The following is a 102,229-nucleotide window of genomic DNA, read 5'->3' as shown; positions in this document are numbered from 1 at the left end:
GCTACGACCCCGACATCCACCAAGCCAACGGCAAGATCAAAGCGGCAGCCGACGAGTCCGTGGCGGCCTAGAGGTTGACTCAGGAAACTCATCGGCGTTCCTCGCTCCATCCTCCTCGGTTGGGGAGGACCCTAATCAGCGGGAACGACCAGCGTCATTACATCTGAGCTGAAATTGAGCATAACGATCCGGCGGCAAAGGGACACTCTGCGTGAAGGGGGCGCGGAGGCGCGCACGCGGGGAGTACGGGCGTACCGGGTGGGTAACGGAAGCTCCTTCACCCCCGCAACCCTCTTGACGGGGTGGGCGTCCATCAGCGTGGATGCGGTGTTGCGACACCACGGCCGGACGGAGGGCGCGGATTGAGACTGCTGCTCGTGGAGGACGACGACCACGTCGCCGCCGCCCTGTCCGCGGTGCTGGCCCGGCACGGATTCGACGTCACCCACGCCCGCAGCGGCGAGGAGGCCCTCCAGGCGCTGCTGCCCGCCGGAGGCGTGCCCTTCGCCGTCGTCCTGCTCGACCTCGGCCTGCCCGACCAGGACGGCTTCGAGGTCTGCGGCAGGATCCGCAAGCGCACCGCCACCCCCGTCATCATGGTCACCGCCCGCGCCGACACCCGCTCCAAGATCCACGGCCTCAACCTGGGCGCCGACGACTATGTGGTGAAGCCCTACGACACCGGTGAACTCCTCGCGCGCATCCACGCCGTCGCCCGGCGCACCCCGCCCGTCGAGGACGGCGCCGAGGACACCCGCGACCTCGGTGGCCCGCGGGCGCTGCACCTGGGCGCGCTGACCGTCGAGCTCCCCAACCGGGAGGTGTCCGTCAGCGGTACGCCCGTTCCCCTTACCCGCAAGGAATTCGACCTGCTGGCGCTGCTCGCCCAGCGCCCCGGTGTCGTCTTCCGCCGCGAGCAGATCATCAGCGAGGTGTGGCGCACCAGCTGGGAGGGCACCGGGCGCACCCTGGAGGTGCACATCGCCTCGCTCCGCTCCAAGCTCGGCATGCCCGCCCTCATCGAGACGGTCCGTGGCGTCGGCTACAAAATCGTCGTCCCGGCCGCGTGACGGCCGTACGAGACCGTGCGCACCCGACTCCTCCCGCTGCTCATCGTCCTGCTGGCCGGCGTGCTGCTGGCGCTGGGTTTCCCGCTCGCCGCGAGCATCGCCGCCGCCGAGCAGCAGCGGCTGGTCGTCGACCGCATCGACGACACCGCGCGCTTCGCCTCCCTCGCGCAGTACGTCACCGCCCGCCCCTTCGATCCGGCGGCCGGCAAGGACGAACGGCTCGGCACCCTGCGCTCCGAACTCGCCCGGTACGAGGGCCTGTACGGCATCCGCGTCGGCATCTTCTACCGCGACCGCAGCGCCATGGCCGTCGCTCCCGCCAACTGGCCCGTACCCGACCAGGGTGACGGGCAGCGGGCGTTCCAGGAGGCCCTGGCCGGACGGCGCAGCCACGACCCCGGGCAGGTGTGGCCCTTCCAGCGCCGTCGGCTGACCGTCGCCTCACCCGTCATCCGCGACGGAGACGTCGTCGCCGTGGTCGTCACGGACTCGCCCACCGGCCGGCTGCGGTCCCGCATCCTGCACTCCTGGCTGCTGCTCGGAGCGGGCGAGACCGCGGCCATGCTGCTCGCCGTCGCGGCCGCCTTCCGGCTCACCGGCTGGGTGCTGCGGCCCGTGCGGACCCTCGACACCGCCACGCACGGCATAGCCACGGGGCGGATGAACTCCCGTGTGGCGGTGGACAGCGGGCCGCCCGAACTGCGGCGGCTGGCCCGTTCGTTCAACGAGATGGCCGACCACGTCGAGGAGGTCCTGGAGCAGCAGCGCGCCTTCGTCGCCGATGCCTCGCACCAACTGCGCAACCCGCTCTCGGCCCTGCTGCTGCGCATCGATCTGCTCGCGCTGGACCTGCCCGAAGGGCACGAGGAGATCGCCTCCGTACGGGCCGAGGGCGGGCGCCTGGCCCGCGTCCTCGACGACCTGCTGGGCCTGGCCCTGGCCGAGCACGCCTCCGCGGACCTCCAGGTGGCCGACATCGCCGAGATCGTCACCGACCGGGTGGGCGCCTGGTCGCCGGTGGCCGACCGTGAGCAGGTCACCCTCGCGTACAGCGGGCCGTCCGCCATGACCGGCTGGGCCGACCCGGTGGCACTCTCCAGCGCGCTCGACGCCGTGGTGGACAACGCCTTGAAGTTCACTCCGGCGGGCGCCGCGGTGGACGTCGGCGTCACGGTCGACGGGGACACGGTGGCCATCACCGTCGCCGACGGCGGCCCCGGTCTGACCGAGGAGGAACTGACCAGGATCGGTGACCGGTTCTGGCGCAGCAGCCGCCATCAGAATGTCGACGGGTCCGGCCTCGGCCTGTCCATCTCCCGAGCCCTCCTCGCCGCGGGCGGTGCCACACTCTCGTACGCCTCGAACACCCCGCACGGCCTGCGGGCGGTGATCCGCGTGCCGCGCGACCGTGCCGCCGACGGGGCAGCGGGGGCCGGTGATTCGCTCCGGCGAACGATCGGCGGCCGGGGGAGGGCCGCTAAGGCTTGACCGACAGGTAGTACCGGCGGGCGCCCGTGTGCAGATCCAGGGGGTCGGTGAAAATCGCCGTACGGAGGTCCACTTTCTGGGCCGCGTGCACCTTCTGCCCTATACGGTCGCGACTGTTCATGACGGACCGGGTGACGCTTTCCGCGAGACCGGTGTCCGCGTGGTCCATCGTGATGAGGAGATTCGCGACCGCGATCGTCTTCACAGGCTGGCCGGCGTGGAGTTCGGGATACGCGTCCGCCGGCATGACGGCCGCCCTGTAGTAACGCGTCTCCGGACCGAGCGCGTGCAGCGGCTCTATGAGGTCGCCCAGCTGCACGAGCCGGATCGACAGGCGCCGGCCGAGACTCTGCACGGCGTTGGTGGGCAGTCCACCCGACCAGAAGAACGCGTCGATCCGCCCCTGCTCCAGCAGCGCCGGCATCCGGTCGATCCCCACGCGGACGGGCACGATGTCCTTGGTGAAGTCGAGCCCCGCTGCCTCGAGCAGTCTCCTGGTGATCAGCTGCACGCCTGACTCGTCCGTGCCGACGCCGATCCGCATCCCCTTGAGGTCCCGCGCCGACTGCACCCGTGAGTCCTTCTGGACCACCAGCTGGATGTAGTCGTCGTACAGCCGCGCGCAGGCCCGCAGTCCGGCCCAGCCGGGCTCCCGCCGGTCCCGGTAGGTGGCGACGGCGTCGGCGGCGGCCAGGGTGAAATCGGCCTTGCCCGACGTGAGCTGCCCGAGGTTGTCCAGCGACCCCTGACTGCGCCGCAGTCGCACCTCCAGTGAGGGCATGTCCCGCCCGAGATCCTCCTTCAGGAGGTCGCCGTACTTCGCGTACACGCCGGTCGGCACCCCGGTCGCGAACGACATCCGGCCGCTCGGTGACGACGAGCCGTGCAGCGGGACCAGCCACCACGCCAGCAGGGCGAGCACGGCGGCGGCCGCGACGCCCGTCTGCAGGGCGCGGCGGCGGCCGGGGCGCGGGAGCCGGAGAGTCATGGGCGGATCCTGCCAGGCCCGGCAAGGCTTCGGCAGAGGGCGGACGGAGCCGGTATGCCGGCTCCGGTGGGTTGACGGGCTACGACCGCCGGCGGGGCTTGCCGCGCTTGGGAGCGCCGGACCCGCCCCGCGGGTTCTTCCCGCCCTTGGCGCCGCCGGACCCGCCCCGTGAACTCTTCCCGGCCGACTTGGTGGCCGCGGGCTTGCGCTGCGCGCCGCCCGTGGCCGGACGCTTCTGCTTCGGCTGCGCGGGGGCCAGGGGACGGCCCCGCGTGCTGTTGACGGTCCGCCCGCGCACGATCCCGATGAAGTGGTCCACCAGGTCGGTGGTCTCCTCCTGCGGCCAGGACAGCGCGACGCGCGACTCGGGGGCGTCGGTGACCGGCCGGTACGTGAGGTCCTTGCGGTGGTGCAGGCGGGCGAGCGACTGCGGGACGACGAGCACTCCCACCCCCGCCGCCACCAGCTCGATGGCGTCCGCCGTCGTGGCGGGACGCTCGAGGGCGGGCCGCCCCGGAAGCTGTTCCCAGTCGAGGGTGTCGTCGAGGGGGTGCAGCACGATCTCGTCGGCCAGTTCCTCGGTGGACACCTCCTCGACCGCCGCCACGAGGTGGTCCTTGGGGATCACCACGACCGTCGTCTCGGTGTACAGGGGGATCGCGCTGAGGTCGTCCCGGTCGACCGGGAGCCGTACGAAACCCGCGTCGGCACCGCGGCCGCGCAGCAGCTCACACGCTTCGGCGGCGGGCACCGCGACCAGAGTGAGTGGGATTTCGGGCAGCCGCTCGTTCCAGATCCGCACCCACTTCGTGGGCGTCACCCCCGGGACATAGGCGAGCCGGAACGAAGGGGATACATCCGAGCCTGTCACTCCGCAAGGTTAGCCGCTCGTGGTCGGAGGTAGCGCACATGCTCGATACCCTTGAACCATGAAGTCGCACCAGACCACCCAGACGATGAAGCCCGCCACCGCGGCGAAGAAGCTGGGTGTGTACCTCGAGGCCACCCCCGCCGAGTTCCAGGAGGGTGTCGTCACGCGCGCCGAACTGAACGCGCTGCAGGCCGACCCGCCCCAGTGGCTGGTGGAACTGCGCCGCAACGGCCCGCACCCCCGTCCGGTGGTCGCGGCGAAGCTGGGCGTCTCCATCTCGGGCCTCGCGCGCGGCGGTGTCACCGAGGCCCTCACCACCGAGCAGATCGACGCGCTGAAGAACGACAGCCCCGAGTGGCTGCAGCGCGAGCGCGCCACGCAGGCAGAGGTCCGCAAGGAAGCGGTGCGCATCAAGGAGAAGAAGGCGGAACGCGCCGATCAGTCCGGTCAGCCGCGTTCCTGACCTCTGGCAGGAGCTTCTCCGGGGCCCCCTTACCCTTGAGGAATGACCAGCAGCGGTGACCGGAGCCAGGCAGTGGACGTCAAGGGAACATACGAGGTGCGCACCTACGGGTGCCAGATGAACGTCCACGACTCCGAGCGGCTCTCCGGTCTGCTGGAGGACGCGGGCTACGTCCGCTCTCCGGAGGGCACCGACGAGGGCGACGCCGACGTCGTCGTCTTCAACACCTGCGCGGTGCGGGAGAACGCCGACAACAAGCTCTACGGCAACCTCGGCCGACTGGCTCCCATGAAGACGAAGCGGCCCGGGATGCGGATCGCCGTCGGCGGCTGCCTCGCCCAGAAGGACCGCGACACCATCGTCAAGCGGGCCCCCTGGGTGGACGTCGTCTTCGGCACGCACAACATCGGCTCCCTCCCGGTGCTGCTGGAGCGCGCCCGCGTCCAGGAAGAGGCACAGGTCGAGATCGCCGAGTCCCTGGAGGCGTTCCCCTCGACACTGCCCACCCGGCGCGAGAGCGCGTACGCGGCCTGGGTCTCCATCTCCGTCGGGTGCAACAACACCTGCACCTTCTGCATCGTCCCGGCGCTGCGCGGCAAGGAGAAGGACCGTCGCCCCGGCGACATCCTCGCCGAGGTCGAGGCGCTCGTCGCCGAGGGCGTCACCGAGATCACCCTCCTCGGGCAGAACGTCAACGCCTACGGCTCCGACATGGGCGATCGCGAGGCGTTCTCCAAGCTGCTGCGCGCGTGCGGCGCGATCGAGGGCCTGGAGCGCGTCCGCTTCACCTCCCCGCACCCCCGGGACTTCACCGACGACGTCATCGCCGCGATGGCCGAGACGCCCAACGTGATGCCGCAACTGCACATGCCGCTCCAGTCCGGCTCGGACACGGTCCTCAAGGCGATGCGCCGCTCGTACCGCCAGGAGCGCTTCCTGGGGATCATCGACAAGGTCCGCGCCGCCATGCCCGACGCGGCGATCTCGACCGACATCATCGTGGGCTTCCCCGGCGAGACCGAGGAGGACTTCGAGCAGACCATGCACGTCGTGCGCGAGGCGCGCTTCGCGCAGGCGTTCACCTTCCAGTACTCCAAGCGCCCGGGCACCCCGGCCGCCGACATGGAGGGGCAGATCCCCAAGGAGGTCGTGCAGGCCCGCTACGAGCGCCTGGTCGCCCTCCAGGAGGAGATCTCCTGGGAGGAGAACAAGAAGCAGGTCGGCCGGACCCTGGAGATCCTCGTGGCCGAGGGCGAGGGCCGCAAGGACGACGCGACCCGCCGCCTGTCCGGCCGCGCCCCCGACAACCGCCTGGTCCACTTCAGCAAGCCCGAAGAGCCGGTGCGCCCCGGCGACGTGGTGACCGTCGAGATCACCTACGCCGCCCCGCACCATCTGCTCGCCGAGGGCCCCGCGATCGCCGTCCGCCGCACGCGCGCCGGTGACGCCTGGGAGAAGCGCAACGCCGCGCCCGCCGAGAAGCCGGCCGGCGTGATGCTGGGCATCCCGACGATCGGCGCCCCCGCCCCGACGCCGGCTCCGGTCGCCGCGGGCTGCGGCTGCGACTGACGGACGGCGGGGTTCCGGGTACGGCCCCGAGGCGGGCGGCCCGCGTCGGCCTCCCCTGACGCCGTACAGCGCTTGTTAGGGTGCCGACATGCTCGTCGCCGCTGCCGTTTGCCCCTGTCCGCCGCTGCTGGTGCCCGAGGTCGCCTCCGGGGCCGCGCCCGAGCTCGACGGCCTGCGGGCCGCGTGCCTGGACGCCGTGGCGGTGCTGGCCGCGGCGCGCCCCGACCGGCTCGTGGTCCTCGGCCCGGCCGGCTCCGCGGGACAGGGCGCGTACCCCCAGGGCGCTGCCGGATCGTTCCGGGCCTTCGGCGTGGAGGCCGACGTCCGGCTCGGACCGGGCGGCCTCACGGGAGACCGGGAACTGCCGCAGTCCCTGGCCGTCGCTGGCTGGCTGCTCGGGCGTACGGGCTGGGCCGCCGCGCCCGTCGAGGGACTGGGCGTCGACGGGACGTTGGAGGCCGCGCGCTGTCTGGAGACCGGCCGCGAACTGGTCGCGGGGGACGAGAGGGTCGCGCTGCTGGTCATGGGCGACGGCAGCGCCTGCCGGACGCTCAAGGCCCCCGGCTATCTCGACGACCGGGCCGAAGGCTTCGACGCCGGCGCCGCGCGGGCGCTGGGCGCGGCCGACACCGCCGCGCTGGCCGCGCTCGACGCGGAGCTGGCCCACGGGCTGAAGGCCGCCGGACGGGCGCCCTGGCAGGTGCTCGCGGGCGCGGGCGAGGGCGCGGGCCTGAAGGGCGAACTGCTCCACGACGACGCCCCCTACGGAGTGGGCTACTTCGTCGCCACCTGGTCCTAGCGGGGATCCGCCCTGAGCGGCGCCCAGGCGGCGTGGGGCCGCCGGACGGGTTCCTGGGCCTTCCGCTGCCCGTACGGCCGGGAGAACGGCACACAGGGCGGCTGCGCCCCATAGGAAAAGTAAACGACGGCGGGCCGCGGAGCGGATGCTCCGCGGCCCGCCGTCGACGAGATCTCAGGAGGCCGTGGAGCCCGGCCCGTCGTCCTTGCCGTCCTTCTCGGCGAGGCGGTCGAGGGCGTCCTTGGCCTTGCCGGTGCCTGTCTCGATCTGGCTGCTGTACTTGCCCTTGGTCTTCTCGTCGACGACCTTGGCTGCCTTCTCCAACCCCTGCTCGATCTTGTCCCCGTGCTGCTGCGCGAGGTCGCCGACCTTGTCCTTCACGGGACCGAGCTTGGCCTTGAGATTGTCCAACAGGCCCATGGCGCCTTCCCTCGTCTTTCCTGGTCGGAAGCTACTTACGGGCGCCCTCACCGGCCTCGCTGTCCGCCGCCTTCTCCGCGGACTGCTGCTTGGGAATCTCGACTCCCTCGGCCGGTGCGGCCTCCGCCTCGGCCTCGCCGGACTTCTCCGGCTCCGCCTCGGCGGTCTCGGCACTCGCCGTCTCGTCGGCCGATTCCGCCGTCAGAGTGGCTGCCGCCGCCTCTTCGGTTGACGCCTCGGCCTTCTTGCGGCGAAACCTTGAAAACACGCCCATATCTACTCCATTACCTTACTGGTGTGAGAGAAGCCCCGCGTCGCCCGGAGCGTTCCATTGCGCCGCTTCCGGACAGCGGTCCGTGAACCGACTCTCGGAACCTCGCAACAGGCAACGAAACCGACAGCGTCGCGTCACGTCGCTCGTTCGAGGGGTGCGCCAAAGGTTTGCGAGACTGATGCGGTGAAAAACCCGGTGAAAAACGCACGTCCCGCCCCGCGGGTCATCGCCGTCGTCGGCCCCACGGCGGCCGGCAAGTCCGATCTCGGCGTCGCCCTCGCCCAGCACCTGGGCGGTGAGGTGGTCAACGCGGACTCCATGCAGCTGTACCGGGGCATGGACATCGGCACCGCCAAGCTGACGCCCGAGGAGCGGCAGGGCGTACAGCACCACCTGCTCGACATCTGGGACGTCACGGAGGCCGCCAGCGTCGCCGAGTACCAGCGCCTCGCCCGCACCGAGATCGACCGGCTGCTCGCCCAGGGCCGCACCCCCGTGCTCGTCGGAGGGTCCGGGCTCTACATCAAGGGCACGATCGACGCCCTCGAATTCCCCGGCACGGATCCGGCCGTACGCGCGCGCCTGGAGGGCGAACTGGCGGAGCGGGGCCCCGGCGCGCTGCACGCACGGCTCGCCGCCGCCGACCCCGCCGCCGCCCGCGCGATCCTGCCGGGCAACGGCCGGCGCATCGTGCGCGCTCTGGAGGTCATCGAGCTCACCGGAAAGCCGTTCACGGCCAACCTGCCCGGTGAAGAGCCTGTGTACGACGCGTTGCAGATCGGGGTCGACGTCGAGCGACCGGAACTGGACGAGCGGATCACCGTCCGCGTCGACCGCATGTGGGAGGCCGGACTGGTCGACGAGGTGCGCGCCCTGGAGCGCGAGGGCCTGCGTGAGGGACGCACCGCCTCGCGCGCGCTCGGCTACCAGCAGGTGCTCGCGTTCCTCGCGGGGGAGTGCACCGAGGAGGAGGCGCGCACGGAGACCGTACGGGCCACGAAGCGGTTCGCGCGGCGGCAGGACTCGTGGTTCCGCCGGGACGGCCGCGTGCACTGGCTGAGCGGCGCCGCGGACCGGAGGGCGGAACTTCCGGGGCACGCCCTGACGTTGCTCGAACGGGCGGTCACAGCCTGATCACGTGATGGCATCGGGACGCTATGCAAGCCCTTCCGGCCTGCGTGAGCGTGCCATCATCAAGCGGTCGATCGAGCGGTGAAGTCCGAGTGGGGAGGGCGCGTGGCGATGGAGGCCGGCCCTCGTGACAGACCGCAGCAGCCGCCGCGGGATGAGCCGGAAGCGCTCACTCCGGACGGCCCCGAGGAGACCGACGGCTCGGTGACCGGTGTCACCGTTCCGGTGCCCGCCTCGTTCCGCGAGCTGCGCCCCCAGCGCAGGCTGCGCGTCTGGCAGATCGCTCCCATCGTGGCGCTGGCCGCCACCGGCTCGCTGATGTTCGCCTTCCCGCTCGCCTTCGAGTTCGGGGACGGCGGGCCGGTCGTGGCGATGCTCGGGCTGCTCATCAGCTGCTGCGCCGCGGGCTGGGCCGTGATGGCGGCCCGCCGCGTCGGCTACACCTGGCCCGGGCTGCCGCCGAGAGGCTCCGGGAACCGCCCGGACTGGCGGTATGTGGCGGCCTACGTCGTCCTGGTCGCGGTGGTGGTCGTCCTGGCCGTGTGGCGCGTGGCGCGCCTGCGTTAGCCGCTGGCGGCGGAACCGCGGTGCGGATGACACCACCCGCGGTCGGCCCCGGGAAGCGCGTCCGGCGAGGCCCCGTACCATCGAAGCGTGAGTACCGCGCAGATCGCCTTCCTCAAGGGTCACGGCACCGAGAACGACTTCGTGATCATCCCCGACCACGACGGCCGGATCGAGCTGTCACCGGCTGCCGTCGCCCGGCTGTGCGACCGCCGGGCGGGCCTGGGGGCCGACGGTGTCCTGCGGGTCGTGCGGTCCGCCGCGGACCCCGAGGCGCGCGCCATGGCCGCCGAGGCGGAGTGGTTCATGGACTACCGCAACAGCGACGGCTCCATCGGCGAGATGTGCGGCAACGGCGTCCGCGTCTTCGCCCGGTACCTCCAGCGCGCCGGCCTCGCCGGGGCCGGTGACCTCGCGGTCGCGACCCGCGCGGGCATCCGCCGGGCGCACATCGCCAAGGACGGCCTGGACGGCGACATCACCGTGTCGATGGGCAAGGCGGTGCTGCCCGAAGGGGACGTCACCGTCACGGTCGGGGACCGCAGCTGGCCCGCCCGCAACGTCAACATGGGCAATCCGCACGCCGTGCTGTTCACCGATGACCTCGCGGACGCGGGGAACCTGTTCGACGCGCCCGTGGTCACGCCCGCCGCCACCTACCCGGACGGCACCAATGTCGAGTTCGTCGTCGACCGCGGCCCGCGCCACGTCGCCATGAGGGTGCACGAGCGCGGTTCCGGCGAGACCCGTTCCTGCGGCACCGGAGCCTGTGCGGTGATGGTCGCGACGGCCCGCCGGGACGGCGTCGACCCCACGCGCACCGGCGTTCCGGTCAGCTACACCGTGGACCTCCCGGGCGGCCGTCTGGTGATCGGTGAGTCCCCGGACGGAACGGTGGAGATGACCGGCCCCGCGGTCATCGTCGCGGAGGGCGTGTTCGACGCTTCCTGGCTGGCCACGGCGCTCGCCTGACCCCCGCACTACCGCGGTTCCGCGCGACTGCCGAACTCCTGGCTGCGTGGCTCGCTCGAATGGGTGATCCGTTTCACTCTGGGCGAGAGCGGGTGAGCGGCGCGTGATGGGCTCGGTAACATCAAGCACCGGGGTCTGGAGGCGACGGGCCGGCCACCGGTCGACGCTGCCGGAGGTGCCCATGAGCGCAGAGGCCCCGAATGAAGGTGCTCTCGGCCGCAGGCGCGGCCGTGCCCGCATCGACCTGAGGCGGCTGGGGCGCGCGGCGCTCAGCGGCTCCGGGTCACGCGGCCGCCTCCCGGACGCCATCGACCATGTGGCCAAGGTCCACCGGGCCCACCATCCCGGCGCGGACCTCGATATCCTGCGCCGGGCGTATCTCCTCGCCGAGTCCTCCCACCGCGGTCAGACGCGCAAGAGCGGCGAACCGTACATCACCCACCCGCTCGCGGTGACCCTGATCCTCGCCGAACTGGGCGCCGAGACCACCACCTTGACCGCCTCCCTCCTGCACGACACCGTCGAGGACACCGAGGTGACACTGGATCAGGTGCGCTGTCAGTTCGGCGAGGAGGTCCGCTTCCTGGTCGACGGCGTCACCAAGCTGGAGAAGGTCGACTACGGCGCGGCGGCCGAGCCCGAGACCTTCCGCAAGATGCTCGTCGCCACCGGCAACGACGTCCGCGTGATGTCCATCAAGCTCGCCGACCGGCTGCACAACATGCGCACGCTCGGTGTGATGCGCCCCGAGAAGCAGGCGCGCATCGCCAAGGTCACCCGGGATGTGCTGATCCCGCTCGCGGAGCGGCTGGGAGTCCAGGCACTCAAGACCGAGCTGGAGGACCTGGTCTTCGCGATCCTCCACCCCGAGGAGTACGCCCGCACCCGCGACCTCGTCCTCGCCCACGCGGACCGCCCCGATCCACTGGTGGAGACGGCCGAGCGGGTGCGCGCCGTGCTGCGCGAAGCGGGCATCGCGGCCGACGTCCTCGTCCGCTCCCGGCACTTCGTCTCCGTCCACCGGGTGCGGCTCAAGCGCGGCAGGGTGACCGGATCGGACCTGGGGCGGCTCCTGGTGCTCGTCGCGGAGGACGCCGACTGCTACGCGGTCCTCGGCGAACTCCACACGTGCTTCACGCCGTTCGTCTCGGAGTTCAAGGACTTCATCGCGGTGCCGAAGTTCAACCTCTACCAGTCGCTGCACACAGCCGTGGCCGGCCCGAGCGGCGAGGCCGCGCAGGTGCTCATCCGCACGCACCAGATGCACCGCGTCGCCGAGGCCGGTGTCGTCGCCCTGGGGAACCCCTACGCGGCCCCCGAGACACCCGACGCGGCGGACGGCGAGCGCGTCGACCCCACCCGGCCCGGCTGGCTCTCCCGGCTCCTGGAGTGGCAGCGGGCCACGCCCGACCCGGACACCTTCTGGACCTCCCTGCGGGACGAACTGGCCCAGGACCGCGAGGTCACCGTCTTCCGCGCCGACGGAGGCACGATCGGCCTCCCGGCCGGGTCGAGCTGTGTCGACGCGGCGTACGCGCAGTACGGCGACGGCGCGCACAGCTGCATCGGCGCACGGGTCAACGGCCGGCTGGCGACGCTCAGCACGGTGCTGAGCGACGGCGACACCCTCCAGCTGCTGATGTCCCGCGACACCGCCTCCGGGCCGTCCCCGGACTGGCTGGAGCACGCCCGTACGCCGGCGGCGCGCATCGCCATCGAGCGCTGGCTGGCCACACACCCGGCGCCGGACCCCGTCGCCCCGCTCGCGCCCCTGACACCGGACCGCCCCTGTCCGCCGCCGCGCTCCACGGCCCAGGCCCCCCGGTGGCCCGTCGTGGTCACCGCCGACGGCACCGACCTGGCGGCCACCAGCGTGCGCCTCGCGGGCTGCTGTACGCCCGTACCGCCCGACGAGGTCACCGGCTTCGCCGTGCGGGGCGGCGCGGTGACCGTGCACCGCGCGCACTGTCCCGCAGTGGGCCGGATGGTCACCTCGGGGCGCCACCCGGTGGAGGTGCGCTGGAGCAGCCCGGAGAGCGCGGGGGCCTTCGACTACAGGGTGACGCTCCTCGCCGAATCGTTCAGCAGGCCGCATCTGCTGGCCGACCTCACCGAGGCCATCGCGGGGGAGGGGGCCGCGGTCATCTCGGCCGCCGTCGAACCACCGCACGAGCAGCGCGTGCGGCACACCTACACCCTCCAACTGGCCGACGCCGCCCAGCTGCCGGAGCTGATCCGGGCCATGCGGCGCGTCCCTGGGGTCTATGACGTCGAAAGGGCGGGGCGGGCCTTCGCCGGAGCCCGCCTCTAGCCGTTCGGGGAGGTGGCCCGGGACGACGCCGGGAAGCCTCCTGGGCGTGCGACCGCGTGCGGGCCTCACGCGGAAGACGTCCACCGGTGTGACGCTCGTACAGCCTTCCGAAACGCTCATATGGGTGGGGCGGCGTCGTGCCGCCGACGGTGGGGCCTTCCACGCTGATAGCGGTGGACGCATGCCGCACTCTCCCGGGACGCGCTCCCCGAACCGCCGTCGGTCAGTACGCCGCCGGGCCGCCTTCTCCACGGCCGCAGCCACGGCCCTCCTCGTGGGCGCCGCCGCCCCGCCGGCCGCCACGCCGGAGGGGATCGGCGACCGGCTCTTCCCGTATTTGGGGAACCCGGGCTTCGACGTGGCCGACTACGACATCGCCCTCGACTACCACGGCAACGACCGTCCGCTCGACGCCGTGACCACCATCAGGGCCGAGACGACCTCCTGGCTGGACCACTTCAACCTGGACTTCACCCAGGGCACCGTCCGCTCGATCGAGGTCAACGGAGCGCCCGCGGAGTTCACGCCCGTCAAGGAGGACCTCGTCGTCACTCCCGCGAGGGCCCTGCCGCCCCACGGCCGCTTCACGGTCAAGGTGCGCCACACCAGCGACCCGCGCGGCGCCGGGGACGGCGGCTGGGTCCGTACGAGCGACGGGCTGGTCATGGCCAATCAGGCCGACGCCGCCCACCGGATCTTCCCGGGCAGCGACCATCCCTCCGACAAGGCCCGTTTCACCTTCCACGTCACCGCGCCCAAGGACCTGACCGTGGTCGCGAACGGCCTGCCCCTGGGCCGGGTCACCCGCGGCGAGGAGACCACCTGGACGTACCGGACCGCGCATCCCATGGCCACCGAGCTCGCGCAGGTTGCCATCGGCAGGTCCGCCGTCCCCCGCCGCAGCGGCCCCCACGGGCTGCCCCTCCGCGATGTGGTGCCCGCCGCCGAGCAGCAGCGGCTGGAGAAGTGGACGGCGAGGACCCCCGACCAGATCGCCTGGATGGAGAAGCGGGTCGGTGCCTTCCCCTTCGAGACCTACGGCGTCCTGATGGCCGACGCGTCGACCGGCTTCGAGCTGGAGACGCAGACGCTGTCCCTGTTCGAGCGCGCCTTGTTCACCCGGACCGACATCCCCGACTGGTACCTCGAATCGATCATGGTGCACGAGCTCGCCCACCAGTGGTTCGGCGACAGCGTCAGCCCCCGGATGTGGTCCGACCTCTGGCTCAACGAAGGCCACGCCACCTGGTACGAGGCGCTGTACGCGGAGGAGAAGGGCGGCACGAAGTTCGCCGACCGGATGCGCATGGCGTACGAGTTCTCGGACGTCATGCGCGCCGACGGGGGCCCGCCCGCCGCTCCCAAGGGGCCCGCGCCCGGGAAGAAGATCAGTATCTTCCGGCCGATCGTCTACGACGGCAGCGCGGTGGTGCTCTACGCGCTGCGCGAGAAGATCGGGGCTCCCGCCTTCGAGAGCCTGGAGCGCCAGTGGGTCGCCCGCCACCGCGACTCCACCGCGACCACGGCCGACTTCACCGCCCTCGCTTCGCGGATCTCGCATCAGGACCTGACGCAGTTCCTGCGCGACTGGCTGTACGGGCCCACCACCCCGCCCATGCCGGGCCACCCCGACTGGAAGCCCACTCGGAAACCCGCGTGACGCCCCCGCGGCGGCGTGGGAACATCGACACGTCGGCGCGGGGCCGGCCCCGGGAATCTCCGGGGGCCACCGCACGTTGTCGACGGTGTGGCCTCCCGTCGGGGGCCGCCACTTCCCAACGACGTAAGGATCAAATGACCTCCTCTTCTTCCCTTCCGCAGGACCGGCAGAGCCTCCCGGAGAGCCTTCGGGCCGACGCCCTGATGGAAGAGGACGTCGCCTGGAGCCACGAGATCGACGGGGAGCGCGACGGCGAGCAGTACGACCGCTCCGAGCGCGCGGCGCTGCGCCGGGTGGCGGGACTCTCCACCGAGCTGGAGGACGTCACCGAGGTCGAGTACCGGCAGCTGCGCCTGGAGCGCGTGGTGCTGGTGGGCGTGTGGACGTCGGGCACCGTGCAGGACGCGGAGAACTCCCTCGCGGAGCTGGCCGCCCTCGCCGAGACGGCGGGCGCCCTCGTGCTCGACGGCGTCGTGCAGCGCCGCGACAAGCCGGACCCGGCCACGTACATCGGCTCGGGCAAGGCGCTGGAGCTGCGGGACATCGTCCTGGAGTCCGGCGCCGACACCGTGGTCTGTGACGGTGAGCTCAGCCCCGGCCAGCTCATCCATCTCGAGGACGTCGTCAAGGTCAAGGTGGTCGACCGGACCGCCCTGATCCTCGACATCTTCGCCCAGCACGCCAAGTCCCGCGAGGGCAAGGCCCAGGTCTCCCTGGCCCAGATGCAGTACATGCTGCCGAGGCTGCGCGGCTGGGGTCAGTCGCTCTCCCGGCAGATGGGTGGCGGCGGCTCCGGTTCGTCCGGCGGCGGCATGGCCACGCGTGGTCCCGGTGAGACCAAGATCGAGACGGACCGTCGGCGGATCCGCGAGAAGATGGCGAAGATGCGCCGGGAGATCGCGGAGATGAAGACCGGCCGCGACATCAAGCGGCAGGAGCGCCGGCGCAACAAGGTGCCCTCGGTCGCCATCGCCGGATACACCAACGCGGGCAAGTCCTCGCTGCTCAACCGGCTCACGGGAGCCGGTGTGCTGGTGGAGAACTCGCTGTTCGCCACCCTCGACCCGACCGTGCGCCGGGCCGAGACGCCCAGCGGGCGGCTTTACACCCTGGCCGACACCGTCGGCTTCGTACGCCACCTGCCGCACCACCTGGTCGAGGCGTTCCGCTCCACCATGGAGGAGGTCGGGGACTCCGACCTGATCCTGCACGTGGTGGACGGCTCGCACCCGGCACCGGAGGAGCAGCTGGCCGCCGTGCGCGAGGTGATCCGCGAGGTCGGCGCGGTCGACGTGCCGGAGATCGTCGTGATCAACAAGGCGGACGCGGCCGACCCGCTCGTGCTCCAGCGCCTGCTGCGCATCGAGAAGCACTCGCTGGCCGTCTCCGCGCGCACCGGTGAGGGCATCGCGGAACTGCTGGAGCTGATCGACGCCGAGCTGCCCCGGCCCTCCGTCGAGATCGAGGCGCTCGTGCCGTACACCCAGGGCGGCCTCGTCGCGCGGACGCACGCCGACGGTGAGGTGATCTCCGAGGAGCACACCCCGGAGGGCACGCTCCTCAAGGCGCGGGTCCACGAGGAGCTGGCCGCGGAGCTCCAGCGCTACGTCCCGGCGGCCCGCGGCTGACCGCCTGCCGCGCGCATGCACACGCGAAGGCCCGCCCCGTCCGGGGGCGGGCCTTCGGCTGCACCGCTTACTGGTTGGCGAACTTCCGGCTGATGCCGTCATAGACGCCCTTGGCCTCCGGGCCCAGGTGCGGGCCGGCGAGCCAGGTGCTGTTGGCCGGGCCGATGGAGGTGTTGGAGACCAGCACCACCTTGCCGTCGCGCTGGGCGAACCAGCCACCGCCGGACGAACCGCCGGTCATGGTGCAGCCGATGCGGTACATCGTCGGCTGCGACGGGTCGATCGTCAGCCGGCCGGGCTTGTCGACGCAGTCGTACATCTTCTGCCCGTCGAAGGGCGGCGCGGCCGGGTAGCCCCAAGCGCCCATCGACTGGATGGACTTCACCTGCGGGGCGTCGAAGTCCACGGTGAGGGCGTTGCCGACGGTCTCCTCGAGGGACTTGCCGGAAGCGGTCTCCGGCTTCACGTGCAGCACGGAGAAGTCGTAGGGGGCACCCGCACCCCCGGTCTCGGCGCCCTGCGTGATCCACTGCGAGGACGTCTGCGCCCAGTCCGCCCACCACACGCCGTACGGAGCGACGTCCTGCACCGGCGCGGTGTTGACCTGTGCGCTCGGCAGGCCCTTGTCGTTGTAGGACGGCACGAAGGCGATGTTGCGGTACCAGCCGCCGCTCTTGCCCGCGTGCACGCAGTGGCCCGCTGTCCACACCATGTTGGACTTGCCGGGGTGTGCCGGGTCCTTGACGACCGTTGCCGAACAGACCATGTGGCCCTCGGGGCTGTCGAAGAAGACCTTGCCGACCGGGGCGGCGTTGTTGTGGTAAGGCAGGTCGACCGACTTGGCCGTCACCGCCTTCGGCTCCGGGTCGGTGACACCCTGGTCGCCGGAAGCGCCGGGCGCGCTGCCCGGGGCGCCCTTGCTCGACAGCGTCTTGTCGCTGGAGCGGGCGTCCTTCATGGTGTCGGGCTTCCAGTGGCCCTTGATGATGGGGTTGATGAAGTCACGGGCCTCGCGGAGCCACTGGTCCTTGTCCCAGTTCTTCCAAGCGCCGTTCTTCCACTTGTCCAGGTCCTTGAGGGATGAGGGCAGGTTCTTGGGCAGCTGGATGCCGTCGTCGCCCGTCTGGGCGGCGGAGGCGCTGGGCTTGTCGCTGCCGGACGCCTTGTCCTCGGAAGGACCGCACGCGGTGGCTGTCAGGGCCAGCGCGGCGGTCAGAGCGGCCGCTGCCAGCGCGGGCCGGCGGATGGATGGCATGGAGTGGGTTCCCCCTGAATCGATCTCTTGGCGCAGCGGGCCCGCGCTGGGCGCGGACCCCTATGAATTTGTCATGTACCGCCCCAATGGGGTGGCAGGACCCCACTATGCCGGTGCGGTGGGAGACGGGCTCGGGCGGGTCCCCGGTTCCGGGCCGAAGGTTCTTGACGGTCGGCCGTGTTCCGCCGCTCGCGGCGTCGTTGGTACGTACAGGGGAGAACCGACCGGAGTTCAGCACCAGGAGGTCCCAGAGCCGTGACCTTGACCCGGTTGCCAACGACCTCGCCGCCGACGACCCGTGAGAGCGTCCTCCGGCGGCAGCCGGCCCGGGAGGCGGCGGCCCGTACGTACGCCCGCTCGCTGCCGGTCGTGCCGGTGCGTGCCCGGGGGCTGACGGTCGAGGGCGCCGACGGCCGCCGCTATCTCGACTGCCTCTCGGGAGCGGGCGCGTTGGCGCTCGGCCACAATCACCCGGTCGTGCTCGAAGCGATCCGCGCCGTGCTTGACTCGGGCGCCCCACTGCACGCGCCGGATCTCGCCACACCCGTACGGGAAGCGTTCACCGGCGAGTTGCTGGCCACGCTGCCGCGCGGTCTGGCCGACGGGGCACGGATCCGGTTCTGCGGCCCGACGGCCGCCGACGCGCTGCGGGAGGCCGCCGCACTCGTACGGGCCGCGACCGGCCGCACGGAAGTGCTCACCCTTTCCGGCGCCCCGGCCGAGACCTCCCTCGCTCTGTCCGGGCTGTCCGACGTGTTCCTCACGGCCCTGGGGAGCGGCGGACGCGCACCGGCCGCGGTGGTCGTCGAGCCCGTGGCGGGCGAGAGTGCCGTGCTCCCGGCGCCGGACGGCCTGCTGCGGCGAGCACGCGACATCACCGCGGCCCGCGCGATCCCCCTCGTCGTGGACGAGACGGTGACCGGTGTCGGGCGCACCGGCGCTTTCTGGGCCGTGGAGCACAGCGGCATCGTGCCCGATGTGATGGTGCTGTCCCACGCCATCGGCGGCAGCCTCCCCCTTGCCGCCGTCGTCCACCACGCCGGGCTCGGCGGCCGCCTGCCAGCCGACCGCGCGGACACCTGCCGGGGCAATCAACTGGCCATGGCGGCGGGCACGGCGACCCTGCGGTACGTACGGGAGAACCGCCTCGCCGGGCGCGCGGCGGCACTCGGCGCGCACATCCTCCGGCGGCTCCGGACACTCGACCACGCGTGCGTCGGTGAGGTTCGGGGGATCGGCCTCATGATCGGCATCGAGTGCGCGCCCGGACCGGCCGCCGCCGTGCGGCGCGAGTGCCTGCGCCGGGGGCTCATCGTCGGACTCGGCGGCCCGCACTCCTCCGTCGTACGCCTCCTGCCTCCTCTCACGATCACCGACGAGCAGACGGAAGCCGTTCTCGACCGACTGGCGGACGCGCTCGCCGCGGTCGACCGGACCCACCGCCGCGCAGCCACTCCGAGCACGCCGAAGGAGGCAGGCCCCGCGACCCCGGCCTGATGCCGGGGCACGCGTGCCGCACACCGTATGAACGCATCCACCGGGACCGAGGCATCCGCCGTCCACCGGGACCACCGCTTCACCGGTCAGCCCAGGACGCCTGCGGTGCCGGGCCAGGGCGCGGGCCCCGACCCTCGTACGCCGGCCGCCATCGACCCACTGGAGCACCCCGACCCCGGGGCCGCCGCGGACGCGGCCACCGTGGAGGGCCTGCTGCGCTGCTGGGTGCGGGAGAACGACATCGCCCGCCCGGACGGCAGCGTGCTGCGACTGCCCCTCACCGCCAGCGGTGCCGCACTGCGCGTCCCCGTGCACTACTGGTCCGCCACCGGCTGGCACCGCTTCGGGCTGCCCAGCCTGGCGGACGGCCCGGCCGACGCCCCGCCCGTCGACGCCGTCACCCTGGCCGCACTCCTCGGCAGGGAGGCCGCGCACCGGTCGGCACCGGCCGGTCGATCAGCGGCCGAACTCGTCGGCCGGGTCGCGGACTCGGCCCGCCGTACGGCGGACTTCCTCGCGGACCGGCGCGCACGGCCCACCGACCCGGACGGCGACGACCTCTTCCTCTACGCGGAACAGTCCCTGCTGCTCGGACACCCCCTCCACCCCGCGCCCAAGAGCCGCGAGGGCCTCTCCGAAGCCGAATCCCGCGTCTACTCACCCGAGACGCGCGGCTCCTTCCCGCTGCACTGGCTGGCCGTCCACCGCTCCCTGCTGGCCGGCGAATCGGCGTGGACCGAGCGTGGCAGGGCGGTCGACGCCGCAACGCTCGCCGCCCGGCTCGCCGGCCCCGGACTGCGGCTGCCACCGGACACCGTGGCCTTGCCGGTGCATCCCTGGCAGGCACGTGAACTGGGCGGCCGCCCGGCCGTCGCCCGCCTCCTCGAAGCCGGGCTGCTCCACGACCTCGGCGCGCACGGCGAGCCGTGGTATCCCACCTCGTCCGTACGCACCCTGCACCGCCCCGGCGCGCCCGCGATGCTGAAGCTCTCCCTGGGCCTGCGCATCACCAACTCGCGGCGGGAGAACCTCCGCAAGGAGCTGCGACGCGGTGTCGAAGTGCACCGGTTGCTGCGCAGCGGCCTCGCCGAGCGGTGGCGCGCGACGTGCTCCGGCGGCCTCGGGTTCGACATCGTCCGCGATCCCGCCTGGCTCGCCGTCGACGACCCGGACGGCACACCGCTGAAGGGCCTGGACGCCGTCATCCGGCACAACCCCTTCGGCCCCGGGGACGACGCCGCGTGCCTCGCCGGAATCGCCTCGCCACGTCCCTGGCCCGCCATCGAGGGGCGCCCCGGGCGGCCCCGCATGTCCTCCCGCCTCGCCTGCCTCGTGGCCCGGCTGGCGCACCGCACCGGGCGGCCCGCGGGAGCAGTCTCCGCGGAGTGGTTCCTGCGGTATCTGGAAGCGGTCGTCCGGCCCGTGCTGTGGCTCGACGGCGAGGCGGGCATCGCGCTGGAGGCCCATCAGCAGAACACGCTGGTCCTTCTGGACCGGGACGGCTGGCCCGCCGGTGGCCGCTTCCGTGACAACCAGGGCTACTACTTCCGCGAGTCCCACCGCGACGCACTCGACGGCAGGCTCCCCGGAATCGGAGCGGAGAGCGACACGTTCGTCTCCGACGAGGTGGCCGACGAGCGCTTCGCCTATTACCTCGGCATCAACAACGTGCTCGGTCTGATCGGGGCGTTCGGGGCCCAGCGGCTGGCGGACGAGAGGCTGCTGCTGGCCGCCTTCCGGCGCTTCCTGCGGGCTGCCGCCGCCGCGCCGGGCACGGGCGGCTCGTCCCTGCCCGCCCGCCTCCTCGGGTCGCCCACGCTCCGCTGCAAGGCGAATCTGCTGACCAGGCTGCACGGGCTCGACGAGCTCATCGGCCCGGTCGACACCCAGTCCGTCTATGTCGACATCGCCAACCCCCTTGCCACGCCGGCCGGATGACCGGCGGAAGCCCGGACGAGTGGCGTCCGGCCGAGCACTGTCGAAGGTCAGGGGACGCACCGAGAGGAGAGTGCCGTCGTGCCGCCCACCGACCCCAGCGCGAGTTCCAGCACCGACGACACCCTTGACCTGCGGCTGTCCGAAGAGCTCGTCGAGTTCATCGCCCATGACCCCTCGGAGCCGCACGCCCCCGGGAGTGTCGCCGCGTCCTGGCGCCGGGGCCCGGACCTCCTCGACTCCCTCGTGGACTGGGGGTCCGTCGAGACCGGGATGGGGCCCTTCCGGCTCGTGCCCGTCCGCGTCGAACGCGACCTGCCGATCATCACCCGCTGGATGAACGATCCGGCGGTCGCCGCCTTCTGGGAGCTCGACGGGCCCGGGACCGTCGCCGAGGCCCACCTTCGCGCCCAGCTCGACGGCGACGGCCGCAGCGTGCCCTGCCTGGGAGTCCTCGCCGGTGTGCCGATGAGCTACTGGGAGGTCTACCGCGCCGACCTCGACCCCATCGCCCGCCACTACCCGGCCCGTCCGCACGACACCGGACTCCACCTCCTGATCGGGAAGGTCTCGTACCGCGGCCGCGGCGTCGGCACCCGCCTGCTGCGCTCCGTCGCCGACCTCGTCCTGGACCGCCGGCCCTGCTGCGGCCGGGTCGTCGCCGAACCCGACCTCCGTAACACCCCCTCGGTCGCGGCGTTCCTCAGCGCGGGCTTCCGGCTGACAGCCGAGATCGACCTGCCGGACAAGCGTGCGGCCCTGATGATCCGCGACCGCGCGCTGCGCCGGGTCCTGTGAACGCCCCGCGGCGACCCAACTCGGTGATGGGCGGCGGCTCGTACGGGCCGCCGCCGCGGATATCACGAACAGCCGCCGGACGCCCGCCGCGGAACCCCGTCCGCCGCACATTTCCATGATCGGGCAAGAGATGTCAGTGCCTCCCCTTAGGCTGGACGCGCTATGACTGCCACCTCCTCGCCCTCCCTCGCCGACCTGCTGCACGCCGCCGTCTCCGCCGTCGGCGGCACAGAGCGGCCCGGTCAGGCCGCCATGGCCGAAGCCGTCGCCGAAGCCGTCGACGACAATTCCCACCTGCTGGTGCAGGCCGGCACCGGCACCGGAAAGTCCCTCGGCTATCTGGTCCCGGCCCTGGCTCACGGTGAGCGCGTCGTCGTGGCGACCGCCACCCTCGCGCTACAGCGCCAGCTCGTGGAGCGCGATCTTCCGCGGACGGTCGACGCCCTTCAGCCGCTGCTGCGCCGCCGCCCGCAGTTCGCCATGCTCAAGGGCCGGTCGAACTATCTGTGCCTGCACCGGCTGCACGAGGGCGCGCCGCAGGAGGAGGAGCAGGTCCTCTTCGACCCCGCCGAGCCGGTGGCCCCGACGGCGGCCGCGCCGAGCAGCAAGCTCGGCAAGGACCTGCTGCGCCTGCGCGACTGGTCGGACGAGACGGAGACCGGCGACCGCGACGACCTCACGCCCGGCGTGTCCGACCGCGCGTGGTCCCAGGTGTCGGTGACCTCCCGCGAGTGCCTGTCCGCCTCCAAGTGCGCGTACGGCGCCGAGTGCTTCGCCGAGGCCGCCCGCGAGCGGGCCAAGCTCGCCGATGTCGTGGTCACCAACCACGCCCTGCTGGCCATCGACGCTATCGAGGGCGCGCCGGTGCTGCCCAGCCATGAGGTGCTCATCGTCGACGAGGCCCATGAGCTGGTCTCCCGGGTCACCGGCGTGGCCACCGGCGAGCTCTCGCCGAGCCAGGTCAACCGCGCCGTGCGCCGCGCCGCGAAGCTCGTGGACGAGAAGGCCGCGGACGCGCTCCAGACCGCCTCCGAGACCTTCGAGCGCCTCATGGAGCTCGCGCTGCCCGGCCGTCTCGAGGTGCTCCCGGAGGATCTCGGGTACGCGCTGACGGCACTGCGCGACGCCTCCCGTACGGTGATCTCGGCCATCGGCAACACCCGCGACAAGTCCGTCCAGGACGAGGACGCCGTCCGCAAGCAGGCGCTGGCCGCGGTGGAGAACGTCCACGCGGTGGCGGAGCGGATCGTGGAGGGCTCCGAATACGACGTCGTCTGGTTCGCGCGGCACGACCGCTTCGGAGCGTCCCTGCGGGTCGCCCCGCTCTCGGTCTCCGGCCTGCTGCGGGAGAAGCTCTTCGCCGAGCGCTCGGTGATCCTCACCTCGGCCACGCTCAAGCTCGGCGGGGACTTCAACGGGGTCGGGGCCTCTCTGGGGCTGGCTCCGGAAGGCACCGGGGGAGAGGACAGCCCGCCGTGGAAGGGCGTCGACGTCGGCTCTCCCTTCGACTACCCCAAGCAGGGGATCCTCTACGTGGCGCAGCACCTCTCCCAGCCCGGGCGGGAGGGCAGCCGCACGGACATGCTCGACGAGCTGGCGGAGCTGGTGGAGGCGGCCGGGGGCCGGACGCTCGGGCTGTTCTCCTCGATGCGGGCCGCCCAGGCCGCCGCGGAAGCACTGCGGGGCCGGCTCGACATGCCGATCCTGCTCCAGGGCGAGGGCACCCTCGGTGAGCTCATCCGGGCCTTCGCGGACGACGCGCGGACGTGTCTGTTCGGCACGCTGTCCCTGTGGCAGGGCGTCGACGTGCCCGGCCCGAGCTGTCAGCTCGTCGTGATGGACCGGGTGCCCTTCCCGCGCCCCGACGACCCGCTGATGAGCGCTCGGCAGAAGGCCGTGGAGGAGGCGGGCGGCAATGGCTTCATGGCGGTCGCGGCGACGCACGCGGCGCTGCTGATGGCACAGGGCGCCGGGCGGCTCGTGCGCGCCACCGGCGACCGCGGTGTCGTCGCGGTGCTCGACCCGAGGCTGGCCAAGGCGCGCTACGGAAGCTTCCTGCGCGCCTCGATGCCGGACTTCTGGTACACCACGGACCGCAACCAGGCCCGCCGCTCCCTGGCGGCGATCGACGCGGCGGCGAAGGCGGAGGAGCGGTAGAGCCCGCGTCCCCGCGGACCACGGCCGGGAGCGCCGGGCACAGGCGAGCCCCGGAACCGGCGCAGTGGTCCCGGGGCTCGGTCGTGCGCCGCCTTCAGACCCGGCGGAGCACCGCTACCACCTTGCCCAGAATGGTGGCCTCGTCACCAGGAATGGGCTGATAGGCGGCGTTGTGCGGGAGCAGCCATACATGGCCGTCCTCGCGCTTGAAGCGCTTGACCGTCGCCTCGCCGTCGAGCATCGCGGCCACGATATCGCCGTTCTCCGCGACCGGCTGGCGACGCACCGTCACCCAGTCGCCGTCGCAGATCGCGGCCTCGACCATGGAGTCGCCGACCACCTTGAGGACGAAGAGCTCGCCGTCACCGACCAATTGGCGCGGCAGCGGGAAGACGTCCTCCACGGACTCCTCGGCGAGGATGGGCCCGCCTGCGGCGATCCTGCCGACCAGGGGCACGTAGGAGGCCGCGGGCTTGCCGGTCGTGTCGGTGGGCTGCGAGCTGGGCTGGTCGGAGCCGCGCACTTCATACGCGCGGGGGCGGTGGGGGTCCCTGCGGAGGAAGCCCTTGCGCTCCAGGGCCATGAGCTGATGGGCCACGGAGGAGGTGCTCGAGAGTCCCACCGCCTGGCCGATCTCGCGCATGGAGGGCGGATAGCCCCGGCGCTGGACGGAGTCCCGGATGACCTCGATCACCCGCCGCTGCCGGTCGGTGAGGCCCGAGCTGTCGGCCCGGATTCCTGGAGGTCGTCCGGGAAGGGCGCGAGCGGGCTTAGGCCCCTCGGCGTTCATGGCTGCGTCATTCATCGGGTGTGCCTGGTCGAGTCGGTTCTGGGAGCGGTCCTGGGCGGTGATGGTGGCGCTGTCTGCGGTGGTGGTCACGTCGGCCCCTCTCGAGATGTTCTCCCTAGCTGGACAACGGTAGTTGCTTTCGAAAGGTTGCGCCAAACACACGTTCGAGTGAAATATCGAAGATTCCCTGACGTGATCAGGTGGGAGGGTGTAGGGCTGAAGATCAATTCGACCTATTACGGTAACCTTCCGTGCGAAGTCCTATGGACTTCACGGATCCCGTCGGATCGGACGCCGACCGGCGGAAGCCTCCCCGGAGGCGGCGGTCCGCGGCGGCCGGGCGCGGCTGGTGCGCGGAGGTCGCGGCGCCGGTGGCCAGTGTGTCATCCGCGGGTCTCCGAAGCCCCCGCGGGGCCGTTGTTCGGGTCGCTCGCGTAGGCTCGAAGCCTGCTCGGACGGCGCGACACGCCTCCGGCGAGCTTCGCCGCCCGGCACCAGATCTAGTGGTTTGATTGCGACGGCTACCCACAAGTTGTGGTCGACGGTCGTCGCTGGTCATTCCGGCCCGCGGCCATCGCCTATGCTTGGGGCTGCTTCACGAGGTCCCTGGAAAGGGGTCGCCGAAGCCGAAGATCGTGCACAGTCCTATGAGGGTGAGGAGGGTGGAGAGCCATGCACTGCCCCTTCTGCAGGCACCCCGACAGCCGTGTGGTCGACAGTCGGACCACCGATGACGGCTGCTCGATCCGCAGGCGCCGCCAGTGCCCCGACTGCTCCCGCCGGTTCACGACCGTCGAGACCGCGTCACTGATGGTGATCAAGCGCAGCGGGGTCACCGAGCCCTTCAGCCGCAACAAGGTCATCTCCGGGGTGCGCAAGGCGTGCCAGGGTCGGCCGGTCACCGAGGACGCCCTGGCGAAGCTCGGCCAGCGTGTCGAGGAGGCGGTGCGGGCCACGGGCAGCGCCGAACTCTCCACGCATGACGTCGGCCTCGCCATACTCGGCCCCCTCCGGGATCTCGACCTCGTCGCGTATCTCCGCTTCGCGTCCGTGTACCAGGCGTTCGACTCGCTGGAGGACTTCGAGGCCGCCGTCGCGGAGCTCCGGGAGCAGCGGCCCGTCACGGCCGCCGGTGAGCGTGCCGGGAGCCCCGAGGTTCCGGCGCCCGCCACCGCCGCCGACTAGCGGCGACAACCACAGACCTGCCCGGCGCGCCCCGCGCGCCCGGGTGAACGACAGACATCCGCGCCACGGAAGAATTAGGCGCATTAGGGCGTTTTGCCCGTAGAGGGAGGCGGCATGACAGAGACGACGAGCGGCCCGGCACGAGGTTCCCGCTCCAAGGGGAACAAGGGCGGCAAGGGTCTGCGCATCGAACGCATCCACACGACTCCCGGCGTGCATCCGTACGACGAGGTGGTCTGGGAGCGTCGTGACGTCGTCATGACCAACTGGCGCGACGGCTCGATCAACTTCGAGCAGCGTGGCGTCGAGTTCCCCGACTTCTGGTCGGTCAACGCGGTCAACATTGTCACGAGCAAGTACTTCCGTGGCGCGGTCGGTTCGCCGGAGCGCGAGTCGAGCCTGCGGCAGCTGATCGACCGAGTGGTGAAGACCTACCGCAAGGCGGGCGAGGAGAACGGCTACTTCGCCTCCCCGGCGGACGCCGAGATCTTCGAGCACGAGCTCAGCTACGCCCTGCTGCACCAGGTCTTCAGCTTCAACTCGCCGGTCTGGTTCAACGTCGGCACCGCCCAGCCCCAGCAGGTCTCCGCCTGCTTCATCCTGTCCGTCGACGACTCCATGGAGTCGATCCTCGACTGGTACAAGGAAGAGGGCATGATCTTCAAGGGCGGCTCGGGCGCCGGCCTGAACCTCTCCCGCATCCGCTCCTCCAAGGAGCTGCTCTCCTCCGGCGGCAACGCCTCCGGCCCGGTCTCCTTCATGCGCGGCGCCGACGCCTCCGCAGGAACGATCAAGTCCGGTGGCGCCACCCGCCGCGCGGCCAAGATGGTCGTCCTCGACGTCGACCATCCGGACGTCGAAGCCTTCATCGAGACCAAGGTGAAGGAGGAGGAGAAGGTCCGCGCCCTGCGCGACGCCGGCTTCGACATGGACCTGGGCGGCGACGACATCACGTCCGTCCAGTACCAGAACGCCAACAACTCCGTCCGCGTCAACGACGAGTTCATGAAGGCCGTCGAGACCGGTTCGAAGTTCGGCCTGCGCGGCCGGATGACCGGTGAGGTCATCGAGGAGATCGACGCCAAGGGCCTCTTCCGCAAGATGGCCGAGGCGGCCTGGGCCTGCGCCGACCCGGGCATCCAGTACGACGACACGATCAACCACTGGCACACCTCGCCGGAGACGGGCCGGATCACCGCGTCCAACCCGTGCAGCGAGTACATGCACCTGGACAACTCCTCGTGCAACCTCGCCTCGCTCAACCTCATGAAGTTCCTGCGCGACGACGACAACGGCAACCAGTCGTTCGACGCCGAGCGCTTCGCCAAGGTCGTCGAGCTCGTCATCACGGCGATGGACATCTCCATCTGCTTCGCCGACTTCCCGACCGAGAAGATCGGTGAGACGACCCGCGCGTTCCGCCAGCTCGGCATCGGCTACGCCAACCTCGGCGCCCTGCTGATGGCCACCGGTCACGCGTACGACAGCGACGGCGGCCGCGCGCTCGCCGGTGCCATCACCTCGCTGATGACCGGCACCTCCTACAAGCGTTCCGCCGAGCTGGCCGCGGTCGTCGGTCCGTACGACGGCTACGCCCGCAACGCCGACGCCCACAAGCGCGTCATGAAGCAGCACGCGGACGCCAACGCCGTCGCCCCGCGCGCCGACGACCTGGACACCCCGGTGTGGGCCGCCGCGACCGAGGCGTGGCAGGACGTCGTCCGCCTCGGCGAGAAGAACGGCTTCCGCAACGCGCAGGCATCCGTGCTGGCCCCCACCGGCACCATCGGCCTGATGATGGACTGCGACACCACGGGCGTCGAGCCGGACCTGGCCCTGGTCAAGTTCAAGAAGCTCGTCGGCGGCGGCTCGATGCAGATCGTGAACAACACGGTCCCGAAGGCCCTCAAGCGCCTGGGCTACCAGCCGGAGCAGGTCGAGGCGATCGTCGCCCACATCGCCGAGCACGGCAACGTGATCGACGCCCCGGGCCTGAAGACCGAGCACTACGAGGTCTTCGACTGCGCCATGGGTGAGCGCGCGATCTCCGCCATGGGTCACGTCCGCATGATGGCCGCCGCGCAGCCGTTCCTCTCCGGTGCCATCTCCAAGACGGTGAACCTGCCGGAGTCGGCCACCGTCGAGGAGGTCGAGGAGGTCTACTTCGAGGGCTGGAAGCTCGGTCTGAAGGCGCTCGCGATCTACCGCGACAACTGCAAGGTGGGCCAGCCGCTCTCCGCCAAGAAGAAGGACGCCGAGGTCGCCAAGGCGCCCGAGGCCGCTCCCGCCGCGGAGAAGGTCGTCGAGTACCGCCCGGTCCGCAAGCGTCTGCCCAAGGGCCGTCCGGGCATCACCACCTCCTTCACGGTCGGTGGCGCCGAGGGCTACATGACCGCCAACTCCTACCCGGACGACGGTCTCGGTGAGGTCTTCCTCAAGATGTCCAAGCAGGGCTCGACCCTGGCGGGCATGATGGACGCCTTCTCCATCGCGGTTTCCGTCGGCCTGCAGTACGGCGTGCCGCTGGAGACCTACGTCTCGAAGTTCACCAACATGCGCTTCGAGCCGGCCGGCATGACCGACGACCCGGACGTCCGGATGGCGCAGTCGATCGTCGACTACATCTTCCGCCGTCTGGCGCTGGACTTCCTGCCGTTCGAGACCCGCTCGGCCCTGGGCATCCACTCCGCCGAGGAGCGCCAGCGTCACCTGGACACCGGTTCGTACGAGCCGACCGACGACGAGGTCGACGTCGAGGGCCTCGCCCAGTCGGCGCCGCGTCACGTCGAGGCCCCCAAGACGGAGGCCCCCGCCCAGCCCGCGGCGGCCGTCCCGGCCCCGAAGCAGGCTCACAACAACACCGAACTGGTGGAGATGCAGCTCGGCCTGAACGCCGATGCTCCGCTGTGCTTCTCCTGTGGCACGAAGATGCGCCGCGCGGGCAGCTGCTACCTCTGCGAGGGCTGCGGCTCCACCAGCGGCTGCAGCTGACGGCGAGCGCCGGACGGCGCGCACCGTATGACGTGACCAGGCGGAAAGGCTCCCCTCGGGGACGCCTTTCCGCCTGGCCGTTTCCGTGCTCCGGGCCGACGTGCCGGGAATCAGCGGCGGCCCATCATCGCGGCGAACGCCGTGGGATCGGCGTCGAATCCACGCAGCACGTTGCGGAATGCCCACGCTCCCGAGCTGTCCCGGATGAATTCCCCGACGGTCGCGGCGGTGAACGCCGCGACGGCGGTGAGATCCTCGGCGGCCAGCACGGAGCGGTCTTCAGTGATGCGTATGCCCGTATTCGCCACCTCGCCGAAGGTCTTCCGTCCGGCGTTCTGCTGGATGGCCACACCCACCACCACCCGGCCGTATTCGTCCGACAGCCGGTCGAGTTCGAGCGTCATCGCCTCGTCGGTGCCCAGGCCCTGGCCCGTGCGGCTGTCCCGGCTGAGGGTGATGGTGCCGTCGGGGGCCCGGCTGCCGAAGTAGACGAGATACGCGGGGCTTCCGTAGGGCGCGGTCGCGGGATACGTCGCGGCTATGAGGTCGAGGTCGGTGGCGGGAGTGCCGGGTGGGCTCGGGTCCCATTTGAGCGTCACCTCGACTTTTTCTATCCCCTTGTTGAGACCGTTCACCAGGCTCCCCTTCCTCGGAACTCGTCTGATGCCGCACAGGACCCGTGCGCAGTGCCGGCGGTACGGAACCGGGCCACGGCCGGGCGGGATTCCGCGAGTTCGCGTCCCTGACTCCCAAGGATTTCACGCTCGTTGCCGCTGATGCCACCCTCGGTGACGCATCGGACGCGACGGCATCCGCCCGCGGTTCAGCCGGTCCGCTCGCGTGGTGCCACTGAGAGAAACACATCCTGGGCGTGGGCCCCCGGCGCGGATTCGACGGCGAGGGCATCGTTGATGCTGGCCTCGCGGCGACACATCAGGCCATCGGCGTCGAACTCCCACTGCTCGTTGCCGAAACTGACCCACTGCCTGCCGTCGGCGTCACGCCAGTCGTAACGGAAGCGCACGGAGATGCGGTTGCCGCTCCAGGACCACAGGTCCTTGCGCAGGCGGTAGTCACGTTCCTTCTCCCACTTGAGGCGCAGGAATTCGCGGATTTCCGCGCGGCCGGTGAGGAAGTGGTCCCGATTCCGCCAGACGCAGTCCTCGGTGTAGGCCAGGGCGACCCGATCCGGGTCGCAGGAGTTCCAGGCGTCCTCGGCGGCCTGGACCTTGGCTCGGGCGGCCTCCTCGTCGAACGGCGGAAGCGGCGGACGCTGAGCCATGGAATTGCCTTTCCTGCCAATGGAGAACGAGCGTTCTCGCAGTTGTCGCGTAGCCTAGAGAACGAACGTTCTCTTCGCCAGTCGGGAGTGACATGGATATCGCCGAGAGCGAGCGCCGGGTGCTCGATGCCGCCGAGGCGCTCTTCTACGAGCACGGCGTACAGGCCGTGGGCATGGACCGGATCCGCAGCGCGTCCGGTGTTTCGCTCAAGCGCCTCTATCAGTGCTTCCCCTCCAAGGAGGCTTTGGTGGAGGCATGGCTTCGTCGTCGCGACCGTCACTGGCGCGGCATGCTCGCCGGTTGCGTGGAACGCCGGTCCGCGGCGGACCGGCCGCTCGCGGTGTTCGAGTGGCTGCACGCGTGGTTCGCCGAACCGGACTTCCGGGGCTGTGCGTTCATCAACGCGTTCGGGGAGATGGGGGCGGGGTCGACGGCCGTGGCCGATGCCGTGCGTGACCACAAGGCCGAGGTGCGTGGCTATCTCCTCGGCCTCGTCCGTGCCGCCGGCGCCGTGAACGCGGAGCGGCTGGCCGACCAGCTCGCCGTGCTCATGGACGGAGCGATCACCACCGCCGCGATCACCGGAGAAGCCGGTGTCGCCCTCCGGGCACGAGATGCCGCCGCAGTGTTGCTCGCGCCCGCCGGATGATCGCGGGGGTGTGAGGCTCGGCCCCGAGGCGGAGTGCCGGTGCGACTTGAACGCTGTCGGTGTGCAGTGGCGGCAGGCGAATCCCGGCGCACGCCGGAGCCCGCCCCGCTCACCGTTCCCGATGGTGTGCTTCCGTGCCTCCGCGATGCAACAGCTGCTGAACGCCGAGGACTTGGTGGAACCGCTGAAGCGGGAGTTCTGCATCGAGCTCAGAGAGGTGGATGCCGGCACGCTCGCGCGGGTGTACTCATCCGGGACGTGATTACGCGCCGCTGTCTGCACCGTACGATGGCGCGGTGCTGGTCAAGTGGATTCGCTGCACTGTGGTGGACCGTCGTGGTTTCGAGCGGGGGCAGCGGAAGTGGGCGGGGTTGCTCGGTGAACCGGGATTCCGGGGGCAGGGCGGGGGCTGGAGCAGGGGCCGCCCCCAGGTGGCGCACCTCTTCGGCTTCTGGGAGAGCAGGGCGTTCTACGACTCGTTCATGGCGCGGTCCTACGACAGGCTGGCAGCCGCGCAGGCAGGCACGTACAAGAACATCCAGGTGCGGCTGTTCGAGCACCGGTGCGACGTAAAAGTGGGTTTTCGGCCGCAGTTCGCGGACGCGGACGTGGTGCGCGTCGCCCACTGCCGTGTGCGTGAGGACCGGGTCGAGCACTTCACGCTGATGCAGGAGAAGGTGTGGAACCCGGCCATGGCCGGGTCGCCGGGAATGCTGCGAGGTGTGTTCGGCGAGGCGCCCGGCCAGGAGTTCCTGGTGCTGTCGATGTGGAACTCCGGGGCCGAGTACGGCAAATACCGCGTCGACCGGTTGGAGCGGCTCGCGCTGCGGGCGCAGACCGAGGCGGATGTCGCGGCGATCGGCGGCGACATCGTCGCGATAGAGCCGTCCTGGACGGTGTGACCGCCGTGCCCGAAGCGGCGCCGGGGTGTGCCCGGCGTCAGGCGCGCCGGGCGTAGACCCCTGCGCGGGCGGCGGCGAGTGCCGCGTCTGCCGCCTGGTCGGCGTCGGCCGTGCCGATGGGCTCCCGGCTGATGAACAGCCGGAAGAACAGCGGGGCCGAGGCGGCTCGCATCAGAGCGCCCGGTTCGGTCCCGGAGGGTACCTCGCCGCGCTCGACGGCCCGTTCCACCAGTGGCGCGCAGCGTGCGAACCGCTCGGTGTAGAAGGCGCGCAGGGCATCCGCCGCGCGCGCGGACTGGAACGCGGCGGCGATGAAGGCGGCGGGGGCGGCGGCACCCGCGGGGTCGCCGAAGCTGTCGAGGATCTCCTGCGTCAGGGCGCGCAGATCGCCCCGCAGGGACCCGGTGTCGGGCGGGGTCCAGCTGTCCTCGCCCGCGAGCTCGAGCGCGTCCGCGACGAGTCCTTCGACTCCGCCCCAGCGCCGGTAGAGCGTTGTCTTGTGGACGCCGGAGTGCTCGGCCACGTACTCGACCGTCAGGCCCGGATAGCCGGTCTCGACCAGCCCGGCGAGGACTGCGTCACGGACGGCGGCACGGGTGCGCGCGGTGCGCCCGCCGGGGCGGACGGTGCCAGGGGCCTGGGAGGGTGACGTATCGGACGGCAATTGCTACTCCTGTTGCGTTAGTGGGCGGGGTCGTGCCATGCTGAGGGTAACGCAACTCGGGTCGCATTTGCGGCTCGGTCGCCTGTGCTGTGCGGGTGGCGCACCTGCCCGTGGCCGATTCCCCCTGGAGGTCTGTATGCACACCCAGCTTTCCCTGCGCGGTGTTTCCCTGTCCCGCGGAGACAGGCACCTCCTGGACGGCGTGACCTTCTCGGCGCGGCCGGGTGAGCGCATCGGCGTGGTGGGGGAGAACGGTGCCGGCAAGTCCACCTTGCTCAGGCTGCTGGCCGGTACCGAGAAGCCCGACGACGGCACGGTCGTGACGGCAGCGGAGGGCGGCGTCGGCCTCCTCGGGCAGACACTCTCACTTCCTCCGGACCACACCGTCGGCGACGCGATCGACGCGGCGCTCGCGGAGCTGCGCACCATGGAGCACCGCCTCCGCGAGCTCGAGACCGGTTTGGAGTCCGCCGGGCCTCAGGGGCTCACCGAATACGGGGAGCTGCTCACCGCCTTCGAAGGACGCGGCGGTTACGAGGCGGACGCCCGGGTGGACAAGGCGCTCCACGCGCTGGGGCTCGCCCGCATCGGACGGGAGCGGGTGCTGGGCAGCCTGTCGGGCGGCGAGCAGGCCCGGCTCGGACTGGCCTGCCTCATCGCGGCCGCTCCCGAGGTCATGCTCCTCGACGAACCCACCAACCATCTCGACGGTGCCGCCCTGACCTGGCTCGAAGACGCCGTACGGGCCCACCCCGGCACCGTCCTCGCGGTCTCCCACGACCGGGTCTTCCTGGAGCGCGTCGCCACCGCGGTGGTCGAGGTCGACGCGGACCGGAAAACCCTCGTCCGCTATGGCGGCGGGTACGCGGGATTCGTGGCGGAGCGGGCGGCGGCCCGGCGCCGCTGGGCGCAGGCATACGAGCAGTGGGTGGCGGAGACCGAGGCGCTGGCCGAGACCGCCGTGACCACCGCACAACGCGTCGCCCCCGGCCGGGCCATGAAGGACGGCAACAAGATGGCGTACGACCGGGACAAGGGACGGGTGCAGGCTTCGGTCTCCAGCCGGGTGCGCAACGCCCAGGAACGGCTGCGCCGCCTGCGGGAGAACCCGGTGCCGTGCCCACCGGAGCCGCTGCGCTTCACTGCACGTCCGTCGGCGGGCGAAGCCGACGGCGTCCTCGTCGAGATGGAGGATGTGCGCGTCGGAGACCGGCTCGCTGTCGGTTCACTCCGGATCCACGCGGGGGAGCGGATCCTGGTGCACGGTGCCAACGGCGCGGGCAAGTCCACGCTGCTCAAGGCCCTGGCCGGGGTGGCCGAGCCGGATACCGGCGCAGTGCGCCGCCGGGGACGCGTCGGCTACCTCCCCCAGGAGACAGCCGTGAGCCGGCCCGCCGAGCGGCTGCTCGCCGCCTTCGGGCGTGAGCTCCCGGGTGACGAGGAGGCCCACCGTGAGCTCCTGCTCTCCTACGGTCTCTTCCTGGAGCGGGATCTCCATGTGCCCGTCGGCTCGCTCTCGGTGGGGCAGCGTCGCCGCCTGGGTCTCGCCCGCCTGCTGGCCCGCCCGGCTGACCTGCTGCTGCTCGACGAGCCCACCAACCACCTCGCCCTCGGCCTGGTCGAGGAGCTGGAACAGGCGCTGGCGCAATGGCCGGGTGCTCTGGTGGTGATCTCCCATGACCGGCTGCTGACCAGCCGCTTCATCGGACGTCACTGCGAGATACGGCGAGGTCGGCCCCTGTTCGAGGGGTGACGTGCGGCGAGAGGTTCGCGCTCGATCTAGGGTGGCGGCATGCCACGGCCCCGACGCATCGTTCTCATCCGCCACGGCGAGTCGGTGGGCAACGTCGACGACACCGTTTACGAACGGGAGCCCGATCACGCCCTGAGCCTGACGGAAAAGGGCCGCAAGCAGGCCCGGGAAGCAGGCGTCCAGCTGCGCGAGCTCTTCGGGGACGAGCAGGTGTCCGCTTACGTCTCGCCCTACCGCCGTACGCACCAGACCTTCCACGAGCTGGGGCTCGATCCGGGCCGGGTCCGGGTCCGCGAGGAGCCGCGTCTGCGCGAACAGGACTGGGGCAATTGGCAGGACCCCGCGGACGTGCGCCGCCAGAAGGCGTACCGGGACGCCTACGGCCACTTCTTCTACCGCTTCGCCCAGGGCGAGTCGGGCGCCGATGTGTACGACCGCGTCGGAGCGTTCCTGGAGAGCCTGTGGCGCAGTTTCGAGGACCCCGGCCACCCGCCGAACGTCCTGTTGGTCACCCATGGGCTGACCATGAGGCTGTTCTGCATGCGGTGGCTGCACTGGACCGTGGCCGAATTCGAGTGCCTGTCGAACCCGGGCAACGGAGAGACCCGCGCCCTGATCCTCGGCACCGACGGCCGGTACCACCTGAACCGGCCGTTCGAGCGCTGGTGCACCCCCGAACCGTACGGGTTCACCGGTTAGAGTTCGCTGCGATGACCGCTGACCGATTCCACCGAGCCCTGAGGAGCCTGCGCGGGCTGGCTCTCGGTGACGCCCTCGGGTCCCAGTTCTTCGTCCCCGCCCATTACCCCTCACTCAAGCGCCGCGAACTGCCGCCTGCCCCCTGGCAGTGGACGGACGACACCGAAATGGCCTGTTCGGTGCTGGCCGTACTCGCCGCGCACGGCCGGATCGATCAGGACGCCCTGGCCCGCTCCTTCGCCGAGCACCACGACTTCGACCGCGGCTACGGCCCGGCGGTCAACCGCATGCTGCGCTTGATCAGGGAAGGGGGCGACTGGCGGGAGCTGGCCGCCGCCCTGTTCAACGGGCAGGGCTCCTGGGGCAACGGCGCCGCCATGCGCATCGCACCGCTCGGCGCCTGGTACGCGGACGACCCGGAGCAGGCGACGCACCAGGCCGAGATCTCCGCGTACACCACCCACCAGCACCGCGAGGCCGTGGCCGGCACCATGGCGGTGGCCGCCGCCGCGGCGATCGCCGCCGCACCCGGCTCCGTCACGGCCGAGGCGCTCCTGGACGGCGTGATCGCACTCGTGCCGCGCAGCGCGGTCCAGGCCGGGCTGAGGCGCGCACGCGACATGCTCGACTACGGCGACGCGCACACCGTCGCCGCTGTCCTCGGCTGCGGACGCCGCACCAGCGCCCATGACACGGTGCCCTTCACGCTGTGGGCCGCCGCCCGCAATCTCGGCTCCTTCGAGTCGGCCTTCTGGACGACCGCGCAGGTGGGCGGCGATGTGGACACTACCTGCGCCATCGTCGGCGGAGTGGTCGCGGCGGGCGAGCGGGGAGCGCCGCCGGCGAGCTGGCTGGAGTGCGTCGAAGCGCTGCCCGGCTGGCTGCCGGCCGCTGTGAGCTGACCGGACAGAAAGAAGAGACGAAAAGGGGAGGGGGCGGGGCTACTCGGGCCGGAGCCGGGGGCGTACGCTTGCTGGCGCCATGCCGTACGAACCGCCTACCCACACCGTCGAGCGCTCCCTGCGCGCCACGACCGGAGCCAAGGTCGTCGCCGGAGTCGACGAGGTCGGCCGCGGAGCCTGGGCTGGACCGGTCACCGTATGCGCGGCCGTCACCGGTCTGCGCCGGCCCCCGGAGGGGCTCACCGACTCCAAACTGCTCACCCCCAAGCGCCGCACGGCGCTCGCGGGCGAGCTGGAGACCTGGGTGACCGCTCACGCGCTCGGGCACTCCTCCCCACAGGAGATCGACGAACTGGGTATGACGGCGGCGCTGCGACTGGCGGCCACGCGCGCCCTGGACGCCCTGCCCGTACGGCCCGACGTGGTGATCCTCGATGGCAAGCACGACTACCTCGGCGATCCCTGGCGGGTCCGTACGGTCATCAAGGGCGATCAGTCCTGCGTGGTCGTCGCCGCCGCCTCCGTGATCGCCAAGGTGCGGCGGGACGCCATGATGGCCGAACTGGGCGTCGAGTGCGCCGACTTCGGTTTCGGCGACAACGCCGGATACCCCTCGCCGGTGCACCGCGCCGCCCTGGAGGCGCTGGGCCCCACCCCGCACCACCGGCTGTCCTGGTCCTATCTCGACGCGCTGCCCAGGTGGCAGCACCTCAAGCGGGTGCGCGGCACTCCTGAGGCACTTGCTCTGGAGGCCGGTGGCCAACTCGGTTTCGACTTCTGAGCGGCGCCGGTCGCCACCCGCCGATGCATCCCGCACAGGCGTTTGATAAACATCAACTCATGCCTCTCATCCCCGAGGAGCCTCAGATTCCCGAGAGTGTCCCGGGTCCCCGCGCAGTTCCGGCCCCCGGCCGTGGCGCGCCGACCCCCCGTCCTGTCCCTGGCCCCCGTCCGGTCCCGGTGCGGCCCGGCAGCCCCGGCTCCCACCGTGGTCCGGTGCCGGTACCGTCCCCGCGTGACGCGGTGACGCCGGCCCAGGCCCCCGTCGCACCTGCCCCGGCCCCGGTGGCCGCTCCGCAGGTCCAGCTGATCCCCGCCTCCGCGCAGGGCGCGCTGGACGCCGCGGACGAGGCCGTCGACCTGCTGCTCGACAGCGGCCGCGAGCCCGGCGAGATCCTGGTGCTCACCACCGGCGATCCGCACCCCTGGGCCGTGCACGAGCTGTCCTTCGGTGAGGCGTCCTACTGGGCGCAGCACGACGCCCGCGACGACGTGTTCTACGCGAGCGCCGAGGCGGGCCGTGCCGGGCGCCGCCCGATCGTGGTCGTCGCGGTCAACGGTGGCGCGGACGCCATGGTGAACGGTGCGCTGCCCGCCGCCCTGGACCGCGCCGATGCGCTGCTGATCGTCTGCGCCGACCCCCAGCGGGTCAACTCCCTGCTCCCGGCAGGCGTCTGAGGCGCGAACCCGGCGGTCACCCGGCCTTGGAGGCAGCGGTGACCGCGGGGTTCGCGCCCGGCCCGCCGCCCGCGGGCCGGTCCGTCAGGCGGCCGTTGTGCGGTGCGTGCCGCATCTCGGAGGCCATGCTTCCGGATGCCGGTGGCGCAGTCCGGTACACCGGCGAACGCGGACGCCGCCCGCTGCGCCCCTCGCCGAGTATCTGCCAGCCACTCGTGGTCAGTGTGATGTACGCGCCGCAGCGCAGGCCGTGCAGGGTGCAGGCGTCACGCAGGCCCCACATCCACGCACCGTCCTCCTCCGTCCAACGGGCCTCGCCCTCACGGCAGTAGAGAAGCACGGCCGTGCGGACCGGGGCACGGAGCCGGAGGTCGTGCGGGATCACCTGGCGCAATTGCGCGAGGAGCGCGTTGCGGAGCTCCCAGCCGTCGGCCGAGGCGGGCCGTCTGGTGAAGGACGCGCTCGCGGCGAGCCGTTCATCGGGATCGAGGACGGCGACGACCGCCGTCGACGGTGCGGGCAGGTGACGTGCGTGCAGGCCGGTGATCAGTTCGCGCGGGTTCCGCAGCAAGGGGATTCCTGCCGCGGCCCACTCGGCGGGCTCCAGCGAGCGGCCCAGCCGGGGTCCGGAGCCCGCGGGCGGCGGAGCGAAGCCGAAGGTCATGATCCTCCCTTCGTCTGCGTGCCCATGGGCGGGCGCGGGCGGGCGTCGGGCAAGGGCGCGCACCGCCACGGCAGTCCGCCGGGCCATGGACGGACGGGGGCGGGAGCACGTCAGATTCTCCCGGCTGCGCCGGTGCGCGGCAACGATCAATTGGCGCCACTGCGCCCCCCACCGGGCGGTGTGCGCCCCTATCCCTGCCCAGCCGCCCTGCCCGTCACGCGCTTATCCCTGCACCGCCAGAACCAGCGGGAGTACGTCCTTCGCCCCTGCCCGGCGCAACAGCCGCGCTGCCACGGCCAGCGTCCAGCCCGTGTCCGCCAGATCGTCGACGAGCAGCACGGGGCCGCCCGCCGAGGCCAGGGCTGTCGCGAGAGCGGGCGGCACGGTCAACGCGCCGTCCAGGGCGCGCAGTCGCTGGGCGCTGTTGGTGCGCGGCAGGTGGGTGTCCGCTTCCGTGTCCCGGTACTCGACCGTGCCCAGCAACGGCATCCGGCCGATCCTCGCGATGTGCTCGCCGAGCGACTGGATCAGCTTGGGCCGGGTGCGGGAGGCGAGCGTGACGACACCCACCGGCCGGGCGGTCGCATCGCGGGCGCCGCCGGCCCAACCGCCCGGCCCCCGGGCCCAGTCGGCCAGCACGGTCACCACGGCGTCCGCCACGTCGTCCGGAACAGGACCGTCCGGCGTGTTCGGAGCGAGGAGCGGCCGCAGCCGGTTGCCCCAGCCGATGTCGGAGAGCCGGCCGAGGGCCCGGCCGGAGGCGGCCTGTTCCCCTGCGGGGATACGGCCTTTGAGGTCCACACCGACTGCCGGCATTCCCGTCGGCCACATCCGCCGGGGCTCGAGCTCGACGCCGGGCCGTCCCAGTTCGCCGCGCGAGGCGTCCAGCGCGGTCGCGGAGACCTCGGCGGTGAAACGGGGCCCCGCGCAGTTGTCGCAGCGACCGCAGGCGGTGGCGCCCTCGTCGTCGAGCTGCCGCCGCAGGAACTCCATCCTGCAGCCCGTGGTGGTGGCGTACTCCCGCATGGCCTGCTGCTCCGCTTCGCGCTGCCGGGCGACCCAGGCGTAGCGCTCGGCGTCATAGGCCCACGGTCGGCCGGTCGCCGTCCAGCCACCGCGCACCCGGTGCACCGCGCCGTCCACGTCGAGCACCTTGAGCATGGTCTCCAGACGGGAGCGCCGCAGCTCCACCTGCGGCTCCAGGGCAGGCAGCGATACCGGCCGGTCGGACGTGGCCAGCACGTCGAGGGTGCGGCGCACCTGCTCCTCGGAGGGGAAGGCGAGGGACGCGAAATATTTCCAGATGGCCTCGTCCTCGCGGCCCGGCAGCAGCAGCACTTCCGCGTGCTCCACTCCGCGGCCTGCGCGGCCCACCTGCTGGTAGTAGGCAATGGGGGACGACGGTGATCCCAGGTGGACGACGAATCCGAGGTCCGGCTTGTCGAAGCCCATGCCGAGGGCGGAGGTGGCGATCAGCGCCTTGACGCGGTTGGCCAGCAGGTCTTCTTCCGCCTGCTGGCGGTCGGCGTTCTCGGTCTTGCCGGTGTACGAGGCGACGACGTGGCCGCGGTGCCGCAGGAAGGCGGTCACTTCCTCGGCGGCGGCGACGGTGAGGGTGTAGATGATGCCGGAGCCCGGGAGCTCGTCGAGGTGGTCGGCGAGCCAGGCCAGCCGGTGGGCGGCGTCAGGCAGTTGAAGGACGCTGAGGCTCAGGCTCTCCCGGTCCAGCGGCCCGCGCAGGACGAGCGCCTCCTCCGAGGTCTCGCCCGTACCCAGTTGCTCGGCGACGTCGGCGGTGACACGCGCGTTGGCGGTGGCGGTCGTGGCGAGCACCGGCACGTCGGGCGGCAGGTCGGCCAGCATGGTGCGCAGGCGGCGGTAGTCGGGGCGGAAGTCGTGGCCCCAGTCGGAGATGCAGTGGGCCTCGTCGACGACCAGCAGGCCCGTGGCGGCCGCGAGCTTGGGCAGCACATTGTCCCGGAAGTCGGGATTGTTCAGGCGTTCCGGTGATACGAGCAGCACGTCCACGGTGCCTGCCGCGACCTCGGCCTGGATGGTGTCCCATTCCTCGGTATTGGCGGAGTTGATCGTGCGCGCGTGGATACCGGCCCGCGCGGCAGCCTCCACCTGGTTGCGCATCAGGGCGAGGAGCGGCGAGACGATCACCGTGGGGCCGCTGCCGCGCTCGCGCAGCAGCGCGGTCGCGACGAAATACACGGCCGACTTGCCCCAGCCGGTCCGCTGGACGACCAGCGCGCGGCGATGGTGGGCGACCAGTGCTTCGATCGCGCGCCACTGATCCTCGCGCAGTCTCGCGGCGCCCGTGGTGTCTCCGACGAGACGGGCCAGGACGGTGTCGGCCGAGGTGCGGAGGTCTTCGTTGGTCATGCCCCCATGCAACACGAGGGCACTGACATCGCGCGACCGCGACCATGAACCTGTGGAAAACGCGGGCGCCGCCGGGAACCGCGGCCCGACGGGAGGGGCACTGTCCACAAGATTCGTACGACAATATGCGGCGGTTATCCACAGGGCTGGTGGGCCGCTACGCAGTCGCGGGACTCTCGGGCCATGACCAAGCACAGTGACTCAGCTCACCCGTTCTCCTCGTCCGCCGACGCGTCCGGCCCCACGGGCCCGCACACGGAGCAGGAGGTCACCCTTCGCAGCCCCGCCGAACTGGCCGACGCCCTGCCGTACTTGCTGGGCTTCGTGCCCGACGACAGCGTCGTCATGGTCGCGCTCCACGGTCCGCGCGGCCGCTTCGGAGGCCGGCTCAGGCTCGGCATTCCCCACACCAGCGAGGAATGGCCCGAGATCTGCGACCAGCTCGCGGAGACCCTCGTCACCGGAAGCAACAAGCGCGGAGCCCGTCCCGACGGCGTCGTTCTCTTCCTCTGCCAGGACCCGGCCTCGGGCGAGACGGCGCGGGAGGTGATGGAGCGACTGCGCCCGCTGGCCCGGTCACTGCATGACGCGTGCGGCCGGTTCGCCATGCCCGTGCACGAGGCGCTGTGCATCTCCGACGGCCGCTTCTGGTCGTACTGCTGCCCCGATCCGCGCTGCTGCCCCGACGAGGGAACACCCCTCGCGACCCCCGGCACCTCGGTCATGGCGGCGGCCGCCACCTACGCCGGCATGGAGATGCGCGGTTCCCTCAGCCAGATGGAAGCGCGGTACGCAGCCCTCACCGGAGCCCGCGCCGAGGAGCAGACGGAGGCGCTGGACGCGGCGGCGATGGCCCTGGTGCCCCGGATCCTCCGCGGTGCCGACTGCGAGACCGTGCGCCGGGAGTCGCTGGATCTGATCCGGGCGGTCATGGGCAGGTTCCATGAGGCCGCCGCGCTCGGCGGCCGAGCGGAAGCCGACGCCCGCGACGACACCCTCCTCACCGCTCAGGAAGCAGCGGCGATCATCATCGGGTTGCAGGACCGTGTCACGCGGGACCGAGCCGCGGAGTGGATGGAGGGCCCCGACCTTCCGGCCGCGCTGCGGCTCTGGCGCGCCCTCGCCCGCCGCTGCGTGCCTCCGTACGCCGAGCACGCCACCGCCCCCGTCACCCTCGCGGGCTGGGTCGCCTGGTCGGCCGGCGACAAGCTCGAAGCCCGGGTCGCCCTGGGGCGGGCCCTCCGCCTCGATCCGGAATACCTCTTCGCCCAACTCCTCCACCGAGCCTGCAACGAGGGCCTCGACCCCGAACCCCTGCGCCGTTGCCTGCGCGCGGAGCAGGCCGATCGCGCGCTGCGCCAGGCCGTCCAGGACGAGGAGAGCAGGGGAAGTACGGCCGAGGCCAAGACGGACGCCCCGCCCGCCCCCGGGTCGACGCGCCGCCGGAGCAGGACGATGAAGCCGACAGCCAACACCCGGCCGGGCGGACCGACCAGTCCCGCCGGAAGGGCGCGCACCCGGCGGGCAGGGGGACAGCAGGGCGCCCGCAGCGGCCAGGACCGCCCCCAGTGACCCCCGCGACAAAGGAGGTGCGTGGCCCGCACCGTGACTTCGGCGGGCCTGGCGCCGTTCATCCGGGTGGCCGCAAACGCTGTCCGTCGATCCGGTCCATGACGCCCGCAGGGGAGTGCAGACAAGTGCAAGGCATCGTCCCCCATGGTCAGCCGACCCGCCGCCCCGCACCGCCCCCACGCACCGGTGTACTCCGTGCCCACGGCCCGCAGCCCGTCCACTCGGCGCTCATCTGCGTAGCGCTGCCTGCCCTCGCCATCTCCGGCGAGCACGGGCAGATGACCGGCCAGGGCCTCGACGGCTTCTACCGTGGCGGCAGGCGGCTCCTCGCCCGATGCCTCGTACGGGTAGGGGGCTCCGAGCCATTGCCTGTGCAGGGGCGGCTGCTCGCCGCCGACCGTGCCCGCTTCGTGGGCACCGTGCGGACCGCCGCTGACTCCGGGCCCGATCCGGCCGTCACCGTCGAACGGCTGCGCATGGCGGAGGGCGTCGAGCGCATCGTCCTGCGCAGCACCGCCGTCCGCCCCCTGAGCCTCCGGGTGGAGGTGTCGCTGGGCACCGACCTGGCCGAACTGGGCGCGGCAGCGGCGGGCCTGACCGGAGCCGAAGTCCCCGCCGCCGTGCACGGCTCCGGGCTGCGGTGGTCGGTGCCCGGCTCCCAGTCGGCGGTCATGGCCGACCCTCCGCCGGACGACACCCTGGCCTCCGCGGGACTGCTGTGCTGGGACGTCGACGTGGCCCCGGGGGGCAGCCGGAGCATCGAGCTGCGGGTGCTCGCGGAGCAGCACGGCGCAATGCGTTCGCCCGAGGCATCGGCATCCTGGGGCAGAACGGGCGCGGCCTGCTGGGGCGACGCGCAGGCGGACGGTGATGATCCACGGGCTGGGATCCTGCTCGCCGCCGCCCTGGACGATCTCCGCGCCCTGCTGGTACGCGACCCCGCGTACCCAGGGGACGCCCACCTCGCCGCGGGAGTCCCCTGGCGCTGCGGCCTCGCTCCCGCCGAGGGCCTGTGGGCGGCCCGTATGACGCTGCCGCTCGGCGTCCGGCTGGCTGCGGGCACGCTGCGCGCCTTGGCGCGCACCCAGCTCCCGGGCCCCGGCCCGGACGGCGGCCGTATCCCTGGGGCGCTGCGCCACGCGGGAGCGCACCTGCCCCCTGGCTGCACGGGCATCGAGGCCACCCTGCTGTTCCCCGTCGTACTCGCCGAGGCCAGGAGGTGGGGACTGCCGGACAGGGAGACGGAAGCGCTGCTGCCCGCCGCCGAGCGGTGCCTGGGGTGGCTGCGCACGGCAGTGGGCGACGACGGGTACCTCGCTGATCCCCTGCCCCGGGGCCCGTACCGCTGCGAAGTGCAGGCCCACGCGCACAGGGCCGCGCTCCTGGGCGCGGAGCTGCTGGAGGCCTACGGCAGGCCCGGAGCCGAGAGCTGGCGGAGCTGGGCGGCCGGACTGCGCCGGCGGTTCCGTGAGGACTTCTGGGTGGAGGACCGGGGTGGTGGCCGCCCGGCCGCCGCCCTCACCCCCCAGGGGCGGCGGATACCGCACTTGGGGAGTGCCGCCGCTCATCTCCTCGACACGGGCCTCCTCGGAGCCGGGGTGCACGCCCCGGGGCTCCTCGACAAGGTGCAGACCGAGCAACTGGCCCGGCTGCTCGGCGGGCCCGCACTCGACTCGGGCTGGGGTTTGCGCAGCCTGGGGGCGAAGGAGCCCGGACACAATCCGTTCGGGCACCGCAGCGGCGCCGTGCGCGTGCACGAGACCGCGGTCGCGGTCTCGGGACTGGCGGCGGCGGGCTATGAGAGGGAAGCAGGTGCACTGCTGCGTGGCGTGGTCGACGCGGCTGACGCCTTCGGTCACCGTCTGCCGGAGATGTATGCGGGGGAGCAGCGCACCAGTGGCAGCATGCCGCTGCCGCATCCGGCGGCCTGCCGGCCGGCCGCCGTCGCGGCTGCTGGCGCGGTGCAGCTGCTGACCGCGCTCGCCGGTGTCCGTCCCGACGTTCCTGCCGGATCCGTGGCGGTCCGGCCGCTCCAGACCGCGCCGCTCGGTGCCTTGCGGTTCACCGGGTTGCGTATCGCCGAGCAGCCGTTCGCCGTACGGATCAGCAGGATGGGGCTCGGCATGGTCGAGGAAGCGCCTGACGGCCTGCAGCTCGGAGTGTGAGGGTGACGCGCGTGAGGGTGTCCGAGGGGGCGCGTCCGGTCCGTCCGCAAGACCCTGTTTATCGTCAAGCAGACGACTATGATCGCGGCATGCCCTACGACCCGTCGGCCTTTCCGCCCTTCGCTGTCACCGTCGACCTGGTCGTGCTCACGGTGCGTCGCCACGCCCTGTGCGCCCTGGCCGTCCGCCGTGGCGAGCCCCCGTACCAGGGCCGTTGGGCACTGCCTGGCGGTTTCGTCCGGGGTGATGAAGACCTGGCGACCGCCGCCGCCCGGGAGCTGGCCGAGGAGACGGGGCTGCATGCCCACGACCCGGCCGGGCCCGCACTCGCCAACGCCGCCCATCTCGAACAGCTCGCCACCTACGGCGACCCCAAGCGCGACCCTCGCATGAGGGTGGTCAGCGTGGCACACCTCGCGCTGGCCCCCGACCTGCCCGCTCCGCGGGCAGGCGGTGACGCGCACAGCGTGCGCTGGGCGCCCGTGGAGGATCTGCTCGACCAAGAGGTGGCTCACGGCCGCGACGGCGAGCAGGCGGCCCCGCTGGCCTTCGATCACGCCCGTATCCTCGCGGACGGCGTCGAGCGCGCCCGCTCCAAGATCGAATATTCCTCGCTGGCCACTGCCTTCTGCCCGCAGGAATTCACCGTCGGCGAGCTGCGCCGGGTGTACGAGGCGGTGTGGGGCGTCGCCCTGGACCCGCGCAACTTCCATCGCAAGGTGACGGGCACCCCGGGCTTCCTCGTGCCCACAGGGGGGACGACGACCCGTCAGGGAGGGCGGCCGGCGCAGCTCTTCCGGGCCGGCGGGGCCACGGTGCTCAACCCGCCGATGCTGCGGCCGGAGGCGTAGGGGCGGCTCGCTCCCGCGGCGGGACACGGGTGACCGGCAGTCGGCATTGCGGACTAATTCGGGCATATCGGGTTACGGTGCTGCCGTACGCCCCAGCGACTTCGCGCGCTGTGCGATCCCCCGGATCCGTTCGGTCCCGGGCCGCTCCGGTCCGGTCGCCGGCCGCGCCGCCGAGCCGTCTCACGCCCTGCGGGAGAAGCCATGATCCAGGCCATCGGACTGACGAGCACTCCCCGCCGCGACCAGCCTCCCGCCGTCGACGACATCACCTTCGAGGCACGCCCCGGGCGGGTGACCGTGCTCCTCGGGGCGGAAGGCGCGGGCAAGACCAGCACTCTGCGGCTCATGCTGCGGCTCGACCCCGGCCGCGGCGTCGCCCTCTTCCGCGGCCGCACCCTCGACCGCGTCGCTCACCCCATGCGGGAGATCGGGGTGCTCCTCGGTGACGTCCCCGGCCATCCCGCCCGCACCGCACGGAGCCACCTGCGCATGCTCAGCGCGGCGGCCGGCGTGCCCGTACGCCGTGCCGACGAGGTGCTGGAGGTGGTGGGGCTCACCGGCCTCGCCGATCAGCGCCTCGACGCCTTCTCCCGTGGCATGGACCGCCGCCTGGGCCTCGCCGCCGCACTGCTCGGCGATCCGCACACCCTGGTCCTCGACGAGCCCGCGTACGAGCTTTCCCCCCGCGAGACCGCATGGCTCCATGGGGTGCTGCGCGGCTTCGCCGAGCAGGGCGGTGCCGTCCTCGTCACCTCCCGCGACGCCTCCGAGGCCGCTCGCATCGCACACCAGGTCGTCACCATCGACCGGGGGCGCCTCGTCGCCGACCAAGAGGCGGCCGCCTTCGCCCGTACGCGGCTCCGCCCCCGCGTCGTGGTGCGTTCGCCGCTCGCACCCCGCCTCGCCCATCTCCTGGAGGCCGAGGCCGACGCCGTGGAGATGCCCCCGGGAGAGCCGCCCATGGAGGTCGTGCACGAGGGCGGCGGCAGGCTGTCGGTCTACGGCGGCAGTTGCGCGGTCGTCGGGGAGACCGCCTACCGGCACGGCATCCTCGTCCACCGCCTGACCGAAGAGACCGGTGACACCGGGCCCGTGACCCCCTTGCCGCGTGCCGACGGCCGTCGGGGCGGCCCCGGTCCCGAGGCGGCTCCGCCCGATGCCGCGTCCGGTGAAGAGCCGGGGGAGCGCGGAACCGGGGCAGCGTCCGGCCCGATGGTCCGGCCCGTCATCGTGCCCCGCCCGCTGCCGCGCCTCCCGGCCCCCGACCCCGTCTGGCCGCTGCGGTACGAACTGCGCCGCGCGACAGGGGCTCCGACCGGCTGGATCGTGACGGCCGCCACCCTCGGCGTCTCCCTTCTGGCCGCCGTGCTGCTCGCCCGCACCGGAGCCCCGGAGCCACGCCTGTTCACCGGCTGGCCGAGCCTGCTGCCCCTGCCCCCGGCGGCGTTCGGCGCCGGGCTCATCGGAGCGCTCTCATTCGGCCAGGAGTTCCGCTACCCCGCGCTGGCGCCGGACCAGGGCACCGTCCCCCGCCGTCTCGGACTGCTCGGGGCCAAGCTCGCGGTCACCGGTGCGGCCGCCGTGCTCCTCGCGCTCGTCGCGGTGCTCCTCGACGCGGTCGTGGTGCGGCTGCTCTACGGCGACGAGGCGGTCGTCGCCCCCGCGGGCTGGGCCGTCGGGCTCGCCGGCTGCGCCTGCCTGGCCCTCGGCTGCGCGTGGGCCGGCCTCCTCGCCGGCGGGCTGTTCCGCTCCACCGCTCTGGGGCTGGTCGCGGTGCTGGCGGTGCCGACCCTCGTGATGCCGCTCCTCGGCAGTGTGCTGGCCGAGCCCGCGGCCCGGTCCCTCATCGGACTTCCCGAGCGGCTGCGCGCGGCCGCGGTCGTCCAGTGGCCGTCCGAGATGGACACCGGAATCTCGGCGGCCTTGCGGTTGGTGTCCCAGCCCGTCGGCTGGGCGCTCGCGTTGTCGCTCGCGGGGTTGCTCGGCGCGTACGTCCTCACCGTGTTCCGAGGGGGCCCGAGGTGACGGCGCGCGCCGGGGTGCTCATGCCGCCGCGCTCACGCTCCGGAATCCAGACTGGCGCCAGGCGCCGATGTCGTCACGCTCCGCATTCACGCCACCCCAGAGAGTGCCCGGTTATGTCCATTTGGTCGTCAATTGTGAGGTAATGGGCGATCACCCTTTCGTGTGCTTTTCACCAAAGACCTCAAGGGACTTCGAGGTGTCGCCGACAAAGGAGGCGTGAGTACCCTTGCGCACACCATGATGACCGCGGCTCGCCCCGCCGACACCGGCCTCGCAGGCCCGGGCGAGCTTGACCGTTACCCCTACGCGGAGACCCCAGGGGTCGACCGCGGGGCCTCGCCTGCCTGGGACGGCGAGGCGGAGCTGAGCCGGGCAGGCCGCCGCGCGGCCGGCAGTCGCGGCCGAGGGCTGCACGGCCAGCTCGTCCAGCAGCTCGGCCAGATGATCGTCTCCGGCGATCTGGGAGCTGACCGTCCGCTCGTCCCCGAGGAGATCGGCCAGCGGTTCGAGGTCTCCCGCACCGTCGTCCGCGAGTCCCTGCGCGTCCTCGAGGCCAAGGGCCTGGTCAGCGCACGTCCCAACGTCGGCACCCGGGTCCGCCCCGTCAGCGACTGGAACCTGCTCGACCCCGACATCATCGAGTGGCGGGCCTTCGGCCCCCAGCGCGAGGATCAGCGCCGCGAGCTCAGCGAGCTCCGCTGGACCATCGAGCCGCTCGCGGCCCGGCTCGCCGCCGGACACGGGCGCGAGGACGTCCAGCAGCGCCTCGCCGACATGGCCGAGATCATGGGGCACGCGCTGGCGCAGGGTGACTCGCTCACCTTCTCGCGCGCCGACTCCGAGTTCCACTCGCTGCTGCTCCAGGTCGCGGGGAACCGCATGCTGGAGCACCTCGCCGGCATCGTCTCCTCCGCCCTGCACGTCTCGGGCGCGCCCTCGGCCGGCTGTGACCGCCCCACGGAAGCAGGCGTGGGCCATCACCTCCGGATCGTCGACGCCGTGGGCGCGGGGGACGCCGCCGGGGCGGAAGCTGCGATGCGTCAACTGCTCGTCGCCCACCCGGACGTCGAGCGCGTGGTGCCGGCCCCTCGCGAGCACTGACCGCGCGAAAGAGCGGAACGGCGCCGGCGGGTCGCACGGACGGGCCGCATGCGCGAGACCGTGTCCACGGCTCGCGCGTACGGCCGCGCGTCCGGGTTGCCCGCGCGAGCCGTTGTGGACGAACGGCACATGGCGCCCCCGGAACTCGGGCGGGGGCGCATCGGGGTGTTCTGTCTGCTGAAGTGGCTTTATATCCCTTATGGGGTGTGACTCGGGCCACGAGGATTGGGCGTAACGCTCTTTGAGGCAGTGCGATGACTAAAGAGGTGGCAGCCGCGGAAGGAATACGGGCCTCGTTCGAGGCGCTGAGTCCCTCTGCATTCACCACCCGCGCCGCCGGTTCATCCTTGCCGGCGGTCGTCGGAACCGGGTCCTCGTCCAGAGGGGGCCGGGACCGAAAGCCGTTTCCATCGTTCCGAGAGGTTGTTCGTGTCGGCCAGCACATCCCGTACGCTCCCGCCGGAGATCGCCGAATCCGAGTCTCTGATGGCGCTCATCGAGCAGGGAAAGGCCGAGGGGCAGATCGCCGGCGACGACGTGCGTCGGGCCTTCGAGGCTGACCAGATTCCGCCAACCCAGTGGAAGAATGTTCTGCGCAGCCTCAACCAGGTCCTCGACGAGGAGGGTGTGACGCTGATGGTCAGTGCCGCCGAGGCGCCCAAGCGCACCCGCAAGAGCGTCGCAGCGAAGAGCCCGGCGAAGCGCACCGCCACCAAGGCCGTGGCGTCCAAGACGGTCACGGCACGCCAGACCGCGTCCGCGACGTCCGCCCCGGACGCGTACGGCGACGATGACGATGCCGTGGGCTCGCCCGTGAAGAAGGCCGCCACCAAGAAGGCGGCGGCAAAGAAGACGGTGGCCAAGAAGGCCGCCGTGAAGAAGACGGCGGCCAAGAAGACCGCCTCCAAGAAGGATGCCGACGAGCTGCTCGAGGATGAGCTCGTCGACGAGACCCCCACCCCGGGCAAGGGTGGTGAGGAAGAGGACGAGACCGGCGAGAACAAGGGCTTCGTCCTGTCCGACGAGGACGAGGACGACGCGCCCGCGCAGCAGGTCGCGGTGGCCGGTGCCACCGCCGACCCGGTCAAGGACTATCTCAAGCAGATCGGCAAGGTCCCCCTCCTCAACGCCGAGCAGGAGGTCGAGCTCGCCAAGCGCATCGAGGCGGGCCTGTTCGCCGAGGACAAGCTTGCGAACTCCGACAAGCTCGCGCCCAAGCTCAAGCGTGAGCTGGAGATCATCGCCGAGGACGGGCGCCGCGCCAAGAACCACCTGCTGGAGGCCAACCTCCGACTCGTGGTCTCCCTGGCCAAGCGCTACACCGGCCGCGGCATGCTCTTCCTGGACCTCATCCAGGAGGGCAACCTCGGTCTGATCCGTGCCGTCGAGAAGTTCGACTACACCAAGGGCTACAAGTTCTCGACGTACGCGACCTGGTGGATCCGCCAGGCCATCACGCGCGCGATGGCCGACCAGGCCCGCACCATCCGTATCCCGGTGCACATGGTCGAGGTCATCAACAAGCTCGCGCGTGTCCAGCGCCAGATGCTCCAGGACCTGGGCCGCGAGCCCACCCCGGAGGAGCTGGCCAAGGAGCTCGACATGACCCCCGAGAAGGTCATCGAGGTCCAGAAGTACGGCCGTGAGCCGATCTCCCTCCACACCCCCCTGGGTGAGGACGGCGACAGCGAGTTCGGTGACCTCATCGAGGACTCCGAGGCGGTCGTGCCGGCCGATGCCGTCAGCTTCACCCTCCTCCAGGAGCAGCTGCACTCCGTCCTGGACACGCTCAGCGAGCGTGAGGCGGGCGTCGTCTCGATGCGCTTCGGTCTCACCGACGGTCAGCCGAAGACCCTCGACGAGATCGGCAAGGTCTACGGGGTGACGCGTGAGCGCATCCGTCAGATCGAGTCGAAGACGATGTCGAAGCTGCGTCACCCGTCCCGCTCCCAGGTCCTGCGCGACTACCTGGACTGACGGACGGACCCGTCGAATCAGCAGGTCCCGAAGGCCCGGGCCTCCCTCGTGGGGGCGCCGGGCCTTCGGGCTTTCCGCGTGGCCAAGCGCGAATTCGGAGTACGCCCGTCCGGCTTCGGGATGCGGTGATCGGCGCGCGGGTTGACCCTGGGTGTGCAAGGAACTCCGCACCGTCAGGAGACCGCATGCGTTCCCTGAGCTATCCGCTGGCCGGCGCCGTCGCGCTGCTGCTCGCGGTCCCCGCTCCGGCAGCGGCGGACCGGGGGGTCATCGGTGGACAGTCCGTGCGAGCCTCGGACGCGCCCTGGGCCGTGGCTCTGGCGAGCCGCCAGCGGTTCGGGGTCGCCCGGTCGGGACAGTTCTGCGGCGGCGTCGTGGTGGGCCCCAGGACGGTCGTCACGGCGGCGCACTGCCTGAGCCACGAAGTGCTCGGCATGGACGTGAGCGAGGCGAAGGACCTCCGGATCATCAGCGGCCGGGACGATCTGCGCGGAGTGTCCGGCTTCGAGCTGGAGCTCCGCGACACCTGGGTCAATCCGGGGTACGACGCCGGTACCAACGCGGGCGATGTCGCCGTGCTCACCCTGAAGGAGCCGGTGCCCGGGGGGCGCGTCCTCCCGATGGCGCAGTCGGGTGACTCGGTGTACCGGACGGGTACGCCGGCCATGGTCTACGGGTGGGGCGACGTGTACGGCGACGGCACCTACTCGGAGACGCTCCGTACCGCCAAGCTGCTCGTGCTGGACGACGCCCTGTGCGAGCGGGCGTACCCGGGGAGCGCGGAGGGTGTCTACCGCCGGGGTTCGATGCTGTGCGGCGGGCTGCCGGACGGCGGCAAGGACGCCTGCCAGGGCGACAGCGGCGGGCCGCTGGTCGCGCGGGGGAGGCTGATCGGGCTGGTGTCCTGGGGCAGCGGTTGCGCCCAGAAGGGTCATCCAGGGGTCTACACGCGGATCTCGGCGGTCAAGTCGCTGGTGGCGGCACGTGTGGCCGAAGGGGCGAAGCAAGCCGCTCCAGCCGCGGCTCAGGCGGCCGAGCCGCCCCTCCGCACCGCGGCCCCGGAGCAAACCGGGACTCCGGTACTGCCTCCGACCGTCCAGCAACTCGTGTCGCGGGCTGTCCCGAGGGGCGTGCGCCATCACCTCAGGGCGCGGCCGGGAAGGCGGCGGTGAGGCCGTGGAGAGGTCCGGTGGGGCGCGTGCGGACACGAGAGCGGGCGACCTCCCCCGTGGGGGTGGCCGCCCGCCGCTGCCCGGCCCTGGATGGCCGGACCTCGCTCGTCGTCGGATGCGATGTGTCAGCGTTCCATTGCGGACTCAACGGTCCTCGTCGGACGCGGACGCCGGAGAGGCGGTGAGCCGCTCCGTCTCGTCCTGTATCTCCGCGGCGATCTTCTTGAGTTCTGGCTCGAACTTACGCCCGTGGTGGGCGCAGAAGAGCAGTTCGCCGCCGCTCATGAGAACGACGCGCAGGTAAGCCTGAGCGCCGCACCGGTCGCAGCGGTCAGCGGCCGTCAGCGGGCTCGCGGGGGTCAGAACAGTAGTCACGTCGCCTCTTCTCTAGCTCGACGAGCTGTCGTACCAGGGTCAACATCCAACCAGGCCGAAAACGTTCCCGCTCGCGGCTTTTCCTCGAAAGTTCCTTCCGAGTGGGCCAGATCTTGACGGTTGGCGGCGAATGAGCCGTATTGCGTGGGCTTACGGTTTCACGTCGCTGGGGGTCTTTGGTCCTGCCCGGCCGGCTTGCCGGGTTGTTCTTGAGGACGTGCCCGGAGCCTAAATGGTTCATGCCTCCAAGGGAACGTGATGTGCACGTCACTCCATCGAGTCATCGAACGTGTGATCGACTCTGGACTAGCATGGGCATTCCTACGGGTGGCTGCGCAAAGGCTCTACCAGGCCTCGGTACCCTCTGAACGGCGACCGAGCCATGACCGCGCCCGACCGGGGCCGAAAAAGAAATTCAGCGAGGAGCGAACCGCGTGACCGCCGATATGTCCGTGCCGTCCACTGCGTTGCTGACCGGGGCAGACCGGGACGGATCCAACTACACCGCGCGGCACCTGCTCGTCCTCGAGGGGCTCGAGGCCGTTCGCAAGCGTCCCGGTATGTATATCGGCTCCACCGACAGTCGTGGCCTGATGCACTGCCTCTGGGAGATCATCGACAATTCCGTCGACGAGGCTCTGGGCGGATTCTGCGACCGGATCGACGTGGTCCTCCACGACGACGGCTCGGTGGAGGTCCGGGACAACGGCCGTGGCATCCCCGTGGACGTCGAGCCCAAGACCGGGCTGTCCGGTGTCGAGGTCGTGATGACCAAGCTGCACGCGGGCGGCAAGTTCGGCGGCGGCTCGTACGCCGCCTCCGGTGGTCTGCACGGCGTGGGCGCCTCCGTCGTCAACGCGCTCTCCGCCCGGCTGGACGTGGAGGTGGACCGGAACAGCCGGACCCACGCGATCAGCTTCCGGCGCGGCGTGCCCGGCATCTTCACCGAGTCCGGCCCGGACGCGCCCTTCGACCCGGCCAACGGCCTCCTGAAGGGCAAGAAGGTCCCCAAGGCCCGCACCGGCACCCGTATCCGCTACTGGGCGGACCGCCAGATCTTCCTCAAGGACGCGAAGCTCTCCCTGGAGACGCTGTACGGCCGCGCTCGGCAGACCGCCTTCCTGGTGCCGGGGCTGACCATCGTCGTCCGTGACGAGCGGGGCCTCGACGGCGCGGACAGCACCGAGGAGACGTTCCGCTACGAGGGCGGCATCAGTGAGTTCTGCGAGTATCTCGCGCAGGACAAGGCCGTGTGCGACGTGCTGCGGCTGAGCGGCCAGGGCACCTTCAAGGAGACCGTGCCGGTCCTCGACGACCGCGGGCACATGACCCCGACCGAGGTCACCCGCGAGCTCGGCGTGGACATCGCGCTCCGCTGGGGCACGGGTTACGACGCGACGGTGAAGTCCTTCGTCAACATCATCGCCACCCCCAAGGGCGGCACGCATGTGGCCGGATTCGAGCGGTCGATCACCAAGACGGTCAACGAGGTGCTCCGTTCGTCGAAGCTCCTGCGGGTCGCCGAGGACGACGTCGTCAAGGACGACGCGATGGAGGGCCTCACGGCCGTCGTGACGGTCCGCCTGGCGGAACCGCAGTTCGAGGGGCAGACCAAGGAGGTCCTGGGCACCTCGGCCGCCTCCCGGATCGTGGCGAACGTCGTGGCCAAGGAGCTCAAGGCGTTCCTGGCCTCCACCAAGCGCGACGCCAAGCAGCAGGCGCGGGCCGTGCTGGAGAAGATCGTCGCCGCGGCCCGTACGCGCATCGCCGCCCGGCAGCACAAGGAGGCCCAGCGGCGGAAGACGGCCCTGGAGTCCTCCTCGCTGCCGGCCAAGCTCGCCGACTGCCGCAGCGACGACGTCGAGCGCAGCGAGCTGTTCATCGTCGAGGGTGACTCGGCGCTCGGCACGGCGAAGCTGGCCCGGAACTCCGAGTTCCAGGCACTGCTGCCGATCCGCGGCAAGATCCTCAATGTCCAGAAGTCGTCGGTCTCCGACATGCTCAAGAACGCCGAGTGCGGCGCGATCATCCAGGTGATAGGAGCGGGGTCCGGCCGGACCTTCGACATCGACGCGGCACGCTACGGCAAGGTGATCTTCCTCGCCGACGCCGATGTGGACGGCGCGCACATCCGCTGCCTGCTGCTGACCCTCTTCCAGCGCTACATGCGGCCCATGGTGGAGGAGGGAAGGGTCTTCTCGGCGGTGCCGCCGCTGCACCGGGTGGAGCTGACGCAGCCTAAGAAGGGACAGGACAAGTACATCTACACCTACTCCGACAGCGAGCTGCGGCAGACGCTTATGGAGCTGGAGCGGAAGAACGTCCGCTACAAGGAGGGCATCCAGCGCTACAAGGGTCTCGGTGAGATGGACGCCGACCAGCTCGCGGAGACCACGATGGACCCGCGCCATCGCACGCTGCGGCGCATCAACATCAGCGACCTGGAAGCGGCGGAGCGCGCTTTCGATCTCCTGATGGGCAACGAGGTCGCCCCCCGCAAGGAGTTCATCACCAACTCCGCCGCCACGCTGGACCGCTCGCGCATCGACGCCTGACGCACCGCCGCCTGTCAGCACACCTTCCTCCGACAGGCGCCGTGGCGGCGCCCGCGCGTCCGCCGGGATCCACGCGCTAGTGGTCCGGTGGCCGCTGCGGCGCCGGAGGCGCGTGTGCCGGCACGGAGCCTCCACCCCCGGGTGGAGAGCGAGCTCCACCCGGGCCTCCACCCAGGCTCCACCCGAAGCCCACCCGTGAGCCGATCCCGGCTGCGAGCCGGATCCGTAGCGTCGGATGCGTTGAATCGTTCGCGCTCGTCCACGCTCCGCGGAGGGTTGTCCCATGTCCGGCTTTTTCGATGTCGCAGTGATCGTCGGGGTCTGCGCGATCGTGCTCGTCCGGCAGGCGAGGCCGCGCAGGGTGGCGACCGATGCCCGGCGCTGGTGGCTCCTTCCCGCGGTGCTCGTCGCCCTGGCCGTCCGGCAGCCGGGGCTGATCGACGCCGGGCACCGCGCCGCGTCCGTGGGTCTGCTGGCCGGCGGTGTGCTGGCGGGGCTCGCCACCGGCGCCGCGTGGGCCTGGACCACCCGAATATGGTCCGACGAGTCCGGGGCCCTCTGGGCCCGGGGCGGCAAGGCCACGGCCGCGATATGGCTCGGCGGGGTGGCCCTGCGCGTCGCGCTCTACGGTCTGGGGGCGCTGGCCGGGGTCCACCAGGGCGGCGCCGCGACGATGATGACCGTCGCGGCCGTGCTCCTGGCCCGCTCCGGGGTGCTGGCCCACCGGGCCCAGGGCTTCCGCCCGGCGTACGGTGTCCCTGCCGGTGGCTGAGGCCCGAGTCGCGGCGGAGGGACATCACGTGCCGATGGAGAACTGGACCGAGTGGCCGGCCCGTGAGGCGCTTTCGCGGATGGGAGTGCCACTGCGGCGCCAGGTCATGAGCTGGGTGGTACGGCTTGGCCTGCTCGGCCTGGTCCTGTGGGGGGTGCTGAGCGATCACCTGCTGCACGGGTGGGGATTCGTCGCCCTGGCCGTCGGCCTGATCGTCTGCGTCGCCGGGGTCCGGGTCTACTACGGCACGACACTCGCCCAGCGGCTGTGGCCGTCTCTGGGGGTGCTGGCGGTGCTGTACGCGGTCGGTACGGGATCCCAGGCGGCGGGGGTGCACACGCCGGCCGCGGTGCTCTGGTGCCTGTGCGCGCTCGTCGCGATGGAGCGGCTACCGATGCTCTACGGAGTGGGCGTCTCCGTGGTCGCCATGGGGTCGTACGCCCTGGCGAGCGCGGACCGCCCGACGGTGGCCGCGCTGACGGCGCTGGGGCTGCCCGTCCTGGGGTACGCGCTTCGGCTGGACGAGGAGGCGCGGGGGGCCGGGTTCCGGTTGCTGGCGCAGGAGCGGGCGGCCCGCCGGGCGGAGGCCGAGTCGGCGGCCCTCGCCGAACGGGCCCGGATCGCCCGGGAGATCCACGATGTGCTCGCCCACAGCCTCTCCGCGCAGATGGTGCACCTGGAGGCGGCGCGGCTGCTCATCGAGAGGGGGGAGGACCGGCAGCGGATCCTGGAGCGGGTGGTGGCGGCCCGGGGTATGGCGCGCGAGGGGCTGGCCGAGACCCGGCAGGCGCTCTCCGCGCTGCGCGGCGAGATGTCCCGGGTCGAGGATTTCCTCAGGGACGCGTCCGCGTCCGAAGGAGCGCGCTTCGAAGTGGCGGGGGAGCCCAGGGGCCTGCCGGCGGAGGCCGGGCTGACGGTGCGCAGGGTCGCCCAGGAGGCCCTGACCAATGTCCGCAAGCACGCGCCCGGTGCGGATGTGCAGATGAGATTCACCTATCTGGAGGGCGAGGTGGAGCTGTGGGTCCGTGACGGGGGCGGGCATGTGGATTCCGGTGACCTCGCGGCGTCCGGTGCCGGGTACGGTCTGCTGGGGATGCGCGAGCGCGCCGAGCTGCTCGGCGGCACGCTGGAGGCCGGACCGGCCGGACCTGGGCAGGAGGGCTTTGTGGTGCGTTTGCGGGTGCCGGCATGACGGACGGCACGATCGGTGGCGATGGAGCGGGCGGCGCGGGAGGAGCGAGCGGTCCTCAGGCCGCGCCGGGTGCGGGCGGGGAAGGGAGTGCGGGGGCTCCGGGCTCGGCCGGGGTGGGCGGCGCCGAAGTCCGTGATGTGGCGCGGGTCGTGGTGGCCGACGATCAGACCGTGGTGCGCGAGGGGATCGTGATGCTGCTCGGGCTGCTGCCGGGGATCGAGGTCGTGGGGGCGGCGGCCGATGGCCATGAGGCGGTGCGGATGGTGGCCGAACTCGCCCCCGACGTGGTGCTGATGGACCTGAGGATGCCGCGGTGCGACGGTGTGGAGGCAACGCGGCGGATTCGCGACGAGCACCCTTCGACCCAGGTCGTGATCCTCACCACCTACGGCGACGACGACTCGCTCTTTCCCGCGCTCAGGGCCGGAGCGCGCGGGTATCTCACTAAGGATGCCGGCGGGGAGGAGATCGTGCGGGCGGTGCGGCATGTGATGTCGGGGGAGGCGGGGCTCTCGCCCAATGTCCAGCGGCGGTTGCTGGAGCGGCTCTCCGTGTCCGGGGAGGGAGGCTCACCGGACCGTACGGCCGGCGCGGGGCCGCCGCCCCTCGGCGGATCCGCCCAGGGTGTGCCGCCGCGCCGGGAGTTGCCGGACGGGCTGACGGCGCGTGAGGCGGAGGTGCTGTCCCTGGTCGCCGAGGGGCTGTCCAACGCCGAGATCGCCCGCCGGTTGCATGTCAGCACGGCGACGGTGAAGACGCACATCAACAACCTCTTCGCCAAGACGGGGGTGCGGGACCGCGCGCAGGCCGTGCGGTATGCCTTCCGCTACGGGATCGTGGTGCCGCCCGATCCGCACCGGAGCTGATGGATGGTCAAGTGAGGTGTGGGGCCGGTGTGCTCAGCGGTTCGTCCAGGCGTAGCGGTGTTCCGGGCGTCCGGTTTCGCCGTATTTGAGGGTGAGATGGAGTCTGCCGGATTCCTCCAGGCGTTTGAGGTAGCGCTGGGCGGTGGAGCGGCTCAGGCCCGCGCGGGTGGCGACCTCGTGGGCCGACAGCGGCCGCGCGGCGTCCGAGAGCACACGGCGGATCAGTTCGGCGGTGGGCGCGGAGTGCCCCTTCGGCAAGGGGGCGCTGGTGGCCGCGGTGCGCAGGGTGCCGAAGATGCGGTCGACCTGGTCCTGGCCTGCCTCGTGCGCGTCGTCGAGGGTCCGGCGCAGCTGGGCGTACGCCTCCAGCTTCACCCGCAGCCCCGGGAAGGTGAACGGCTTGACCAGGTATTGCAGGGCGCCGAAGCACATCGCCGCCTGCACGGTCGCGACGTCCCGGGAGGCCGTCACCATGATCACGTCGGTGAGGTGGCCGCGCTGGCGCATCCGGCGCACCAGGCAGAGCCCTGTCTCGTCGGGCAGGAAGTGGTCCAGGAGCATCAGGTCGATGCCTCCCTGTTCGAGCACGGCCAGGGCCTGCGCCGCGGTGTGGACCTTGGCGGCGACATGGAAGCCGGGCACGCGCGCGACATACGCGGCGTTGATCTCGGCGACGCGGAAATCGTCGTCCACCACCAGGACCTCGATCATTTACTTCACCTCTTCGAGTGAGCGCACTGCTTCGGGCAACTCCACGGTGAACACCGCGCCGCCGCCTTCCCGTTCGTCTGCCCGTGCCGATCCTCCGTAGCGCTCGGCCAGCCTTCTGACGAGGGAGAGGCCGAGTCCGCGGCGGCGGTGCGGGGGCGGTTCCTTGGTGGACCAGCCGTCGGCGAAGACGAGTTCGCGGTCGGCGGGGGGTACCCCGGGGCCGTTGTCGGTGACCCGCACGATCAGCGCGGCGCCCACCGTCCGCAGCTCCACTTCCACGAACGGTTCTCCGTCGGTCCGGCCGGCGGTCGCGTCCAGCGCGTTGTCGACGAGGTTGCCCAGGACGGTGACCAGGTCGCGGGGGTCGACCACCCGGTCGGGCAGCCGGGTGCGCGGGCTCACCCGCAGCGCCACGCCGCGCTCGGCCGCGACCGCGCTCTTGCCCACCAGCAGCGCGCCGACCAGCGGATCGCGCACCCGCTCGGCGACCTGCTCGGCCGTGGCCCGGTGCGCGCCCGTCACCTCCGCCAGGAACTCGGCGGCCTCGTCGTAGAGTTCCAGCTCCAGCAGGCCGACCAGGGTGTGCAGCCGGTTGGCGTGCTCGTGGTCCTGGGCGCGCAGCGCGTCGGTCAGGCCGCGGGTGCCGTCGAGCTCCCGGCGGAGCTGCTCCAGTTCGGTGCGGTCGCGCAAGGTGGCCACGGTGCCCCCGTCGGCGGTGTCCATCCGGTTGGCGACCAGGACCCGCCCGTCCCGGACGGTGAGCAGGTCCGTGCCCGTCACCCGCCCGGCCAGCACGTCCGTGGTGCGGCCGGGTGGCAGGACGCTGTCCAGCGGCTGACCGGTCGCGTCCGGCCCGAGCCCGAGCAGCCGCTGGGCCTCGTCGTTGACGAGCCGTACGCGGCCGTGCCGGTCGAGGGCCACCACGCCTTCGCGGATGCCGTGCAGCATCGCCTCGCGCTCGTCCAGCAGGGCGGATATCTCGGTGAGCGCGATGCCGCGGGTGCGCTTGCGCAGCCGCCGGGAGACGGCGAGCGCCGCCAGCGCCCCGGCCCCCAGGGCGGCACCGGCGTACAGCAGGATGCCCGGCACCGCGTGGACCAGCAGCGCGTGCACGTTGTCGTAGGCGATGCCGACGGAGACGGCGCCGACGACGGCGCCCTCGCTGTCGCGCAACGGCACCTTGCCGCGTGCCGAGCGGCCGAGGGTGCCCTTGGCGATGCCCTTCCACTCCTGCCCGCTCAGGACCTTGCCGGGGTCGGTGCTGACCCGTTCGCCGATCCGGGTGGGTGAGGGGTGGGAGTAGCGGGTGCCCTGGAGGTCGACGACCACCACATAGCTGGCGCCCGTGGCCAGCCGGATGCGTTCGGCCGCGGTCTGTACGGGCCCTTGCGGGGTGGGCAGTCCGGCCAGCAGTTCACGGGCGATGCGGGGCTGGGCGGCGGTGGCCTGCGCTATGGCCAGCGCCTGCCGCTCGGCCTGGTCGTCCAACTGTGCGCCGAGGGGCGCGAGGAAGAGCCCGGCGGCCAGCCCGGTCACCCCGGTGATGATCAGCAGTTGGGCGAGCAGCACCTGGGCGAAGACACGGCGGGGCCACCGGGGGCGCATAGGGGTCCCTTTCGTTTTCGTCCTGCGGTGCCACCAGAACGTAGCCGGACGACCGGTCAGTGGCCGGTTCCGTAGCGCTTTCGTTGTTCTACCGCGAGCAAAACGAGCAGAACAGGGTTCGTGCCCTCAAGTCGCACAGCGCTCACAAGGCTGTCCGCGCGGGGCGCGCCGCGCCTACCGTCCAGCACCGCCCCGAGGGACCGCGGGGCGGACGAGCCGGGCACAGGAGGCGCCACGATGAACAGCGGGACGACCGACGACGCTACCCCCAGCGGGACTCCACCGGGCCGGTATCCGGCCATCGAGCTGCGCGGCGCCACCAAGGTGTTCCGGACCCCTTCGGGCGCGGCGCACACGGCCGTGCGCGATCTCGATCTGACCGTGGAGCGCGGCGAGTTCGTGGCCGTGGTGGGGCCCACCGGCTGCGGGAAGTCGACCACCCTCACCCTGGTCAGCGGGCTGGAGGAGCCGTCCGAGGGCGAGGTGCTCATCGACGGCGGACCTGTGACGGGGATCCGGCCGGAGGTCGGGTTCGTCTTCCAGCAGGACGCGGTGTTCCCCTGGCGCACGGTCCTGTCCAATGTGATGGCCGGCCCGCGCTTCCGTGGCGTGCCGAAGGCGGAGGCGCGCGAGCGGGCCCTCGACTGGCTCGGCCGGGTGGGTCTGGCGGCCTTCGCCGACCGCTATCCGCACCAGCTCTCCGGTGGCCAGCGCAAGCGCGTGGCGCTGGCCCAGACCTTTGTCGGTGACCCCTCGATCCTGCTGATGGACGAGCCGTTCTCCGCGCTCGACGTGCAGACCCGCGCGCTCATGTCGGACGAGCTCCTGGAGCTGTGGGGCGGTGGACGGCCCGGCGGAACGGCCGCGTCCGTCGTCTTCGTCACCCATGACCTGGAGGAGGCCATCGCGCTGGCCGACAAGGTGGTCGTGATGACCGCCGGCCCGGCCACCGTCAAGGAGGTCTTCCCCGTCCGGCTGCCGCGGCCCCGGAAGGTCGAATCCATCCGTCTGGAGGCGGAGTTCGTCGAGATCTACCGCGAGATCTGGTCCTCGCTCGGCGAAGAGGTCCGCATCACACGGGAGAGGGGTGCCGAGCGTGTCGCATGAGTCGATTCCGTCCCGTACCGCCGTCGTCCCCGCCGCGGCGGCGCCGAAGAGCGCGACGGGCCGTACGGAGGCCCGGGCCAGGGCCGCCCGGCACCGGAAGCTGCTGGTCCTCGCCGTGCGGGTGCTGCTGCTCGCCGTCGCGCTCGGGGCCTGGGAACTGATGGCCCGTCATAAAATCATCGACCCCTTCAACTTCTCGATGCCGTCGGAGATCTGGGACCAGATCGTGCAGTGGACGGCCCACGGCACCGCCCAGGGCTCGCTCGGCGAGCAGGTCTGGTACACGCTCTACGAGGCCCTGTTCGGCTGGGTCATCGGCGTGACGGGCGGTGTGGCGCTCGGCATCGCGCTCGGCCGGGTGCGCTTCCTGGCCGACGTCCTCGGCCCGTACATCAAGATCCTCAACGCGCTGCCGAGGATCGTCCTCGCGCCCATCTTCCTCATCTGGTTCGGCCTGGGCCCTGCCTCCAAGGTCGCCTCGGCCGTGGTGCTGGTCTTCTTCCCCGTCTTCTTCAACGCGTTCCAGGGGGCGCGGGAGGTGGACCGCAACCTCGTCGCCAACGCCCGGATCCTGGGCGCGAGCAACCGCCGGGTGACCCTTCAGGTCGTCGTCCCGTCCGCCACGTCCTGGATCTTCACCAGCCTTCATGTGAGCTTCGGGTTCGCGCTGATCGGAGCCATCGTCGGCGAGTACATCGGGGCGACGAAGGGGATCGGGCTGCTCGTCTCCAACGCGCAGAACACGTTCAACTCGGCCGGGGTGTACGCGGCGATGGTCATCCTCGCGGTGGTCGCGCTGCTGGCGGAAGGGCTGCTGACCTTCGCGGAGCGGCGGCTGTTCCGCTGGAAGGCCATCCAGTCGGGGGCCGACGGCTGAGGCCGCGCCGGACGCCTGCGGGGCCTGTCGTCCCGGGCCCTCGTCCCCCCTTCACCCCTCACCCGAAGGATCCACCCGTCATGCGTTCAACCAGCAGTACGCGCCTCCGCTTCGCGGCCGCCGCCGTGGCCCTCGTGACCGTCCTCGCCGGCTGTGCCGACGAGGTGTCCGGAAACGGCGCGAACTCCGGCGGCGGCAAGGCCTCCGGCAAGACCGTGAAGATCATGGTCGGCGGTCTCGACAAGGTCATCTATCTGCCGGCGGTGCTCACCCAGCGGCTCGGCTTCTTCCAGGAGCAGGGTGTCGACGTCCAGCTCCTCACCGAACCGGCCGGAGTGCAGGCCACCACGGCCCTGGTCGCCGGCGAGGTGCAGGGCGTCGTCGGCTTCTACGACCACACCCTCGACCTCCAGGCGAAGGGGAAGCGGGTGGAGTCGGTGGTCCAGCTCGCCCGGACGCCGGGGGAGGTGGAGATCGTCTCGAGGAAGGCGGCGGGTGATCTCACCTCACCCGCGGACTTCAAGGGGAAGAAGCTGGGGGTCACCGGACTCGGCTCCTCCACCGACTTCCTGACGAAGTATCTGGCCGTGCGCAACGGCGTGAAGGTCAGTGATGTCACGCCGGTCGCCGTCGGCGCGGGCCAGACCTTCGTCTCCGCGCTCCAGCAGGGCTCCATCGACGGCGGGATGACCACCGACCCGACCGTGGCCCAGGTCCTCGCCCAGGGCACCGGCAAGGTGCTGGTCGACCTGCGGACGCCCGAGGGTTCGCGGGCCGCGCTCGGCGGGCTCTACCCCGCGTCGAGCCTCTACATGAACACCTCGTGGGTCAACGGTCACAAGGAGACCACCCAGAAGCTCGCCGACGCCTTCGTGAAGACCCTGGCGTGGATGGCCTCGCACAGCCCCGAGGAGATCGCCGCCAAGATGCCCGCCGACTACGCCAAGGGCGGCAAGGACCTCTACGTCCAGGCCGTCAAGAACACCCTGCCCATGTTCACCCGGGACGGTGTGATGCCCGACGACGGGCCGAGGACCGTGCACGACGTGCTCAAGGCGTTCAACCCCACGATCCGCGACGCCGACATCGACCTGGAGAAGACCTACACGACGGAGTTCGTCAGGAAAGCGGGGTGACGGACACGACATCCATCCGGGCCGGGGCGCCGGGCGTCCGGCCGCAGCTCTCCGGGCGGGGCGGTTCGGCGGCACCCTGCGCGACGAGGACCCGCCAGGCCCGGCCGTCGGTGTGGGTGACGGTCACGGACCAGCGCGCGGCCGGGCCGTCGGCGGGTCCGGAGCCGGACACGTCCAGGGCGTCCGCGCCCTCCTCGCCGGTGAGTTCGCGGACGGCCAGCTCGGCGGCCTGGGCGGGGCGCTCCCACGAGGAGCGGCCGCGGCACCCCTCCGTCACGATCCGGCCGTCACGCACGGCTTCGAGCACGTCCTTGACGCCGTGCGCGGTGACCCGCCCGTACGCGTAGCCGTAGGGGAGGACGAAGAGGGTCGGCGCGAAGCGATGGCCACCGATGTGGGTGACCTCCCAGGTCTCGATCCCGCCCGCGCTGACCAGTTCGGCGGCGAGCGGCCTGCCGAGCAGGGCGCAGCAGCGGTCGCGCTTGCCGTTGGTGCAGACGAAGACCAGCGGGTCTCCGGCGTACGGCTCCCACAGCCCGCCGTGCTCGCCCGCGCCGAGCGCCGCGAGGTCCAGCTCCGTCAGCGCCGCCGGGTCGGTCAGAGCGGTGGTGCGGATCCAGGAGCGGCCCGGCGCCGTGTGGGCGACGAACACCCGCTGCGTCGCGGGCCGGTGGCAGTCCGCGTGGCGGCCGGGGCGCCGGATGAGGGCGATCCGCACACCGGTGCCCGCCGCGGCCTCTTCCAGGGCGCGGCCCACGGCGGGGTCGAGGTGGCTGGTGGCGAGTGCGTTCGCGCCCCAGGGGCCGGGCTGTTCGAGCAGCAGCCAGGTCCGGGCGGTGGCGGCGGTGCCGGCCAGGGGCTCGGAGAGTTGACGGGAGACGGTCGCGCACGTACTCACGAAGGTAAGCCTAACCTGCCCTTGCGGAGCCCGGAATCCCCGTTCGGCTGTCAGGGCAGAGGCTGTGGTGGCCGCGGGCCGCAGTAGTGGCCCGTGGGACGCAGCCGCAGGGGTCGCTCGGCGTACTCCTCCAGGGCGTGCGCGATCCAGCCCGCCGTGCGCGCGACCGCGAAGACCGTCTCGCCCGCCTCGGGCGGCATGCCCGAGGCGACGGAAAGGACCGCCAGCGCGAGGTCGATGTTCGCGTGCAGGGGCACGTGCCGTGCCGTCGTGGCCTCGACCTCGCGGGCCGCCGCCAGTGCGGCTGCCGCGGCGGGCACCGATTCCAGCCGGCCGAGGAGCGCGGTGGCCCGGGGGTCCGGCCCGGGGTAGAGGCGGTGCCCGAGTCCCGGTACGCGCCTGCCGTCCCGCAGATGGTCCGCCACCACGGCACCCGCGCTGCCGCGCTCCAGCACCTCCGTCAGCATCCGGTGGGCCAGCCCGCTCGCCGCGCCGTGCAGCGGCCCCTCCAGGGCGCCGAGCCCCGCCGAGACCACGGCGTACGGATGGGAGCGCGCCGACGCCGCGACCCGCACCGCGAGGGTGGAGGCGGCGAGGTCGTGGTCGATCAGCAGGACGAGGGCGGCCTCCAGGGCGCACAGCGACGCCTCGTCCGGCGCCCGCGAGGTCAGCCGTGACCACAGGCGTGGCGCGATCCGGTCGTCGGCGTGCGCCTGCCGGCCGGCAGGCGGCAGGGCGTCGACCAGCGTCGGGATCAGGCCGCGGGCCGTACCGAGCACCGCCTGCGGGGAGAGGTCGAAGCGCAGCGGATCCGCAGCCGCCGCCGCGATCGCGGCCACCCGCAGCCGGTCGGTGGGCCCGCTGTCGGCGGGCAGCGCGTCCACGGCGCGGTGCGCCGCGGCCAGCGTCTCCTCGGGGGCGGCGAAGCGGGTCCCGGGACGCAGCTCCCCGGTCCACAGCCAGTCGGCCACTTCCTCGTACGCGTGCCGCCCGGCGAGCGCGGTCGCGTCGACGCCGCGGTAGAAATACCGGTCCTTCTCGATGAGCGTGATGCCCGTACGGATCGCCGTCTCGCCGCCGAACGCCGGCTCCCGCCTGCCGCGCCGGGCCAGCGCGTCGACCTCCCGCGCGTCGAAGGTGCTGCCCCGGCCGCCGGGGCCGCGGCGGCTGGAGAGCTGGCCGCGGCTGACATACGCGTAGACCGTCTCGGGTTTGACGCCCAGCCGCTCGGCGACCTCGCGGGTGGTCAGCCGTCCTCTGTCGTCGTCGCCCGCCGCCGGGCCGCCCGTCTCAAGATCCGCCATGGGCACACCGTAACCGGCGTGTACATATTGATTCAATCAATATTGACAGCCATTGGATCAAGGGTGGACAGTCCCATCACGTTTCAACGAGCAGCACTCAAGGGATCGAGGAGGCACCGCTGTGCCGATCACCGAGGTACCGCGCGGACTCGCGGGCGTCGTCGTCACCGACACCGCCCTGGGCGACGTCCGCGGCGGCGAAGGCTTCTACCACTACCGCCAGTTCTCCGCCGTCGAGCTCGCCGGGAGCCGCTCCTTCGAGGACGTCTGGCACCTGATGTTCCGGGGCCACCTCCCCGACGCGGCGCAGCGGGCCGCCTTCGCCGCCGAGACCGCGGCCCTGCGCCGGCTCCCCGCCGACGTGCGCGACGCCCTGCCGGCCATCGCCCGCTCCTGCGCGCCGTCCGGCCCGCTCGCCGGGCTGCGCACCGCGCTCTCGCTGCTCGGCGCCTCCGCCGGGCTACGCCCCCTCTACGACACCGCCGCCGCCCACCGCGAGGCCGACGCCCTCGCCGCCTGCGCCGCCGTCCCCACCCTGCTCACCGCGCTCCACCGGCTCGGCCGGGGACTGGAGCCCGTCGAGCCGCGCGAGGATCTCCCGTACGCCGCCAACTACCTCTACATGCTGGACGGGCGCGAGCCCGAGCCCCGCCGGGCCCGTGCGATCGAGCGGTACCTCATCTCCACCGTCGACCACGGCTTCAACGCCTCGACGTTCACCGCCCGCGTCATCGCCTCCACCGGAGCCGACCTCGTCGCCTGCCTCGGCGGTGCCATCGGCGCCCTCTCCGGGCCGCTCCACGGCGGCGCGCCCAGCCGCGCCCTGGACACCCTCGACGCCATCGGCACCCCGGACCGCATCGACCCCTGGATCCGCGAACGCGTCCTCGCGGGGGAGCGCATCATGGGCTTCGGGCACCCCGTCTACCGCACCGAGGACCCGCGCTCACGGATGCTGCGCTCCATCGCGCGGGACTTCGGCGGCCCCCTGGTCGACCTCGCGACCGAGGTCGAGGGGAAGGTCGAGGCGATCCTCGCCGAGCTCAAGCCGGGGCGCGAGCTGCACACCAACGTGGAGTTCTACGCGGGCGTCGTCATGGAGCTCTGCGGGCTGCCGCGGGAGATGTTCACGCCCACGTTCTGCGCGGCCCGCGTGGTCGGCTGGAGCGCCAATATCCTGGAACAGGCGGAGGACTCGAAGATCATCCGCCCGGCGGCCCGCTATGTCGGCCCGCCCCCGCCGCAGCCGGTTCCCGCTGCGTCCGACGTGTGATGGAGGCTGCCTCTTGGCGAAACGACAGATCCCGGTCATCGTGCTGGCGGGCTTCCTCGGATCCGGCAAGACCACCCTGCTCAACCACCTGCTCAAACACAGCGGGGGCAGCCGGATCGGCGTGGTCGTCAACGACTTCGGCAGCATCGAGATCGACGCGATGAGCGTCGCCGGGCAGGTCGACTCCATGGTCTCCCTGGGCAACGGGTGCCTGTGCTGTGCCGTCGACACCAGCGAGCTCGACGGCTTCCTCGACAAGCTCGCCCGCCCGGCCGCGCGGATCGACGTCATCGTCATCGAGGCCAGCGGGCTGGCCGAGCCGCAGGAGCTCATCCGCATGATCCTCGCCAGCGACAACGCGAGCATCGTCTACGGCGGCCTGGTCGAGGTCGTGGACGCCGCGGAGTTCGCCCGCACCCGCGCCCGGCACCCCGAGATCGACCGCCATCTGGCCATCGCCGACCTCATCGTCCTCAACAAGACGGACCGGGCGGAGGAGACGGAGCGGAAGGCCGTCCTCGACGAGCTGGCCCGGCTCGGCCCCGGCACGCCCGTCCTGGAGTCGGCCCATGGGCGGGTCGACCCGGAGCTGCTCTTCGACCGCAAGGCGCGGGAGCGGGAAGAGCCGGGCGCGATACGCCAGCTGTCCTTCGAGGACCTCGTGCGGGACGCGGACGAGCACGCCCACGACTGCGGAACGCACGGCTGCGGCGGGGACTGCGCGGGGGGCGGCCACGGTCATCTGCACGCCGCGTACGACAGTGTGGACTTCACCTCCGCGGAACCGATGGATCCGCGGCGGCTGATGGACTTCCTCGACAACCGGCCCAAGGGCCTGTACCGCATCAAGGGCTTCGTCCACTTCGGGGCGGAAGGCCACCGGGGGGTGCGGTACGCGGTGCACGCGGTGGGCGACTTCCTGCGCTTCTACGCCGCGCCGTGGGGCCGCGCGGAAGAGCGGGTCACCCAGCTGGTGCTGATCGGGACGGGGATCGACGCGACCGCCCTGCGGGCCGGCCTGGAGAGCTGCCGGCGGCTGGAGCCGGGCGACGCGGACGAGAACACGATGTGGGGCGTGCTGCGGTACGCGCAAGCCTGACGGCTTGCCTCAAGCGCCGTGCGGCCGGCCGCACGGCGCTTTCGCCGCAGGAGCCCTACACCGGGCCCGCCACCACCGCCACCGACTTCGTCAGCGGCGTGCCCGAGCCGTCGCGCCGGGGGTCGATCTCCGGCAGGTCGGCCGGGGTGCCGTTGGACGTGGCCGCCCGCGCCGGGGTCGTGCCCGCCCAGGCCATGACGAGGCAGTCCTCGCCCTTGAGGAAGCGCTGGCAGCGCACACCGCCCGTCGCCCGCCCCTTGCGCGGGTACTGATCGAACGGCGTCAGCTTCGCCGACGTCTCCGACGCACCCAGCAGCGTGCCCGCCGCACCGGCCACCGTGAACACCACGGCGTCCGCCGCCGGGTCGATCGCCGTGAACGAGATCACCTTCGCCCCCGCCGACAGCTTGATGCCCGCCATGCCGCCCGCCGGACGGCCCTGCGGGCGCACCTGCCCCGCCGGATAGCGCAGCAGCTGCGCGTCGTCGGTGATGAAGACCAGATCCTCCTCGCCCGTACGGAGCTCGACCGCGCCGACGATGCGGTCACCGTCCTTGAGGGAGATGACCTCCAGCTCGTCCTTGTTCGCCGGATAGTCCGGGACCACGCGCTTGACGACGCCCTGCTCCGTGCCGATCGCGAGGCCCGGAGACGACTCGTCCAGGGTGGTCAGGCACACCACCCGCTCGTCATCCTCCAGCGTCAGGAACTCCGAGACCGGTGCCCCGCCCGCCAGACTGGGCGCGGCCGCCGTCTCGGGCAGCTGCGGCAGGTCGATCACCGGCAGGCGCAGCAGCCGGCCCCCGGAGGTCACCGCGCCCACGTCCGCGCGGGCCGTCGCCGGGACCGCCGAGACGATCACGTCGTGCTTGACGCGCTTCTCCCCGTCGTCCGGGAACGGCTCGCCGCCCGCCGTGCGGGCGAGCAGCCCGGTGGAGGACAGCAGCACCCGGCAGGGGTCGTCCGCGACCTCCAGGGGCACGGCCGAGGCGGGGGAGCCCGCCGACTGCAGCAGGACCGTCCGCCGGTCGGTGCCGAACTTCTTCGCCACGTCGGCCAGTTCATTGGAGACCAGCTTGCGCAGCTCCGCGTCGGACTCGAGGATCGCGGTCAGCTTCGCGATCTCGTCGTTCAGCCGGTCGCGCTCCGACTCCAGCTCGACCCGGTCGAACTTCGTCAGACGGCGCAGCGGGGTGTCGAGGATGTACTGCGTCTGGATCTCGGAGAGCGAGAAGCGCGCGATCAGGCCCTCCTTGGCCTGCGCGGCGTTCTCACTCGATCGGATGATCCTGATGACCTCGTCGATGTCGAGGAGCGCCACCAGCAGGCCCTCGACCAGGTGCAGCCGGTCCCGCCGCTTGGTGCGCCGGAACTCGCTGCGCCGCCGCACCACCTCGAAGCGATGGTCGACATAGACCTCCAGCAGCTCCTTCAGACCCAGCGTCAGGGGCTGCCCGTCGACCAGCGCGACGTTGTTGATGCCGAAGGACTCCTCCATCGGCGTCAGCTTGTAGAGCTGCTCCAGCACGGCCTCGGGGTTGAAGCCGTTCTTGATCTCGATGACGAGACGGAGGCCGTGGGAGCGGTCGGTGAGGTCCTTGACGTCGGCGATGCCCTGGATCTTCTTGGCGCCGACCAGGTCCTTGATCTTGGAGATCACCTTCTCCGGGCCGACCGTGTACGGCAGCTCGGTGACGACCAGGCCCTTGCGACGGGGCGTCACGTTCTCCACGGTGACGGTGGCCCGGATCTTGAAGGTGCCCCGGCCCGTCTCGTACGCGTCACGGATGCCGCCCAGGCCCACGATCCGGCCGCCCGTGGGCAGATCCGGGCCGGGCACGAACCGCATCAGGGTGTCCAGGTCGGCGCCCGGGTGCTTGATCAGGTGCCGGGCGGCGGCCACGACCTCGCCGAGGTTGTGCGGCGGCATGTTCGTCGCCATGCCGACCGCGATCCCGGAGGCGCCGTTGACCAGCAGGTTCGGATACGCGGCCGGGAGCGCGACCGGCTCCTGCTCGCTGCCGTCGTAGTTCGGCGTGAAGTCGACGGTGTCCTCGTCGATCGACTCCGTCATCAGCGACGTCGTCGCCGCCATCCGCGCCTCGGTGTAACGCATCGCGGCGGGCGGGTCGTCATTGCCCAGCGAACCGAAGTTGCCGTGCCCGTCGACCAGCGGCACGCGCATCGAGAAGGGCTGCGCCATGCGCACCAGGGCGTCGTAGATGGACGCGTCACCGTGTGGGTGGAGCTTGCCCATCACCTCGCCGACGACGCGTGCGCACTTCACATACGAACGCTCGGGGCGCAGGCCCATGTCGTTCATCTGGAAGAGGATGCGGCGCTGGACGGGCTTGAGCCCGTCCCGGGCGTCGGGCAGGGCGCGCGAGTAGATGACCGAGTAGGCGTACTCGAGGAAGGAGCCCTGCATCTCGTCGACGACGTCGATGTCGAGGATGCGCTCCTCGAAGTCGTCCGGCGGCGGGGTCTTCGTGCTGCGGCGGGCCATCGCGGCTGCTGCTCCTTCGATCGATTGCCGAGGCGGGGTGCTGACGCCGACCATTGTGGACCGCCCCACTGACAACGCCGACAACCGACCCGTCCGTAAGAGCGCACCGCACCGGGAACTTCGCCAGATGTCAGCACGCTTGCATACAGTGACAGGACTGTTCATCACGCGAGTCGTCGCGAACCATCGCGAGCCTCCACGCGGGATTCCACGCGATCGAAGGGACGTACATGCCCATGGGTCACACGGCCACGCAACAGGCCGGTTCCAGCGGCCTGACAGCGACCGAGCACCGCCTGGCCAATGGCCTGCGGGTGGTGCTCTCCGAAGACCACCTGACCCCGGTCGCCGCCGTCTGCCTCTGGTACGACGTCGGCTCGCGCCACGAGGTCAAGGGCCGCACCGGCCTCGCCCATCTCTTCGAGCACCTTATGTTCCAGGGCTCGGCCCAGGTCAAGGGCAATGGCCACTTCGAGCTGGTGCAGGGCGCGGGCGGTTCGCTCAACGGCACCACCAGCTTCGAGCGGACCAACTATTTCGAGACCATGCCGGCCCATCAGCTGGAGCTGGCCCTCTGGCTGGAAGCCGACCGGATGGGCTCGCTGCTCACCGCGCTCGACGACGAGTCCATGGAGAACCAGCGGGACGTCGTCAAGAACGAGCGCCGCCAGCGGTACGACAACGTCCCCTACGGCACCGCCTTCGAGAAGCTGACGGCCATGGCCTTCCCCGACGGCCACCCGTACCACCACACCCCGATCGGCTCCATGGCCGACCTGGACGCCGCGTCCCTGGAGGACGCCCGCGCCTTCTTCCGCACCTACTACGCGCCGGGCAACGCCGTCCTGTCCGTCGTCGGCGACATCGACCCGGAGCAGACGCTCGCCTGGGTCGAGAAGTATTTCGGCTCCATCCCCGCGCACGACGGCAAGCAGCCGCCGCGCGACGGCTCCCTCCCCGACGTCATCGGCGAGGAGCTGCGCGAGGTCGTGCGCGAGGAGGTGCCCTCGCGTGCCCTGATGGCCGCCTACCGCCTCCCGCACGACGGCAGCCGTGACGCCGACGCCGCCGACCTCGCCCTGACCGTCCTCGGCAGCGGCGAGTCCTCCCGGCTCTACAACCGCCTGGTCCGCCGCGACCGCAGCGCGGTGGCCGTCGGCTTCGGGATGCTGCGGCTGGCCGGCGCGCCCTCGCTCGGCTGGCTGGACGTCAAGGCGTCCGGCGGCGTCGAGGTGAGCGACATCGAGGCCGCCGTCGACGACGAGCTCGCCCGCTTCGCCGCCGAGGGGCCCACCCCGGAGGAGATGGAGCGCGCCCAGGCGCAGCTGGAGCGCGAGTGGCTGGACCGGCTCGCCACGGTCAGCGGCCGCGCCGACGAACTGTGCCGTTTCGCCGTGCTGTTCGGCGACCCCCAGCTCGCCCTCACCGCCGTGGAGCGCGCCCTCGACATCACCCCGGAGGAGGTGCAGCGGGCCGCCAAGGCCAGGCTGCACCCCGACAACCGCGCGGTGCTGGTCTACGAGCCCACCGCCCCCGCCGAAGAGCACGCCGAGCACGACCTGAACGACGAGGAGACGGCCCAGTGAGCGACGCCGTGGCCACCGGCACCGCAGGACCTTCGATGACCTTCCACCCGCGGCCGCGGGCCGGCGAGGCGACCCCCTGGGCCTTCCCGGCCCCCGAGCGCGGCACCCTGCCCAACGGCCTGACCGTGCTGCGCTGCCACCGCCCCGGCCAGCAGATCGTGGCCGTCGAGATCAACCTCCTGGCGCCGCTGGACGCCGAGCCGGAGGGCCTCGACGGGGTCGCCACCATCATGGCCCGCGCCCTGTCGGAGGGCACCGACAAGCACACGGCCGAGGAGTTCACCGCCGAGCTGGAGCGCTGTGGCGCCACCCTCGACGCGCACGCCGACCACCCCGGCGTCCGGGTCTCCCTGGAGGTGCCCGCTTCCCGGCTCGCCAAGGCCCTCGCCCTGCTCGCGGACGCCCTGCGCGCCCCCGCGTTCCCCGACAGCGAGATCGAGCGGCTCGTCGGCAACCGCCTGGACGAGATCCCGCACGAGCTGGCCAACCCCGCCCGCCGTGCCGCCATGGCGCTCTCGAAGCACCTCTTCCCGGCCGAGGCGCGCATGTCGCGCCCCCGCCAGGGCACCGAGGAGACCGTCGCGCGCATCGACGCCGCCGCCGTGCGCGCCTTCTACGAGGCGCACGTCCGGCCCGCCACCACGACCGCCGTGGTCGTCGGCGACTTCACCGGCATCGATCTCGACGAGGCGCTCGGCGACTCCCTGGGCGCCTGGACAGGCTCCGTGGCGGAGCCCCGGCCGGTGCCGCCGATCACCGCGGACGACACCGGCCGCGTGGTCATCGTGGACCGCCCCGGCGCCGTCCAGACCCAGCTGCTGATCGGCCGGATCGGCGCCGACCGGCACGACCGCGTCTGGCCCGCCCAGGTGCTCGGCACGTACTGCCTCGGCGGCACCCTCACCTCGCGCCTGGACCGCGTCCTGCGCGAGGAGAAGGGCTACACCTACGGCGTGCGGTCCTTCGGCCAGGTGCTGCGCTCCTCCCCGGAGGGCACGGGCGCGGCCATGCTCGCCATCAGCGGCTCGGTCGACACGGCCTCCACCGGCCCCGCCCTGGACGACCTGTGGACGGTGCTGCGCACCCTCGCCGCCGAGGGCCTGACGGACGCCGAGCGGGACACCGCCGTGCAGAACCTGGTCGGTGTCGCGCCGCTGAAGTACGAGACCGCCGCGGCCGTCGCGGGCACCCTCGCCGACCAGGTCGAGCAGTATCTGCCGGACGACTTCCAGGCGCGGCTGTACGAGCGCCTCGCGCGGACCGGCACCGTGGAGGCGACGGCCGCCGTCGTCAACGCCTTCCCGGTCGACCGGCTCGTGACCGTCCTCGTCGGTGACGCCGCGGAGATCGAGGAGCCCGTCAGGGCGCTCGGGATCGGCGAGGTCACCGTCGTCAGCGGCTGACACCTGACGGCCGCTCACATCCGGCTCACCCCCGAGTCGCGTCCGGCGGCCGATGTCTGACGCCGGATGACATCAGCCACCCGGGAGGCGCGCGGGGCCCACGGGTCCCGCGCGCCTCCTTTATGTCCGATTTAGTGGAGTGGTTGCACATCTCCGCTGTGGCGTACGCCACAAATTAGGGCTTCTGTTTGCCGTTCGAAAGTGGCGGCGTCTAGCGTCAGGGCGGCTGCCCGTCAGATGTGAGTCGCATCCGCGGCCCCGGACAGTCATCGCCGAGTCCCCGTACGGCGCGAGCCAGGGGAGCCGGGGACCCACATGTCCCTGGGGTGAATCGGGCCCCTCTCCGGAGGGATCCGTAGGAGACCTTCCTGCTCCGAACCCGTCAGCTAACCCGGTAGGCGAGAAGGAAGGAAAGGATCAGCCGTACCCATGGCGTTCACTCGTCCCACCGGTAAGCACCGCCGTCCGAGCCGCGCCGTCCGCGCCGGGGCGAACGCGGCGGGCATAGCCACCCTCGCGGCCACCGGTGTCATGGCGGGATTCGCCGCTCCGGCACTCGCCGCCACCGACGACGCCCCGCGCGTCGAGGACACCGGCCTCACCCAGGCCATCGTCATCGGCGACGACACGGCCGACCGCGTCGGCGAGCAGGCCGAGATCCAGCGCAGCTCCGCGGACGAGACCGCCGCCCGCCTGCAGGCCGAGGCCGCCGCCAAGAAGCAGGCCGCCGAGGTCAAGCAGAAGGCCGACGAGGCCCAGCGCAAGCTGGACGCCGAGCGCAAGGAGCAGGAGCGCGCCGCCCGCGAGCAGGAGCGCAAGCGCCTCAACGCCTACGTCGCGCCGATCGACGGCTCCTACGTCTCCACCGCCTACAAGGCGTCCAGCGGCCTGTGGTCCTCCGGCAGCCACACCGGCATCGACTTCCACGCCGAGTCGGGCACCTCGGTGCACGCCGTGGGCGCGGGCACCATCGTCGAGGCGGGCTGGGGCGGCGCGTACGGCAACAACGTCGTCATCCAGCACAGCGACGGCACCTACACGCAGTACGGTCACCTGTCGTCCATCGACGTCAGCGTCGGCCAGACGGTCACCCCGGGCCAGCAGATCGGCCTCTCCGGCGCCACCGGCAACGTCACCGGCCCGCACCTGCACTTCGAGGCCCGTACCGGCCCCGCGTACGGCTCCGACATCGACCCGGTCGAGTACCTGCGCTCGCACGGCGTCAACGTCTGACGCACCACGCCCCCCGGCTTTCACCGCCGTATCGCCGAGTATCGCGGCGTTCCCCGTCACCAGGCCCCGGTCACCGACCGGGGCCTTCGTGTTGGCCAAAACATACCGATGACTTCACCGGCGCCATCGGAAATTCCCGGCGCCTGCAATAGAGTCGCCCGACAGGCGTCAATCGGCCGCGTTTCGCGGGGGTCAATGCGGAGGTTCACCCATGCGGGGCCGTACGTGAACGGCTATGACAACCCGGTGCCGGACAGCCGCGGAATTCCCACGCAGGCCGTGTGCACCGCGATCCGTGACGACATCGTCTCCGGCTTCTTCCCGCCCGGCAGCAGGCTCATCGAGGAACTGCTCGCCCGCCGCTACGGCGTCTCCCGCGTACCCGTGCGCGAAGCCCTGCGCACCCTCGCCTCCGAAGGCTTCGTGACCACCCGCCGCCACGCGGGCGCCTGCGTCGCCGAACCCACCGAGCACGAGGCCGCCGACCTGCTCGACGTCCGGGCCCTGCTGGAACCCCTGGGCGCCGCGCGCGCCGCGCAGCGCCGCACCGAGGCCCACCTCAAGGTGCTCCGCGGGCTGGTCAGACTCGGTCTGGAGCGCGCCCGGGCCGGCCGGACCGGCGAACTGCGGCCCCTGGACGACTGGTTCGACGAGACGCTCGCCCAGGCCACCGGCAGCCCCAGCCTCGCCGCGCTGCTCACCCAGCTGCGGCTCAAGATCGCCTGGGTGTACGTGGCGGAGCCGCCCCTGCGGCCGGTGCGCACGTGGGAGGCGCACGGTGCCCTCGTCGACGCGATCGCCCGGGGCGACGCGGACCGTGCGCGGGCGCTCGCCGCGACACGCGCCGACCGCGTGCCGGGTGAATACCGGCTGCGCAGGCCCGTCCGCCCGGTCCGGGCGCGGAATCCGAAACAATCGGTGCGCACCGCGGCCGCCCCCTCCTGACAACGGGCGGTTATCCGTGGAGCGTTGCCACCGTGTGGCCGGCGGAATTCGAGCGGCGCGCACGGCGCGAAACCCGGCCGCGAGGCGACGGGGAAAGCGGAGGGCCGGGAAAACGACAGCGGGGCCGCGGCGGCCTCAATCGGCCGCCGCGGCCCCGCCGCGCGCGATTCCCGTGAATCAGACGGTCTCCGGGAGCTCCTCGAGCCCCTCGGCGACCAGCTTCGCCAGGCGGTCGAGAGCCGCCTCGGCACCCTCGGCGTCCGAGGCCAGCACGATCTCCTCGCCGCCCTGGGCGCCCAGGCCCAGCACGGCCAGCATCGACGCGGCGTTGACGGCGTTGCCGTCGGCCTTGGCGATCGTCATCGGAACGCCCGCGGCCGTCGCCGCACGGACGAAGATCGACGCGGGACGGGCGTGCAGGCCCTCGGCCCAGCCGACGTTGACGCGGCGCTCAGCCATGGTGTTGCCCTTCAAGTCGTCATTGGTTGTCTAGACCAGTGTCTCACGGGGTCCGCAGTGCTCCGGCTGCCCCCACCCTCCCCGGTCCCGCCCGCCCGCGCGAGCCGGGCCCGCTGTCGGTGGGCGGCCTTACGCTGGCCCCATGCAGACGCCGTCCGAGCATGCCTACCCGACCCACTGGGAAGCCGATGTGGTGCTGCGCGACGGCGGCACCGCACAGATCCGCCCGATCACCCCGGACGACGCGCAGCGCCTGGTCAGCTTCTACGAGCAGGTCTCGGACGAGTCGAAGTACTACCGCTTCTTCGCCCCCTACCCCCGCCTCTCCGACCGTGACGTGCACCGCTTCACCCATCACGACTACGTCGACCGGGTGGGCCTCGCCGCCACCGTCGGCGGTGAGTTCATCGCCACCGTCCGCTACGACCGCATCGGCCCCCGGGGCCTGCCGTCCTCCGGCCCGGCCGACGAGGCGGAGGTCGCCTTCCTCGTCCAGGACGCCCACCAGGGCCGCGGCGTGGCCTCCGCCCTGCTGGAGCACCTCGCCGCCGTCGCCCGCGAGCGCTCCATCCGCCGCTTCGCCGCCGAGGTGCTGCCCGCCAACACCAAGATGATCAAGGTGTTCACGGACGCGGGCTATACGCAGAAGCGCAGCTTCGAGGACGGCGTCGTCCGCCTGGAGCTCGACCTGGAGCCCACCGACCGCTCCCTCGCCGTCCAGCGTGCCCGCGAGCAGCGCGCCGAGGCCCGCTCCGTGCACCGCCTCATCGCCCCCGGCTCCGTCGCCGTCATCGGCACCGGCCGCGAGCCCGGCGGCATGGGCCGCGCCGTGCTGCGCAATCTGCTGGCGGGCGGCTTCACGGGCCGGGTGTACGCGGTCAACCACGCCTTCCCCGAGGGGCCTTCGCGGCTCCAGCCCGAGGGGGTGCCCGCCCACCGCTCCCTCCGCGGCATCGACGAGCAGGTCGACCTCGCGATCGTCGCCGTGCCCGCCGAGCAGGTGCCCTCCGTCGTCGCCGAGTGCGGCGAGCACGGCGTGCAGGGCCTCGTCGTCCTCGCCGCGGGCTACGCCGAGAGCGGTGCCGACGGCCGAGACCGGCAGCGCGAGCTGGTGCGGCAGGCCCGCTCGTACGGCATGCGCATCATCGGGCCCAACGCCTTCGGCCTGATAAACACCGCGCCCGGGGTCCGCCTCAACGCCTCCCTCTCACCCGAGCTGCCCAGCGCCGGGCGGCTGGGCCTGTTCAGCCAGTCCGGGGCCATCGGCATCGCCCTGCTGTCCGGGCTGCACCGCCGTGCCGCCGGTCTTGTCGGCATCTCCACCTTCGTCTCCGCGGGCAATCGCGCCGACGTCTCCGGCAACGACTTTCTTCAGTACTGGCACGACGACCCCGACACCGACGTCGTCCTCATGTACCTGGAGTCCATCGGCAACCCCCGGAAGTTCACCCGGCTCGCCCGGCGCACCGCCGCCCGCAAGCCGGTCGTCGTCGTCAAGGGCGCCCGCCACGGCGGCGCCGCCCCCACCGGCCACGCCGTGCCCACGACCCGCATCCCCGACGCCACCGTCTCCGACCTGCTGCGGCAGGCCGGTGTCATCCGCGTCGACACGGTCACCGAGCTGGCCGACGCCGGCCTCCTCCTGGCCTCCCAGCCGCTGCCCGCCGGCCCCCGCGTCGCCATCCTCGGCAACTCCGAGTCCCTCGCCCTGCTCACCTACGACGCCTGCCTCACCGACGGCCTGCGCCCCCAGCCCCCGTACGACCTCACCACCGCCGCCGAACCGGCCGACTTCCGGGCCGCCCTCCTGGACGCCCTGGCCGACGAGGAATGCGACGCCGTGGTCGTCACCGCCATCCCCTGGGTGGGCGACGCCTTGGCCGCGGACCTTGCCGCCGCGCTGCGGGAGGCGGTGGCCACGGCCGCGGCCGCGAAGCCCGTCACCGTCGTCCACCTGGAGATCCCGGGCCTGGCCGAGGCGCTCGCGGCGGAGGAGCGGCCGCCCGTGGCCACAAGCGCGGCGGTCGCCACGGATGGCTCCGCCGGCCGCCCGCCCGCCGTGCGGATACCCGCCTACCCCGCGGCCGAGCGCGCCGTGCGGGCCCTCGCCGAAGCCGCGCGCTACGCCCGGTGGCGGCGGCAGACGGCCGCCGAGCCCGGCCGGGTGCCCGAGTACGAGGACATCGACGAGGCGGGGGCCGCCGCCGACATCGACGTCCTGCTGGCCGCCCACGGAGCGACCCCCGCGCCGCTCACCGGCCCGCGGGCCGTCACCCTCTCCGCCGCCGACACCCAGCGCCTGCTCGCCCGCTACGGCATCGCCGTGCTGCCCGCGCTGCCCGCCCCCGATCCGGAAAGTGCCGTCCGGGCCGCGCACCGGCTCGGCTTCCCCGTCGCCCTCAAGCCCACCGCCCCGCACCTGCGCCACCGCGCCGACCTCGGCGGCGTCCGGCTCGACCTGGGCGGCGAAGCGGAACTGCTCCGCGCCTACGGCGAGTTGACCGAGCTGCTCGGCAAGCCGGAGGAGACCCGGTTCGTGGTGCAGTCGATGGCCCCGCGCGGCGTCGACACGGTCGTGCGGGCCGCCATCGACCCCGCGGCGGGCGCCGTGCTCTCCTTCGGCCTGGCCGGCGCGCCCTCCCTGCTGCTCGGCGACACCGCGCACCGGCTGGTCCCCGTCACCGACCGCGACGCCGCCGAGCAGATCCGCTCGATCAGGACCGCGCCACTGCTGTTCGGCTGGCGGGGCACGACCCCGGTGGACACCAGGGCCCTGGAGGAGCTGCTGCAGCGGGTCTCCCGGCTGGTCGACGACCACCCCGAAGTGGTGGGCGCCGACCTGGAGCCGGTGATCGTCGCCCCGCACGGCGTCCACGTCCTGGGCGCGACCATCCGCCTGGCCCCGCCGCCCGCCCGTACCGATCTCGGGCCCCGCAGCCTGCCGGTCGTCTGACCGGACGCCCGCTGTGAGGTGCCCCACCGGGCCGCGTCCCGCCCCCTGATCCCGGTCCGCGGCACAGCGCGCGCCCCCGGGGCCCGGGGGCGGGCAAGGGCGGGCGGGCCCCCTGCGCCCCGTAGGATGGGCGTATGGCGAAGACCGGTACGACGACCCAAGGGCTCCGCGCGGCGATCGAGCGCAGCGGCTACTACCCGGCCCTGGTGGCCGAGGCGGTGGAGGCCGCCGTGGGCGGGGAGCCGATCGTGTCGTACCTGGTGCACCAGGAGACGACGTTCGATTCCAACGAGGTCCGCCGCCATGTCACGGTCCTGGTCCTCACGGACAACCGCTTCATCGTCAGCCACACCGACGAGCAGGCCGCCGACGGCACGTCCCCCTCGCCGTATGCCACGACGTCCACGGAGTCCGTGAAGATCGGCCGGATCTCCTCCGTCGTGCTGAGCCGCGTCGTCGCCAACCCCGAGGCGTACACCCCGGGCACGCTGCCCCGCGAGGTCGTCCTCACCATCGGCTGGGGCGCGGTCTCCCGGATCGACCTGGAGCCCGCCGCCTGCGGCGACCCCAACTGCGACGCCGACCACGGCTACACCGGTTCGTCCACCGCCGACGACCTGAGCCTGCGCGTCAGCGAGGCGGGGGACGGCCCGGACACCGTCCGGCAGACCCTCGCCTTCGCCCAGGCCCTCTCCGAGGCGACCGCGGCGACCGCCCGCTGATGGCCCAGGTGACCACCGCGGGCCGGTCCTGGCACGACCCGGTCCCGCTCGACCCCCGCTCCGCACCCCTCCCGCGCTACGGCACCGGCTCGCTCGCCGACCTGCTGCCGTCGATCGCGACGGGCCTGGGCGTCCCCGGGCTGAGCACCGGCCTGGAGCTCGCCCCCGCCGACCGGGTCTGCGTCTTCCTCATCGACGGCCTCGGCTGGGAGCTGCTGCGGGCCCACCCCGCGGAGGCGCCCTTCCTGCACTCCCTGCTGGGCACGTCCATGAACGGCACCGGGCGGCCGATGACCGCCGGGTTCCCCTCCACCACCGCGACGTCCCTCGCCTCGGTCGGCACCGGCCTGCCGCCGGGCGCGCACGGCCTGCCCGGCTACACCGTCGCCGACCCCGCCACCGGGCAGCTGATGAACCAGCTCCGCTGGCGCCCCTGGACCGACCCGCACGTCTGGCAGCCCTACCCCACGGTCTTCCAGCTCGCGGACGCGGCCGGGGTCCACACCTGCCAGGTCTCCGCCCCCGACTTCCAGCACACGCCGCTGACGAAGATCGCGCTGAGCGGTGGCACCTTCCACGGCCGGCTCTCCGGTGAGGACCGGATGGACCTCGCCGCCGACCGGCTCGCCGCCGCGGACCGCGCGCTGGTCTACACCTACTACAGCGACGTGGACGGCAAGGGCCACCGCTTCGGCGTCGATTCCGACGAGTGGCGCGGCCAGTTGATGTATGTCGACCGGCTCGCCCAGCGCCTCGCCGAACAGCTGCCGCCGCGCTCGGCGCTGTACGTCACCGCCGACCACGGCATGATCGACATCCCCTTCGACCCGGAGTCGCGCATCGACTTCGACGAGGACTGGGAGCTGCGCGCCGGCGTCGCGCTCCTCGGCGGCGAGGCCCGCGCCCGCCACGTCTACGCCGTGCCCGGCGCGGCCGCCGACGTGCTGGCCGTCTGGCGCGAGGTGCTCGGCGAGCAGATGTGGGTCGCCGGGCGGGACGAGGCGATCGAGGCCGGCTGGTTCGGCCCGCCCGGCGAGGGCGTGGACGACCGGGTCCACGGACGGATCGGCGATGTGGTCGCCGCGGCCCGCGACGACATCGCCGTCGTCGCCACCGAGACCGAGCCGAACGAGTCCGCGATGGTCGGGCTGCACGGTTCCATGACGCCGGTGGAGCAGCTGGTCCCGCTCCTCGAAGTGCGTTCCTGACCCCGCCCGGCCCCCTTCAGCCCTCCTACGTACGAAAGGCATTGGCTTCCCCATGCCCGAGCTGGTGTTCTTCTCCGGAACCATGGACTGCGGAAAGAGCACCCTCGCTCTTCAGATCGAGCACAACCGCTCGGCACGCGGTCTGCAAGGGATGATCTACACCCGGAACGACCGGGCGGGCGAGGGCAAGCTGTCCTCCCGGCTCGGCCTGGTGACCGACTCCGTCGAGGCGGGCGACGGCTTCGACTTCTACGCCCACATCGTCGCGCACCTCTCGGCGGGCGGCCGGGCCGACTACGTCATAGCCGACGAGGCGCAGTTCCTCACCGCCGAGCAGATCGACCAGCTCGCCCGGATCGTCGACGACCTCGAACTCGACGTCTTCGCCTTCGGCATCACCACCGACTTCCGCACCCGGCTCTTCCCCGGCTCCCAGCGCCTGGTGGAACTCGCCGACCGGGTAGAGGTGCTCCAGGTCGAGGCCCTGTGCTGGTGCGGTGCGCGGGCCACGCACAACGCCCGCACGGTTGGCGGGCAGATGGTCGTCGAGGGCGCCCAGGTCGTCGTCGGGGATGTCAACCAGCCCGAGGCCGTGGTGGGTTACGAGGTGCTGTGCCGGCGTCACCACCGCCGTCGGCTGACGGCCGCGGCGGCGCGCGCCGCCGCGCTCTCGCCGGACGTGCTGCCCGTGGACCCGGCTAACGGGCCGTCCGCAGCAGGGTGAAGACGGCGCCCTCGGGATCCGCGACCGTGGCCACCCGCCCGGCCGCGCTCTCCCGCGGCGGCCGCAGCACCTGACCGCCCAGCTCGACGACGCGGCGCGCGGCCATATCGGTGTCCGCCACCTCGAACGACGTCATCCAGTGCGGCCCCCGCGCGGGCGGCAGCGCCGCACCGACCCCGTGGATCGCGGCCACCGGCCGCCCGTTCAGCCGCAGTGTGACGGAGTCGGGACCGCCCGCCGGCGCGGGCTCGGCCTCGTAGCCGAAGAGCGCGCGGTAGAACGTGACCACCGCGGACGTCCGGTGGGTCACCAGCTCGTGCCGGACCGGCGTGCCGGGCGTCCCCGCCAGCCGGGGGCTCGCCAGCCGCGTACCCTGCCAGACGCCGAACGAGGCCCCGGCCGGGTCCGAGGCGAGCAGCAGCCGCCCCGCCTCCTCGGCCGTCAGCGGGCCCACGCCGACCGTGCCGCAGGACGAGCGGATGCCCTCCGCGGTGCCGTCCGCGTCGTCGCTCGCGAGATAGGTGGTCCAGGCGGTGGGCAGCCGTCGCCCCGGCGTCAGCCCGCCGATGCCCGCCACGTCCTGGCCGTCGATCGTGGCGCGTACGTACGGGCCGAGCCGGCGTGGCCCGGGGTTGTAGTAGGACCAGCCGAACAGGCCGCTGTAGAAGTCCTTGATCGATTCCAGGTCGTGTGCCAGCAGGCTCGTCCAGCACGGGGTGCCCGGTGTCTGCCTGGCCTCCCCCGTGCTCGGCCGCCGGGGGGAGCCCCAAACCTCGGTCATCGCCACTCTCTCCTCGGACCATCGTGGTGGCCGCGCGTCCCGCGCCGTTCCGCGGCGCGCGGGCGGTACGGGACGGGGCACGTCCAGATGTTTGCACCACCTGCCGCGGCGCGCCCCCCGGCCGCGCCGGGACCCACGTGTTCCCGCAGGAGAATGCCCGAATTCGCGTTTCGGTTCCGTTTCGGCGCCGTTGCCGTCCAGTATCGGGATCGCCGCCCAGTATCGAGCAGTTGTGCGCGGTCCCACCAGAGGGCCTTTCCGCGCGGGAGGTTAGGCCAGGATGGGGCCATGAATCCCCTCATCACCGCAGTCGAACTCATGAGCGCATCCGCCGGGGCGCAGCCGCCGGTCCTGCTCGACGTCCGCTACCAGATGGGCGGCCCGCCCGGCCGTCCGCAGTACGAGGCGGGACACATCCCCGGCGCCGCCTACGTGGATCTCGAAGCCGAACTTGCCGGTCCCGCGGGGAAGCAGGGCAGGCACCCGCTGCCGGACGTCGAGGCGTTCGGCGCGGCGATGCGGCGCGCCGGGGTGCGCTCCGACCGCGAGGTCGTCACCTACGACGGCGGCACGGGCTGGGCGGCCGCCCGCGCGTGGTGGATGCTGCGCTGGGCCGGTCATTACTCCGTACGGGTCCTCGACGGCGGCCTCCCCGCGTGGACTGCCGGGGGCGGGGCCCTGGCGGCCGGTGCGCCGCCGGTCGCGGAAGGGGACTTCGTCCCGGCGCCGGGGGCGCTGCCGTCGCTCGACGCGGACGGGGCGGCCGCGCTGGCACGGCGTGGGGTGCTGCTGGACGCCCGGGCGGGGGAGCGGTACCGCGGCGAGACCGAGCCGATCGACGCGGTCGCCGGGCATATTCCCGGCGCACTCTCCGCGCCGACGATGGAGAATGTGGCCGAGGACGGCCGCTTCCGGCCCGCCGAGGAGCTGGCCGAGCGCTTCGCCGGCCTCGGGGCGCGCGGCGAGGTGGGGGTCTACTGCGGCTCGGGCGTCTCCGCCGCGCACGAAGTGCTGGCGCTGGCGGTCGCGGGCATCCCCGCGGCCCTCTACGTGGGGTCGTGGAGCGAGTGGTCCTCCGACGGGAGCCGTCCCGTGGCGACGGGCCCCCAGCCGGGCTGACCCGGCCCCTGTCGTCCGGCGGGAGCGGCCGAACGGAGCGACGGCGCCCGGCCCTCGACGGGCCGGGCGGTGCCGCCGTGCGGAGAGGCCGGGCGAGGCGCGCGCCACCATGGCCCCGGCAGCAGCCGGGGTTGACGGGTGGTCACTCCTCGAGTCGCTCTGCCGTCACTCCTGTTTCTTGCGCCGGGTGCCGAAGACGATCTCGTCCCAGCTGGGCACCGCGGCCCGGCGGCCCGGCCGGACGCCGTCCGCCTCCGCCTGACGGTCCGTCGTCCCGGTGAGCCGGTCGCGGTGACCGGCCACCGAACGCGGCATCAGCACATCGGCGTACGCGGCACCCGCGCCCGCGCTCGCGGCCGGAGGCTCGACGGCCTCCGCCTCCTCGTCGGTCTCCTCGCTCACCGGCGTCACCGAGGGCGGCTCCGGCACGACCATGTCACCCCGGAAGCTGGGCACGGCCTCGAGCAGGCTCGTCAGGGAGTCCCGCTCCTTGGCGGTGTCCTCCGCGGCGGCGTCGGTGTCCGGCTCCGCGGGGGGAGCGGGCGGCGCCGGGGACGGGCGGTCCAGGGTGCGGTCCAGCGGCCGGTCGCGCGGCAGCCGGGCGATGCGCGGCACGAAGGGAAAGCTCGGCTCGGGCGTGTCGTCGGTCTCGCCGATGAGGGCCCGCGCCTCGTCGTCCATCGCCTGAACGATCCGCCGCGGCGGGTCGAACGTCCAGCTCGCGGCGCGCGGCTCACCTGCCGACCGGTAGACGAGCAGGACTTCCCAGGTGCCGTCGTCGCGGCGCCAGGAATCCCACTGCGAGCTGTCCTTCTCCGCGCCACGCAGCACGAGCCGCTCCGCGACCGCCTCGCCGAGCGGCGGACCGGTGTTCTCACCGGGACGGCGCACGGGCGTCTTGCGGGCGCGCTCGGCCATGAAGGCGCGCTCGGCGAGCACCGGTCCCTCGAACCTGCGGACCCGCTCGACGGGAATGCCGGCCAGCTGCGCGACTTCCTCCGCCGAGGCACCGGCGCGTATACGCGCCTGGATGTCGCGCGGGCGGAGATGGCTCTCCACCTCGATCTCGATCTGGCCCAGGCGAGCACGGTCGTTGCGCACCGCGGCGCGCAACCGTTCGTCAATGGGAAGGGTGTACTCCGTGCTGTCCGCAGCCTTGAGCACCAGCCGTGTGCCGTCGTTGGAGACGGCCACGACACGCAGTTCGGGCATGGGGACCTCCCGGGTGGTGCCTGCCGACGTCACCTGCGTCGCTGCTTCCGCTAGTCGAGTGTGGCCTGCCCGGGTGCAGCCTGCCACAACATTGCCGAGTTGACGGGGCGAGAGCCGCCTGGCCCCTCCCGTTTGGGTCCGGGCAGCCGGACGGGACACCGGGACCAGGGCTCGCCACAGTACTCCATTCGGGCCACTGGGCGTGGATCGGCGCGCCATCGAAGTTCACGCGGGAGAAGGGAGTTGATCCGGACCGTCGGTGAGGGCACCCACCGAACGGGTGTCGAGGTTCACACAATCGCCTGAATCGGAACTGTTCGTTACGCTCGAATGTCTCTTCTAGCTGCAAGACGGATCGAAGGGCTACACAGAGGCGGGAGATGGACGACAAAGGCGAAAGCGAGGCAAAACCCAAGAAGAAGCGCCTGGAGCTGAGCCTCGCGCAGGTCGCCGGGAGCGCCCTCGCGGCGGTCGTGGCCGCGCTGCTCGCGGGCAAGCTCGGTGTGTACGGCACCGTGCTCGGCGCCGGCGTGGTGAGTGTCGTGGCCACCTCGGGCGGCACGATCTTCCAGCACCTCTTCAAGCGCACCGGCGAGCAGCTCCGCGTGGCGACCACCCAGGCGGCCAGGCCCACGCTGCGCCAGGTGCCGGTGCGGGACGCCGGGCGCGCCGTGGGGCGCCTCGAACCGGACGCCACGCCCGACGCCGACCGGACCCAGCTGCTCGGCCAGGTCGACGCGACGCGGATGATGCCGGCCGCCGACGCGGCGCGAGGTCTGCCCGCCGAGGACGCGACGCGGCTGTTGCACGGAGCGGGCCACACGCCGGAGCACAGCACGCACGCGGGCGCGTATGGGGATCCGCACGCCGGTGCGTACTCCGATGAACAGATCGACGGCCTGAGCGACGAGTACACGACAGGCACCACCCACGGCACGCGGCTGCGGTGGGGCTGGAAGCGCCCGCTGCTCGCCGCGGCCGCGGTCTTCGCGCTCGCCATGGGCACCGTCACCGCCGTCGAGCTGGTCAGGGACCAGAGCGCGGACGGCTCGACGAACTCCACGACGATCAGCCAGCTGGTCGGCGGCGGCGGGAAGTCGGAGAAGAAGCAGGAGCGCACGCCCTCCGAGAGCCCCGACCCGGGCCGTTCGCACGAGGGCGACCGGGAGCCGGGCAAGGGCGGAGGCGACAACTCCTCGCCGGACTCCGGGACGTCCGGGCAGGGCGGCGGTACGGGCAAGCCCTCGCCGAACCCGTCGACGTCGTCCGGTACGGGCGGCACCACCGGCGGTTCGACGCCCGACCCGAAGCCGGACCCGTCCGACCCCACGCCGACGCCCGACGGCGGCAAGGGCGGCACCGAAGGCAAGGGCGGCACGACCACGGGCGGCCAGGGCACGACCGGCTCGACCGGGCAGACCCCCAAGCCGCCGCAGGGCCAGAACGCGGCGGCGGGCACGGGCACGGTCACCCAGGGCACGCTGTCGTAGGACTCCCTCTCCTGCCGGACGGGCCCGGCGGTGCGGAACCCCCCGCACCGCCGGGCCCGTCCGCGTCCGCGGCGGAAGCCTCAGCCCAGGACGCGCCGCAGATACGCGTTGCCGAACACACCCTCCGGGTCCATCCGGTCGCGCAGCGCGGTGAACTCCCCGAAGAGCGGGTAGACCCCGGCCAGATACGCCGCGTCGCGGCTGTGCAGCTTGCCCCAGTGCGGGCGCCCGCCGTGCGCCGTCATGATCCGCTCCGTCAGCGCGAAATACGCGTGGTGCGGCGTGCCGCGGTACATGTGCACGGCCACGTAGGCCGTGTCCCGCCCGTACGCCGTCGACAGCGGGACGTCGTCCGCCGGGGCGGTGCGTACCTCCACCGGGAAGCTGATCCGCAGCCGTGAGCGCTCGATCGTCGCGCGCAGCTCGCGCAGTGCCGCCATGGCGGCACTGCGCGGCAGGGCATACTCCATCTCCAGGAAGCGGACCCGCCGGGGGCTGGTGAAGACCTTGTAGGCGACGTCGGTGTACGTGCGGGCCGACAGGGCGCGGCCGGCGAGCCGGGCGATGCCGGGGACCGCGGCGGGCACGGTGCGGCCCACGGAGCACACGGCCTGGAAGAGGCCGTTGGCTATCAGCTCGTCCTCGACCCAGGCGGCGGCGCGGCCGGGCGGTGCGGCGGGGCCCGCGCTGCGGTTGTTGCGCTTGGTGGTGCAGTGGGTCGTGTGGGGGAACCAGTAGAACTCGAAGTGCTCGTTCTCGGCGACGAGCTGATCGAACTCCGCGGTGACCCGGTCGAAGGCCATCGGCTCCTCCCTGGCCCGCAGGAGGAATTCCGGCTCCACCGCGAAGGTGATCGCGGTGATCACCCCCAGCGCGCCGAGACCCAGCCGGGCCGCCGTGAAGACCTCCGGGTGTTCACGCGGTGAGCAGGTGAGCACCGAGCCGTCCGCCGTCACCAGCTCCAGGCCACGCACCTGGGCGGCGAGCGAGGCGGAGTCGCGGCCCGTGCCGTGGGTGCCGGTGCTGACCGCGCCCGAGGCGGTCTGCTCCATGATGTCGCCCATGTTGGCCAGCGACAGGCCGTGCGCGGACAGCGCTGTGTTCAGCTGCCGGAGCGTGGTCCCGGCGGCCACGGTCACCGTCCCCGCCGCCCGGTCGACCGCCCGCAGTCCGGTCAGCCGCTCCGGGCGGATCAGCAGTCCCTCCGTGGCGGCCACCGCGGTGAAGGAGTGGCCGGTGCCGGCCGCCTTGATCTTCAGGCCGTCCGAGGCGGCCCGTGCCACCGCCTCGGCGAGCTCCGCGGTGCTCGCCGGTGCCACGGTCCGCGCGGGGCGGGCGGTGACGTTCCCCGCCCAGTTACGCCACGCGCCCCTTGTCCCGGTCGTCGTACTGCTCTTGGTTCCGGTCGTTCTCGTCATGTGCGTCGGACCCTCCCCTTGCCTGCGGCGCGGGTCCCCCCGGCCGCTGCGGCGCCGGCGTGCGGAGCCGGCGGTAGCCGAGGAACGCCACCGCGGCCGAGAGCGCACCCGCCACCACGCACACCACGTACCCCGCCCTCGCCCCGGCGTCGTCGACGACCCAGCCGGCGGCCGACGAGCCCAGCGCCACCCCGACCGCGAGCCCGGTGCTCGTCCAGGTCATGCCCTCGGTCAGCTTCGCGCGCGGTACGTGCTGTTCGACGAGGGCCATCGTCGTCACCATGGTCGGCGCGATGAACAGGCCCGCGACGAAGAGCGCCACGGCCAGGAGCGGCAGGCTCCCGACCAGTTGGAGGGGGATCATACTCACGGCCATCGCGCAGACGCCCAGCAGCCAGCGGCGGGCCGGCTCGCCCTTGAGGCGCAGCAGCCCGAAGACGACGCCGGCCAGGCAGGAGCCCAGCGCGTAGACCGAGAGCACCAGGCTCGCCGCCGCCTTGTGGCCCTGCTCCTCGGCGAAGGCGACGGTCACCACGTCGATCGTCCCGAAGATCGCGCCCGTGGCCACGAACGTCACCACCAGCACCTGGAGCCCGGGGGAGCGCAGCGCCGAGCCGCCGTGGTGGTGCTCGCGGGGGTGCGGCACGGGCTCGGTGGAGCGCTGCGCGGTCAGCCAGAGGACGCCCACGGCCAGGAACACGGCGGCCAGCAACGGGCCCGCCTCGGGGAACCACGCCGTGGACAGGCCGATCGAGAGGATCGGGCCGAAGATGAAGCACACCTCGTCGACCACGGACTCGAAGGAGTACGCGGTGTGCAGCTCGCGGCTGCCGCTGTGGATCGCCGCCCAGCGGGCCCGCACCATCGAGCCCACGCTGGGCACGCAGCCCGCGGCGGCGGCGAAGACGAAGAGCGTCCAGTCGGGCCAGCGCTGCTGCGCGCTGAGCAGCAGCCCCGCGACGGCGATCACGCAGACCAGCGTCGCCGGGCGCAGCACCCGGCGCTGTCCGTGCCGGTCGACGAGCCGGGATATCTGCGGGCCGACGACGGCCGCCGAGATGGCCAGGGTCGCGGACAGCGCGCCCGCCAGCCCGTACCGGCCGGTCAGCTGGGACACCATCGTCACGATGCCGATACCCATCATCGACAGCGGCATCCGGCCGAGGAACCCGGCGGCGGAGAAGCTTCTGGAGCCGGGGGCGGCGAATATTTCGCGGTAAGGACTGGGCAAGGGAGCCGCCAGGGGATCGGGGGGTGAACCGAGGAGGTTGACAGTGGATGAGGGTGCCGGTAAGGGATGTAAGTGGCCGATACAGCTTACGTGCGTACGGGTGCGCGACGCACGGCCATTTCCTGCCTGTCAGTGACGGGTGGCAGGATCGGACCATGTCGGATCAGCCAGCAGACCAGCGAGCAACAGCCCCGTACGACGCCCTGTTGCTGCTTTCCTTCGGCGGCCCCGAAGGCCCGGACGACGTCGTCCCGTTCCTGGAGAACGTCACCCGGGGCCGCGGGATCCCCCGCGAGCGGCTCAAGGAGGTCGGGCAGCACTACTTCCTCTTCGGCGGCGTCAGCCCGATCAACGACCAGAACCGCGAGCTGCTGGCCGCGCTGCGCAAGGAGTTCGCCGACCACGGCATCGACCTGCCGGTTCACTGGGGCAACCGCAACTGGGCCCCGTATCTGACCGACACCCTGCGCGAGATGGCCGCCGCGGGGCACCGCCGCGTCCTGACGCTCGCCACCAGCGCCTACGCCTCGTACTCCGGCTGCCGGCAGTACCGCGAGAACCTCGCCGACGCCCTGGCCGCCCTGGAGGGCGAGGGGATCACACCGCCGCGCGTCGACAAGCTGCGGCACTACTTCAACCACCCCGGCTTCGTCCGGCCCATGGCCGAGGCGACCCTCGCGGCGCTCGCCGCTCTCCCCGAGGACGTCCGGGAGGGCGCACACCTCGCCTTCACCACGCACTCCATCCCCACGGCCGCGGCGGACACCTCGGGCCCCGTCGAGGGCCACGGTGACGGCGGCGCCTACGTCGCGCAGCACCTCGAGGTCGCCCGGCTGGTCGCCGACGCGGTCCGCGAGGAGACCGGCGTCGAGCACCCCTGGCGGCTCGTCTACCAGTCCCGCAGCGGCGCCCCGCACATCCCCTGGCTCGAACCCGACATCTGCGACCACCTGGAGACCCTGCACGGCGCGGGCGCCGAGGCGGTCGTGATGGTCCCGATCGGCTTCGTCTCGGACCACATGGAGGTCAAGTACGACCTCGACACCGAGGCCACCGCCAAGGCCGCCGAGCTCGGCCTGCCGGTCGCCCGCGCGGCCACCGTCGGAGCGGATCCGCGCTTCGCGGCCGCCGTCCGCGAGCTGGTGCTGGAGCGGGCCGCCACCGAGCGCGGCCTCGACCCGCGGCGCTGCGCGCTCGGCGCGCTCGGCCCCTCCCACGACCTCTGTCCCGTCGGCTGCTGCCCGGCCCGGGCCCCCCGCCCGGCCGCCGCCGGAGCCGACAGCCCCTACGCGTAAAGGAGCACTGTGAGCGACATCCTGAAGGACGAACTCCTGGCCGTGGCCCTGGAGGCCGCGGAGCGGGCCGGCGCCCTGCTCAGGGACGGCCGCCCGGCCGACCTGGGCGTCGCCGCGACCAAGACCAGCCCCATCGACGTCGTCACCGAGATGGACATCGCCGCCGAGAAGCTGATCACCGGCTTCCTCGCCGAGCGGCGCCCCGCCGACGGGGTGCTCGGCGAGGAGGGTGCCAGCAGCGCGGGCAGCAGCGGGGTGCGTTGGGTCGTCGACCCGGTCGACGGCACGGTCAACTATCTCTACGGGCTGCCCTCCTGGGCCGTGTCGATAGCCGCCGAGATCGACGGCGAGGCGGTCGTCGGCGTGGTCGCGGCGCCCGTCCGGGGCGAGACCTACAGCGCGGTGCGCGGCCGCGGCGCGTTCCTGGGCGGCAGGCGGCTCGCCGTCCGCCCCGCGCCGTCCCTGGGCCAGGCCCTGATCGGCACCGGCTTCGGCTATCTCACCGCCCGCCGGGCCGCCCAGGCGGAGGTCCTGCGCAGCCTGCTCCCGGAGGTCCGCGACATCCGGCGCGGCGGGTCCGCGGCCATCGACCTGTGCGACGTGGCCTGCGGCCGGCTGGACGGCTACTACGAGCGGGGGCTCAACCCCTGGGACTACGCGGCCGGGGCCCTGATCGCCCGCGAGGCGGGCGCGCTCACCGGCGGCCGGCCCGGCGAGGCGGCGTCCACGGAGCTGACGGTGGCGGCGCCACCGGCGCTCTTCGAGCGGCTCCAGGGGCGCCTGGAGGACCTGGGCGCCTGGCACGACTGAGGAAACAGGGCCGCGATTGCGCGATATGCCGTCCGGAGTGGCTCATTTGCCATCCGGGGTGGCTTGTTTTCGATCCCGGTAGAGGAATGTAGGGGAATTCGGACCACAAGTTGAGCTTGCTCCCCAATTGGTGTTACTTCTTGCGGAAAGCGGAGGCCGGGGCTGAGGGGGGAGCCCGGCCGGATCCGTTGTGCCGCCCCCTCCGTTCTTTCAGGAGATGACCTTGAAGACCAAGCGAGCAGCATTGATCACTGGTGTGGCGATTGCGGCTTCGACCATGGTTATGACCACTGGAGCATCCTCGGCGTCTGCCGTCAGTTACACCTCGTTTCGTAATGAGAGCAGCGGGAAGTGCCTGGAGATCGAGAACTCCTCGCGTAGTAATGGCGCCAAGGCCCAGCAGTGGGACTGCAATGGGCAGGCCGGTTCGCGGTGGTACACCAGGGACGCCGGCGGGGGCTACCGCTACATCGTCAATCAGAACAGTGGTAAGTGCCTGGAGATTGAGAATTCCTCAGGCCGTAACGGTGCCAAGGCCCAGCAGTGGGACTGCAATGGCCAGGCCGGCGCGAAGTGGAAGATCAGTTACGCGAAGATGTTCGGTGCCACGCTGATCACCAGCAGCAGTGGCAAGAGCCTGGAAATCGAGAATTCCTCGCGCAGCAACGGTGCCAAGGCCCAGCAGTGGGACGGCTTTGTGAACAACACCATCCGATCCAACACTCTCTGGGCCGAAATCCTGGGTTTCTGAGGCCCCCGGCGTCATGAAGAGCATTGCCCCTGCGGCAAGCCGACGTCGGCCCGTACCCCAATGTGCTGACGCGGCAGACGGGCCACGGTCCCCCGGACCGTGGCCTGGTCGTTTCTGGCGGGGCTTCATCCGGGCAGAAGAAAGACCCCCGCACCAAAACAGGTGCAGGGGCCGGGTGAGCCCAGCGGCGAGCGGCTACGGCTAGGCCGCAGAGACTTCGACGCCGTGCTCCGCCGCGAGGCGGTGCAGGTCCTCCAGCGCCGCCTGTTCCACCTCGGCGAGGAATTCGTCGCCCGACCTGCGGGCCTGGTCCAGGTCGGACCGGGTGCTCTCTATGCGCTGCAGAATGCCAGCGGTGAACGCGTCCATAGTGCTGCGCCCCCTCCAGGGTCGGCTCGGCGGCACGGGGGTGTGCCTGGGGGTCACCCCCGGCGGGGACCGGGGGAGAGACGATCACACCCTGCCCCTTCGGACGGCGGCCGATCGTGACGTGCCGCTGCTCGGGCGTGATCGCGGGTGTGCAGTCGTCTTCCCCACCGCCGTCCGCGGGGAAACCTGCGGCCGTCCGGCAATCCGGAACCACGCCGGGGCCACACGTCCTGCCACGACCGCCCCCGGCGCCCCTTACAGCCGGTTTACCGGCGTAGGAGGCAGGATGGACACACCCACCGAAGAACCGACATGCCTGCCCTGACCAAGGGCGCCAAGGGAAGGATCAACGCCGTGCGCGTACTCGTCGTCGAGGACGAGCAACTGCTCGCCGATGCCGTCGCCACCGGATTGCGCCGGGAGGCCATGGCCGTCGACGTCGTGTACGACGGAGCGGCCGCGCTCGAGCGCGTCGCCGTCAACGACTACGACGTCATCGTCCTCGACCGCGACCTTCCCCTCGTCCACGGCGACGACGTGTGCCGCAAGGTCGTCGAGCTCGGCATGCCCACCCGCGTCCTGATGCTGACCGCCTCCGGCGACGTCAGCGACCGCGTGGAGGGCCTGGAGATCGGCGCCGACGACTATCTGCCCAAACCCTTCGCCTTCAGCGAGCTCACCGCGCGCGTACGCGCCCTCGGCCGCCGTACGACGGTGGCGCTGCCGCCCGTCCTGGAGCGGGCCGGCATCAAGCTGGACCCCAACCGCCGCGAGGTCTTCCGCGAGGGCCGGGAGGTGCAGCTGGCGCCCAAGGAGTTCGCGGTGCTGGAGGTGCTCATGCGCAGCGAGGGCGCGGTCGTCTCGGCCGAGCAGCTCCTGGAGAAGGCGTGGGACGAGAACACCGACCCCTTCACCAACGTCGTCCGCGTCACGGTCATGACACTCCGCCGCAAGCTCGGGGAGCCCGCGGTGATCATCACCGTGCCCGGCTCCGGATACCGGATCTGACGCCCGATGCCCGGCACCCCCACACCGCCCGCGGCCCCGCAGACCCCGCCGAAGCCCAGCTGGGACCCCCGCCAGCCCGTCGTACGGCCGTTCCCCTGGCTGCGCCCGACCATCCGGATACGCCTCACCCTGCTCTACGGCGGGATGTTCCTGATGGCCGGCGTGCTGCTGCTCACGATCATCTATCTGCTGGCGGCCAACGCCCTCGACGTCGGCAGCCAGCCGCTGGTCAGGCTGACGGGCGGCACCCAGTTCGTCGTCGAGAACCCGGCGCTCTGCCCCCAGCTCCAGTCGGGGGGTACCAGTACCGAGCTGAACCACGTCCTGAGCACCTGCCAGGCCAACCTGCGCGCCGGAGCGCTCGACACGCTCCTCAAGCGCTCCCTGCTGGCCCTCCTCGGCCTCGCCGTGATCGCCTTCGCCTTCGGCTACGCCATGGCGGGCCGGGTCCTCTCGCCGCTCGGCAAGATGACGCGCACGGCCCGCCGGGTCGCCGCCACGGACCTCTCCCGGCGGATCGAACTGGGCGGCCCGGAGGACGAGTTGAAGGAGCTCTCGGACACCTTCGACGAGATGCTCGACCGGCTGGAGCGGGCGTTCACCGCGCAGCAGCGCTTCGTGGCCAACGCCTCGCACGAGCTGCGCACGCCGCTCGCCATCAACCGCACCCTGCTGGAGGTCCACCTCTCCGACCCGGGGGCGTCCCCCGAGCTCCAGCAGCTCGGCAAGACCCTGCTGGCCACCAACGAGCGCAGCGAGCAGCTCGTGGAGGGCCTGCTGCTGCTCGCGCGCAGCGACAACGAGATCGTGGACCGCAAGCCCGTCGACCTCGCGGAGGTGGCCTCCCAGGCCATCGACCAGACGCGCGCGGAGGCCCAGGCCAAGGGCGTGGAGCTGCGCGGCACCCGGCAGCCCGCGGTCGTGCAGGGCAACGGCGTGCTCCTGGAGCGCATCGCGCTCAACCTCGTGCAGAACGCCGTGCGCTACAACGCGGCCGACGGCTGGGTCGAGGTCACCACCGAGGCCCAGCCGGGCCAGGCGGTGCTGGTCGTGGAGAACACCGGCCCCATCGTCCCGGCGTACGAGCTGGACAACATCTTCGAGCCGTTCCGCCGCCTGCGCACCGAGCGGACCGGCAGCGACAAGGGCGTGGGTCTCGGGCTGTCGATCGTCCGCTCCGTCGCCCGCGCGCACGGCGGCCGGATCACCGCCGAGCCGCGCGACGGGGGTGGGTTGATCATGAGAGTGGTACTTCCGACCTGAGAATTTCTGCGAGAATAGGGCGGCCGAAGGTTCGCTTTGGGCGGAATTTTCATGGTCCGCCCCCAGCCGGTGGCGTGTGTGATCGCTCACATGCGCAAACTTCCGGCCATCCACTCTCCGTGATCATCGGGACCGACGGAACGCCGGGAAAATGGGGGTTTCCGGGGGTCCTGATCACGGGAAGTACACGTGATGGCGTATCCACATGCGGCATCCGGACCGTGTACGGTCCCGTTCGCCATCCATCCCCATCACCTCTTCAGGTGTGCGGTTGGGTGTCGATTGAGTAACAGACCTTGATGTGAGGCAAAATCTCCGCCTCGGGTCGGGCACAAGTCCGGCCTCTCACGCGTTACGTGCGCTGGAGACACCGCAGACACCCAGAGGGGGAGAGCGACATGGCAACGGATTACGACACCCCACGCAAGACCGACGATGACGTCAATGAGGACAGCATCGAGGAGCTGAAGGCCCGGCGGAACGACAAGTCCGCTTCAACGGTCGACGTCGACGACTTCGAGGCCGCCGAGGGCCTGGAGCTGCCCGGCGCGGACCTCTCCAACGAGGAGCTGTCCGTCCGGGTCCTGCCGCGGCAGGCCGACGAGTTCACCTGCATGAGCTGCTTCCTCGTGCACCACCGCAGCCAGCTGGCCCGCGAGAAGAACGGTCAGCCGATCTGCCGCGACTGCGAGTGAGGAGCGGGTCTGCATGGCAGGCTCGATCCCGTTTCGCAAGCGGCGCTCCCAGCGGTCCGGACCGACCACCGGACCTGAGGGCGACGCCGCACGGCAGGAGGGTGCCGAGGACGCCGACGTCACCGTCGGCGCCGTGGACACCACCCCTGCCGCCGGGGCCGGCACAGACGTCGAGCGGGGCCGTGCGGCCTCGCTCGCCGCGGCTGTCGGCCGTGGCGCCAGGAAGGGCGGCCGGGGGGCGAGGGCGGGACTGACCGCCGTGGCCGATCGGATCATCGCGAACGCCCCACGCGTCCCGGTGCGCGATCTCGCGACCCTGCGCGAGCAGTTTCCGGGCCTCGGCCCGGAGGAGCTCGCGGACAAACTGGTCGCGGGCGCCGCGTACGGCACGTCCACCGTGGGCGCCGGCGTCGGCGCCGCGGCCATGCTGCCGGTCCCGCCGGCGATGCCCGCCGAGCTGGCGGCCGAGATCGTCGGCGTCGCCGCGGTGGAGTTCAAGCTCATCGCCGAGCTGCACGAGGTCTACGGCCTGCGGGCCCCCGGCACCGTGCGCCAGCGCGCGGTCGCCTATCTCGGGGCGTGGGCCGAGGAGCGCGGCATCGACGTCACCTCGCCTCTGACCGTCAACGCGGCCCTCGGCGGCCAGCTGCGGCGCGAGCTGCGCCAGCAGGTCCTCAAGCGCACCTTCCGCAATCTGCCCAACCTCACGCCGTTCATGATCGGCGCGACCGTGGGCGCGGTCATGAACCGCCGCGACACCAAGAGGCTCGCCGAGAAGGTCCGCAAGGACCTGCGCACCCGACAGGTCCCCTGGGACGCCCTCCTGCCGGAGCCCGGCTCCCCCTGAGCACCCTAGGCGCGCGCGCCCGCCAGGGCCGCCGCCAGGCGCTCGGGGGAGCGGGTGGAGAGGTAGACGTACGGCGTGGGGTCCGCGGGGTCGGTGATCTCGACGCGCACCGCCGTGGGGACGTAGCCGCGCAGCAGCATGAAGGCGCGGGTGTCGGCCTTGTGCGTGCGCCAGGCGCGGGCCTCCTCCGCGTCCAGGACCTCCGGCGTACCCAGTGCCGTCACCGGGATCCGCGCGTCGCCGGCGACGAGGGCGCCGCTCACGACGCGGATGCGCACCGAGCCGTAGGAGCTGACCGCGATGGACGCGAGGGCCGCTCCGCCGACGAGCCCGCCCAGCATCGGGATGGTGCCCAGCGGCAGCAGAATCAGCGCCATGGCGACCCCGACGAGCACCGCGATGAACCACCAGGATCGGGGCGCGGTCAGGCGTTCTTCATAAGGCTGCATGGGACCAAGCCTGCCACGGACGGGACCGGGCCCTGCTCCCGCGGGTAAGGTCAGCCCCTGTGAGTGGACGAACGACTACGCCGAAGCTGCCGCCCGGGGCCGAGCCACCGGTGCGGCACGCGGACGCGCCCGCGCCCGGGGAGATCATCGGGGCGCACTACGAATACTGCTTCGGCTGCGGCGGAGGCGTCCCGCACGGTCTGCACGTCGAGGTGCGCGCCGGTGAGGGCGTGAGCGTCACCGCGGAGTTCCGCGTCAAGGAGGCGCATCAGGGCGCCCCCGGTCTCGCGCACGGCGGTGTGCTCGCCACGGCGCTCGACGAGACGCTGGGCTCGCTGGGCTGGCTGCTGCGGGTGATCGCGGTGACCGGACGGCTGGAGACGGACTACGTACGGCCCGTGCCCGTGGACACCGTGCTGCACCTCGCGGCCGAGGTCCGCGCCGTGCACGGCCGTAAGATCTACGCCACGGCCACCGGCCGGATCGGCGGCCCGGAGGGCCCCGTCGCGGTCCAGGCGGAAGCGGTGTTCATCGAGGTCAAGGTCGACCACTTCATCGAGAACGGCCGAGCCACCGAGATCCAGGCCGCCCTGGCCGACCCCGACCAGGTGAAGGTCGCGCGAGCTTTTGAGGTGAACCCGTGAGCCGTATGCCGCTGGATGTGCTGATCCGCAGGGTCGACCCGGAGGTGCCCGTCCCCTCCTACGGCCACCCCGGCGACGCCGGCTGCGACCTGGTCACCACCGAGGCCGCCGAGCTGGCGCCGGGGGAGCGGCTGGTGCTGCCCACCGGGATCGCCATCGCGCTGCCCGACGGTTACGCCGCCTTCGTGCACCCGCGTTCGGGTCTCGCCGCCAGGTGCGGGGTCTCCATGGTGAATGCCCCGGGGACCATCGATGCCGGGTACCGTGGAGAGATCAAGGTGATTGTGGTCAATCTGGACCCGCGCGAGACCGTGCGGTTCGAGAGGTTCGACCGGATCGCCCAATTGGTTGTCCAGCAGGTCGAGAAGGTCCGCTTCCACGAGGTGGCGGAGCTTCCAGGCTCGGCACGGGCCGAAGGGGGCTTCGGGTCCACCGGTGGCCACGCTGCCGTGGGGTATGGATTCGCTTCGGTCGCAAGCGACCGGGAAGGACAGTGACGTGTTCGGTCGTCGCCGCAAGCGCGGGGAGGACGCCGTCGACCAGGTCGACGACGTGACCTCCGAGGAGTTGGCTGAGGACTCCCTCTCCAACGCGTCCGCAGAGGACATCGCGGCCGAGAGCCGGCTCCGGCTGGAGCCGGAGCCGCGCCCCGACGGGCCGTGGGACCTCTCCGAGGTCCGCGACCCCGCGGAGGGCCGCGTGGACCTGGGCGGACTGTTCGTGCCCGGGGTCGAGGGCATGGAGCTGAGGGTCGAGGTCGCCGGTGACGCCATCGTCGCCGCGACGGTGGTGCTGCGCGACAGCGCCGTGCAGCTCCAGGCGTTCGCCGCCCCCAAGCGCGAGGGCATCTGGCACGAGGTGCGGGAGGAGATCGCCTCCGGCATCACCCAGCAGGGCGGCGTCGTGGACGAGGTCCAGGGCCCGCTGGGCTGGGAGCTGCGGGCCCAGGTGCCGGTCGCGCTGCCGGATGGCACCCAGGGCGTCCAGCTCGTCCGCTTCGTGGGCTGTGACGGCCCGCGCTGGTTCCTGCGCGGTGTCATCTCGGGCCAGGGCGCGGTGCAGCCGCAGACCGCCGGGCTGCTGGAGCAGATCTTCCAGGACACCGTCGTCGTGCGCGGCGAGTCCCCGATGGCGCCCCGGGACCCGATCGTGCTGAAGCTGCCGGACGACGCGCAGATGGTCGCCGAGGGCCTCCAGCAGCAGGACGAGGACGGCGCCTCGCGCTTCGCCGGCGGTGTGGACCGCCTGGAGCGCGGCCCGGAGATCTCCGAGGTGCGCTGAAAACCGCTCGTCAAACGGCTGGATTACGCCGTTCCGCTGGGCCGCGACCCCGATCCGGGGTTGCGGCCCAGCGGCGTTTTAGCAGGTCAGGGCGGTGCGCGTATGGAATCCGTCAAGGGGGCGCTAATGGCCGTATGAGAGGCGTCAACGGGGCGCTCGCACCGTGACAACAGAGGTTTGCTTTGGGAGTCCGTTCATATCCGAACTCTCTAGGAGCACACGATGGCCGACGTGGCCTTCGTCGTCACCACGATCGCGGTCTTCGCGCTGGTGGCTCTCGTCGCCAAGGGGGTGACGAAGCTGTGACCGTCGAGAACATCGTCGGCCTGGTCGTGGCCGTCGCCCTGCTGGGCTACCTGATCCTCGCCCTCGTTTTCCCGGAGAGGTTCTAGCAAAGATATGAGCCCCGTCCTTTCCGGAGTCCTCCAGCTCACCGCGCTCGTCGCGGCGCTGGCGCTGGTCCACCGCCCGCTGGGCGACTACATGGCCCGTGCCTACAGCTCCGAGAAGCACCTGCGCGTCGAGAAGTGGATCTACCGCTCGATCGGCGCCAACCCCGACGCCGAGATGCGCTGGCCCGCCTACCTGCGCGGCATCCTCGCCTTCTCCGCGGCGAGCCTGCTCTTCCTGTACCTGATCCAGCGGATCCAGGGCGTCCTGCCGCACTCGCTCTCCCTCGGCTTCACCGCGATCAGCCCGGACCAGGCGTTCAACACCGCCGCCTCGTTCGTCTCCAACACCAACTGGCAGTCGTACTCGGGCGAGCAGGCCATGGGCCACGCCGTCCAGACCCTCGGCCTCGCCGTCCAGAACTTCGTCTCCGCCGCCGTCGGCATGGCCGTCGCCGTCGCGCTCGTACGGGGCTTCGCCCGCTCCCGCACCGGTGAGCTGGGCAACTTCTGGTCCGACCTGGTGCGCGGCACGGTCCGCATCCTGCTCCCGGTCTCCGTGATCGCCGCGGTCGTGCTCGTCGCGTGCGGCGCGATCCAGAACTTCGCGGGCATCCACGACATCGGGCAGCTCGCCGGCGGTACCCAGCAGGTCAACGGCGGCGCCGTGGCCTCGCAGGAGGCCATCAAGGAGCTCGGCACCAACGGCGGTGGCTACTTCAACGCCAACTCCGCCCACCCGTTCGAGAACCCCAATGCCTTCACCAACCTCTTCGAGATCTTCCTGATCCTCGTCATCCCCTTCTCGCTGACGCGCACCTTCGGCAAGCTCGTGGGCAACGTCAAGCAGGGCTACGCGATCCTCGCCACCATGGGCCTGATCTGGCTCGGCTTCACCGCGCTGATGATGTGGACCGAGTTCCACCACGGCGGCGCGGCGCTCCAGGCCGCGGGCGGCGCGCTGGAGGGCAAGGAGCAGCGCTTCGGCATCGGCGGCACATCGATCTTCGCGACCTCCACCACCCTGACCTCGACCGGCGCGGTGGACGGCTTCCACTCGTCCTTCACCGGCTTCGGCGGCGGCATCGCGCTGCTCGGCATGATGCTCGGCGAGATCGCGCCCGGCGGCGTGGGCTCCGGCCTCTACGGCATGCTCGTCATGGCGATCATCGCGGTCTTCATCGCGGGCCTGATGGTCGGCCGTACGCCCGAGTACCTCGGGAAGAAGATCGGCACCCGCGAGATCAAGCTCGCGGCCTGCTACATCCTCATCACCCCGACGCTGGTCCTGGGCTTCACGGCCCTGTCCATGGCGCTGGCGACCCCGCCGCACTCGATGCTCAACGTCGCGGGCAACTCCGTGGACGGCAGCGGCGCGCACGGCTTCTCCGAGGTGCTCTACGCCTTCACCTCCGGCGCCAACAACAACGGCTCGGCCTTCGCCGGCCTGAACGCCAACACGCAGTGGTACAACACCACGATCGGCCTCGCGATGCTCCTCGGGCGCTTCCTGCCGATGGTCTTCGTCCTGGCGCTGGCCGGTTCGCTGGCCGAGCAGACGCCCGTGCCCGAGACCGCGGGCACCCTGCGCACCGAGAAGCCGCTCTTCGCCGGCCTCCTCGTGGGCGCGATCCTGATCATCACCGGCTTGACCTACTTCCCGGCACTGGCCCTTGGCCCGATGGCGGAGGGACTCTCATGAGCACGACCACCCCTGTCCGTACCGCCCCCGAAGGGCCCGGGGAGGAGCGTCCGCACGGCTCCGAGGAGGCCGGCCGCGTCTCCGGTGGGCTCTTCGACCCGGCGCAGCTGCTGAAGTCGCTGCCGGACGCGTTCCGCAAGCTCGACCCCCGGGTGATGGTGAAGTCCCCGGTGATGTTCGTGGTCGAGGTCGGCTCGGTGTTCACCACCGGGCTGGCGCTCAAGGACCCGGGCGCCTGGTTCGGCTGGGCGATCACCGTCTGGCTGTGGCTGACCGTCATCTTCGCCAACCTCGCCGAGGCCGTCGCCGAGGGGCGTGGCAAGGCGCAGGCGGACACCCTGCGCAAGGCCAAGACCGACACCGTCGCGCGCCGTCTGAACGGCGGCACGGAGGAGTCGGTGCCCGGCACCGACCTGCGCGTGGGCGACCTCGTCGTCTGCGAGGCCGGTGACATCATCCCCGGCGACGGTGACGTCGTCGAAGGTGTCGCGAGCGTCGACGAGTCCGCGATCACGGGCGAGTCGGCGCCGGTCATCCGCGAGTCCGGCGGCGACCGCTCGGCCGTCACCGGCGGCACGAAGGTGCTCTCCGACCGCATCGTCGTGAAGATCATGACGAAGCCGGGCGAGACCTTCATCGACCGGATGATCAACCTGGTCGAGGGCGCGGCCCGGCAGAAGACGCCGAACGAGATCGCGCTGAACATCCTGCTGGCCTCGCTCACGATCGTCTTCCTGCTGGCCGTCGTCACGCTCCAGCCGTTCGCGATCTACGCCCACGCCGAGCAGTCGATGATCGTGCTCGCGGCTCTGGTGGTCTGCCTGATCCCGACCACCATCGGCGCGCTGCTCTCCGCCATCGGCATCGCCGGCATGGACCGGCTCGTCCAGCGCAATGTGCTGGCGATGTCCGGCCGCGCGGTCGAGGCGGCCGGTGACATCTCCACGCTGCTGCTCGACAAGACCGGCACCATCACCTACGGCAACCGCCAGGCCGCCGAGTTCGTGCCCGTCAAGGGCACCATGGCCGCCGAGGTGGCGGACGCCGCCCAGCTCTCCTCGCTGGCCGACGAGACGCCCGAGGGCCGGTCGATCGTCGTCCTCGCCAAGGAGAAGTACGGCCTGCGCGAGCGGCACGAGGGCGAGCTCGTCGGGGCGGAGTGGATCCCCTTCACGGCGCAGACCCGCATGTCGGGTGTGGACGTGACCGAGGCGGGCGGCAGCCGCAAGGTCCGCAAGGGCGCGACCGGTTCGGTCGTCGCCTGGGTGAAGGAGCAGGGCGGCACGGTCGCCGAGGACGCGACCAAGCTGACGGACGACATCTCGCAGGCCGGCGGCACGCCGCTGCTGGTCGCGGTGGAGGACGACAAGGGCGCCCGCGTCCTGGGCGTCATCCACCTCAAGGACGTCGTCAAGGAGGGCATGCGCGAGCGGTTCGACGAGCTGCGCGCGATGGGCATCAAGACCGTCATGATCACGGGTGACAACCCGCTGACGGCCAAGGCCATCGCCGAGGAGGCGGGTGTCGACGACTTCCTCGCGGAGGCCACCCCCGAGGACAAGATGGCGCTCATCAAGCGCGAGCAGGCCGGTGGCAAGCTCGTCGCGATGACGGGCGACGGCACCAACGACGCCCCCGCGCTGGCCCAGGCGGACGTGGGCGTGGCCATGAACACCGGCACCTCGGCCGCCAAGGAGGCCGGGAACATGGTGGACCTGGACTCCAACCCCACCAAGCTCATCGAGATCGTCGAGATCGGCAAGCAGCTCCTGATCACGCGCGGCGCGCTGACCACCTTCTCGATCGCCAACGACGTCGCGAAGTACTTCGCGATCATCCCCGCGATGTTCGCGGTGGCCTACCCGGGCCTGGACAAGCTCAACGTCATGAGCCTGCACAGCCCGCAGACCGCGATCCTGTCGGCCGTCATCTTCAACGCGCTGGTCATCGTGGCCCTGGTGCCGCTCGCCCTCAAGGGCGTGCGCTACCGGCCGATGAGCGCGGACAGCATGCTCCGGCGCAACCTCACCGTCTATGGACTGGGCGGCCTGATCGCCCCGTTCATCGGCATCAAGATCATCGACCTGCTCATCTCCCTCATCCCTGGCATCGGGTGACCACACCATGAACAACTCCGTACGCGGCACGGCCCGGCTGGCCGGCGCGGGCCTGCGGGCCCTGCTCGTCCTCACGGTCATCTGCGGGGTGATCTACCCCCTCGTCGTCACCGGCATCGCCCAGGCGGCCTTCCACGACAAGGCCAACGGCTCCGAGATCAAGGCGGGCGGCAGGTCGGTGGGCTCCGAGCGGCTCGGCCAGTCCTACACCCTCGACGAGAAGGACAAGGCCGGCAACCCGCTGCCCGACCCGAAGTTCTTCCAGGGCCGCCCCTCGGCGGCCGGTCCCAACACCGAGAACACGCAGTACAAGCTCGTGGTGTCCGGCGCCTCCAACCTCGCCGCCGACAGCAAGGTCCTGCTGGACAGCGTCCAGCAGCGCCGCGCCGACGTCGCCGCCTTCAACGGCGTCTCCCCGTCGGCGGTCCCGACGGACGCCCTCACCGCCTCCGGCTCCGGCCTCGACCCCGACATCTCCCCGGCCTACGCACGCCTCCAGGCGGAGCGGGTCGCCAAGGCCAACCACCTCCCGGCCGACCGGGTCCGCAAGCTCGTCGACGAGCACACCGACGGCCGCATCCTCGGCTTCATGGGTGAGGAGCGCGTCAACGTCCTCAAACTCAACGTCGCGCTCCGCGAGCTCGCCCGGGGCTGACGGGGAGGCAGTGACGTGCGTCGGCGGGGGGGCCGGGGGGGGGGGCCCCCCCCCCCCCCCCCGGGTTTTTTGCGGGACAACCAGATATAAAGTAAAAGTTTAACCCCCGCGCGGGGCCCCAAGGGGTCGGTGGGCACCCCCAACCCCCCCCCC

At 71.9% G+C, this 102,229-nt stretch carries 87 protein-coding genes, 1 pseudogene and 1 riboswitch; of the genes and pseudogenes, 64 read left to right on the top strand and 24 right to left on the bottom strand.

What is annotated here, in order from left to right:
- Window positions 1-362: 362 nt before the first annotated feature.
- Together ACH427_RS27345 and ACH427_RS27340 are read left to right on the top strand one after the other, a co-directional pair.
- A complete protein-coding gene (locus ACH427_RS27345; RefSeq protein ID WP_398873545.1) occupies window positions 363-1,070 on the top strand; it encodes a response regulator transcription factor in 708 nt (235 codons plus the stop codon).
- Between the two features lie 15 nt (window positions 1,071-1,085).
- Complete coding sequence (locus ACH427_RS27340) at window positions 1,086-2,558, top strand: ATP-binding protein (RefSeq protein ID WP_398873543.1); 1,473 nt, start codon at window positions 1,086-1,088, stop codon at window positions 2,556-2,558.
- Here ACH427_RS27340 and ACH427_RS27335 read toward each other — a convergent pair.
- Window positions 2,548-3,546, bottom strand: coding sequence for a TAXI family TRAP transporter solute-binding subunit (locus tag ACH427_RS27335; RefSeq protein WP_398873541.1), 999 nt, complete (start codon window positions 3,544-3,546; stop codon window positions 2,548-2,550). The genes ACH427_RS27340 and ACH427_RS27335 overlap by 11 nt on opposite strands.
- Before the next feature lie 79 nt (window positions 3,547-3,625).
- Window positions 3,626-4,417 carry a LysR substrate-binding domain-containing protein gene (locus ACH427_RS27330; RefSeq protein ID WP_398873539.1) on the bottom strand — a complete coding sequence of 264 codons (792 nt, stop codon included), beginning with the start codon at window positions 4,415-4,417 and terminating at the stop codon, window positions 3,626-3,628.
- Window positions 4,418-4,475: 58 nt separating this feature from the next.
- On the opposite strand from ACH427_RS27330, the gene ACH427_RS27325 reads away from it, so the two are divergent.
- The 3 genes from ACH427_RS27325 to ACH427_RS27315 all read left to right on the top strand — a co-directional run bounded on the left by ACH427_RS27325 (window position 4,476) and on the right by ACH427_RS27315 (window position 7,248).
- Window positions 4,476-4,880: a DUF5997 family protein gene (locus ACH427_RS27325; protein WP_398873537.1), complete on the top strand. Its 405-nt coding sequence runs from the start codon at window positions 4,476-4,478 to the stop codon at window positions 4,878-4,880.
- A 42-nt stretch (window positions 4,881-4,922) separates the two neighbouring features.
- Window positions 4,923-6,449 carry a tRNA (N6-isopentenyl adenosine(37)-C2)-methylthiotransferase MiaB gene (gene miaB, locus ACH427_RS27320; protein WP_398873535.1) on the top strand — a complete coding sequence of 509 codons (1,527 nt, stop codon included), beginning with the start codon at window positions 4,923-4,925 and terminating at the stop codon, window positions 6,447-6,449.
- An 88-nt stretch (window positions 6,450-6,537) separates the two neighbouring features.
- Entirely contained in the window at window positions 6,538-7,248 is a 711-nt protein-coding gene (locus ACH427_RS27315) for a class III extradiol dioxygenase subunit B-like domain-containing protein (protein WP_398873533.1), read from the top strand.
- A 174-nt stretch (window positions 7,249-7,422) separates the two neighbouring features.
- Here ACH427_RS27315 and ACH427_RS27310 read toward each other — a convergent pair whose 3' ends face one another.
- Together ACH427_RS27310 and ACH427_RS27305 are read right to left on the bottom strand one after the other, a co-directional pair.
- On the bottom strand, window positions 7,423-7,668 hold the full coding sequence (locus ACH427_RS27310; RefSeq protein WP_398873531.1) for an antitoxin: 246 nt from the start codon (window positions 7,666-7,668) through the stop codon (window positions 7,423-7,425).
- Window positions 7,669-7,699: 31 nt separating this feature from the next.
- Window positions 7,700-7,942, bottom strand: coding sequence for a gliding motility protein (locus ACH427_RS27305; RefSeq protein WP_398873529.1), 243 nt, complete (start codon window positions 7,940-7,942; stop codon window positions 7,700-7,702).
- Between the two features lie 195 nt (window positions 7,943-8,137).
- Between ACH427_RS27305 and miaA the strand changes: the two genes are divergently transcribed.
- From miaA to hflX, 6 genes are all read left to right on the top strand, one after another.
- Window positions 8,138-9,076 (top strand): tRNA (adenosine(37)-N6)-dimethylallyltransferase MiaA, encoded by a 939-nt coding sequence (gene miaA / locus ACH427_RS27300; RefSeq protein ID WP_398873527.1) that lies wholly within the window; start codon window positions 8,138-8,140, stop codon window positions 9,074-9,076.
- A 108-nt stretch (window positions 9,077-9,184) separates the two neighbouring features.
- A complete protein-coding gene (locus ACH427_RS27295; protein WP_398873559.1) occupies window positions 9,185-9,640 on the top strand; it encodes a hypothetical protein in 456 nt (151 codons plus the stop codon).
- 87 nt (window positions 9,641-9,727) lie between these two features.
- Window positions 9,728-10,609 carry a diaminopimelate epimerase gene (dapF, locus tag ACH427_RS27290; protein ID WP_398873525.1) on the top strand — a complete coding sequence of 294 codons (882 nt, stop codon included), beginning with the start codon at window positions 9,728-9,730 and terminating at the stop codon, window positions 10,607-10,609.
- Between the two features lie 181 nt (window positions 10,610-10,790).
- Window positions 10,791-12,920, top strand: coding sequence for a RelA/SpoT family protein (locus ACH427_RS27285; protein ID WP_398873523.1), 2,130 nt, complete (start codon window positions 10,791-10,793; stop codon window positions 12,918-12,920).
- Window positions 12,921-13,101: 181 nt separating this feature from the next.
- The gene (locus ACH427_RS27280) at window positions 13,102-14,580 is read left to right on the top strand and encodes a M1 family metallopeptidase (RefSeq protein WP_398873521.1); all 1,479 of its coding nucleotides are present in this window, start codon (window positions 13,102-13,104) and stop codon (window positions 14,578-14,580) included.
- A gap of 134 nt (window positions 14,581-14,714) precedes the next feature.
- Window positions 14,715-16,208 carry a GTPase HflX gene (gene hflX, locus ACH427_RS27275; RefSeq protein WP_398873519.1) on the top strand — a complete coding sequence of 498 codons (1,494 nt, stop codon included), beginning with the start codon at window positions 14,715-14,717 and terminating at the stop codon, window positions 16,206-16,208.
- A 67-nt stretch (window positions 16,209-16,275) separates the two neighbouring features.
- Here the strand turns inward: hflX and ACH427_RS27270 are convergent, their stop codons facing one another.
- A complete protein-coding gene (locus ACH427_RS27270; RefSeq protein WP_398873517.1) occupies window positions 16,276-17,463 on the bottom strand; it encodes a trypsin-like serine peptidase in 1,188 nt (395 codons plus the stop codon).
- Between the two features lie 255 nt (window positions 17,464-17,718).
- On the opposite strand from ACH427_RS27270, the gene ACH427_RS27265 reads away from it, so the two are divergent.
- From ACH427_RS27265 to ACH427_RS27250, 4 genes are all read left to right on the top strand, one after another.
- Entirely contained in the window at window positions 17,719-18,960 is a 1,242-nt protein-coding gene (locus ACH427_RS27265) for an aminotransferase class III-fold pyridoxal phosphate-dependent enzyme (RefSeq protein WP_398873515.1), read from the top strand.
- Between the two features lie 27 nt (window positions 18,961-18,987).
- Window positions 18,988-20,898, top strand: coding sequence for an IucA/IucC family protein (locus ACH427_RS27260; RefSeq protein ID WP_398873513.1), 1,911 nt, complete (start codon window positions 18,988-18,990; stop codon window positions 20,896-20,898).
- 78 nt (window positions 20,899-20,976) lie between these two features.
- Window positions 20,977-21,693: a GNAT family N-acetyltransferase gene (locus ACH427_RS27255; protein ID WP_398873511.1), complete on the top strand. Its 717-nt coding sequence runs from the start codon at window positions 20,977-20,979 to the stop codon at window positions 21,691-21,693.
- 162 nt (window positions 21,694-21,855) lie between these two features.
- A complete protein-coding gene (locus tag ACH427_RS27250; protein ID WP_398873509.1) occupies window positions 21,856-23,850 on the top strand; it encodes an ATP-dependent DNA helicase in 1,995 nt (664 codons plus the stop codon).
- Between the two features lie 94 nt (window positions 23,851-23,944).
- On the opposite strand, the gene lexA is transcribed toward ACH427_RS27250, so the two are convergent.
- Window positions 23,945-24,730 (bottom strand): transcriptional repressor LexA, encoded by a 786-nt coding sequence (gene lexA / locus ACH427_RS27245; protein WP_361520735.1) that lies wholly within the window; start codon window positions 24,728-24,730, stop codon window positions 23,945-23,947.
- Window positions 24,731-25,312: 582 nt separating this feature from the next.
- On the opposite strand from lexA, the gene nrdR reads away from it, so the two are divergent.
- A complete protein-coding gene (nrdR, locus tag ACH427_RS27240) occupies window positions 25,313-25,825 on the top strand; it encodes a transcriptional regulator NrdR (protein WP_398873507.1) in 513 nt (170 codons plus the stop codon).
- Between the two features lie 114 nt (window positions 25,826-25,939).
- Window positions 25,940-28,816, top strand: coding sequence for a vitamin B12-dependent ribonucleotide reductase (locus ACH427_RS27235; RefSeq protein ID WP_398873505.1), 2,877 nt, complete (start codon window positions 25,940-25,942; stop codon window positions 28,814-28,816).
- A 110-nt stretch (window positions 28,817-28,926) separates the two neighbouring features.
- Here ACH427_RS27235 and ACH427_RS27230 read toward each other — a convergent pair whose 3' ends face one another.
- Together ACH427_RS27230 and ACH427_RS27225 are read right to left on the bottom strand one after the other, a co-directional pair.
- A complete protein-coding gene (locus ACH427_RS27230) occupies window positions 28,927-29,451 on the bottom strand; it encodes a TerD family protein (RefSeq protein ID WP_398873503.1) in 525 nt (174 codons plus the stop codon).
- Between the two features lie 188 nt (window positions 29,452-29,639).
- Complete coding sequence (locus ACH427_RS27225) at window positions 29,640-30,098, bottom strand: nuclear transport factor 2 family protein (RefSeq protein ID WP_398873501.1); 459 nt, start codon at window positions 30,096-30,098, stop codon at window positions 29,640-29,642.
- A 92-nt stretch (window positions 30,099-30,190) separates the two neighbouring features.
- Here ACH427_RS27225 and ACH427_RS27220 point away from each other — a divergent pair, with 92 nt between their 5' ends.
- The gene (locus ACH427_RS27220; protein ID WP_398873499.1) at window positions 30,191-30,748 is read left to right on the top strand and encodes a TetR/AcrR family transcriptional regulator; all 558 of its coding nucleotides are present in this window, start codon (window positions 30,191-30,193) and stop codon (window positions 30,746-30,748) included.
- A 296-nt stretch (window positions 30,749-31,044) separates the two neighbouring features.
- Window positions 31,045-31,650, top strand: a complete 606-nt coding sequence (locus ACH427_RS27215; protein ID WP_398873497.1) for a YdbC family protein — start codon at window positions 31,045-31,047, stop codon at window positions 31,648-31,650.
- Between the two features lie 37 nt (window positions 31,651-31,687).
- Here ACH427_RS27215 and ACH427_RS27210 read toward each other — a convergent pair whose 3' ends face one another.
- Window positions 31,688-32,314, bottom strand: a complete 627-nt coding sequence (locus ACH427_RS27210; protein WP_398873495.1) for a TetR-like C-terminal domain-containing protein — start codon at window positions 32,312-32,314, stop codon at window positions 31,688-31,690.
- Between the two features lie 136 nt (window positions 32,315-32,450).
- Here ACH427_RS27210 and abc-f point away from each other — a divergent pair, with 136 nt between their 5' ends.
- The 5 genes from abc-f to ACH427_RS27185 all read left to right on the top strand — a co-directional run bounded on the left by abc-f (window position 32,451) and on the right by ACH427_RS27185 (window position 37,126).
- On the top strand, window positions 32,451-34,067 hold the full coding sequence (abc-f, locus tag ACH427_RS27205; RefSeq protein ID WP_398873493.1) for a ribosomal protection-like ABC-F family protein: 1,617 nt from the start codon (window positions 32,451-32,453) through the stop codon (window positions 34,065-34,067).
- 39 nt (window positions 34,068-34,106) lie between these two features.
- On the top strand, window positions 34,107-34,766 hold the full coding sequence (locus ACH427_RS27200; RefSeq protein WP_398873491.1) for a histidine phosphatase family protein: 660 nt from the start codon (window positions 34,107-34,109) through the stop codon (window positions 34,764-34,766).
- Window positions 34,767-34,777: 11 nt separating this feature from the next.
- Entirely contained in the window at window positions 34,778-35,668 is an 891-nt protein-coding gene (locus ACH427_RS27195; protein WP_398873489.1) for an ADP-ribosylglycohydrolase family protein, read from the top strand.
- 79 nt (window positions 35,669-35,747) lie between these two features.
- Window positions 35,748-36,449: a ribonuclease HII gene (locus ACH427_RS27190; RefSeq protein ID WP_398873487.1), complete on the top strand. Its 702-nt coding sequence runs from the start codon at window positions 35,748-35,750 to the stop codon at window positions 36,447-36,449.
- Between the two features lie 59 nt (window positions 36,450-36,508).
- Window positions 36,509-37,126 (top strand): hypothetical protein, encoded by a 618-nt coding sequence (locus ACH427_RS27185; protein ID WP_398873485.1) that lies wholly within the window; start codon window positions 36,509-36,511, stop codon window positions 37,124-37,126.
- 16 nt (window positions 37,127-37,142) lie between these two features.
- Here ACH427_RS27185 and ACH427_RS27180 read toward each other — a convergent pair whose 3' ends face one another.
- Both ACH427_RS27180 and ACH427_RS27175 read right to left on the bottom strand, forming a co-directional pair.
- Window positions 37,143-37,790 carry a hypothetical protein gene (locus ACH427_RS27180; protein ID WP_398873483.1) on the bottom strand — a complete coding sequence of 216 codons (648 nt, stop codon included), beginning with the start codon at window positions 37,788-37,790 and terminating at the stop codon, window positions 37,143-37,145.
- Window positions 37,791-38,012: 222 nt separating this feature from the next.
- Entirely contained in the window at window positions 38,013-40,178 is a 2,166-nt protein-coding gene (locus ACH427_RS27175; RefSeq protein ID WP_398873481.1) for a RecQ family ATP-dependent DNA helicase, read from the bottom strand.
- 183 nt (window positions 40,179-40,361) lie between these two features.
- Here ACH427_RS27175 and ACH427_RS27170 point away from each other — a divergent pair, with 183 nt between their 5' ends.
- The 7 genes and pseudogenes from ACH427_RS27170 to ACH427_RS27140 all read left to right on the top strand — a co-directional run.
- On the top strand, window positions 40,362-41,750 hold the full coding sequence (locus ACH427_RS27170) for a DUF4192 domain-containing protein (RefSeq protein WP_398873479.1): 1,389 nt from the start codon (window positions 40,362-40,364) through the stop codon (window positions 41,748-41,750).
- 98 nt (window positions 41,751-41,848) lie between these two features.
- Window positions 41,849-43,915, top strand: coding sequence for a glycogen debranching N-terminal domain-containing protein (locus ACH427_RS27165; protein WP_398873477.1), 2,067 nt, complete (start codon window positions 41,849-41,851; stop codon window positions 43,913-43,915).
- 89 nt (window positions 43,916-44,004) lie between these two features.
- On the top strand, window positions 44,005-44,766 hold the full coding sequence (locus ACH427_RS27160) for an NUDIX domain-containing protein (RefSeq protein WP_398873475.1): 762 nt from the start codon (window positions 44,005-44,007) through the stop codon (window positions 44,764-44,766).
- 201 nt (window positions 44,767-44,967) lie between these two features.
- Window positions 44,968-46,791 (top strand): ATP-binding cassette domain-containing protein, encoded by a 1,824-nt coding sequence (locus tag ACH427_RS27155; RefSeq protein WP_398873473.1) that lies wholly within the window; start codon window positions 44,968-44,970, stop codon window positions 46,789-46,791.
- Window positions 46,792-46,953: 162 nt separating this feature from the next.
- Window positions 46,954-47,892 carry a FadR/GntR family transcriptional regulator gene (locus ACH427_RS27150; RefSeq protein ID WP_398873471.1) on the top strand — a complete coding sequence of 313 codons (939 nt, stop codon included), beginning with the start codon at window positions 46,954-46,956 and terminating at the stop codon, window positions 47,890-47,892.
- Window positions 47,893-48,321: 429 nt separating this feature from the next.
- Window positions 48,322-49,869, top strand: coding sequence for an RNA polymerase sigma factor (locus ACH427_RS27145; RefSeq protein WP_398873469.1), 1,548 nt, complete (start codon window positions 48,322-48,324; stop codon window positions 49,867-49,869).
- 185 nt (window positions 49,870-50,054) lie between these two features.
- A pseudogene (locus ACH427_RS27140) lies at window positions 50,055-50,858 on the top strand (S1 family peptidase); the annotation flags it as partial.
- 327 nt (window positions 50,859-51,185) lie between these two features.
- On the opposite strand, the gene ACH427_RS27135 reads toward ACH427_RS27140, so the two are convergent.
- The gene (locus tag ACH427_RS27135) at window positions 51,186-51,416 is read right to left on the bottom strand and encodes a hypothetical protein (RefSeq protein ID WP_030260793.1); all 231 of its coding nucleotides are present in this window, start codon (window positions 51,414-51,416) and stop codon (window positions 51,186-51,188) included.
- A 434-nt stretch (window positions 51,417-51,850) separates the two neighbouring features.
- On the opposite strand from ACH427_RS27135, the gene ACH427_RS27130 reads away from it, so the two are divergent.
- From ACH427_RS27130 to ACH427_RS27115, 4 genes are all read left to right on the top strand, one after another.
- Window positions 51,851-53,971 (top strand): type IIA DNA topoisomerase subunit B, encoded by a 2,121-nt coding sequence (locus ACH427_RS27130; RefSeq protein ID WP_398873467.1) that lies wholly within the window; start codon window positions 51,851-51,853, stop codon window positions 53,969-53,971.
- Window positions 53,972-54,254: 283 nt separating this feature from the next.
- Window positions 54,255-54,743, top strand: coding sequence for a DUF1453 domain-containing protein (locus ACH427_RS27125; RefSeq protein WP_398873466.1), 489 nt, complete (start codon window positions 54,255-54,257; stop codon window positions 54,741-54,743).
- A 34-nt stretch (window positions 54,744-54,777) separates the two neighbouring features.
- The gene (locus tag ACH427_RS27120) at window positions 54,778-55,935 is read left to right on the top strand and encodes a sensor histidine kinase (RefSeq protein ID WP_398873557.1); all 1,158 of its coding nucleotides are present in this window, start codon (window positions 54,778-54,780) and stop codon (window positions 55,933-55,935) included.
- The gene (locus ACH427_RS27115; protein ID WP_398873464.1) at window positions 55,932-56,801 is read left to right on the top strand and encodes a response regulator; all 870 of its coding nucleotides are present in this window, start codon (window positions 55,932-55,934) and stop codon (window positions 56,799-56,801) included. The genes ACH427_RS27120 and ACH427_RS27115 overlap by 4 nt, the downstream gene beginning before the upstream one ends.
- 33 nt (window positions 56,802-56,834) lie before the next feature.
- Here ACH427_RS27115 and ACH427_RS27110 read toward each other — a convergent pair whose 3' ends face one another.
- Window positions 56,835-57,512: a response regulator gene (locus tag ACH427_RS27110; RefSeq protein WP_398873462.1), complete on the bottom strand. Its 678-nt coding sequence runs from the start codon at window positions 57,510-57,512 to the stop codon at window positions 56,835-56,837.
- Window positions 57,513-59,117, bottom strand: a complete 1,605-nt coding sequence (locus ACH427_RS27105) for an ATP-binding protein (protein WP_398873460.1) — start codon at window positions 59,115-59,117, stop codon at window positions 57,513-57,515. It abuts the gene before it with no gap.
- Between the two features lie 237 nt (window positions 59,118-59,354).
- On the opposite strand from ACH427_RS27105, the gene ACH427_RS27100 reads away from it, so the two are divergent.
- From ACH427_RS27100 to ACH427_RS27090, 3 genes are all read left to right on the top strand, one after another.
- Window positions 59,355-60,224 (top strand): ABC transporter ATP-binding protein, encoded by an 870-nt coding sequence (locus ACH427_RS27100; RefSeq protein WP_398873458.1) that lies wholly within the window; start codon window positions 59,355-59,357, stop codon window positions 60,222-60,224.
- Window positions 60,214-61,101: an ABC transporter permease gene (locus ACH427_RS27095; protein ID WP_398873456.1), complete on the top strand. Its 888-nt coding sequence runs from the start codon at window positions 60,214-60,216 to the stop codon at window positions 61,099-61,101. The genes ACH427_RS27100 and ACH427_RS27095 overlap by 11 nt, the downstream gene beginning before the upstream one ends.
- A gap of 80 nt (window positions 61,102-61,181) precedes the next feature.
- A complete protein-coding gene (locus tag ACH427_RS27090; protein WP_398873454.1) occupies window positions 61,182-62,237 on the top strand; it encodes an ABC transporter substrate-binding protein in 1,056 nt (351 codons plus the stop codon).
- On the opposite strand, the gene ACH427_RS27085 is transcribed toward ACH427_RS27090, so the two are convergent.
- Both ACH427_RS27085 and ACH427_RS27080 read right to left on the bottom strand, forming a co-directional pair.
- Complete coding sequence (locus ACH427_RS27085; RefSeq protein ID WP_398873452.1) at window positions 62,221-63,135, bottom strand: sucrase ferredoxin; 915 nt, start codon at window positions 63,133-63,135, stop codon at window positions 62,221-62,223. The genes ACH427_RS27090 and ACH427_RS27085 overlap by 17 nt on opposite strands.
- Before the next feature lie 50 nt (window positions 63,136-63,185).
- Window positions 63,186-64,439 (bottom strand): citrate/2-methylcitrate synthase, encoded by a 1,254-nt coding sequence (locus ACH427_RS27080; protein WP_398873450.1) that lies wholly within the window; start codon window positions 64,437-64,439, stop codon window positions 63,186-63,188.
- A gap of 121 nt (window positions 64,440-64,560) precedes the next feature.
- Between ACH427_RS27080 and ACH427_RS27075 the strand changes: the two genes are divergently transcribed.
- Together ACH427_RS27075 and ACH427_RS27070 are read left to right on the top strand one after the other, a co-directional pair.
- Window positions 64,561-65,712, top strand: coding sequence for a citrate synthase/methylcitrate synthase (locus tag ACH427_RS27075; protein ID WP_398873448.1), 1,152 nt, complete (start codon window positions 64,561-64,563; stop codon window positions 65,710-65,712).
- Between the two features lie 13 nt (window positions 65,713-65,725).
- Window positions 65,726-66,811, top strand: a complete 1,086-nt coding sequence (locus ACH427_RS27070; protein WP_398873446.1) for a CobW family GTP-binding protein — start codon at window positions 65,726-65,728, stop codon at window positions 66,809-66,811.
- 55 nt (window positions 66,812-66,866) lie between these two features.
- Here the strand turns inward: ACH427_RS27070 and ACH427_RS27065 are convergent, their stop codons facing one another.
- A complete protein-coding gene (locus ACH427_RS27065) occupies window positions 66,867-69,317 on the bottom strand; it encodes a DNA topoisomerase (ATP-hydrolyzing) subunit A (RefSeq protein ID WP_398873444.1) in 2,451 nt (816 codons plus the stop codon).
- Window positions 69,318-69,553: 236 nt separating this feature from the next.
- Between ACH427_RS27065 and ACH427_RS27060 the strand changes: the two genes are divergently transcribed.
- The 4 genes from ACH427_RS27060 (at window position 69,554) to ACH427_RS27045 (ending at window position 74,484) form a co-directional block, all read left to right on the top strand.
- Window positions 69,554-70,903, top strand: coding sequence for a M16 family metallopeptidase (locus ACH427_RS27060; protein ID WP_398873555.1), 1,350 nt, complete (start codon window positions 69,554-69,556; stop codon window positions 70,901-70,903).
- A gap of 35 nt (window positions 70,904-70,938) precedes the next feature.
- Window positions 70,939-72,306: a M16 family metallopeptidase gene (locus ACH427_RS27055; RefSeq protein ID WP_398873553.1), complete on the top strand. Its 1,368-nt coding sequence runs from the start codon at window positions 70,939-70,941 to the stop codon at window positions 72,304-72,306.
- 260 nt (window positions 72,307-72,566) lie between these two features.
- Window positions 72,567-72,722: riboswitch (cyclic di-AMP (ydaO/yuaA leader) on the top strand.
- Window positions 72,723-72,735: 13 nt separating this feature from the next.
- Window positions 72,736-73,539 carry a M23 family metallopeptidase gene (locus tag ACH427_RS27050; RefSeq protein ID WP_301891852.1) on the top strand — a complete coding sequence of 268 codons (804 nt, stop codon included), beginning with the start codon at window positions 72,736-72,738 and terminating at the stop codon, window positions 73,537-73,539.
- Window positions 73,540-73,818: 279 nt separating this feature from the next.
- Window positions 73,819-74,484: a GntR family transcriptional regulator gene (locus tag ACH427_RS27045; protein WP_398873551.1), complete on the top strand. Its 666-nt coding sequence runs from the start codon at window positions 73,819-73,821 to the stop codon at window positions 74,482-74,484.
- Between the two features lie 177 nt (window positions 74,485-74,661).
- Here ACH427_RS27045 and ACH427_RS27040 read toward each other — a convergent pair whose 3' ends face one another.
- Complete coding sequence (locus ACH427_RS27040) at window positions 74,662-74,943, bottom strand: HPr family phosphocarrier protein (protein ID WP_361535724.1); 282 nt, start codon at window positions 74,941-74,943, stop codon at window positions 74,662-74,664.
- A gap of 142 nt (window positions 74,944-75,085) precedes the next feature.
- Between ACH427_RS27040 and ACH427_RS27035 the strand changes: the two genes are divergently transcribed.
- The 4 genes from ACH427_RS27035 (at window position 75,086) to ACH427_RS27020 (ending at window position 80,550) form a co-directional block, all read left to right on the top strand.
- Window positions 75,086-77,896 (top strand): GNAT family N-acetyltransferase, encoded by a 2,811-nt coding sequence (locus tag ACH427_RS27035; protein ID WP_398873441.1) that lies wholly within the window; start codon window positions 75,086-75,088, stop codon window positions 77,894-77,896.
- 134 nt (window positions 77,897-78,030) lie between these two features.
- Window positions 78,031-78,618 (top strand): DUF5998 family protein, encoded by a 588-nt coding sequence (locus ACH427_RS27030; RefSeq protein ID WP_361534008.1) that lies wholly within the window; start codon window positions 78,031-78,033, stop codon window positions 78,616-78,618.
- Window positions 78,618-79,826 (top strand): alkaline phosphatase family protein, encoded by a 1,209-nt coding sequence (locus ACH427_RS27025; RefSeq protein ID WP_398873439.1) that lies wholly within the window; start codon window positions 78,618-78,620, stop codon window positions 79,824-79,826. The genes ACH427_RS27030 and ACH427_RS27025 overlap by 1 nt, the downstream gene beginning before the upstream one ends.
- 52 nt (window positions 79,827-79,878) lie before the next feature.
- A complete protein-coding gene (locus tag ACH427_RS27020; protein WP_398873437.1) occupies window positions 79,879-80,550 on the top strand; it encodes a thymidine kinase in 672 nt (223 codons plus the stop codon).
- On the opposite strand, the gene ACH427_RS27015 is transcribed toward ACH427_RS27020, so the two are convergent.
- Window positions 80,525-81,331: a VOC family protein gene (locus ACH427_RS27015; protein ID WP_398873435.1), complete on the bottom strand. Its 807-nt coding sequence runs from the start codon at window positions 81,329-81,331 to the stop codon at window positions 80,525-80,527. The two genes, ACH427_RS27020 and ACH427_RS27015, sit on opposite strands and share 26 nt — an antisense overlap.
- 288 nt (window positions 81,332-81,619) lie before the next feature.
- Between ACH427_RS27015 and ACH427_RS27010 the strand changes: the two genes are divergently transcribed.
- A complete protein-coding gene (locus ACH427_RS27010; protein WP_398873433.1) occupies window positions 81,620-82,450 on the top strand; it encodes a sulfurtransferase in 831 nt (276 codons plus the stop codon).
- Window positions 82,451-82,615: 165 nt separating this feature from the next.
- On the opposite strand, the gene sepH is transcribed toward ACH427_RS27010, so the two are convergent.
- Window positions 82,616-83,695, bottom strand: a complete 1,080-nt coding sequence (gene sepH / locus ACH427_RS27005) for a septation protein SepH (RefSeq protein WP_398873431.1) — start codon at window positions 83,693-83,695, stop codon at window positions 82,616-82,618.
- Window positions 83,696-84,042: 347 nt separating this feature from the next.
- Here sepH and ACH427_RS27000 point away from each other — a divergent pair, with 347 nt between their 5' ends.
- Window positions 84,043-85,152, top strand: a complete 1,110-nt coding sequence (locus ACH427_RS27000; RefSeq protein ID WP_398873429.1) for a hypothetical protein — start codon at window positions 84,043-84,045, stop codon at window positions 85,150-85,152.
- Between the two features lie 80 nt (window positions 85,153-85,232).
- Here ACH427_RS27000 and ACH427_RS26995 read toward each other — a convergent pair whose 3' ends face one another.
- Together ACH427_RS26995 and ACH427_RS26990 are read right to left on the bottom strand one after the other, a co-directional pair.
- Window positions 85,233-86,570: a D-arabinono-1,4-lactone oxidase gene (locus tag ACH427_RS26995; RefSeq protein WP_398873427.1), complete on the bottom strand. Its 1,338-nt coding sequence runs from the start codon at window positions 86,568-86,570 to the stop codon at window positions 85,233-85,235.
- Window positions 86,509-87,801 carry an MFS transporter gene (locus ACH427_RS26990; protein WP_398873425.1) on the bottom strand — a complete coding sequence of 431 codons (1,293 nt, stop codon included), beginning with the start codon at window positions 87,799-87,801 and terminating at the stop codon, window positions 86,509-86,511. The genes ACH427_RS26995 and ACH427_RS26990 overlap by 62 nt, the downstream gene beginning before the upstream one ends.
- A 155-nt stretch (window positions 87,802-87,956) precedes the next feature.
- On the opposite strand from ACH427_RS26990, the gene ACH427_RS26985 reads away from it, so the two are divergent.
- The 3 genes from ACH427_RS26985 to ACH427_RS26975 all read left to right on the top strand — a co-directional run bounded on the left by ACH427_RS26985 (window position 87,957) and on the right by ACH427_RS26975 (window position 90,657).
- Entirely contained in the window at window positions 87,957-89,096 is a 1,140-nt protein-coding gene (locus tag ACH427_RS26985; RefSeq protein WP_398873424.1) for a ferrochelatase, read from the top strand.
- A gap of 9 nt (window positions 89,097-89,105) precedes the next feature.
- Window positions 89,106-89,906: an inositol monophosphatase family protein gene (locus ACH427_RS26980; RefSeq protein WP_398873422.1), complete on the top strand. Its 801-nt coding sequence runs from the start codon at window positions 89,106-89,108 to the stop codon at window positions 89,904-89,906.
- Window positions 89,907-90,129: 223 nt separating this feature from the next.
- Window positions 90,130-90,657 (top strand): RICIN domain-containing protein, encoded by a 528-nt coding sequence (locus ACH427_RS26975; RefSeq protein WP_398873420.1) that lies wholly within the window; start codon window positions 90,130-90,132, stop codon window positions 90,655-90,657.
- 201 nt (window positions 90,658-90,858) lie between these two features.
- On the opposite strand, the gene ACH427_RS26970 is transcribed toward ACH427_RS26975, so the two are convergent.
- Window positions 90,859-91,026: a hypothetical protein gene (locus ACH427_RS26970; RefSeq protein ID WP_366005867.1), complete on the bottom strand. Its 168-nt coding sequence runs from the start codon at window positions 91,024-91,026 to the stop codon at window positions 90,859-90,861.
- Window positions 91,027-91,380: 354 nt separating this feature from the next.
- On the opposite strand from ACH427_RS26970, the gene ACH427_RS26965 reads away from it, so the two are divergent.
- The 4 genes from ACH427_RS26965 to ACH427_RS26950 all read left to right on the top strand — a co-directional run bounded on the left by ACH427_RS26965 (window position 91,381) and on the right by ACH427_RS26950 (window position 94,839).
- Entirely contained in the window at window positions 91,381-92,034 is a 654-nt protein-coding gene (locus ACH427_RS26965; protein ID WP_398873549.1) for a response regulator transcription factor, read from the top strand.
- Window positions 92,035-92,040: 6 nt separating this feature from the next.
- On the top strand, window positions 92,041-93,297 hold the full coding sequence (locus tag ACH427_RS26960) for a sensor histidine kinase (protein WP_398873417.1): 1,257 nt from the start codon (window positions 92,041-92,043) through the stop codon (window positions 93,295-93,297).
- A 398-nt stretch (window positions 93,298-93,695) separates the two neighbouring features.
- Window positions 93,696-93,992, top strand: a complete 297-nt coding sequence (locus ACH427_RS26955) for a DUF4193 domain-containing protein (RefSeq protein ID WP_116214298.1) — start codon at window positions 93,696-93,698, stop codon at window positions 93,990-93,992.
- 13 nt (window positions 93,993-94,005) lie between these two features.
- The gene (locus ACH427_RS26950; RefSeq protein ID WP_398873415.1) at window positions 94,006-94,839 is read left to right on the top strand and encodes a hypothetical protein; all 834 of its coding nucleotides are present in this window, start codon (window positions 94,006-94,008) and stop codon (window positions 94,837-94,839) included.
- 5 nt (window positions 94,840-94,844) lie between these two features.
- Here the strand turns inward: ACH427_RS26950 and ACH427_RS26945 are convergent, their stop codons facing one another.
- Window positions 94,845-95,288 (bottom strand): DUF3093 domain-containing protein, encoded by a 444-nt coding sequence (locus tag ACH427_RS26945; protein WP_398873413.1) that lies wholly within the window; start codon window positions 95,286-95,288, stop codon window positions 94,845-94,847.
- 59 nt (window positions 95,289-95,347) lie between these two features.
- Between ACH427_RS26945 and ACH427_RS26940 the strand changes: the two genes are divergently transcribed.
- The 7 genes from ACH427_RS26940 to kdpC all read left to right on the top strand — a co-directional run bounded on the left by ACH427_RS26940 (window position 95,348) and on the right by kdpC (window position 102,076).
- Complete coding sequence (locus tag ACH427_RS26940; RefSeq protein ID WP_398873411.1) at window positions 95,348-95,932, top strand: PaaI family thioesterase; 585 nt, start codon at window positions 95,348-95,350, stop codon at window positions 95,930-95,932.
- On the top strand, window positions 95,929-96,429 hold the full coding sequence (dut, locus tag ACH427_RS26935) for a dUTP diphosphatase (protein WP_398873409.1): 501 nt from the start codon (window positions 95,929-95,931) through the stop codon (window positions 96,427-96,429). Before ACH427_RS26940 ends, dut begins: the two co-directional genes overlap by 4 nt.
- Before the next feature lie 70 nt (window positions 96,430-96,499).
- Window positions 96,500-97,213 carry a DUF3710 domain-containing protein gene (locus ACH427_RS26930; protein WP_398873547.1) on the top strand — a complete coding sequence of 238 codons (714 nt, stop codon included), beginning with the start codon at window positions 96,500-96,502 and terminating at the stop codon, window positions 97,211-97,213.
- A gap of 302 nt (window positions 97,214-97,515) precedes the next feature.
- Window positions 97,516-97,605 (top strand): K(+)-transporting ATPase subunit F, encoded by a 90-nt coding sequence (gene kdpF, locus ACH427_RS26925; protein WP_116214304.1) that lies wholly within the window; start codon window positions 97,516-97,518, stop codon window positions 97,603-97,605.
- 7 nt (window positions 97,606-97,612) lie between these two features.
- Complete coding sequence (gene kdpA / locus ACH427_RS26920) at window positions 97,613-99,304, top strand: potassium-transporting ATPase subunit KdpA (RefSeq protein WP_398873406.1); 1,692 nt, start codon at window positions 97,613-97,615, stop codon at window positions 99,302-99,304.
- Window positions 99,301-101,421: a potassium-transporting ATPase subunit KdpB gene (kdpB, locus tag ACH427_RS26915; RefSeq protein ID WP_398873404.1), complete on the top strand. Its 2,121-nt coding sequence runs from the start codon at window positions 99,301-99,303 to the stop codon at window positions 101,419-101,421. The genes kdpA and kdpB overlap by 4 nt, the downstream gene beginning before the upstream one ends.
- 7 nt (window positions 101,422-101,428) lie before the next feature.
- On the top strand, window positions 101,429-102,076 hold the full coding sequence (gene kdpC, locus ACH427_RS26910; protein ID WP_398873402.1) for a potassium-transporting ATPase subunit KdpC: 648 nt from the start codon (window positions 101,429-101,431) through the stop codon (window positions 102,074-102,076).
- Window positions 102,077-102,229: the final 153 nt, after the last annotated feature.

This window comes from Streptomyces sp. NPDC020379 (genome assembly GCF_044387105.1).
In the GTDB taxonomy this organism is placed as follows: domain Bacteria; phylum Actinomycetota; class Actinomycetes; order Streptomycetales; family Streptomycetaceae; genus Streptomyces.
The sequence above is the reverse complement of the archived record's forward strand: the minus strand, read 5'-3'. Positions and strand labels throughout refer to the sequence as shown.

Excerpts from the sequence above, each read along its gene's own strand:
- ACH427_RS27335 (WP_398873541.1), bottom strand. The coding sequence starts at position 3,546 with ATGACTCTCCGGCTCCCGCGCCCCGGCCGCCGCCGCGCCCTGCAGACG.
- ACH427_RS27325 (WP_398873537.1), top strand. The coding sequence starts at position 4,476 with ATGAAGTCGCACCAGACCACCCAGACGATGAAGCCCGCCACCGCGGCG.
- miaB (WP_398873535.1), top strand. The coding sequence starts at position 4,923 with ATGACCAGCAGCGGTGACCGGAGCCAGGCAGTGGACGTCAAGGGAACA.
- ACH427_RS27315 (WP_398873533.1), top strand. The coding sequence starts at position 6,538 with ATGCTCGTCGCCGCTGCCGTTTGCCCCTGTCCGCCGCTGCTGGTGCCC.
- ACH427_RS27310 (WP_398873531.1), bottom strand. The coding sequence starts at position 7,668 with ATGGGCCTGTTGGACAATCTCAAGGCCAAGCTCGGTCCCGTGAAGGAC.
- ACH427_RS27305 (WP_398873529.1), bottom strand. The coding sequence starts at position 7,942 with ATGGGCGTGTTTTCAAGGTTTCGCCGCAAGAAGGCCGAGGCGTCAACC.
- ACH427_RS27295 (WP_398873559.1), top strand. The coding sequence starts at position 9,185 with ATGGAGGCCGGCCCTCGTGACAGACCGCAGCAGCCGCCGCGGGATGAG.
- ACH427_RS27285 (WP_398873523.1), top strand. The coding sequence starts at position 10,791 with ATGAGCGCAGAGGCCCCGAATGAAGGTGCTCTCGGCCGCAGGCGCGGC.
- ACH427_RS27280 (WP_398873521.1), top strand. The coding sequence starts at position 13,102 with ATGCCGCACTCTCCCGGGACGCGCTCCCCGAACCGCCGTCGGTCAGTA.
- hflX (WP_398873519.1), top strand. The coding sequence starts at position 14,715 with ATGACCTCCTCTTCTTCCCTTCCGCAGGACCGGCAGAGCCTCCCGGAG.
- ACH427_RS27270 (WP_398873517.1), bottom strand. The coding sequence starts at position 17,463 with ATGCCATCCATCCGCCGGCCCGCGCTGGCAGCGGCCGCTCTGACCGCC.
- ACH427_RS27260 (WP_398873513.1), top strand. The coding sequence starts at position 18,988 with ATGAACGCATCCACCGGGACCGAGGCATCCGCCGTCCACCGGGACCAC.
- ACH427_RS27250 (WP_398873509.1), top strand. The coding sequence starts at position 21,856 with ATGACTGCCACCTCCTCGCCCTCCCTCGCCGACCTGCTGCACGCCGCC.
- nrdR (WP_398873507.1), top strand. The coding sequence starts at position 25,313 with ATGCACTGCCCCTTCTGCAGGCACCCCGACAGCCGTGTGGTCGACAGT.
- ACH427_RS27235 (WP_398873505.1), top strand. The coding sequence starts at position 25,940 with ATGACAGAGACGACGAGCGGCCCGGCACGAGGTTCCCGCTCCAAGGGG.
- ACH427_RS27225 (WP_398873501.1), bottom strand. The coding sequence starts at position 30,098 with ATGGCTCAGCGTCCGCCGCTTCCGCCGTTCGACGAGGAGGCCGCCCGA.
- ACH427_RS27220 (WP_398873499.1), top strand. The coding sequence starts at position 30,191 with ATGGATATCGCCGAGAGCGAGCGCCGGGTGCTCGATGCCGCCGAGGCG.
- abc-f (WP_398873493.1), top strand. The coding sequence starts at position 32,451 with ATGCACACCCAGCTTTCCCTGCGCGGTGTTTCCCTGTCCCGCGGAGAC.
- ACH427_RS27200 (WP_398873491.1), top strand. The coding sequence starts at position 34,107 with ATGCCACGGCCCCGACGCATCGTTCTCATCCGCCACGGCGAGTCGGTG.
- ACH427_RS27195 (WP_398873489.1), top strand. The coding sequence starts at position 34,778 with ATGACCGCTGACCGATTCCACCGAGCCCTGAGGAGCCTGCGCGGGCTG.
- ACH427_RS27190 (WP_398873487.1), top strand. The coding sequence starts at position 35,748 with ATGCCGTACGAACCGCCTACCCACACCGTCGAGCGCTCCCTGCGCGCC.
- ACH427_RS27185 (WP_398873485.1), top strand. The coding sequence starts at position 36,509 with ATGCCTCTCATCCCCGAGGAGCCTCAGATTCCCGAGAGTGTCCCGGGT.
- ACH427_RS27180 (WP_398873483.1), bottom strand. The coding sequence starts at position 37,790 with ATGACCTTCGGCTTCGCTCCGCCGCCCGCGGGCTCCGGACCCCGGCTG.
- ACH427_RS27175 (WP_398873481.1), bottom strand. The coding sequence starts at position 40,178 with ATGACCAACGAAGACCTCCGCACCTCGGCCGACACCGTCCTGGCCCGT.
- ACH427_RS27170 (WP_398873479.1), top strand. The coding sequence starts at position 40,362 with ATGACCAAGCACAGTGACTCAGCTCACCCGTTCTCCTCGTCCGCCGAC.
- ACH427_RS27165 (WP_398873477.1), top strand. The coding sequence starts at position 41,849 with ATGACGCCCGCAGGGGAGTGCAGACAAGTGCAAGGCATCGTCCCCCAT.
- ACH427_RS27160 (WP_398873475.1), top strand. The coding sequence starts at position 44,005 with ATGCCCTACGACCCGTCGGCCTTTCCGCCCTTCGCTGTCACCGTCGAC.
- ACH427_RS27155 (WP_398873473.1), top strand. The coding sequence starts at position 44,968 with ATGATCCAGGCCATCGGACTGACGAGCACTCCCCGCCGCGACCAGCCT.
- ACH427_RS27125 (WP_398873466.1), top strand. The coding sequence starts at position 54,255 with ATGTCCGGCTTTTTCGATGTCGCAGTGATCGTCGGGGTCTGCGCGATC.
- ACH427_RS27120 (WP_398873557.1), top strand. The coding sequence starts at position 54,778 with ATGGAGAACTGGACCGAGTGGCCGGCCCGTGAGGCGCTTTCGCGGATG.
- ACH427_RS27115 (WP_398873464.1), top strand. The coding sequence starts at position 55,932 with ATGACGGACGGCACGATCGGTGGCGATGGAGCGGGCGGCGCGGGAGGA.
- ACH427_RS27110 (WP_398873462.1), bottom strand. The coding sequence starts at position 57,512 with ATGATCGAGGTCCTGGTGGTGGACGACGATTTCCGCGTCGCCGAGATC.
- ACH427_RS27105 (WP_398873460.1), bottom strand. The coding sequence starts at position 59,117 with ATGCGCCCCCGGTGGCCCCGCCGTGTCTTCGCCCAGGTGCTGCTCGCC.
- ACH427_RS27100 (WP_398873458.1), top strand. The coding sequence starts at position 59,355 with ATGAACAGCGGGACGACCGACGACGCTACCCCCAGCGGGACTCCACCG.
- ACH427_RS27090 (WP_398873454.1), top strand. The coding sequence starts at position 61,182 with ATGCGTTCAACCAGCAGTACGCGCCTCCGCTTCGCGGCCGCCGCCGTG.
- ACH427_RS27080 (WP_398873450.1), bottom strand. The coding sequence starts at position 64,439 with ATGGCGGATCTTGAGACGGGCGGCCCGGCGGCGGGCGACGACGACAGA.
- ACH427_RS27065 (WP_398873444.1), bottom strand. The coding sequence starts at position 69,317 with ATGGCCCGCCGCAGCACGAAGACCCCGCCGCCGGACGACTTCGAGGAG.
- ACH427_RS27060 (WP_398873555.1), top strand. The coding sequence starts at position 69,554 with ATGGGTCACACGGCCACGCAACAGGCCGGTTCCAGCGGCCTGACAGCG.
- ACH427_RS27055 (WP_398873553.1), top strand. The coding sequence starts at position 70,939 with ATGACCTTCCACCCGCGGCCGCGGGCCGGCGAGGCGACCCCCTGGGCC.
- ACH427_RS27050 (WP_301891852.1), top strand. The coding sequence starts at position 72,736 with ATGGCGTTCACTCGTCCCACCGGTAAGCACCGCCGTCCGAGCCGCGCC.
- ACH427_RS27040 (WP_361535724.1), bottom strand. The coding sequence starts at position 74,943 with ATGGCTGAGCGCCGCGTCAACGTCGGCTGGGCCGAGGGCCTGCACGCC.
- ACH427_RS27035 (WP_398873441.1), top strand. The coding sequence starts at position 75,086 with ATGCAGACGCCGTCCGAGCATGCCTACCCGACCCACTGGGAAGCCGAT.
- ACH427_RS27030 (WP_361534008.1), top strand. The coding sequence starts at position 78,031 with ATGGCGAAGACCGGTACGACGACCCAAGGGCTCCGCGCGGCGATCGAG.
- ACH427_RS27025 (WP_398873439.1), top strand. The coding sequence starts at position 78,618 with ATGGCCCAGGTGACCACCGCGGGCCGGTCCTGGCACGACCCGGTCCCG.
- ACH427_RS27020 (WP_398873437.1), top strand. The coding sequence starts at position 79,879 with ATGCCCGAGCTGGTGTTCTTCTCCGGAACCATGGACTGCGGAAAGAGC.
- ACH427_RS27015 (WP_398873435.1), bottom strand. The coding sequence starts at position 81,331 with ATGACCGAGGTTTGGGGCTCCCCCCGGCGGCCGAGCACGGGGGAGGCC.
- ACH427_RS27010 (WP_398873433.1), top strand. The coding sequence starts at position 81,620 with ATGAATCCCCTCATCACCGCAGTCGAACTCATGAGCGCATCCGCCGGG.
- ACH427_RS27000 (WP_398873429.1), top strand. The coding sequence starts at position 84,043 with ATGGACGACAAAGGCGAAAGCGAGGCAAAACCCAAGAAGAAGCGCCTG.
- ACH427_RS26995 (WP_398873427.1), bottom strand. The coding sequence starts at position 86,570 with ATGACGAGAACGACCGGAACCAAGAGCAGTACGACGACCGGGACAAGG.
- ACH427_RS26985 (WP_398873424.1), top strand. The coding sequence starts at position 87,957 with ATGTCGGATCAGCCAGCAGACCAGCGAGCAACAGCCCCGTACGACGCC.
- ACH427_RS26970 (WP_366005867.1), bottom strand. The coding sequence starts at position 91,026 with ATGGACGCGTTCACCGCTGGCATTCTGCAGCGCATAGAGAGCACCCGG.
- ACH427_RS26960 (WP_398873417.1), top strand. The coding sequence starts at position 92,041 with ATGCCCGGCACCCCCACACCGCCCGCGGCCCCGCAGACCCCGCCGAAG.
- ACH427_RS26955 (WP_116214298.1), top strand. The coding sequence starts at position 93,696 with ATGGCAACGGATTACGACACCCCACGCAAGACCGACGATGACGTCAAT.
- ACH427_RS26950 (WP_398873415.1), top strand. The coding sequence starts at position 94,006 with ATGGCAGGCTCGATCCCGTTTCGCAAGCGGCGCTCCCAGCGGTCCGGA.
- ACH427_RS26945 (WP_398873413.1), bottom strand. The coding sequence starts at position 95,288 with ATGCAGCCTTATGAAGAACGCCTGACCGCGCCCCGATCCTGGTGGTTC.
- kdpA (WP_398873406.1), top strand. The coding sequence starts at position 97,613 with ATGAGCCCCGTCCTTTCCGGAGTCCTCCAGCTCACCGCGCTCGTCGCG.
- kdpB (WP_398873404.1), top strand. The coding sequence starts at position 99,301 with ATGAGCACGACCACCCCTGTCCGTACCGCCCCCGAAGGGCCCGGGGAG.
- kdpC (WP_398873402.1), top strand. The coding sequence starts at position 101,429 with ATGAACAACTCCGTACGCGGCACGGCCCGGCTGGCCGGCGCGGGCCTG.